The sequence below is a fragment of the Rhizobium herbae genome, from assembly GCF_019511375.1.
In the GTDB taxonomy this organism is placed as follows: Bacteria; Pseudomonadota; Alphaproteobacteria; order Rhizobiales; family Rhizobiaceae; genus Pararhizobium; species Pararhizobium herbae_A.
The window spans coordinates 1,409,118-1,500,532 of record NZ_JAEUAO010000001.1 but is presented as its reverse complement, the minus strand read 5'-3'; the positions used below and the strand labels follow the sequence as shown (position 1 = coordinate 1,500,532).

Annotated in this window: 80 protein-coding genes, 1 tRNA gene and 2 pseudogenes (1 of these 83 only partly in view); 31 read left to right on the top strand and 52 right to left on the bottom strand. The window is 60.0% G+C overall.

From position 1 onward, the window contains the following. Positions 1-50 precede the first annotated feature (50 nt). A tRNA-Met gene (locus JNB71_RS07220) sits at positions 51-127 on the top strand. Between the two features lie 431 nt (positions 128-558). On the opposite strand, the gene JNB71_RS07215 is transcribed toward JNB71_RS07220, so the two are convergent. The 4 genes from JNB71_RS07215 to JNB71_RS07200 form a co-directional block, all read right to left on the bottom strand. Beyond that, positions 559-1,524 (bottom strand): DMT family transporter, encoded by a 966-nt coding sequence (locus JNB71_RS07215; RefSeq protein ID WP_220371096.1) that lies wholly within the window; start codon positions 1,522-1,524, stop codon positions 559-561. A gap of 119 nt (positions 1,525-1,643) precedes the next feature. Beyond that, entirely contained in the window at positions 1,644-1,880 is a 237-nt protein-coding gene (locus JNB71_RS07210; RefSeq protein WP_220371095.1) for a tautomerase family protein, read from the bottom strand. 92 nt (positions 1,881-1,972) lie between these two features. Continuing rightward, positions 1,973-2,686: an SDR family NAD(P)-dependent oxidoreductase gene (locus tag JNB71_RS07205; protein ID WP_220371094.1), complete on the bottom strand. Its 714-nt coding sequence runs from the start codon at positions 2,684-2,686 to the stop codon at positions 1,973-1,975. A 142-nt stretch (positions 2,687-2,828) separates the two neighbouring features. Continuing rightward, positions 2,829-3,761 carry a LysR family transcriptional regulator gene (locus tag JNB71_RS07200; protein WP_220371093.1) on the bottom strand — a complete coding sequence of 311 codons (933 nt, stop codon included), beginning with the start codon at positions 3,759-3,761 and terminating at the stop codon, positions 2,829-2,831. 173 nt (positions 3,762-3,934) lie between these two features. Here JNB71_RS07200 and JNB71_RS07195 point away from each other — a divergent pair, with 173 nt between their 5' ends. The 6 genes from JNB71_RS07195 (at position 3,935) to JNB71_RS07170 (ending at position 10,441) form a co-directional block, all read left to right on the top strand. After that, positions 3,935-4,609 (top strand): type 1 glutamine amidotransferase domain-containing protein, encoded by a 675-nt coding sequence (locus JNB71_RS07195; RefSeq protein WP_220371179.1) that lies wholly within the window; start codon positions 3,935-3,937, stop codon positions 4,607-4,609. A 188-nt stretch (positions 4,610-4,797) separates the two neighbouring features. Beyond that, a complete protein-coding gene (locus JNB71_RS07190; protein WP_220371092.1) occupies positions 4,798-6,558 on the top strand; it encodes a cytochrome c biogenesis protein DipZ in 1,761 nt (586 codons plus the stop codon). A 41-nt stretch (positions 6,559-6,599) separates the two neighbouring features. Continuing rightward, positions 6,600-6,785, top strand: coding sequence for a hypothetical protein (locus JNB71_RS07185; RefSeq protein ID WP_220371091.1), 186 nt, complete (start codon positions 6,600-6,602; stop codon positions 6,783-6,785). A 116-nt stretch (positions 6,786-6,901) separates the two neighbouring features. Beyond that, positions 6,902-7,705, top strand: a complete 804-nt coding sequence (locus JNB71_RS07180; RefSeq protein WP_220371090.1) for an SDR family NAD(P)-dependent oxidoreductase — start codon at positions 6,902-6,904, stop codon at positions 7,703-7,705. Positions 7,706-7,761: 56 nt separating this feature from the next. After that, positions 7,762-9,330, top strand: coding sequence for an MFS transporter (locus JNB71_RS07175; protein WP_220371089.1), 1,569 nt, complete (start codon positions 7,762-7,764; stop codon positions 9,328-9,330). A 163-nt stretch (positions 9,331-9,493) separates the two neighbouring features. Then, on the top strand, positions 9,494-10,441 hold the full coding sequence (locus JNB71_RS07170; protein WP_220371088.1) for a GlxA family transcriptional regulator: 948 nt from the start codon (positions 9,494-9,496) through the stop codon (positions 10,439-10,441). Positions 10,442-10,626: 185 nt separating this feature from the next. Here JNB71_RS07170 and JNB71_RS07165 read toward each other — a convergent pair whose 3' ends face one another. From JNB71_RS07165 to JNB71_RS07100, 14 genes are all read right to left on the bottom strand, one after another. Next, positions 10,627-11,949: an ATP-binding protein gene (locus tag JNB71_RS07165; protein ID WP_220371087.1), complete on the bottom strand. Its 1,323-nt coding sequence runs from the start codon at positions 11,947-11,949 to the stop codon at positions 10,627-10,629. Further along, positions 11,949-12,686: a response regulator gene (locus tag JNB71_RS07160; protein ID WP_220371086.1), complete on the bottom strand. Its 738-nt coding sequence runs from the start codon at positions 12,684-12,686 to the stop codon at positions 11,949-11,951. The genes JNB71_RS07165 and JNB71_RS07160 overlap by 1 nt, the downstream gene beginning before the upstream one ends. An 89-nt stretch (positions 12,687-12,775) precedes the next feature. Next, the gene (locus JNB71_RS07155; RefSeq protein ID WP_220371085.1) at positions 12,776-14,092 is read right to left on the bottom strand and encodes an epoxide hydrolase family protein; all 1,317 of its coding nucleotides are present in this window, start codon (positions 14,090-14,092) and stop codon (positions 12,776-12,778) included. A 46-nt stretch (positions 14,093-14,138) separates the two neighbouring features. Continuing rightward, complete coding sequence (locus JNB71_RS07150; protein WP_220371084.1) at positions 14,139-14,540, bottom strand: cupin domain-containing protein; 402 nt, start codon at positions 14,538-14,540, stop codon at positions 14,139-14,141. Positions 14,541-14,694: 154 nt separating this feature from the next. Further along, positions 14,695-15,423, bottom strand: a complete 729-nt coding sequence (locus JNB71_RS07145; RefSeq protein ID WP_220371083.1) for a hypothetical protein — start codon at positions 15,421-15,423, stop codon at positions 14,695-14,697. A gap of 155 nt (positions 15,424-15,578) precedes the next feature. Beyond that, positions 15,579-16,538 (bottom strand): YeeE/YedE thiosulfate transporter family protein, encoded by a 960-nt coding sequence (locus JNB71_RS07140; RefSeq protein WP_220371082.1) that lies wholly within the window; start codon positions 16,536-16,538, stop codon positions 15,579-15,581. A gap of 132 nt (positions 16,539-16,670) precedes the next feature. Continuing rightward, on the bottom strand, positions 16,671-17,126 hold the full coding sequence (locus tag JNB71_RS07135) for a carboxymuconolactone decarboxylase family protein (protein WP_220371081.1): 456 nt from the start codon (positions 17,124-17,126) through the stop codon (positions 16,671-16,673). Positions 17,127-17,145: 19 nt separating this feature from the next. Beyond that, positions 17,146-17,559, bottom strand: a complete 414-nt coding sequence (locus JNB71_RS07130) for a cupin domain-containing protein (RefSeq protein WP_220371080.1) — start codon at positions 17,557-17,559, stop codon at positions 17,146-17,148. Between the two features lie 210 nt (positions 17,560-17,769). Then, a complete protein-coding gene (msrA, locus tag JNB71_RS07125) occupies positions 17,770-18,285 on the bottom strand; it encodes a peptide-methionine (S)-S-oxide reductase MsrA (protein WP_220371079.1) in 516 nt (171 codons plus the stop codon). Between the two features lies 1 nt (position 18,286). After that, entirely contained in the window at positions 18,287-18,730 is a 444-nt protein-coding gene (gene msrB / locus JNB71_RS07120; RefSeq protein ID WP_220371078.1) for a peptide-methionine (R)-S-oxide reductase MsrB, read from the bottom strand. 102 nt (positions 18,731-18,832) lie between these two features. Further along, positions 18,833-19,708, bottom strand: a complete 876-nt coding sequence (locus tag JNB71_RS07115) for a LysR family transcriptional regulator (RefSeq protein ID WP_220371077.1) — start codon at positions 19,706-19,708, stop codon at positions 18,833-18,835. A gap of 195 nt (positions 19,709-19,903) precedes the next feature. After that, a complete protein-coding gene (trxB, locus tag JNB71_RS07110) occupies positions 19,904-20,902 on the bottom strand; it encodes a thioredoxin-disulfide reductase (protein WP_220371076.1) in 999 nt (332 codons plus the stop codon). A gap of 56 nt (positions 20,903-20,958) precedes the next feature. Next, positions 20,959-21,114 (bottom strand): DUF1127 domain-containing protein, encoded by a 156-nt coding sequence (locus tag JNB71_RS07105; RefSeq protein WP_220371075.1) that lies wholly within the window; start codon positions 21,112-21,114, stop codon positions 20,959-20,961. Between the two features lie 102 nt (positions 21,115-21,216). After that, the gene (locus JNB71_RS07100) at positions 21,217-21,747 is read right to left on the bottom strand and encodes a YkgB family protein (protein ID WP_220371074.1); all 531 of its coding nucleotides are present in this window, start codon (positions 21,745-21,747) and stop codon (positions 21,217-21,219) included. A gap of 286 nt (positions 21,748-22,033) precedes the next feature. Between JNB71_RS07100 and JNB71_RS07095 the strand changes: the two genes are divergently transcribed. Further along, complete coding sequence (locus tag JNB71_RS07095; protein ID WP_220371073.1) at positions 22,034-22,648, top strand: TetR/AcrR family transcriptional regulator; 615 nt, start codon at positions 22,034-22,036, stop codon at positions 22,646-22,648. Between the two features lie 115 nt (positions 22,649-22,763). Here JNB71_RS07095 and JNB71_RS07090 read toward each other — a convergent pair whose 3' ends face one another. Both JNB71_RS07090 and JNB71_RS07085 read right to left on the bottom strand, forming a co-directional pair. Beyond that, a complete protein-coding gene (locus JNB71_RS07090; RefSeq protein WP_220371072.1) occupies positions 22,764-24,053 on the bottom strand; it encodes a bifunctional alpha/beta hydrolase/OsmC family protein in 1,290 nt (429 codons plus the stop codon). Between the two features lie 135 nt (positions 24,054-24,188). Continuing rightward, positions 24,189-24,779 carry an SHOCT domain-containing protein gene (locus JNB71_RS07085; protein WP_223215759.1) on the bottom strand — a complete coding sequence of 197 codons (591 nt, stop codon included), beginning with the start codon at positions 24,777-24,779 and terminating at the stop codon, positions 24,189-24,191. Positions 24,780-24,799: 20 nt separating this feature from the next. Here JNB71_RS07085 and JNB71_RS07080 point away from each other — a divergent pair, with 20 nt between their 5' ends. The 3 genes from JNB71_RS07080 (at position 24,800) to JNB71_RS07060 (ending at position 29,134) form a co-directional block, all read left to right on the top strand. Beyond that, entirely contained in the window at positions 24,800-25,318 is a 519-nt protein-coding gene (locus JNB71_RS07080; protein ID WP_346657242.1) for an amino acid ABC transporter permease, read from the top strand. Beyond that, positions 25,254-26,672 carry a homocysteine S-methyltransferase family protein gene (locus tag JNB71_RS07075; RefSeq protein ID WP_346657241.1) on the top strand — a complete coding sequence of 473 codons (1,419 nt, stop codon included), beginning with the start codon at positions 25,254-25,256 and terminating at the stop codon, positions 26,670-26,672. The genes JNB71_RS07080 and JNB71_RS07075 overlap by 65 nt, the downstream gene beginning before the upstream one ends. Before the next feature lie 287 nt (positions 26,673-26,959). Then, complete coding sequence (locus JNB71_RS07060; RefSeq protein WP_431028338.1) at positions 26,960-29,134, top strand: Ig-like domain-containing protein; 2,175 nt, start codon at positions 26,960-26,962, stop codon at positions 29,132-29,134. Between the two features lie 283 nt (positions 29,135-29,417). Here JNB71_RS07060 and JNB71_RS07055 read toward each other — a convergent pair whose 3' ends face one another. From JNB71_RS07055 to JNB71_RS07040, 4 genes are all read right to left on the bottom strand, one after another. Beyond that, positions 29,418-30,404 carry an ABC transporter permease gene (locus JNB71_RS07055; RefSeq protein ID WP_220371067.1) on the bottom strand — a complete coding sequence of 329 codons (987 nt, stop codon included), beginning with the start codon at positions 30,402-30,404 and terminating at the stop codon, positions 29,418-29,420. Then, positions 30,401-31,381 carry an ABC transporter permease gene (locus tag JNB71_RS07050; protein ID WP_220371066.1) on the bottom strand — a complete coding sequence of 327 codons (981 nt, stop codon included), beginning with the start codon at positions 31,379-31,381 and terminating at the stop codon, positions 30,401-30,403. Before JNB71_RS07050 ends, JNB71_RS07055 begins: the two co-directional genes overlap by 4 nt. Continuing rightward, positions 31,378-32,928, bottom strand: coding sequence for a sugar ABC transporter ATP-binding protein (locus JNB71_RS07045; RefSeq protein WP_220371065.1), 1,551 nt, complete (start codon positions 32,926-32,928; stop codon positions 31,378-31,380). The genes JNB71_RS07050 and JNB71_RS07045 overlap by 4 nt, the downstream gene beginning before the upstream one ends. Positions 32,929-33,006: 78 nt before the next feature. After that, positions 33,007-34,131 carry a sugar ABC transporter substrate-binding protein gene (locus JNB71_RS07040; RefSeq protein ID WP_220371064.1) on the bottom strand — a complete coding sequence of 375 codons (1,125 nt, stop codon included), beginning with the start codon at positions 34,129-34,131 and terminating at the stop codon, positions 33,007-33,009. A gap of 375 nt (positions 34,132-34,506) precedes the next feature. Here JNB71_RS07040 and JNB71_RS07035 point away from each other — a divergent pair, with 375 nt between their 5' ends. The 4 genes and pseudogenes from JNB71_RS07035 (at position 34,507) to JNB71_RS07025 (ending at position 35,482) form a co-directional block, all read left to right on the top strand. Continuing rightward, entirely contained in the window at positions 34,507-34,719 is a 213-nt protein-coding gene (locus JNB71_RS07035; protein WP_220371063.1) for a hypothetical protein, read from the top strand. 41 nt (positions 34,720-34,760) lie between these two features. Continuing rightward, the gene (locus tag JNB71_RS07030; protein WP_220371062.1) at positions 34,761-34,988 is read left to right on the top strand and encodes a hypothetical protein; all 228 of its coding nucleotides are present in this window, start codon (positions 34,761-34,763) and stop codon (positions 34,986-34,988) included. A 53-nt stretch (positions 34,989-35,041) separates the two neighbouring features. Further along, a pseudogene (locus tag JNB71_RS24715) lies at positions 35,042-35,250 on the top strand (hypothetical protein); the annotation flags it as partial. 25 nt (positions 35,251-35,275) lie between these two features. Continuing rightward, positions 35,276-35,482, top strand: coding sequence for a CsbD family protein (locus JNB71_RS07025; RefSeq protein WP_220371061.1), 207 nt, complete (start codon positions 35,276-35,278; stop codon positions 35,480-35,482). Positions 35,483-35,877: 395 nt separating this feature from the next. Here the strand turns inward: JNB71_RS07025 and JNB71_RS07020 are convergent. Then, positions 35,878-36,101, bottom strand: a pseudogene (locus tag JNB71_RS07020) (DUF2269 family protein); the annotation flags it as partial. A gap of 108 nt (positions 36,102-36,209) precedes the next feature. Then, positions 36,210-38,276 carry an ATP-dependent helicase gene (locus tag JNB71_RS07015; protein WP_220371060.1) on the bottom strand — a complete coding sequence of 689 codons (2,067 nt, stop codon included), beginning with the start codon at positions 38,274-38,276 and terminating at the stop codon, positions 36,210-36,212. 436 nt (positions 38,277-38,712) lie between these two features. On the opposite strand from JNB71_RS07015, the gene JNB71_RS07010 reads away from it, so the two are divergent. After that, the gene (locus JNB71_RS07010) at positions 38,713-40,041 is read left to right on the top strand and encodes a PQQ-dependent sugar dehydrogenase (RefSeq protein WP_223215758.1); all 1,329 of its coding nucleotides are present in this window, start codon (positions 38,713-38,715) and stop codon (positions 40,039-40,041) included. A gap of 41 nt (positions 40,042-40,082) precedes the next feature. Here JNB71_RS07010 and JNB71_RS07005 read toward each other — a convergent pair whose 3' ends face one another. The 3 genes from JNB71_RS07005 to JNB71_RS06995 all read right to left on the bottom strand — a co-directional run bounded on the left by JNB71_RS07005 (position 40,083) and on the right by JNB71_RS06995 (position 47,567). Then, positions 40,083-40,280 carry a hypothetical protein gene (locus JNB71_RS07005; RefSeq protein WP_220371058.1) on the bottom strand — a complete coding sequence of 66 codons (198 nt, stop codon included), beginning with the start codon at positions 40,278-40,280 and terminating at the stop codon, positions 40,083-40,085. A 386-nt stretch (positions 40,281-40,666) separates the two neighbouring features. Next, positions 40,667-46,180 (bottom strand): trifunctional serine/threonine-protein kinase/ATP-binding protein/sensor histidine kinase, encoded by a 5,514-nt coding sequence (locus JNB71_RS07000; RefSeq protein ID WP_220371057.1) that lies wholly within the window; start codon positions 46,178-46,180, stop codon positions 40,667-40,669. Positions 46,181-46,928: 748 nt separating this feature from the next. After that, positions 46,929-47,567: a response regulator transcription factor gene (locus JNB71_RS06995; RefSeq protein WP_220371056.1), complete on the bottom strand. Its 639-nt coding sequence runs from the start codon at positions 47,565-47,567 to the stop codon at positions 46,929-46,931. 311 nt (positions 47,568-47,878) lie between these two features. On the opposite strand from JNB71_RS06995, the gene JNB71_RS06990 reads away from it, so the two are divergent. Beyond that, entirely contained in the window at positions 47,879-48,274 is a 396-nt protein-coding gene (locus tag JNB71_RS06990; protein ID WP_220371055.1) for a response regulator transcription factor, read from the top strand. A 145-nt stretch (positions 48,275-48,419) separates the two neighbouring features. Here JNB71_RS06990 and JNB71_RS06985 read toward each other — a convergent pair whose 3' ends face one another. Beyond that, the gene (locus tag JNB71_RS06985; RefSeq protein ID WP_220371054.1) at positions 48,420-49,739 is read right to left on the bottom strand and encodes a glucoamylase family protein; all 1,320 of its coding nucleotides are present in this window, start codon (positions 49,737-49,739) and stop codon (positions 48,420-48,422) included. Between the two features lie 350 nt (positions 49,740-50,089). On the opposite strand from JNB71_RS06985, the gene JNB71_RS06980 reads away from it, so the two are divergent. The 4 genes from JNB71_RS06980 to JNB71_RS06965 all read left to right on the top strand — a co-directional run bounded on the left by JNB71_RS06980 (position 50,090) and on the right by JNB71_RS06965 (position 54,135). Further along, entirely contained in the window at positions 50,090-50,314 is a 225-nt protein-coding gene (locus JNB71_RS06980; RefSeq protein WP_220371053.1) for a hypothetical protein, read from the top strand. 913 nt (positions 50,315-51,227) lie between these two features. Further along, positions 51,228-52,241, top strand: coding sequence for a substrate-binding domain-containing protein (locus JNB71_RS06975; RefSeq protein ID WP_220371052.1), 1,014 nt, complete (start codon positions 51,228-51,230; stop codon positions 52,239-52,241). A 56-nt stretch (positions 52,242-52,297) separates the two neighbouring features. Further along, entirely contained in the window at positions 52,298-53,092 is a 795-nt protein-coding gene (locus tag JNB71_RS06970) for an ATP-binding cassette domain-containing protein (RefSeq protein WP_220371051.1), read from the top strand. Then, the gene (locus tag JNB71_RS06965; protein WP_220371050.1) at positions 53,089-54,135 is read left to right on the top strand and encodes an ABC transporter permease; all 1,047 of its coding nucleotides are present in this window, start codon (positions 53,089-53,091) and stop codon (positions 54,133-54,135) included. The genes JNB71_RS06970 and JNB71_RS06965 overlap by 4 nt, the downstream gene beginning before the upstream one ends. Before the next feature lie 132 nt (positions 54,136-54,267). On the opposite strand, the gene JNB71_RS06960 is transcribed toward JNB71_RS06965, so the two are convergent. Further along, on the bottom strand, positions 54,268-55,266 hold the full coding sequence (locus JNB71_RS06960; RefSeq protein WP_220371049.1) for a LysR family transcriptional regulator: 999 nt from the start codon (positions 55,264-55,266) through the stop codon (positions 54,268-54,270). A gap of 160 nt (positions 55,267-55,426) precedes the next feature. Here JNB71_RS06960 and JNB71_RS06955 point away from each other — a divergent pair, with 160 nt between their 5' ends. The 9 genes from JNB71_RS06955 (at position 55,427) to JNB71_RS06915 (ending at position 68,278) form a co-directional block, all read left to right on the top strand. Beyond that, entirely contained in the window at positions 55,427-57,115 is a 1,689-nt protein-coding gene (locus JNB71_RS06955) for a GMC family oxidoreductase (RefSeq protein ID WP_220371048.1), read from the top strand. A gap of 24 nt (positions 57,116-57,139) precedes the next feature. Continuing rightward, positions 57,140-59,650: a CoA transferase gene (locus JNB71_RS06950; protein WP_220371047.1), complete on the top strand. Its 2,511-nt coding sequence runs from the start codon at positions 57,140-57,142 to the stop codon at positions 59,648-59,650. 530 nt (positions 59,651-60,180) lie between these two features. After that, positions 60,181-61,581, top strand: coding sequence for an aminotransferase (locus JNB71_RS06945; protein WP_220371046.1), 1,401 nt, complete (start codon positions 60,181-60,183; stop codon positions 61,579-61,581). Positions 61,582-61,738: 157 nt separating this feature from the next. Beyond that, on the top strand, positions 61,739-62,767 hold the full coding sequence (locus tag JNB71_RS06940; RefSeq protein WP_220371045.1) for an extracellular solute-binding protein: 1,029 nt from the start codon (positions 61,739-61,741) through the stop codon (positions 62,765-62,767). A gap of 109 nt (positions 62,768-62,876) precedes the next feature. Continuing rightward, a complete protein-coding gene (locus tag JNB71_RS06935; protein ID WP_220371044.1) occupies positions 62,877-63,989 on the top strand; it encodes an ABC transporter ATP-binding protein in 1,113 nt (370 codons plus the stop codon). Between the two features lie 12 nt (positions 63,990-64,001). Further along, the gene (locus tag JNB71_RS06930) at positions 64,002-64,913 is read left to right on the top strand and encodes an ABC transporter permease (protein ID WP_220371043.1); all 912 of its coding nucleotides are present in this window, start codon (positions 64,002-64,004) and stop codon (positions 64,911-64,913) included. After that, positions 64,906-65,712, top strand: coding sequence for an ABC transporter permease (locus JNB71_RS06925; protein WP_220371042.1), 807 nt, complete (start codon positions 64,906-64,908; stop codon positions 65,710-65,712). The genes JNB71_RS06930 and JNB71_RS06925 overlap by 8 nt, the downstream gene beginning before the upstream one ends. Positions 65,713-65,763: 51 nt before the next feature. After that, positions 65,764-66,804 (top strand): histone deacetylase family protein, encoded by a 1,041-nt coding sequence (locus JNB71_RS06920; protein WP_220371041.1) that lies wholly within the window; start codon positions 65,764-65,766, stop codon positions 66,802-66,804. A 40-nt stretch (positions 66,805-66,844) separates the two neighbouring features. Continuing rightward, positions 66,845-68,278 carry an aldehyde dehydrogenase family protein gene (locus JNB71_RS06915; RefSeq protein ID WP_220371040.1) on the top strand — a complete coding sequence of 478 codons (1,434 nt, stop codon included), beginning with the start codon at positions 66,845-66,847 and terminating at the stop codon, positions 68,276-68,278. A 14-nt stretch (positions 68,279-68,292) separates the two neighbouring features. Here JNB71_RS06915 and JNB71_RS06910 read toward each other — a convergent pair whose 3' ends face one another. From JNB71_RS06910 to JNB71_RS06825, 18 genes are all read right to left on the bottom strand, one after another. Then, positions 68,293-69,279 carry a helix-turn-helix domain-containing protein gene (locus tag JNB71_RS06910; RefSeq protein WP_220371039.1) on the bottom strand — a complete coding sequence of 329 codons (987 nt, stop codon included), beginning with the start codon at positions 69,277-69,279 and terminating at the stop codon, positions 68,293-68,295. Between the two features lie 138 nt (positions 69,280-69,417). After that, positions 69,418-70,845, bottom strand: a complete 1,428-nt coding sequence (locus JNB71_RS06905; protein ID WP_220371038.1) for an amidase — start codon at positions 70,843-70,845, stop codon at positions 69,418-69,420. A gap of 269 nt (positions 70,846-71,114) precedes the next feature. Beyond that, entirely contained in the window at positions 71,115-72,107 is a 993-nt protein-coding gene (locus JNB71_RS06900; RefSeq protein WP_220371037.1) for a bile acid:sodium symporter family protein, read from the bottom strand. 57 nt (positions 72,108-72,164) lie between these two features. Next, a complete protein-coding gene (locus JNB71_RS06895; protein ID WP_220371036.1) occupies positions 72,165-73,106 on the bottom strand; it encodes an aldo/keto reductase in 942 nt (313 codons plus the stop codon). Positions 73,107-73,170: 64 nt separating this feature from the next. Continuing rightward, a complete protein-coding gene (locus JNB71_RS06890; protein ID WP_220371035.1) occupies positions 73,171-73,755 on the bottom strand; it encodes a cysteine hydrolase family protein in 585 nt (194 codons plus the stop codon). 46 nt (positions 73,756-73,801) lie between these two features. Further along, positions 73,802-75,394, bottom strand: a complete 1,593-nt coding sequence (gene ggt, locus JNB71_RS06885; protein ID WP_220371034.1) for a gamma-glutamyltransferase — start codon at positions 75,392-75,394, stop codon at positions 73,802-73,804. A 38-nt stretch (positions 75,395-75,432) separates the two neighbouring features. Beyond that, the gene (locus tag JNB71_RS06880; protein ID WP_220371033.1) at positions 75,433-76,125 is read right to left on the bottom strand and encodes an ABC transporter permease; all 693 of its coding nucleotides are present in this window, start codon (positions 76,123-76,125) and stop codon (positions 75,433-75,435) included. Next, positions 76,122-76,835 (bottom strand): ABC transporter permease, encoded by a 714-nt coding sequence (locus JNB71_RS06875; protein WP_220371032.1) that lies wholly within the window; start codon positions 76,833-76,835, stop codon positions 76,122-76,124. The genes JNB71_RS06880 and JNB71_RS06875 overlap by 4 nt, the downstream gene beginning before the upstream one ends. A 74-nt stretch (positions 76,836-76,909) precedes the next feature. After that, the gene (locus JNB71_RS06870; RefSeq protein WP_220371031.1) at positions 76,910-77,761 is read right to left on the bottom strand and encodes a transporter substrate-binding domain-containing protein; all 852 of its coding nucleotides are present in this window, start codon (positions 77,759-77,761) and stop codon (positions 76,910-76,912) included. 72 nt (positions 77,762-77,833) lie between these two features. Then, positions 77,834-78,529, bottom strand: coding sequence for a GntR family transcriptional regulator (locus tag JNB71_RS06865; RefSeq protein WP_220371030.1), 696 nt, complete (start codon positions 78,527-78,529; stop codon positions 77,834-77,836). 342 nt (positions 78,530-78,871) lie between these two features. Beyond that, positions 78,872-79,744 carry a DUF3313 domain-containing protein gene (locus tag JNB71_RS06860; protein ID WP_223215757.1) on the bottom strand — a complete coding sequence of 291 codons (873 nt, stop codon included), beginning with the start codon at positions 79,742-79,744 and terminating at the stop codon, positions 78,872-78,874. Between the two features lie 361 nt (positions 79,745-80,105). Beyond that, positions 80,106-80,726 carry a methyltransferase family protein gene (locus JNB71_RS06855; protein ID WP_220371029.1) on the bottom strand — a complete coding sequence of 207 codons (621 nt, stop codon included), beginning with the start codon at positions 80,724-80,726 and terminating at the stop codon, positions 80,106-80,108. 493 nt (positions 80,727-81,219) lie between these two features. After that, entirely contained in the window at positions 81,220-82,632 is a 1,413-nt protein-coding gene (locus JNB71_RS06850) for a sensor histidine kinase (RefSeq protein ID WP_220371028.1), read from the bottom strand. After that, entirely contained in the window at positions 82,629-83,372 is a 744-nt protein-coding gene (locus tag JNB71_RS06845) for a response regulator (RefSeq protein ID WP_220371027.1), read from the bottom strand. The genes JNB71_RS06850 and JNB71_RS06845 overlap by 4 nt, the downstream gene beginning before the upstream one ends. Positions 83,373-83,447: 75 nt before the next feature. After that, a complete protein-coding gene (locus tag JNB71_RS06840) occupies positions 83,448-83,627 on the bottom strand; it encodes a hypothetical protein (RefSeq protein WP_220371026.1) in 180 nt (59 codons plus the stop codon). Then, a complete protein-coding gene (locus tag JNB71_RS06835; RefSeq protein WP_220371176.1) occupies positions 83,627-86,704 on the bottom strand; it encodes an efflux RND transporter permease subunit in 3,078 nt (1,025 codons plus the stop codon). The genes JNB71_RS06840 and JNB71_RS06835 overlap by 1 nt, the downstream gene beginning before the upstream one ends. After that, on the bottom strand, positions 86,701-87,801 hold the full coding sequence (locus JNB71_RS06830; RefSeq protein WP_220371025.1) for an efflux RND transporter periplasmic adaptor subunit: 1,101 nt from the start codon (positions 87,799-87,801) through the stop codon (positions 86,701-86,703). Before JNB71_RS06830 ends, JNB71_RS06835 begins: the two co-directional genes overlap by 4 nt. Positions 87,802-88,051: 250 nt before the next feature. Further along, a complete protein-coding gene (locus JNB71_RS06825; RefSeq protein ID WP_223215756.1) occupies positions 88,052-88,915 on the bottom strand; it encodes a MipA/OmpV family protein in 864 nt (287 codons plus the stop codon). Between the two features lie 235 nt (positions 88,916-89,150). Between JNB71_RS06825 and JNB71_RS06820 the strand changes: the two genes are divergently transcribed. Beyond that, on the top strand, positions 89,151-89,597 hold the full coding sequence (locus tag JNB71_RS06820; RefSeq protein ID WP_220371024.1) for a hypothetical protein: 447 nt from the start codon (positions 89,151-89,153) through the stop codon (positions 89,595-89,597). Between the two features lie 162 nt (positions 89,598-89,759). Here the strand turns inward: JNB71_RS06820 and JNB71_RS06815 are convergent, their stop codons facing one another. The 3 genes in view from JNB71_RS06815 to JNB71_RS06805 are tightly spaced (at most 60 nt apart) and all read right to left on the bottom strand, a layout consistent with a single transcriptional unit that may run on beyond the window. Then, positions 89,760-90,749 carry a dihydroxyacetone kinase subunit DhaK gene (locus tag JNB71_RS06815; protein ID WP_220371023.1) on the bottom strand — a complete coding sequence of 330 codons (990 nt, stop codon included), beginning with the start codon at positions 90,747-90,749 and terminating at the stop codon, positions 89,760-89,762. A gap of 60 nt (positions 90,750-90,809) precedes the next feature. Further along, positions 90,810-91,220, bottom strand: a complete 411-nt coding sequence (locus tag JNB71_RS06810; protein WP_220371022.1) for a hypothetical protein — start codon at positions 91,218-91,220, stop codon at positions 90,810-90,812. A 1-nt stretch (position 91,221) separates the two neighbouring features. Next, a protein-coding gene (locus tag JNB71_RS06805) for a putative PEP-binding protein (protein ID WP_220371021.1) crosses the window boundary here: on the bottom strand, positions 91,222-91,415 show its 3' end. 1,411 nt of this gene lie beyond the right edge of the window; only the last 194 of its 1,605 coding nucleotides appear in the window; the start codon falls outside the window, past its right edge — the gene reads right to left on this strand; it ends in the stop codon at positions 91,222-91,224.

Here is a 91,415-nt window from a genome sequence, read left to right as displayed (position 1 = left end):
AGCTTCGCAGTTACACGATCGCGACATTCGGCAAATCCGAATGCGCTTGACGCGGGGTGGAGCAGCCCGGTAGCTCGTCAGGCTCATAACCTGAAGGCCGCAGGTTCAAATCCTGCCCCCGCAACCAGTTCCAGCATAAATCAATCGCAATCCCCGTCTAACCAACGGGGATTCTTGCCGGATCACGCAAAGCACGCGTGACCGACCCCTGACCGAGGCGTGCGCATAGCCTGGAAGCGCTCAGGTAGTAGGCTTTCCCCTTCACATCACCGACTCGCCGGCCTTCACGCGGGTGCTGTAGTCGCGGTGATAATGCTCGCGCATTCTCGCGCCGTAGTCCTGAAACGCTTCCATCGAGGCAAGGATCGACGCCAGCCGGCCATGAATGGTGAGGTCTGCGCGGCGATTGTCGGGGGAGGGCGCAATTAATCTCGGTTTTTTAGGTAGTCGATCAAGGGTGCCAGAGGCAGGAAAACTCGCTCCGCTTTTGGCACGGGAGCTTTGCGACAGAAATTTCCCCGAAAATTCAACGAGCTGATTTCGCCGCTAAACGCATGACTATTGCGACAATGCTTTGCCAGATCGAACCTGCCTTTCATGGAAAACACGGATCGACAGAACGACGCCAGCGATCAGGACAGCGACCCCGGCGCATTCGATCCCGGTCGGCCATCGACCGTGAACGACCAGTCCGCCGATGACGCCGAAGGCGGTTTCCGCGACGATCAATTGGGCGGTCAGTGCGACGGGCAGGCTTCGTGAGGCGACATTCCACGCCCACACACCGCACACCGTGGCCAGCAGCGCGAGGGATGTGCCCCAAAGATAGAGCGAGCCGGCGGCGTCCCACCCGAAGCCGAGCTTAGGAAGCTGGAAGAGGTCCAATGCTGCGCCAACAGGGTAGAGCGCGAGCATCAAGATGCCTCCGCCGACCAGTATCAGCGCCGACCACACGCCCGCAGGCATTTCAGGTCGGGTGACGATTGCTGCCTGGTTGGCAATGGCGAACCAGACCCATAGCGCGACGGCTGCGAGCGCCAGCGGAATGCCAATCCAGAGCGAACGGAAGGACTTCAATCCCTCAGCCGTAAATGCCGTGCCGTTGACGAGAACAAGGCCGATCAGCACCAGCGTGAGCGGCATCAACAAGTATCGCCACGGCAATGATCCCTGCCGCTGGTTGCCAACAATTGCCAGAACGATCGGGACCAGGCCGAGAAAGGCGGGTGCGATCACCGGACCGGAAAAAATGGCGCCTCCCGTCACCGTCAGGAAATAGCCGACATAGCCGATGAAGGCGAGCCAGGTCGCCGAAAGCCAGTTTCGGAGCGTGAGATGGTGCATCACGCCGCATTTTTCCGAAAACAGTATGCAAAGGCCGACCAGAGCAGAAACGACGTGGCGGAAAAGAGCAAAATCAAAGGTGGAGTAATCACCGATGATGAAGGGCACGATAAAATTGAGCGAAAAGGCAAAGGCCGCGAAGAGTGCGGCGAAAACGCCGATATAGAATCGTTTGTCCATTCCTTTTCCTCCTCGGTGGGGCTTCGTTATCGACGGGACGACATCCAGCAGATCAAAGTCGCGCAGGTGTCCGCCGTCATGTCATGACGCGGCCGGTACAGGACAGTTGACGGCTTCATTCAGGATTTTGCCGCGGCACGTATTCGGCGGTATTGCTCGGTCGGAAGGCCGCCCCAGCCCCAATTGTCGAGATCGACCTCCTCAATCACCACGTAGGTCGATTCAAGCGGCTTGTTCAGGACATTGAGGAGCACCTCGCTGACACCCTTGATGATCGCGGCCTTCTCCTCGGCGGTGACAGAATTGCGGGCAGGTGTGCTTCCCTCGCGGGTAACCTGTACGGTGACGATAGGCATTGTAATCTCCTTTCCTTCGCAAGAGTGATTGGACCCGGGTTTCAGGAGCGCCCGCGCTCGTGCGTGCGGCGCGGTCAACCCTGATGTGCCGATTACCAGTGTCCGGCGTTCTGGCCGCCGTCGACGTGGAGGATCTCCCCGGTGACGAAGTCTGCGGTCTCGAGGTAGAGCACGGCATCCACGATGTCGCGAATTTCACCCATCCGCCCAACCGGGTGCAGGCCCGCCAACGCCGAATGCGTCTCGACCGGATGCATCGGGGTCTTGATCACCCCTGGGGAGACCGCATTGACGCGAACACCACTCTTGGAGAACTCCATCGCCAGCGATCGGGTTACCGCGTTCAACCCACCCTTGGTCAGGGAGGCAAGAGCGGAGGGCATGCCGACCATCGGCTGGTCGACCAGGCTGGTGGTGATGCTCACGATATGGCCCGAGCCCTGCTTCAGCATCTCAGCGGCGGCGCGCTGGGAGATGTGGAAGAAGCCGGCCACGTTTACTCCCAGGTTATGGTCATAATCGTCCTGGGTCATTTCGATAAACGGTTTTGCGAGGAAGACGCCGGCATTGTTCACCAGCGAGTCGATGTGGCCAAAGCGCTCCAGCCCCTCGAGCACGATGCGCTCAGCCGTCGCGGGCTTGCTGATATCGCCGGGCACGGTATGAATATCCGGATCGGCGCTCGGCTTGATGGACCGGGACGTTGCGACGACGCGGTAGTTCCGGTCACGATAGGCGCGAACCAATTCGGCGCCGATCCCTTGCGACGCGCCGGTGATGATTACGACTTTCTGTTCGGTACTCATGAATGTGATCCTTTCTCGATTGCAGCGGCCGCATCCTGCGTCCGCCCTCCGCGCTCGGAGTTTGTGCAATCGAAATTAGATCCCTGCGATCTTCAGGAGAATTGCCTGCGTCTGGCAGACACTCAACCGGATTACGACATAATCAGGTGAGCGTGTTTGCCTCCGCTGCCATGCGCGCAAATTCAGAGCGAAGACGCGGCGCGGCGAAGTCGACGAAGGTGCGGACCTTCGGCACCGACATGCGTCCCCGCGGGGCAATGAGATGGGCCGGCAGGGGCGGGTGCTCGGCATCGGCAAGCACGATCTTGAGGCGCCCGTCTCTCACATATTCGGCGACGTGATAGGAATAGAGCCTGGTCAGACCACGTCCGGCAGCGGCCGAACAGGCGGCAGCGCGCACGCTGTTGACGATGCACCTCGGCGTAAATTGAACGGTCCGGGGGATGGACAAGCCCTTCGCCGGTGTAAAACTCCAGGAGTCGATGCCAAAATTGGTGAAGGCCAAGATCTGGTGTTTGGCGAGATCTGCCGGCTCAACGATACGCGGATGACTGGCGAGGTATCGAGGTGAGGCGACCACGACACGCCGGACATCGCCGCCGAGCCGGGTGGAGATGAGTGACGAATCCGCGAGTTGGCCGATGCGAAGGGCAATGTCGACGCCTTCATCGATCAGGTTGACGAACCGATCGAGCAGAAGAAGCTGGGCCGAAACGGTTGGGTAGAGATCGAGGAAATCGTCCAGGATGGGGCGAAGTATCTCTTCCCCGAGGATTGGTGGCGCGGAGATCGTCAATACCCCACGGGGGGCGGAGCGCTCCCCTCCTGCGAGCATGTCGGCCTCTTCCAGATCAGTCAGCACCCGTCGACAGGCGGCCGCATAGCGTTGACCTGCTTCGCTCAGTTTCAGCGTGCGAGTGGTCCGATGCAGTAGCTCGACGCCGACATGCGCCTCGAGTAAACTCAGCGCTCTGCTGACCGCCGTCGGCGAGCGCTTCAGCCGCCGGGCGGCACCGGCGAGGCTGCCTTCGTCGATCGCCGTCACGAACACCTTCATTGCATCGATACGATCCATTTATTCTGCCGCCCTTCGGAATAGTGACTGCCAAGGAGCGAGTATTCACCCGAAGGCGGCACCAGTAAACATTCGCGCCAGGCTGGAGCGGCAGACGATCCTGCAAAAGCCTCGCCAAATTATCCTCGGCGAGCCCGCGTCGGGACACGCCTTAAAAGAGAAGGAGCATGGCGATGAAAATCCTGATGGTTCTCACTTCACATGACCAACTCGGGAATACCGGCAAGCCGACCGGCTTCTGGCTCGAGGAGTTCGCAGCGCCGTATTATGTCTTCAAGGATGCCGGCGCGGAGGTCACACTTGCGTCGCCGAAGGGTGGTCAACCGCCGATCGATCCGAAGAGCGATGAACCAGGCAACCAGACCGAGGCGATGGAGCGTTTCAAGAAGGACCCCGCTGCCCAGGAGGAACTCGCCAACACCAGGCGGCTCGCCGAAGTCAAGATGGGCGGCGTCGACGCCATCTTCTATCCGGGCGGTCACGGCCCGCTTTGGGACCTTGCCGACGACGAGGACTCGATCGCGCTCATCGAAGAGTTCTACAATGCCGGCAAACCGGTCGCGGCCGTCTGCCACGGCCCGGCTGTGCTGCTCAAGGTTACCCATCAGGGAGAGCCCCTCGTCAAGGGAAAGCGCGTCACCGGCTTCACCAATTCGGAGGAGGAGGCGGTTCAACTGACCGAGGTAGTGCCGTTCCTCGTCGAAGACGAGCTGAAGCGTCTCGGCGGACTTTTTGAAAAGTCCGCCGATTGGGCGGATTTCACCGTCGTCGACGGCCGTTTGATCACAGGACAGAACCCGTCTTCGTCCACCTCGGCGGCGAAGGAACTGCTCAAGCTACTTCAGTAATCGGCGCAGGCTGGCGCCGCCTCTTTTTCAGACACCAGGAGGCTTCTCAGGATCCAGGGGCCTCGTGCACTTTGATACAGATCCGTTAGTGAGAGGACACAAGCCGGATACCTCACGCTGATCCCCTGCATTGCGTGACAACGCGGCCGGCGCCGGAACAGGCGCGGGTCCACTGCAGAGGGACGACGATGATCCTTTTCACGATAGCTTATCTCGCGGGTGTGCTGACGATAGTCAGCCCCTGCATACTTCCTGTACTGCCCTTCGTGTTTTCCCGGGCCGGCCAGCCATTCGCAAGCAGCATTCTTCCGATGCTCATCGGCAAGACCGTGACATTCGCTGGGGTCGCAACGCTGGCCGCGATCGGTGGAGACTGGGCGGTGCAGGCAAACGAGGCAGGCCGATATGCGGCAATCGCAGTGCTCGCGGTCTTCGGCGTCATGCTGCTCTCGCCGCGAATCGCTGCCGTTGTCGCCCGGCCGGCAATCGCGCTCGGCAACCGCCTCTCACAAAGATCAACCGCTCCGCAGGCGAGCGTTGGAGCATCTCTGCTCCTCGGACTCGCGACCGGGCTTCTCTGGGCGCCCTGCGCCGGCCCGGTTCTCGGGCTCGTGCTGACTGGCGCCGCTCTTCATGGAGCCAATATCGGCACGACACTTCTCCTGACGGCATACGCCGCAGGCGCGGCGACGTCGCTGGCGCTCGCGGTGCTCGCCGGCGGAAGGGTGTTCAAGGTGATGAAGCGATCGCTCGGTTTCGGGGAACGTCTCCGGCAGGGGCTCGGCATCGCAGTGCTTGCGGGCGTCGGGGCAATTGCACTTGGCATCGATACCGGGCTCCTGGCACGCCTGTCCTACGCAGGCACGACGAACCTCGAGCAATCGCTCCTGATGCGGCTCCGCGGCGACACCTCCGAAGCGGCGGCCAGCCATGGTGGGGCACCGGCCGTGGACGGCCAGCAGCAGGACTATCGAAGCAATTTGCCGGTGGAAGGCATCCTCCCGCCGCTCGACGGCGCGGTAGAGTGGCTGAATTCCAGGCCGCTGACGGTGGAAGAGCTGCGCGGCAAGGTGGTACTTGTCGATTTCTGGACCTTTTCCTGCATCAACTGCATTCGCACGATCCCCTATGTTCGCGCCTGGGCGGAGAAGTACCGAGATCAGGGCCTGGTGGTCATTGGCGTACATGCACCTGAATTCGCCTTCGAGAAGCGCATTGACAACGTCAAGCAGGCAGCCAGTGATTTTAAGATCGGCTATCCGATTGCGGTCGACAACGACTTCGCGATCTGGCGCGCCTTCGGCAATAGCTATTGGCCGGCGCAATATTTCATCGATGCCGAGGGACGGATCAGGCACCATCACTTCGGAGAGGGTGACCACGAGCAGTCGGAGCGCGTCATACAGGAACTGCTGACGGAAGCGGCAGGCCGCCGCGGGGATGACGGCGGCCTTGTGAAGCCGGACGCCAAAGGCGCCGAGTTCGCCCCCGATTTCGCCAACCTCCAGTCAGGCGAAGACTACGTCGGCTACATGCGGGCCGCGAACTTCGTATCGCCCGAAGGTGTCGCGGCCGATGAGGCGCGCGACTACACAGTTGGAGCGCTGCGCCTAAATCAGTGGGGCCTTGCCGGTAATTGGACCATGGGACCCGAGCAAGCGACGCTCAATAGAGCCGGCGGGAGCATCACCTACAGGTTCAGCGCGCGGGATCTGCACCTTGTTCTTGGACCTGGGACCGGCAGCAGGAAGGTGCGCTTTCAGGTGAAGGTCGACGGCGTTGCACCAGGTCCGGATCACGGTTCGGACATCGACGCTGCCGGCAACGGCACGGTCTCGGAAACGCGGCTGTACCAATTGGTTCGCCAGTCCGGAGAGGTGCGGGAGCGGACGTTCGAGATCCGCTTCCATGATCCCGGCGTCGAAGCCTTCGTTTTCACATTCGGGTGAGCTTCCGGTCATCGTGGCCAGAAGCAAAAGAGGAGAGTTAGATGCGCATTCTTATGGTGACCGTTGCGATCATGGCGCTCGCTGCTGCTCCTTGCGCCTGGGACACCGATCCGCGAGAGGCGTCGGCGATTGGCGCGCTCGTCGGCGGGCCGATGGCATCGCCTGGTCAGGCGCAGGCGATGTCGAGACCGGGCACGCCGATTGCGCTTGACGGCGCGCTCAAATGAGAGAGGACTCGCCGAGCTGGCAAGGCCATGTCCTAAATAGTCGGATATATGACATTTGAGACAAGGTGCACTTGCCCTACGATCGAGGCTCCAAACTCAAACCAACGGAGCCCGTCATGACCCAGCATTCAAAGGGTACCGCGCTGATTACCGGCGCTTCCTCCGGCATCGGTGCAATCTATGCCGATCGGCTGGCGCGCCGGGGATATGATCTGATCCTGGTCGCCCGCAACCAGTCCCGCCTCAATGACCTGGCCAAGCGCCTGACCGACGAGACCGGCCGCGCCATTGAAGTCGTTGCGGCGGATCTCGGCAACAAGCCCGATCTCGGCCGCGTCGAGCAAATGCTTCGGACCGACGCCAGCATCACCTTGCTGGTCAATAATGCCGGCGTCGGCGCCACTTCCCCGCTGCTTGCTTCTGATGTCGACAAGATGGAGGAGATGATCACGCTGAACGTCAACGCTCTGACGCGGCTGACCTACGCAGCGGTTCCCGGCTTCGTCGCCCGCGGGATGGGCGCGATCATCAATATCGCTTCGATCGTCGGTATCGCGCCGGAGGTGCTGAACGGCGTCTATGGCGGCAGCAAAGCCTTCGTGCTCGCCTTTACCCTGTCGCTCCAGAAGGAACTCACTGAGAAGAACATCCGCATTCAGGCCGTACTCCCGGGCGCGACGGCCACCGACTTCTGGGGCATTGCGGGGACTCCTCTGGAGCACGTGCCGAGTGAGATCGTCATGCGCGCCGAGGACATGGTGGACGCCGCGATCTCCGGCTTTGATCTCGGCGAGCAGATCACCATCCCGTCGCTGCCGGACGCTGCCGATTGGGAGGCCTATGAAGCGGCGCGGCAGAAACTCATGCCAAACCTGTCCCTCACGGCGCCGGCGGCTCGCTACCGGGCTGCGGGTGGTTAAGGCGCGAAGGATCGCCCAACCACATCGTCAATAAATCGATCGCCGAGGAGGGTTCAATGAGTGCACTCACCCTTACACGTCAAAATCTGCTGTTCCTCGCGACCGGGCTTGCCGGTTCCTTCCTGGTGAACCTGTCGGCCCAATTTGCTTCGGCAAACATCGCCGACATCCAGAATGGGCTCTTTTCCACGGCGGACGAGGGCTCCTGGATACTTACCGCCTATACCATGGGGAGTTGCGCCGGCATCGTCACCTCAGGCCTGTTGATCGGAGCCTTGAGCGTCGGCCGTTACCTGGTTGTAAGCTCCATAGTGTTTGCGGCCGCGGCGCTCGCTGGCGCGTTGACGAGCGACCTTGGTGCCATGATCGCATTCCGTTCGCTGCAAGGCTTCGCAGCCGGCGGGTTCGGGCCGGCGGCATTCGTCGCCGTCTTCACGGTGGCCGGCGGACCGCGCCTTGCCTATACAGTGATCGTTCTGGCATTTTCCCTCCTCTTTTCCGGGACGGCGGGGGCTGCAATCGCCGGCTATGTCTCGGACAGTTTCGGATGGCGAGCGCTTTTCGTCGTTCAGGCAGTCATCGGCGCGGCTCTGGCTCTTGCCGCCCGCCTCTGGGTTCCGCACAAGGCCCTGAACTGGTCGGCGCTCAAGGCCGACTGGACGTCCATCATCCTGTTGTCGCTCGCCCTTGCGAGCCTGATGCTGGTTCTCAATCAGGGTACGCGCCGCTTTTGGTTCGCAAGCGAGATAATCGTCTGGGGCGCGACCTTGTCCGCGGCCGCTTGGGTGGGCTTCATATTCATGTCCCGCTCGTCCGCTCTGCCGCTTTTAGCACCCCAGCTCCTCCTCACTCAGAAGTTCGGCCTTCCGATCGGGCTCAATTTCCTCTTACGCGCCGGCCTCGCCGTGAGCTCTTACCTTGTGCCGCAATTCCTCGCGACCGTAGAGGGTCATCGGCCGCTCGATGTCTCCGAGCTCATGTTTTGGGCCGCGGCTGCCCAGTTGCTCGCTCTCCCGTTGGTATGGTGGTTCCTGCATCTATGCGATCTGCGCGTGGCGATGGGAATTGGCGTTGTCCTCCTGGTCCTAGGCACCGTGGTCATGGGCAGTGAAGCCACGACATCCGCAGGGGAACATTTCCACTCTGGGCTCGCCCTATACTCTGCCGGTCAATTGTTGCTGTTGACGCCAGCCATGATTGTCGGCACGGGCAGTTTGAAGCCTGCAGACCTTCCGACAGCGTCGCTGACATTCAATATCAGCAACCTGGCTGGAACGACGCTCGGTGTTGGAATTCTCTCCAGCTTCGTGGCCGAGCGCCAGAAATTCCATTCGGACGCCCTCACCGAGGCCGTGTCCCTCTACCGCGCTTCTGACGGGGAGGGGATTTACGGCCTCGCCGGTGCTGTTGCGGCCCAGGTTGCGAATGACGCCGGCGCCACCATGCGGGCGGCAGTTCAGACTGGGTGGTCGGCGGCCCGGCGGCAGGCCTCGGCGCTTGCATTTGGCGACGGCTTTCTCGTCGTTGCCCTCATGCTGGTGCTCGGCATTGTGGCGGTTGTGGCAATAGGCCGTTCGCCGCCATTGCCTCGTCCAGTCAAGGTTTATCGGAGAGAAGCGCCTTGATAGTGAGAACGCAGTCGCCCAAAGGCAGCGACCCGCATAAGAAAGGAAGGCATGAAGCGTGTCTTGTGACGCGCTTTATGTGTCAGATTCGGGGAAGTCCGCGTGGCGGTTTGTCTCAAGCGGGAATATCGTACCCGCGGAAAATTCCAGCAGAGAAGGTGCCATGCACAAGATTGGCTTTGTCGTCTTTCCAAGATTTCAGCTCATGGGTTTCGCGGCGGTAACCGCCTTCGAGATGGCCAATTTGGCACTGGGGGAGCCGGCTTATGAGATAGAGCTGCTCTCAGAGGCGGGCGGCGAGATCAAGTCGTCGGCCGGCTTCGGCGTCCTCACAAAAGCCTTCGACGATACACCTTACGATACCGTCATGTTTGGCGCCGGCACCGCGATCGAGCCGATGACGCCCGGGCTAATCGCATTTTCGCGTCGCGCGCTTGAAACGTCGCGCCGTGTGGCAGCGCCCTGCACCGGCGCCTTCGTTCTTGCGGAGGCCGGCCTGCTCAATGGACGCCGCGCGACCACTCATTGGGCCTTCGCGCGCCAGCTCCAGGAGCGCTTCCCGGCCGTTAAAGTCGAGGACGATCGCATCTTCATCGTCGACGGAAGCGTGTGGACGTCGGCGGGGATGACGGCGAGCATCGATCTTGCTCTTGCGATGATCGAGAAGGACCATGGCCAGGAGGTTGCGCGGTCCGTTGCCCGCAAGCTCGTCGTCTATCATCGGCGCGCGGGTGGGCAGTCGCAGTTTTCGGCCTTGCTCGAGCTCGAGCCGAAGTCCGACCGGATCCAGAAGTCGATCGACTATGCCAAGGCTAATCTTCGCGCTCTGTTGTCGGTGGAAGAACTGGCGGATGCGGCAGGGCTGAGCCCGCGCCAGTTCAGCCGGGCGTTCCGGGCCGAGACGGGACAGTCGCCTGCCAAGGCAGTGGAGAATCTTCGCGTGGAGGCGGCCAGGCTGCTGATGGAGCAGGGCCGTCACTCCATGGACGTGATCGCGGTTGAAACGGGTTTCGCCGATCCCGATCGCATGCGCCGCGCCTTTCTTCGCACGCTTGGACAGCCACCGCAGACGATCCGGAGGAATGCGCGCGATAGTTTCAACATCGTCTGACAATGATCAAGATGCCCCGATCGGACGAGTTCCGGTCGGGGAGGACAGTCGGCGATTTTCGCGTGCCAGCCCAGGACAGTGTGCCAATCGCTGCGCACCAATTGCACCGGGCATTGCGCCTCCCAAACACAAGGAGAAAAGCATGACCACTGCAATCAACAGTGTCTTGGGGTTTCTTGGTGGCTCTACTGGCTCAGCGCAATTTCCGCCGCAAGGCCGCCGCCGTCGCGGTTGCGCAAGGTGAGGGTCGCGCCGATTGCGGTCACGAGCTGCTGTGCGATCGCAAGGCCGAGGCCCGTCCCGCCCGTGTCGCGGCTGCGGGACTGCTCCAGCCGGAAGAAGGGTTGCAGCACCGCTTGCAACTGGTCGTCCGGAATGCCGGGGCCGCGATCGAGCACTCTTATGAGCACCGTGCCCTCCTGGCGATGAACCTCGATTTCCGCACTGCCGGCGAATTTAAGGGCATTGTCGACCAGGTTGGTGAGGATACGTCTCAAGGCGTGCGGCCGGGTCACGATCGCGCCGTCGCTCAATCCACCGATGGTGACCGACTTGCCGGTATCCTGATAATCATAGGCGAGACTCTCGATGAACGAGGCGAGATCGATGCGCGAGGCTTTTTCCTTCTTGCCGTGGGCGCTGCGCGCATAGGCAACTCCTTCCTTGACGAGACGTTCGACTTCATCGAGGTCCTGAACCAGCTTGTCTTTGTCGGCGGAATCTTCCGCCATTTCGGCACGCAGCTTCATCCGCGTGATCGGCGTCTGCAGATCATGCGAGATCGCTGCGAGGATCTGCACGCGCTCCTCCAGATACTGAGCAATGCGATCGCGCATCGCATTGAACGCCGTCGCCGCATAGGCCACTTCGGTCGGGCCGGTTTCGCTGAGGCGCGGCGCGTTGCTGTTCGGATCAAGCGTGTCGGCGGCACTCGCCAGATTGGCGAGAGGACGGATGGCGAGACGCATCGCGGTCCAACTGCAAAGTACCAGGAGCAGGAGCTGCGCGATGAGGACATAAGGCAACCAGTCAGCCACCGGCATGACGCCCCTTGGGGTGACGTCTATCGTCAACGACTCGCCGTCGCTCAAGCGAAGATGCGCCTGAAGATGGCGGCCTACTGCGGGGATGGATTCAACCTCGATCGGGTACTTCGCGCCTATTGCGGCCCGGATCCTGGAGGCGACCTCGGCGTCTTCCGCCCCAAGCACGGGATTGCCAGGGAGGCCCGGCCCCAGAACGAACCGGTAGGAGCTGCGCGCAAGTTGGCCGAGCCAAGCGGACCGTTCGGCCGCGGGGATCCGGTCGAGGATGGCGATCGATGTCGCGATGTCGTTTTCAAGCGTATTGAACATCACCGACCTGGCGGCGATATAGCGTTCCGAAAACAGCACCGTAAACGACATGGCATGAGCAATTGTCAGGCCGGCAAGAAGAATGATGAATAGCCGCGCTCTGAGTGTGTGCGGCCACAGGCGAATCCCCTCGAGAACAGCGTGCGTCGCCATCAGCGTGGCTCCACGATTTCGACCGGCACCGAGAAAACATAGCCTTCGCTGCGGACCGTCTTGATGTAGGTCGGTTCGCGGGCATCGTCGCCAAGCCGCTGGCGAACCCGGCTGACAAGGAGATCGATGGAACGGTCGAACAGTTCGGCCTCGCGTCCCTGTGTCAGGTTGAGCAATTGATCACGGTTGAGGACGCGCTGCGGATGGTCGACGAAGACGCGCAGCAGCCGATACTCGGCGCCGCTGAGCGCAATCACGGTGCCGTCCGCGTCGATAAGATGCCTTGCCGTCGTGTCGAGCTTCCAGTGACCGAAACGCAGCAATTGGCCGGCTTCCGAGATCTGCAAATTCGGGGGCAGCATGCGCGCGCGCCTGAGGACCGCCTTGATGCGGGCGAGCAACTCGCGCGCCGAAAACGGCTTGGCGAGGTAGTCGTCGGCGCCCATTTCCAGCCCGATGATGCGGTCCATCTCGTCGGAGCGGGCTGTCAGCATGACAATCGGCGTCGCCTTGTGTCTGCCGACGCGCAGCTCGCGACTCAGTACGAGGCCATCGTCACCCGGCATCATGAGGTCGAGAATGATGAGATCGACCGTGTTGGCCTCGAGGAACATGCGCATCTGCCGCCCGTCGGCAACGGCGGTGACGCGCAGCCCGTTCTTCTTCAGGTAGCTCGACACGAGCTCCCGGATTTCCCGATCGTCATCGACGATCAGGATATGGTCGATGTGCTCCATGGCGCGATCTCCACCGTTCGACTGCCATTTCTTATCAAAATGAGAACGCCGTGGTAGCAGTATTCACTGGCTCGCGCGTCCTGCGAAGGCTAGAGTTGACGCAATGGCCGGAAGGCGGCGCGCAGCTCGGCGCTGAATAGGTCCGGCTCTTCCCAGGCGGCGAAATGGCCGCCCTTGTCCACGCGGTTGTAGTAAATCAGTTTGCGGTAGGCTCGTTCCGCCCAGCTCTTCGGCGGCCGGTAAACTTCTCTCGGGAAAATCGTCACTGCCGCCGGGATCGCGATGGGGGTCAACTTGCTGTTGCCGGCGCTGTTCTCCCAGTAAATCCGGCCGCTCGAGGTCCCGGTGTTCGTCAGCCAGTAAAGCGTGATGTTGTCGAGAATCTCGTCGCGGCTGAACGCGCGCTCTGGTTCGCCCCGGGTGAACACCCAGTCGGCAAGCTTGTCATAGAACCACGCCGCCAGTGCAACCGGCGAGTCGGCGAGGCCGTAACCGATGGTTTGCGGGCGCGTCCCCATGATTGCCGCATAGCCGAAGCCTTTAGCGAGGAATTCCCTGGTCTCTTCAAACACCGCCCGTTCCTCGGCGGCCAACTCCGCCGGCGCAGGATCACCGCTTCGCAAGGCCCTAGCAACGTCCGGCGGGATGGTGGTCGAGCGCTCAATCCTGTTGACGTGGATGCCGAGCAAACCCGGAGGAGCCTGGCGGCCCATCGCATCAGAAATGATGGCACCCCAATCGCCGCCCTGTGACACGTAGGCCTGGTACCCAAGGCGCTTCATGAGAACGTCCCAGGCGCGGGCGATGCGGTCCGGGTTCCAGCCAGTACCCTTCGGCTTCTCGGAAAAGCCGAAGCCGGGAATGGACGGAAGGACGAGATGGAATGCATCCTCCGCCGTCCATCCATGCGTCGTGGGATCGGTCAGCGGACCGATGACGTTCAGCAGTTCGAAGACCGAACCGGGCCAGCCGTGAGTCATGATGAGCGGCAATGCATCTGCATGACGCGAGCGAACATGGATGAAGTGGATGTCGAGGCCGTCGATATTCGTCAGAAACTGGGGCAGGGCATTCAGTTTCGCTTCGGCCTTACGCCAGTCGTAGCCCGCTTCCCAGTAGCGGACGAGTGACTGAAGCTTGGCAAGCTGCACGCCCTGGGAGCGATCGTCGACCGGCTCCGGGTCAGGCCAGCGTGTGACGGCAAGGCGTCGCCGGAGGTCGACGAGCGCTGCCGGCGGGATATCCACGCGGAAAGGGCGAATGTTATCGGCCTCGAAAGGCGTCGCGTCCGCTTGCGCGAGGGCCGTCGCAGGGCGAAGCGCCGCAAAGGCTGCCACTGCCGCTCCGTTCAGGAGCAGAGCCCGGCGGGACAGTGCGGACGCGTCGGTGGTTTCCTGTTCGGTCATTTCCGCACTTCCTTCCATGTGGTTCTCAGGGTCCATGTCGAAACGCTCACTTGACCGGAACGACAAGCGGGGTGCCCTTCTGGACGAGGTATGTGGCAAGCTCCGATGCCTTGCCGCTGCCGACATTCTTCGCCACGTGCGCCACTCCGGCCGGGATGAACAAAGCTTCGCCGGCATGAAGGGTGACCGGCGCTCTGCCCTCGAGCTGATATTCCAGCGAGCCTTCGAGCACATAGGCCACCTCTTCGCCCGGATGAGAGTGCTTGATGGAGACTGCGCCGGGCCCGAAGTCGACGCGCACCTGGACCGCCTCGCGGCCGGGGACGCCGAGGTCGTGCTGCAGGAGATCGGTACGCTGAAGTCCCGCTTGCTGCGCCTTGGCCGCGGACAGCGCCAATCCGCTTCCAACGATCAGCAGCGCAGCCGCCATGATCCGAGACGTTCTCATATGCTCGTCCTTTCCGCATTTGGGTCGAGGCTCGTTTTCGAAGCCAGTGCCGCCATTTGAGCGCCCATGTGTATTGACGCTGTGTCCGCCGGGCCGGACTTTTGTAACGGCATGTACCGCGGAAGCAGCGGAGCGAACTCGGCGCCCGATCATCTCAGAACGGCACGTAATCCGACAGCTCGATTGTGACGGCATTGAAATCCCGGTCGAGAGTGCCGTCCGGCTTCAGTGTGAACACGCTGCGGCGGGTTGGGTACTTCAGCCCATCAACGTCAATGTAATCAGACGTGAAGTGCGCAGCCGGCGTGTCCGCCCACACATCAACAGTATAATCGTGACGGCGCAGCAACCCATCCGAGCCGAAGTAGAAGCGCTGTTCTCGCGTGTGGCTGTGTACGCTTTCCGGGAACCGCACGGCTATGCCGCGAAGCGTCTCGCCTTCGTTCTCGATTGGGGCAATGTCGTGAGCTTCATAGCCGGGCTCGCCGAACACGAACGGCGTCGCATGATACGTCCACATGGCATAGCCGTTGAAGTAGGCGAGATCCAGCGGATCCCATTGTCCGTTGAAACTACGATCGAATGCTTCACGTCCGTTCTCTCGCTCGGCGATAATCGAGCCATCTCCGGCGCTGATCTCCACATGCTCGGGAGTCCAGGTCATTGTCCAGTCTGGTTCTCCAAAGGGAGTAACTCGGGTCCACTGGCGGCGGAACTCGCTTGCTGCACGCCTCGGCACAGGGATCAAAGGAGCCCCTTTGAGCTCCCATAGCGTTCCACCGGTCAATATAGTTGAGGCAATACCCATAAACTTGCGCCAGCGGCCATGCCCCCCATGCGCTTCCAGAGCTTCCTCCAGCAGCGGGTGCAACGTGCCAGTCATCGATCTTCTCCTCAATCGAGTTCCATGACGATTATCTAATGCTCCTGACTTGTGGCAAGCTCAATCGCTCGAGGCATTTCATCGGCCATCTTGTTGGCGGACAGATCGAGTTCTGAGCCCTGGCCCGACCTATCGTTTTCGCCGGTGGAACAGCGTCATGACCAAGGTCTTGCCATTGATCCGAACCTGACAATGAGTGCGGCCAGCGTCGCGACGAATAGGAGGTAGGCGAGCGCCGCCTGCCAGGCGCCAGTGGGGAAACCAATTAGCAGCAGCGTGTCGTTCCCACCGGGAGTGAGGAGCGCACCCAATCCCATCAGGACGCCCGCAAGCGTTCTCTTGAGTATGGTCGCCGCTGTCGGCCATTTCAGCGTGAATCCTTGCTTCCCAAGTCTTGCGGAGACAAGACTGCCGCTGAACATGCAGCCTGAAATCAAGACGCCCGCGACCGGTATCGAAGCGATCGGTCCAACGGATGCAGTGATCGAGAACCCAGGCGCAAGAACCGCCAGGATCGTAGAGGTGATGCCGATCGCCCCCATCACCAGCGTCAACTGCCAGAAATTTGACTCGGATCTGCGTGAGACACCGAGCCTCAGCACTACGATGGCCAACAATGCCAGCGCGGGCAGCGCCGCCTCTAGCGACGGGGAAGCGCTTGTCGGTGGCTGGTGCGAAAGCAGATCAAACAGGGATTCGACGTATAGGACCGCATAGATGCCGAGAAACGTGAATGCGAATCCGAGTTCGCCATTTCCGATATGCCCAACAGACCCAAACACACAAGCGCCGTTCACATAGGTGCCGAGCCCAAGTAAAATGGCCGCAGGAACCAGGTAACCGAGTGGCGACCAACCCTCCTGCATCATCGGTGTCGTTTCGAGGATTGCGTAGACGAGGGCCGCCCAGACGGCGCATTCGATCAAAGCGATGAAACGTGCAGGCCTCCTCTCCGATACCAACTGCCTCGTGGCGATGACGGTGCAGATCGATCCCCGGTTCATCGCGAAACCGAGAACAAATCCCAGCGCTGCGGCCAAAGCCAAACTCGCCCAGATCTCGTAGCTGGCGGCGACAGGTCCCATACCTGATATGTTAATGAGAAATTCGCTCATTCGGTAAACGACCTCGCGCACCGCTCCAGTTTCAGACACATTCAAGCATTCATTACTGGCCGTCGCTGCGATTCCGGCGGCTGCTGGCGAAGCTGCGGACCCGCGACGACCGTCCGCAAAGCGTCGCTGCCATTATTTTTCAAGCGCAGCCTGTGGCGTGTTTCGGAAACTGATCGCCATGCGATTGTAGGCGTTCATCAGGCCGGTCGCGATCGTCAGATCGACCAGTTCGCGCTCGTCAAAGACGGCGCGCGCTGCCTCATAGGCTTTATCGGGAACGCCGGTCTCAGCCACGCGCGTCACCGATTCGGCCCAGGCAAGAGCGGCGCGCTCGCGCTCGTCGAAGAGATTGCCGGCTTCCCTCCACGCCTGCACGAGCGCGAGCTTCTCGATCTGTTGCCCTTTCTTCAGCAGGTCGCGGGTGTGCATGTCGAGGCAGTAGGCGCAGTTGTTGATCTGCGAGATACGAAGATAGACCAGTTCGACCAGCTCAGAAGGGAAACCGCTCTGCATAATGTAGCCGTAGACGCCGCCCAAGGCTTTGACGCCGGCCGGCGCGATCTGGTTGTAGTCGAGGCGCTTGCTCATTTCCGTTCCTTAAGTCAGGTTACTTGATGGGGGTGGTCAGCGTTTCTTCGTTGCTATCAAGGACGAAGACGGCAAGCAGCCTTGCAGGCTTGCTCTTGCTTACGTTGCGGCTGACGAGGTGTTTGGACGCTGGTGGTTCGTACCAGCTTTCGCCGGCGCGGTAGGTTTCGGTCGCGCCGTCATTGACCTTCGATTCGATCTCCCCGGAGAGGACGTGGGCGAAGATGAACGACGAGTCCGCGTGACTGTGTGGAACGGAGGCCCCGCCCGGCGGGTAGTCGACGATCACCACTTTCATTGTCTTGCCCGGAATGTTGGGTATCGCCTTCTCGAAATGCGGCGTAACCGTTTCGGTGGGCCCATGTGCTTCCGCCGGCATGGCGGTGGCTATGGCGGCGGCGTGGGCTGCGCCTACGATGAACCATGCATTCATGACGACATTTCTCGTTTATGACGTTTTGTGGGAAAGCGAGCCCGGCGCCTTTCGGAGGGGTGAGGAAACGGGCTTGCCCGCGGCCAGCGTGGTGTTTGATCCATGCACTGGCCATGGTTGGTCGCCGCTTGTTGGGCGGACCTGATACTTTCGCCGATCAAGCGATTGGCTCAACCAAGGTCAAACCTAGCCGCCAGGATTTCAGATTGGCTATTCGGCAGCCGACCGGCGAGGAAGCACCCAGTTCGGGCGAGGAAAATGGCAGGTATAGCCGCTGGGATAGCGCTCCAGATAATCCTGGTGCTCCCGCTCCGCCTGCCAGAACTCTCCCACCGGCTCGACTTCCGTTACCACCTTGCCGGGCCACAGGCCTGAAGCATCAACATCGGCGATGGTTTCCTCCGCTACGCGCTTTTGCTCATCGTCGACGTAGTAGATTGCAGACCGGTAGGAGCTACCAATATCGTTGCCCTGGCGGTTTGTGGTGGTGGGGTCATGGATCTGGAAGAACACCTCCAGGATCTGCCTGTAGCTGATCGTCTTCGGGTCGAAGGCAATCTCGATGCCTTCGGCATGCGTCCCGTGATTGCGGTAGGTGGCATTCGGCACATCCCCGCCTGTGTAGCCCACGCGGGTCGCGATAACCCCAGGGAGTTTGCGGATCAAATCCTGCATCCCCCAGAAGCAGCCACCGGCCAAAACAGCTCTCATAGCTCTGTCGGTCATTTTAGATATCCTCTACCTGGTTTATGAACGCCCCGTAGCCTTCGGCTTCCATTTCGCCGCGCGGAATGAAACGCAGGGCAGCGGAGTTGATGCAGTAGCGCAGTCCGCCCCGGTCCTGAGGACCGTCGGGAAACACATGGCCAAGATGGCTGTCGCCATGCGCGGAGCGCACTTCGGTGCGGATCAAGCCATGGGAATTGTCCCGCAATTCATTGACGTTTTCCGATACGATCGGCTTCGTAAAGCTCGGCCAGCCGCAACCGGAATCGAACTTGTCGGCCGAGGCGAACAGGGGTTCGCCGGAGACGATGTCGACATAGATGCCCGGCCTTTTGTTGTCATTGTACTCCCCCGTGAAGGGGCGTTCGGTGCCGCTCTGCTGAGTCACGCGATACTGCTCTGGCGTAAGCTTCCTCACCAGTTCGTCCGTCTTTGCGTAGGTCATTGCCTAACTCCATTGTAGATCTTGCTACCCAGATGTGGCGACCGGGGATGGGGATTCCCAATATCGGGCGTGCATAGTTTCCATAGTCGCGGGGCGCCCCGTTCACGCCCAGTCATATCGAGCTGCAAGCTGGGCTATCTTGCGAATCTCGAGCGCTGTACCCGATCCAGAAACCGTCACGAATACCAGTTCGCGCTCCAGAGACATCCCTTCAACCGGGCGGGTGGTCACGCCGTGCACGACGGTCGACCGTTCGGGCATGATGCAGATCGCCCGGCCTTCGGCTACCATTTGCTGGACCCAGTCTTCGCGATCGGCACTGAACCGTGGTTGCATGACAGCGTCATGGTCCATCAAATGCTCTGCGATCTCAGTATGGAACTCGCAGGCCAGCCTGTCGACATAGGGATAGGCGGCAATCGCCTCGGTGCCGACGACGTCGTTGCGGGCTAGCGCATGGCCCTCGGCGCAGGCGAGGAGGAAGCGTTCGCGAAACAGCGGCACGACATTGAGCTTGTGGTTAGGGTGCGGCGCTCGGGGCAGGATGCAGGCGTGGTACTTGCCTGAAAGCACCTCGTCTGCACCTTCCCCAGACAAGAGCTGATGCATGTTGATCTTTACAGAGGGAAGCCTGTTGAGCGCCTCATCAAAGAACGCGGCAAATGCAGCAGGACCGATCGTCGGGGCAACCGCGATGTCGAGGATACGGCGCCGGCCGAGCGTGGTGTTCTCCGAGTGTTCGCGCACGTTGCGGAGCGCGAGTTCAATCCGGGTGAACTCGGCGTGGACGTCGCGGCCGAGCGCGGTCAGCCGGCTGTCCTTGCCGTCGCGATAGATCAACGGACTACCCAATTCGTCCTCGAGACGCTGAATTGCTCGCGTGAGACTTGGCTGCGACACGCCACTTCGACGGGCGGCTTCAGTAAAGTTCAATGTTTCAGCCAGATTGAGGAAATACTTGACCTGATTGATTTCCATGGATCGGTCTCGCTTGATTAAACGGCCATGATCTCGGCAAGGGGAGACAGCTGCCGGACACCGGTTGTCACTCCGGCGCCGTTCGAATGCAAGTGCCGCCGGAAGGCGCAGGGAAAGCACGGACTTCCGCAGATGATGCGGGCGGGCTCGCGCTTCCCAAGGGGGGCCCCTCGTTTCGTCGGTGATCCCCTGCACTTATGCTTCAACCATCTCCGCTTCACGCGGCTCGATGGCCCAGGCGCCCGGATCGGGTGAATGCTCGGCCAAGAATTTCTCGGCTTCCAGGGCCGCCATACATCCCATGCCGGCGGCACTGATCGCCTGACGGAATACCGGGTCGATGACATCGCCGGCGGCCAGCACCCCGGGGACGGTTGTTTTCGTCGACCAGGAGCCGACCTTGAGGTAGCCATCCGCATCCATGTCGAGCTGGCCGCGAAACAACGCGGTTGCCGGATCGTGTCCGATCGCGACGAAAAGGCCGTGCGTGGACAGTTCCTTCACCTCGCCCGACTTCACGTTGCGGATCCGCACGCCGGTTACCGACTTCCTCGGCTCGTGCTCGCCGATAACCTCGTCGATGACGTGGTTCCAGACGACTTCGACATTCGGCTTCGCCACGAGACGGTCCTGCAGAATCGACTCCGCGCGGAAATGATCGCGGCGATGAACGACCGTGACCTTGGAGGCAAGGTTCGACAAGTAGAGCGCTTCCTGCACGGCTGTGTTACCGCCGCCGACAACGACCACTTCCTTGTTTCGATAGAAGAAGCCGTCACAGGTGGCGCAAGCCGAGACGCCGAAGCCATTGAATGTCTTCTCCGAGGGCAGGCCAAGCCAGCGGGCCTGAGCTCCAGTCGCGACGATCAGTGCATCGGCCATGTACGTGTCGCCGGAGTCGCCTTTGAGACGGAACGGGCGTTTGGAGAGATCGACCGAGGTGATGATATCGTACACCACCTCGGTGCCGACGTTCTCCGCCTGCTGCCGCATCTGCTCCATGAGCCACGGGCCTTGAACGGGTTCGGCAAAGCCGGGGTAGTTCTCGACATCAGTCGTGATGGTGAGCTGGCCGCCTGCCTGCAGCCCAGTCACAAGGAGCGGTTTCAGGTTGGCGCGGGCAGCGTAGATGGCGGCGGTATAACCGGCCGGTCCGGCCCCGATGATCAGGACCCTGGCATGATGCGTGTTCATGAGGTGATCTCCTTCTGCATTACGGTCTGCGATCAGCCGTAACGCAGCCCCGGGGTTCATTGGCTGTACTGCCGGCGCGCGATGACATCGATTTCGTTGCGGGAAATGCCGACATCCTCGAGCAGGTGATCGTTCAATTGCGTGAACGCTCGAAGGGTCCGGCGATAGCGCTGGTGGGCGCGGATTGTCGACAGAACATAGGTCAAATACATGGGACGTTCCTTTCGTTGAACCGACCGGCACGGCCGATCTGGGGTTTCTTTCATTGCAATACCGGGGTGCGGGCGGAGGCGGGGCTCCGCCCGCATCCTCGGTCAAGCGCTGGTTGAGCGGAGCGCCGCGAGCGAGTCGACGGCAATCCAGAGGGAAAGGGCGAGCAGTCCAATGTCCTTGAGCAGGAACTGACCGACAGCGACCGTGATCGCCGGAAAGCCGAGCTCCGGCACGGACACCCCGGGGGTCGTCACCATTAAGCTAAGCGTGGTCGCGAAGAGCCCGGCTGACAGCAAGCCGCCGACGAGCGAGTATACCGGGTTCACGAGCCGTGCCGCGATCAGGGCGCCGACGCTGAGTTCGAGGAAGCCGAGAAGGCTTGAGAAATCCCTTACGCTGAAGAGGGAGTAGGTCCAGCTCAACAACGGGCTGTTGCCGACCAGACCGGTCAGCCCTTCCGCTTCATAGGCGGTGAACTTCATACCGCCGAACCAGCCATAGATCACGACCAACGAAATATAGAGGCTCGCCGCGGCAACGGTCCGACCGTGGCGCTCGGCCAGATCGAGCGAAGCGGCTCGAGCCTGGCTGCGTGGATACGCCGCGGTGCTATAGATAGGAACACGAGGCATTGTCTTCTCCTTGGGTTGTCCGCAGTGGGCGATCCGCCCGGATGTCGCGGTCCAAACGATACCGATCTGTATCGAATAAAAGAAGATGTATACTGATCTGTATCGTTTGGCAAGGGCGACTTCTGAACGGGCTCCGGCCTTGTTCCCCAGGGAACTATTCTTCTTCGGGGGAACCGTGAGCCGAAAGGAATACCCGCTGCAGGGCTTGCCTCAGTAAACCCCCTTGTATCTGCCTCCCGCTACCGCTAAGAACGATACAGATCTGTTACTTGTTGCGAGGACGATAATGCGCCGTTCGGAAATCCGAGACCACCTGCTCGATACCGCACTCCGGCTGTTCAATCAGCACGGCTATCACGCGACGGGCATCGACCTGATCATCGCCGAGGCGAGGGTGGCCAAGACCACGCTGTACCGGCACTTCGAAACCAAGGAAGACCTGATCCTCGCCGCGCTCGAACGGCGCGACGAGGAGGACCGCAATGCCATGCGTGCCTTTGTCGAGCAGCATACGAGCGATCCCGTCGAGCGCCTTCTGGCGACGTTCGATTTCCTCGAAACTGCGCTCAGCGACAAGCAGTTCCGCGGCTGCATCTTCGTGAGCGCGGCGGGGGAGCACAAGGATGGCGCCAATCCCGTGTTCCGCGCCGCCTTGATGCATAAGCGCCTAGTGCTCGCGTATTTCGAGGAACTCGCCCATGCAGCGCGGTTTGCGGGGCCGAAACGGATCGCGACCGAGATCAACCTACTGCACGAAGGCGCGATGGCCGTCGCGCAGATGAGCCGAATCGCCGAGCCTGCGCGGCAGGCCAAACGCATGGCGGGCCAGTTGCTCGCGGCGGAAGAGCGGTCTTCGTCAGTCCGGGGAGAGGACGCAGGCCGGCGAACACACGCTTCCTGAAATCTCCCTCCGGCGCTGCATCGCCAGGTCGCATAATGGATTTAGGCGAGCCTGCGCCAATGCCACGCCTCCCATCCGGCATTCACATCGGCCTGTGAGGAATAAGAAATGCCCCCTATTCGGGCAACACCGGAAATTCCGGGTCTGCGCTGCGAATGACCGGCTTGGGTCGAGAATTCACCTTCATCACGGTTTTTATCTTCGCCACGGCTTCGAGCGTGCGATGGACCGGGCATTTGCCGGCAATTTCGACGATCTTGCCGCGAAGCTCCTCCGATACCTCGCCGTCGACGGAGATGACGCGCTCGAAATGGTCGATCCTGGCGCTGCCGCTGCGCTCCGCTTCTGTGCATTCCTCGCAGTCCTTGGCGTGGATCTTGGCATGTGAGACGTCGACGCCGATGCGGCCGAGCGCGAGCCCCTTGCGCTCCGCATAGAGGCGCAGCGTCATCGAGGTGCAGGCGCCAAGCGCGATCGACAGGAAATCATAGGGTGACGGGCCGGAATCGAGACCGCCCGCGGTTTCGGGTTCGTCGGCGAAAAGCCGATGGCTGCCGGCCTGAACCGCGTTCTGGAACTTGCCTTCCCCCGTCTCCATCACCCTGACATGTTCGATTGGCTGCGTGCCCTGCGGCGTGTCGGCGGCGAGATAGCGCGTCAGCCATCCCGAAATGATCCGGCCGGCGAAGGCTGCGTCCTCAGGGTCGGTGAGCAGGTGATCGGCCTTGTCCAGCGAAACGAAGCTCTTGGGATGCTTTGCCGCGAGGAAGATTTCGGTGGCGTTCTCGATCCCGACCGTCTGGTCCAGCGGCGCGTGAAGGACGAGGAGCGGCTTTTTCAGGCTGACAACGGCATCCTTGATGCGCTGCCCGCGCGCGTCTTCGACGAATTGCTTTTTTATAAGGAACGTGCGCCCGGCAAGATCGACATCTGCCTCGCCGCGCGTCTCGATCTCCTCAAGGCTCGTTGCGAAGTTCTTCAACACGTGGCCGACATCGGCCGGCGCGCCGATGGTGGCCACGGCGCGCACTTCGGGAATGTGCCCGGCGACGGCGAGAACCGCTGCACCGCCGAGCGAGTGGCCGATCAGCAACGAGGGTGCCTCATAGTGTTGGCGCAGATAGTCGGCGGCCGAAAGCAGGTCGGCGACATTGGAGGAGAAGTTGGTCGAGGCGAATTCGCCCTCGCTTGATCCTAGTCCCGTGAAATCGAACCGCAGGACGGCGATGCCTTCGCGCGCAAGCTCGGCCGCAACGCGGCGCGCCGACGCCAGATCCTTGGAACAGGTGAAGCAATGGGCAAATATTGCGTAGGCACGTAATGGCCCGTTGGGCAGATCAAGGCGGGCGGCAAGGATTGCGCCGGAATGACCGGGAAACTGGAGCCGTTGCGTGTTGAAAGGCATGGTACGCTCCTTTGCTGTAAAGGAAAGGCTCATTCTACATCGCCAAGGGCGACCCGGGTACCTACACCTTTGCGCGTCTTTTCAGGCGCCACCATTCTGGACCGCCTACCGGCGGATTCCCCTGTTCATCGGACGCTATAGTCGGCTGAGCAACTCCGACTTCTTGGCCTGGAATTCCTGATCCGTCAGAATGCCTTTCGCATGAAGTGCCGCGAGGCGCTCGATCTTGTCGAAGATGTCCTCCTCCGACCGAACCGCCTCCCGCGCTGGATGTGCCGCTTGTTGTGGCTCGGCGGGTTCGGGCGCGGTCGGTGCGAATATCGACGGCGCAGCCGTGGCGGCGGATGTTCTTGTACCCGGCGTGTCCGCCGGTTCCTTGCCGCCCTGCCGCACCACATCCAGTTCCGAAAGTTTCATCAGCCCATGCTGAGAGGTAAAGCTCAGCGACTGGTCGCCGCTTTGCTGCTGCGAGAACCCGCCAATGCGATGGTCTTTCGTGTCGTAGACCGTAACCCGGCCGCCGACATCGATCGCCAGCCGGCGGGTTGTCGGGAAAAAGGAATAGCGCAGGTCATTCTGCGCCCCGGTCGAGGCAGGATGCCCGAGCTCCTCGGGCCACCAGTTCCCAGCCGACAGCGCGCCAGGCACGAACAGGCTGACGCCGCCGCCCTGACCTTGATATTGGGACTGGCGCGACGTCTGCGGGCCCAGCAAATCGCCTATCATCGAACGCGCTGGCCTTCGGTGTGGCGACGTTCTACGCTTCATTCTTCCGCGGGACGCCGCTTCTGGTGCAGGTGCTGATCATCTACCTGGCCCTGCCGCAATTCGGTATTGTTCTATCGGGCTTCGCCTCGGGCATCCTGGCGCTGTCGCTGAATTACGGTGCCTATCTTGCCGAAACGATCCGCGCCGGCATTCTCTCGGTGCCGCGCGGACAGGCTGAGGCTGCCAAGGCGCTGGGGCTCGGACGCGGGGTGATCGCGTTCAAGGTCATCGCGCCACAGGCGATGCGCATCATCATCCCGCCGGCCGGCGGAAACTTCATCTCGATGTTGAAGGATTCCTCGCTCGTCTCGATCATGGGACTGTGGGAGCTGAACTTTCTTGCCCAGTCCTACGGGCGAGCCACCTATCACTATATGGAAATGCTGCTGACGGCGGCAGCGATTTACTGGTTTTTGTCGATCGGGCTCGAACTTGTCCAAAATCGACTGGAAAGGCGTTTTGGCCGCGGCTTCATGGCCGATCGGCAAGGAAGATAATATGACAATCACCCAGAATTTCACCATTCTCGACGGCGGCATGGGCCGTCTTCTCGAACGGCTCGGCGCACCTTTCCGCCTGCCGGAATGGTCGGCCCTGTCGTTGATCGAGGCGCCGGAATATGTCACCCGTGCCCATCAGGCCTATGTCGACAGCGGCGCCGACATCATCACGACGAATTCGTATGGCCTCGTGCCGCATATGCTGGGCGAGGAGCGTTTTGCTGCCGATGGCCGGGCACTGGCTGACAGGGCAGGGCGCCTCGCTCGGGAAGTCGCCGATGGCGCAGGCCGCCGGGTTCTCGTGGCGGGATCGTTGCCGCCTCCCTTCGAGAGCTACCGGCCAGAGCGTTTCCAGGCGCATAACGCCCCCCGCATTCTCCAAACCCTCGTAGCTGGTCTTGAACCGCATGTTGATTTCTGGCTGATCGAAACCCAGAGCTCGACGGTAGAGGCTTTGACAGCTCTCGAAGCTGCAAATGGCAGCGGCAAGCCGATCTATGTTTCCTACACCCTGAAGGACGAAGATGGTCGCACCGGACCGCCGGAACTGCGTTCCGGCGAACATGCCGATGAAGCGGTGAAGAAGGCGCTGGAGGCTGGTGCGAGCGGTGTCTTCTTCAACTGCAGCCAGCCGGAGGTGATGAGCGAAGCCGTGCTGGCTGCGCGCAAGGTCGTGGTTGAAACCGCCTCGTCTGCAGTCATCGGCGTTTATGCCAATGCCTTTGCGCCAGAGCCGCCCTCGGACACGCCCTACGCCGGCATCTCGGATATTCGCGCCGATCTCGGTCCGGAAAATTACCTGCAGTGGATTGACCTCTGGCGGTCGCAGGGGCGTCCGTCGTCGGTGGCTGCTGCGGCATTGGGCCCGAACACATCCACGCGATTGCGAAAAGACGATCCGCTCCGGCCACGGCAACGTAATTTCGTACTCTTTCAACAAAATAGTCGGTTATTGCTCAGCAATATGGTCCGCTCTCGCTACCTTGCTATTCGTGCAGACAATCCCGCCGAGATGGTCGATCGGCAACTTCTTCTGCCGGTTGGTGCAGCCGTAACGGTTCTTGGACATGATCGCATATGGGCCGAAACAATGCGCGCATTCGAGGACGCCGCTGAGCAGATATTGTGGCTGGTGGGCTTTGTTCAGGCGGTTTGTGGTCGTCCGGGAAAAGCTTTGTTCGACTTCCATTTGCCGCTTCTTGACCGCGGTCCAGAGGACGTCGGTGACGATGCGCAACTCGGCCTGTTCAATGATGATCCAGTCATCGCGGTCGTTAGGGCGCGCTACCCGTTTCATCGGTCTCGCGCAGACCCGGAATGCGATCTCCGCGCTCGTCATGAGCCGCCTTAAACTGGTAGCCGTAGGCGAGGCTGCTGGCAGCCTTGCCCTTCTGGACCGACGTTCTCATGTCTTCGCGGGTGCGGTATCGCCCTTGCTCGACCATTTCCGGCTCAGCACCGCCCCGATGCGCATCTCGATGTCGGAAATGCGCGCATTGGCTCGCCCTCGGACCAACGTCGGCCCGTGTGCGACTTTTGGCCCATCCCCAGCGGGACCAAAGTCTGACCTTGGAACCAAGCCGCACCAGCCCAGTTAGAGGCATGCGAGAGTCGCTGGGCGCGGCCGACATGACAACGATGAGGAAAGGTCTGGCTTTGATCGCGGCGGCAACGCTGACGACGACAGGGCTTGGTGCCGACTCCCGAGACGAAACAACGCCGACCGTGGCACAGGTTGCGCCCGTGGCGGACCGGAACGTTGATCTCGGCGCCGCGATCACGGTGACGTTTAGCGAAGACATCGATCCAGTGACTATCGACGGCAGTTCGCTCCGGCTCTCAGGGGCGGGCGTGGCGATCGAGGCGAGCGTCTCGTACGACAGGAGGACGCGCTCGGCTGTGCTTACACCAATCAAGTCGCTTGCGAGCGATACGACGTATACCGTCAGCCTTGCTGCGGGTGCCGGCGACCGGTCGGGCAACCGACTGACGACCGGTCAAAGCTGGTCGTTTACGACGCGGCGCGATCTTGAGCGCGGTTTTGGCGGCCCTATCCTGATCATTGACTCAGGTGCTCTGCCCTTCAGCAAATACTACAGCGAGATTCTGCGCGCCGAAGGTATCGGCTCGTTCGAAAGCGTTGACCTGTCGCACGTAAACAAGGAACTGCTGGACCGGTTCGATCTGGTTCTGTTGGGCGAAATGCCGCTCAGCGAAGCGCAGGCGGCAATGTTTGCCGGTTGGGTCCACACAGGTGGCGACCTGATAGCCATGCGGCCGGACAAAAAGCTTGCCGGCTTGCTCGGGTTGAGTGACCAAGCCGCGTCGTTGAGCGAGGGCTATCTGCTGGTCGATACGGCAAGCGCGCCCGGACACGGCATTGTCGACGAGACGGTCCGTTATCATGGCGCAGCCGATCTCTACCGGTTGAAGGACGGCACGACCGAAGTGGCGCGGCTCTACAGCAGCCTGTCGGACGCAACGGCGAACCCAGCCATAACAGTGCGCACCGTTGGCAGAGCAGGAGGCCAGGCGGCGGCCTTTACCTATGATCTTGCACGGTCGGTCGTTTACACGCGTCAGGGCAATCCGGCCTGGGCCGGCGACGAGCGTGACGGCAATCCTGTCATCCGACCCAATGATCTGTTCTTCGGCGCCAAGACAGGCGACCGGCAACCCGACTGGAACGATTTCGACAGGATCGCCATTCCGGTGGCTGACGAGCAGCAGCGGCTGCTGGTGAATCTTATGAACTTCATGCTCGAGGGCAAGTCACCGCTGCCAAGGCTGTGGTACTTCCCCAAGGAATACAAGGCGGTCTTGGTGATGGCGGCCGATGATCATGGCACGCTAAGCGGCACCGAAGATTCGTTTGATCACCTCAGGGCGAGCGAGCCGAAGGGTTGCTCAGTCGCCGAGTGGGAATGCTATCGCGCTACGTCATGGATTTTCAACAGCGTCGGTTTGTCGGCCAAGGAGGCCAATGCCTATGCCGCAGAGGGCTTTGACATCGGCGTGCATCTCAACACGGGCTGCGGCAATGTCGGGGCAACAGATCTCGCAGGAATATTCAGGCGGGAGCTCTACGCGTTCCGCAGCAAGTACCCGGACCTGCCGCTACAGACGGGAAGCCGCACGCATTGTATCGCGTGGAGTGACTGGGTGTCGACGCCGAAGGTCGAGGCGCGTTATGGGGTTCGCATGGACCTCAACTACTACTATTGGCCTGGTGCATGGATTAAGGACCGCCCCGGTTTCATGACAGGCTCCGGCTTACCGATGCGGTTCGCTGATCTCGACGGCAGCATGATCGATGTCTACCAGGTAGCGTCGCATCTGGTGAACGAGAGCGGCATGAGCTTTCCGTCAGCCATCGAAACGCAGCTTGACCGAGCGCTGGGACCGCAGGGTTATTATGGTGCGTTCGGGACGCATTACGACTTCAGCGACGATTTCGACAGACAGTTGACGACCGCAGCGAGAGCCCGCGGCGTACCACTGGTTTCCGTGCGGCAATTGCTTGATTGGACCGACAGTCGCAACAACTCCGGTTTCGCCCACATCGCCTGGGACGGTAGCTCCCTTACGTTCGAGGCATTCGCCGATAGCCGAACCGGAACAATGCTGCGCGGCATGGTCCCGGCGCGAACCGCTGGGAAGGAAATATTTGCGATCAGCCGCGACGGCCAACGCGTGAGCTATAAGACCGAGACGGTAAAAGGGGTCTCCTACGCCATGTTTCCTGTCGCACCCGGCACATATCGCCTCAACTACGATCTGCGCCAAATCAGCGATGCAAGTACCGCGAGGTGACTGCGACACTGCCTTATCTGGTGCCCGCCGCTAGCTGACTGGTTGTAACGAGCCAGTCGGAGGCGGATTGCGGCATTCACACCCTTCTATTGTCCAAATTTAGGTCGAATGCTGCGGCGTCGGTACGCTGCGAGACCCTGGCGCGATACGAGGAACGCCCGGGATCGCCACGTATCCGGCTGTGGCGGGCTCTGCAGAAGTGAAAGATAGCGAGGATGACAGGCGAGGGCCGGCAGTAGAAACGCAACGGAATAACGCCGAGCAGCAGTCCCCGATGAAGACCCTATCGATTGGCCGGGCCGCGCCCGTATAGCAACAGCATGACGATGATGACCAGACCGTAGGTGATCTGCCGCCCGGCCTCGGGCATCTGCATGACGGATAGAATGGACTGCAGCAGCGTAATCAGAATTACGCCTGCGATCGTGCCGAGGTAAGAGCCTCGACCACCCAGGATCGACGTGCCGCCAAGTACGACGGCCGCGATCGAAGGCAACAGGTAGCTGTCGCCCATCGATTGGGCCGCCTTCGAAGCATAGCCCGCAAGAAGCGTGCCTCCGAAGGCACTGAGCGCGCCGCAAGAGACGAAGGCGATCAGGACGATCCGGCGCGTATTGATGCCCGAAAGGTAGGCAGCACGTTCCTGGTTGCCGATGCCGTATACGGACCGTCCGAAGGTGGTGCGTGTTAGCACGAAAGTCGCTACCGCACCGACGATCGCCCAGATTAGCACCGCGTTCGGAACGCCGGGTATAAGAAAACCGGTCGCCAGATAGCGCATGGTGATCGTGGCAGAGTCCTGTGGCGAGAAGCCGCCGGTGTAGACAACCATCAAACCTTGGGCGACGGCATTAGTCGCCAAGGTGATGATCATGGAGGGGATGCGTAGATAGGCGACGCCAATCCCATTGGCGAAGCCTATTACCATCCCACAGGCGACGCCGAAGGGAATAGCGAGGGTTTCACCGACAGGCCCAAAAGCGGCGGCAGCGCAGGCCATCATCCCGCCAACGGCCACCGACCACGGAATGGAGAGGTCGATCTGCCCAAGCAGAATGACCATCATCATACCGGTTGAGATGACCCCAAGAAAGGATGCTACCTTTAACTGCTGTAGGAGATACTCCGGAGACAGGAAGCTTGCTGAATATAAACTGCCAAGGATCAGCAGCACGATGATGCAGGCAAAAGCGGTTGATATTGCGGGGTCCAGCCGACGAACGAATTTAGGGAGCCAGGCCCCGGGCTGCTCTCGTGTGGCATCCTTCATCCGAACCACTCCAGGCGATTGCGCACTCGAAACAGTCCAAATGCACTCAAACTGACCGCGACAAGCAAGACCACACCCTGAAACAGCGGTTGCCAGAGCGGATCGAGATCAAAGACGAAGAGAAGATCACCGATGGTCCGAAAAGCGAGCGCCCCGAAGACCGCGCCGATGGCAGTGCCCCTGCCGCCGAAAAGAGAGACGCCGCCAAGCACCACCGAGGCGATCGAGAACAGCGTGTAGGCATTTCCACTCGCAAGCGCCGCTTCGCCAGTATAGGTGAAAAAGGTGAGAAACAGGCCACCGGTCGCGGCGAGAAGGCCTGAGAGCAGATAGGCCGTAAATTTCGCGCGGCGTATTGGTAGGCTCGACATATAGGCCGCGATTTCCGACGATCCGGTTGCATACGCCGCCCGCCCGATGACCGACCGGCTGAATGGAACCCACACGACCAGTATGACAGCGACAAGGGCGACCAAGCTCGACGGCACAACACCAAAAATCTTGCCGGTCATCATGTCTGCCAGATCCTCGTTGACCGAGCCGCCGGGAAAAGGCCTGAGCAGCAGGGCGATGCCAAAAAACACGGCGCCTGTCGCGATGGTGGCGACGATAGGCTGTAACCTGCCGTAGATGACGATCAGGCCGTTTAACGCTCCGCAGGCAAGACCCGTGGCAAGAACTGCAGCAACCCCGAACCCGGTTTCGAGAGGTGAACCTATAACCAGCCAGGAAGCCAGCGCATTGGTGAGAATGAAGATCATGCCGACCGACAGGTCGATACCCGCAGTAATCACCACCAGCGTCTGCGCCATGGCAACGAAGGCGAGCAGCACGCCCTTGTTGGACGCGGTTTGGACCACGTTGGCAGTTAGTCCGGCCGGGTGATTGGAGACGTAAATCGCGAACATGACGAAAAAAATGCCCACCGCCATCAGCATTCCGCGCTGCTCGTTCAGCCAGAACCGCCACTCGCTCATGCTGGCGTCCCCGCGTGTCCATCTTCGACATTGAGCGCGCTGGCGATCAATGCACGCTCAGTCATGGCGCTGCCCTTTAGTTCTCGCGCGACGCTCCCGTCGTAAAGCACGAGCACACGATTGCAGCAGCCGATTAATTCGTCATAGTCTGTCGAATAGAACAGAATCGCTGTCCCGCTGTCTGCAAGACGTCGCAGCAGCAGATATATTTCGTGTTTAGTTGCGACATCGATGCCGCGCGTCGGATCGTTGAGCAGAATGATTTTCGGCTTGCGCATAAGCCATTTGGCAATGACGACCTTCTGCTGGTTGCCGCCGGACAGGGCCGCGACCGGCAGGTCCAGACCCGCCGTCTTGATACTCAGCAACTGTATCATCTCGTCGATTAGCCGCGCTTCGTCCTTTCGGTTTATCACGCCGCCCCGCGAAACCTGATCCAGGGCAGAAAAGGACAGATTCTCCTGCACTGTCATCGGCAGCATCAGACCCTCGGTCTTGCGATCCTCCGGGATGAGCGCGATCCCGATTTGCTCCGAAATTGCCGCTGCCGGACTGGTGAGCGTGACGGCCTTGCCATCCACAAGGACGGAGCCGGTCGTGCCGCGCAGCACTCCGAACAGCGCCAGTAGCAGCTCGCGCTGCCCTTGGCCGTCCAGGCCACCAAGGCCCAAAACCTCGCCCTTGCCGAGCGTGAAGGAGATATCGCGCAGTCTATCCAACCAGCCGAGCTTGCGGCATGTAAGAGCGGGAGTGGCGGTACCGGCTGCTCGCTCTGGTTTCGGCGGAAAGGCGTTGCTGTATTCGCGGCCGATCATCATTTCCACGATCTCGCCATTGGAACGAGTGCCGGCGGCAAAGCTCATGACATTGTGGCCGTTGCGGAACACTGTGCATTCGTCGGAAAGTTCGGCGATCTCGTGCATGCGATGGGAAATATAGAGGAGCGCCAGCCCTTCCGATCGCAACCGCATCAGCACGGAGAAAACGTTTGCAACGTCCGCTGCGGTCAGCGCCGACGTCGCCTCATCGAGAATAAGGATGCGCGGTTTCCAGGCCAGGGCCTTGGCGATCTCCACCAGTTGCCTGCGGGAAAGCGGAAGATTCTTGACCAACATGCGCGGATGAATGTCGTTGGCACCTGCGCGTGCCAGGGCTTCCTCCGCAATCGCACGCTGCGCTTGCCGATCGATCAGGCCGAAGCGCCGCGGCGGACGGGCAATGCAAATGTTGTCGGCGACGCTCAGGTCAGGGATCAAGGACAGTTCCTGGAAGACGCACGTAATTCCAGCCGCGGAAGCCTCGGCAGGGGAACGGAACGTGACTTCCCTTCCATCCATCAGCATACGCCCATCATCCGGAGCGACTACGCCCGCCATGATCTTGATTAGGGTCGACTTGCCCGCACCATTCTCACCCAGGATGGAATGGATGCGGCCCGGCTCTACGGTTAGGGCGGCATTCTCGAGCGCGCGGACGCCACCATAGTGCTTTGACACGCCGTCCATTTGGAAAAGCGGCGCCGCCGCAGATGTTGCTGATGTGATCATGAAGGCCCTCGGAGCGGGTTTCGCGCGTGTCGCGGGTCATCCCCGCGACACGACGATCATCCAAATCGGATCCTACCGTTATTGGTTTTCCTTCGACTGCCCCATGATCTCTTGGGCCGTGAAGTTGATACCACAGGTGGGGAAGGCATTGCCGACGAAGAAATTATCGGACTGATCGGGATAGAAATCCTGACCTTCCTTGAAGTTCGGGTCCTCGACAATGGCCAGAGGCAGCTTGACAGATTGTGGAACGACTTGTCCTTCAAGGGCTGCAATCGCCGTCTTGATGGCAACCGCCACCTGGGCAGGACCAGTGCCGGCTGAAGAGCATTTCAGGCCTTGCGCAGCATACTTGGCGCAGAATTTGCGAAAGCCGTTCTCCGTCTCCCCACCGAAAGGCACGAAGGGATGACCGGCATCTATCATCGCCTGGACCACACCCGTGTCACCGCCTTGTGCAGTAATGCCGTCGAATTTCTTGTGTACGGCGATGGCGTCGGCGGTTGCCTTCTGCGCCGTCGGATCATCCCATTTGCCGAGAACCTCGACAACATCCCATTTCTTGCCTGTAGCGGCAAAAGTTTCGTGGATCCCATTGTGGCGGTCGGTATCGACCGAGGTTCCGGGGACGCCGCGGACCTCGAGAATCTTGCCGCCCTCCGGCAGGTGTTTTGCCAGCCAGTTCGCCCACAACACGCCCAAGCCCTTCTGGTCGACGTTGACATTGATGGCGTCCTGGGTGTCGAGGATGTTGTCGAAGGCGACGAGAACGATACCGGCTTCCTTGGCTCGCTTGATCACAGGTCCGAAGGCCGTGGGGTTCTGTGCATTGACGACGATGGCGTCGTAACCGGAGTCGATGAAATTATTGATCGCGGAGATCTGGGCGGGCACATCCTCACCGGTCGAAACGACTTTGAATTCCTTAAGTTTGGCAGCGACGTCGGGCTGAGCCGCGTATGCCTTCGCGGTCTGGATCATCTGGATGCGCCAGGTATTGGCGATGTAGCCATTGGCGAGTGCGATGCGATAGGGACCGTCCTTCTTCGGAAATTTGAAGAATTTGGTGTCTGCCGACCATGGTGCGAAACACTCAGGCTCGGCAGCCGGCCCGCTGACGATTTCGGGCTCTGCAAGAACGGTGGAACAGGCAAGGGTGACGGCAGCGGCCGCGAGAATGCCGCCGACATATGTCTTGAACATTTTATCCTCCCATTTGTTGCCATGCTGTGACTGGCATCGAGTATCCGGAAAATATCGGTGTCCGCCTCTGACTTGCATCTTCGGTCGGTCGCCGGCCCGGCATGTCGATGAGTTAGTCAAATGACGTCAGACGGGCTCCTCCCTCAGCGCCATTGGATTGGAGGGTACTGCCACCAACTTGGGCTGTAAAGTTGACATATCGATCGATCCCCCGACGAACACTTTTGAATTCGGCAGATGCCGGCGGAGTGACCCAGTCTGTTGCTCGCAAGCAGTGTTCCCGATCAAATGCGAATACCGGAACATTTTTCGGCTCGGCAAGTTCGACACACTTCAAGGGCGTTGACGGCGCTCGGCGAAGAGCGAGGATGAACAATGGCGAACGCAAACAAGAAACATGCCGGTGCAGGTTCACAAGGCAAGGCCGACGGCAGCGGTGCGATGTCGGAAACCTCCGATGCGACGCTTCCTCCCAACACGGTGCTTTCAAACCGAGACAAGGCGCAGCACACCAAGGAGCGTGGTCAGGACGGCAAGAATATCCAGACCGAGCAACGTCAGGATCACGCCGCCAATCGACGGTCGTGAACGGATCAGCAACGAGGAGCTCTTGTGTCGAGGAGAGCATTATGCAAAGCAAGAAAACCCATGACCAGCAGGTCAAAACCATCGAGAGCCGCGAAAAAACCGCCAACGCGGGCGCAGACTTTGACGCCGTCGCCGACCTCAAAAAGTCCCCGGCTGTGCGCAGCGCATCGGCCCGCGGAAGAAATCTCAAGCAAGGCGCGGCAGTCCAGGATGAGGAGCGCAGCATCGTTCGCGGACGCAATCAGGAAAGCCACCATAAGAAGCGATAACCGGACCGGTTGTTGGCATTAGCCTGCGGTACCGTTGGGAATCGGCAATGACTGACTACTATCCCCCGTGGGACGTCTCGACTACAACACGGACCTCGGCGGCTTGCAGGTCAACATCACCAAGGAGCAACTCGAGGGTGCTCCAAGGTATCCGGCAGACCAGGACTTTGATTGGTGTGCAATCCGAACCAGCGCTGAGCGCGGCCGGGTTTTGTTTGCGACTAATCGAAACCAATCCGGTCGCCGAAAGTTGCTTCTATGACGCAGAACGATCGGAGGAAACGGATATGGACTGGAACCGTGTGGAAGGTAATTGGAAGCAGCTCAAAGGTAAGGTCAAGGAACAGTGGGGCAAACTCACCGACGATGACCTTGATCGGATCGCGGGCCAGCGCGATCAGTTGGAGGGCGCGATCCAGGAACGCTACGGCCTCGAAAAGGATCGTGCGAAGGCCGACGTCGACGCTTGGTGCAATCGCCAGACCTTTAGCTGATCACGAAACCCCGCCTTACGTGGGGTTTCCCGTCTTGATAGTCGCTGGAGAATCCCTGTGAGCCCACCCGTAAATCCCGGCCCGGATGATCCGGGCCCACTTCCGCCGATCCCGCCGCTCGAAGAGCCTGACCCGCCGATCCACGAGCCCGATTCACCCGTGAAGGAGCCCCACCCGGATCGCTTGCCTGACAAAGAGCCGGTGCCCAACCCAGACGAAAACCCCGACCCACCGCAACGGCTCTGTCCTGACCACTCGATGGGGTGATTTGTCTGAATGTTCACCTTTCAGTGCTCTCGATCTGACCTGCTATTTTCAGCCCTGTAAATTCCTGGTTGGAACCTGTTGCACTCAGCGAGACAAGATCTCGTAGCGGTGGAGGTTACATATTGCGTTCACATCCACACACCGAGGTCCGGCCGGCTGATCATCAGCCAAAAATTTGCAAGCACAGCGGCAAATGCCGGAAATCCGAAGGCGAATCAACGCCAGAACAGATGGTGGTATTCAGCGGGCAGGGGGAATTGGCTTCCACCGCCGCTTCGGCCAGCCGGCGCATTTTCATCTGCATCCACACCACCGGGAGCCAAAACACGCCGGTGAAGATATAGAGAGTGATTCAGCGGAGCTCGGGATGGTCGCGTTGTTCCACCGACGCATAGAATGCATCCATGTCGACGTGGATGACCTTGCGAACCGATGCTGTCACGTCATTGTCCATTGACAGCTACTTCCACATCGAGCGCGTGCGTGCGCCTACGTCGATCCTGATCTGGCGGGCACTGCGGTCAGTGGCTTGAGGGGAAACCTTCGGCCAACTGGTGACTTCGAAAAACTGCAAGAGGGTCGCAGGAATGAACCGTGTTCGCGACGCATACACGTGCCGATCGCCCTGTGAGTTTTGACCGTAAGTGAAGAACCGTTGCGGGATCACGAGTGTCAGGCTATCGCGCGCTCGGGTCATTCCCACATAAAGCAAGCGACGCTCCTCCTCGATCTCCGCTGTCGTGCCGACTCCCAGATCGGAGGGAATGCAACCGTCGACAACGTTCAGCATGAAAACCGATCGCCATTCCTGGCCTTTGGCGGAGTGGATTGTCGACAGGATCAGATAATCCTCATCCAACAGGGGAACGCCGGCCTGATCGCTGGTCGCGTCTGGAGGATCGAGGGTGAGCTCGGTCAGGAACCTCTCCCGGCTCGGATAGCCACTCGCAATCTGCTCAAGTTGGAGCAGGTCAGCTTTCCGTGTATCGGCATCTTCGTGAATCCTGTCGAGGTAAGGCTCATACCAGATGCGGGCAGTTTCCAGTTCGCTCGGCCAAGCGCCTTCGCGTTTCCGGAGGGAGGCGAGCATCGTTACGAAGGACGGCCAATCTTCCCCTGTTTTAGGCGGTGGAGGTATCTCGGCAAGCGACTGCAGCGGCTCGGGGTCTGCTGCGATCGTGTCGAGGATTTTCCCCGCCGTTTGCGGTCCGACGCCCGGCAGCATCTGAAGCAACCGGAAGCCAGCCACACGATCCCGCGGGTTCTGCGCAAATCGGAGAACGGCGAGCAGATCCTTCACGTGGGCGCTGTCGAGGAACTTGAGGCCACCAAATTTCACGAAGGGTATGTTGCGGCGTGTCAGCTCGACTTCAAGCGCTCCGCTATGATTTGATGCGCGAAAAAGGACGGCCTGCTGTTTAAGCGCAATGCCGGTCTCCCGGTTGGCCAGCACCTGCTCGGCAATGTAGTTCGCTTGGTTGGTTTCATCTTTGACGGTGACCAGCCACGGGCGCTGCTCCGAAGCCCGATCTGTCCAGAGATTCTTGGTAAAGCGCTCGCGGGCGAGGTCTATGACACCGTTTGCCGCAGCAAGGATTGGCTGGGTGGAGCGGTAGTTCCTGTCGAGGGTAATGACATCCGCTGGTTCGGGCGAAAATGCCTTTGGAAAGTCGAGAATGTTTCGAACCGTGGCTGCCCGGAATGAATAGATCGACTGAGCGTCGTCACCTACGACCGTAAGTCCCGCGCCGTCCGGTTTCATGGCGAGCAGGATTGATGCCTGGAGGCTGTTGGTGTCCTGGTATTCATCGACAAGGACATGATCGAACCGCGCCCCGACATCCGTTGCCAGTTCCGGGTCCGACATCATCTGCGCCCAGTAGAGCAGCAGATCATCGTAATCCAGGACGTTATGCGCCTGCTTTGCCTCGACATAGGCGGCGAACAATTGTTTCAACTGCTCTTGCCAACCCGTCGCCCAAGGGTAGGCCGATTTCAGAACCTCAGCGATCGAACTCTCGGAATTCACGACACGTGAATAGATCCCGACACATGTTCCCTTGGTCGGGAAACGACCATCCGTTTTCGAGAAGCCCAACTCGTGGCGAACGAGATTCATGAGATCGGCGCTGTCTTCGCGGTCGTGGATCGTGAAATCGACATTGAGGCCGATCTGTTCGGCATACATCCTCAGCAGACGCGCGCCGATGCCATGGAACGTACCAGACCAAGCGAGAGCATCGGTCATTATTGCCGCGTTATCGCCGAGCACCTGCCTGCAGATGCGTTGAACACGACGGGCCATCTCTGTTGAAGCCCGACGTGAGAAGGTCATGAGGAGAATGCGGCGTGGATCAGCGCCTTTGACAATCAAATGCGCGACGCGATGGGCCAGGGTATTCGTCTTCCCAGAGCCCGCGCCTGCGATGATCAGCAACGGCCCGCTCGCCTCGCCTTGCAAGGTGCCAGAACCGTATTCCACGGCCTCTCTTTGGCGGTCGTTTAGTTTGTCCAGATAGGTAGTCATGTCCCGCAGCCATAGTGTGCCGCCATGAGGACCCAAGGCGACGATGTCCAGCGTTATAGGCGAACGCGAACAAAAAGGGAACTTGCGACCATCATTAATTTTTGATCGTCGACTGACGGTTCACTACTTCAATCGACGAAAAAGCAGGGGGACCATCCAAGGAAGATCATCGTGGGGAGCATTGCGAATGACAAAACCGCGAGTACTCCGGACAGAGGAAAGTTGGCCAGATATGCTCCGGAGGATCCTGCCGGCTCTGCTTCATAGCCCGTCAGCGTAACGAAGCTAGCCAGGCTGACTGACTCGCCGCGCCGCGGAGCCTACTCCTCGTTTGGCAACAGGGAATAAATCGGGGGTCCCCTTGCGTCCAACGACAACCAGCAGGCAACTTCCTATTCGAGGAGGCCCAATGAATTCTCTCAGAGTTCCTCTCCCAATGGGTCTTCCTGTCCTGGTTCTGTTCGCAGCGGTCACAGCCGGTTGTGTCAGTTCCTCAACACAGAGAAATGCAGCCACGGCGACAAACGGGGGCTACGGCTCCGATCCGGTGCTGCCAAAACCGAAACCTACGCTGATCCCGACCATCAATATCGCTGAAGCGACGGGATGGCCCGGCGGGGCAACGCCGAAGCCAGCGAAGGGGCTGAAAGTGAACGCCTTTGCTCGCGGCCTCGACCACCCGCGCTGGATGCATCTGCTACCGAACGGCGACGTACTCGTCGCCGAGACGAATGCGCCTGCCAAGATGGACAGCGGCTTCAGCCTGCGGAAGGTCTTCATGGCGCAGGCCATGAAGCGAGCCGGCGCGTCAACGAAGAGCGCCAACCGTATCACGCTGCTACGGGACACGGACGGCGACGGTGTCGCCGATCTGCGCACCAACTTCATCAAGGGGCTCAATTCGCCGTTCGGCATGGCGCTGTTCCGGGGAAAGCTCTACGTCGCCAACACCGATGCGATCGTCGCCTATCCCTATTCTTCCGGTGAAACACGGATAACGGCGGCGCCGCAAAGGATCGTCGACCTTCCGGCGGGCGCCATCAATCACCACTGGACCAAGGACCTGATTGCCGGTCGCGGAAACCACAAGCTCTACGTCACCGTCGGCTCCAACAGTAATGTCGGCGAGAATGGTGTGGCGGCCGAGAAAGACCGCGCCGCGGTGCTGGAGGTCGATCTTACCAGCCGCAGAACGCGCGTTTTTGCTTCCGGCTTGCGAAACCCCAACGGTCTTGCCTGGAACCCTCAAAGCGGCAGGCTCTGGGTGGCCGTCAACGAGCGCGACGAGATCGGCGACGATCTAGTGCCAGATTATATGACTTCGCTGCGCGACGGCGGCTTCTACGGTTGGCCTTACAGCTATTTCGGCCAGAATGTCGACGTTCGGGCCAAGCCGCCGCGGCCCGACCTGGTGGCCAACGCCATCAAGCCCGACTATGCGCTTGGCGCCCACACCGCTTCGCTGGGGCTCACCTTCGATCAGGGCTCTTCACTTCGGCCGCCATACCGGGGAGGTGCCTTCATTGGCCAGCACGGTTCATGGAACCGAAGCGTGCACAGCGGCTACAAGGTGATCTTTGTGCCATTTCGCCAGGGCAAGCCGGCCGGTCGGCCGAAAGACGTCCTCACCGGCTTCATCGGCGCCGGCGACAAGGCCATGGGTCGCCCGGTCGGCGTTACTTTCGATAAGACGGGTGCGCTGCTGGTCGCCGACGACGTTGGCAACGTCATTTGGCGTGTGACGCCGGTCAAGCGCGGCAAATGACTGACCTTCTCGTTTCGACGGGGAGGCGGCGGAATCCTTGGTCAGGCTTTCCCGTCCTGTAGGCGCATCTCCGAGCGTTCCACTTCCCCAGCGCCGGGCAACGACAGCGGTATTCTTGCAGAAATGCCCACGTAGCCCCGTTTCGTGAATTGTACGATTGCTACGATTGCAAAGACGGTCGTGATCAGGAATCCGCTCGTCGATGCTGCCCCTATCAGCCAGAACATGATGGTTTCCATGATCCTACGCCCAAGATGATAGTTTGTATCTTATGCATGCTCCCTATGGAATAGAGCCAGCCTCCGCGTTTCCCGACTTTCCCGATCGACTTTGACGCTGCAGACAGGACCGCGCAGGATGTCCGTTGACCATAACGACACGCTCCTAACCCGACTATTGGCGGTGAGGAAAGATCGGATATCAACTAGGAGGGGACGGCCTATACGCGGGAATAAGCTATACCACCGTGCTTCTGGGCGCCGGTTGGATATCACGGTCGATCGCCCAGACAGAGATCGTCACGTCCTCGGCCATCCGGACAATTAGAACTGAAGACACTCGCAAACGCGAGAGACCCAGCACGGCGTATTTGCGGATACTCACGGTCTCCTCCTCTTGATTCTTTTTAATCTGAGCGAACTACTTCCTCCTCTTCGATAGGTAGGGTGAACTGGAACACGGCTCCACGAGGTTCATTCGCGGTGGCCCACAGCCGGCCCCCGTGAGCCTCGATGATCGAACGGCAGATCGCTAAGCCCATGCCCATGCCGCTGGATTTGGTCGTGTAGAAGGCCTCAAACAGGCGCTCCGTACTCTGCGTGTTTAGGCCGGGCCCTGAGTCGCGTACCCTGACAATCACGGTTCTTGAGGCCTCTTTCTCGGTGCTGATCAATAACTCGCGCGCTTCCTCATTAGTGCCGCTCATCGCCTCGATGGCGTTCATGATCAGGTTTAGAATCACCTGTTGCAGCTGGACGCGATCTCCCTTCACGGACGGTAGGTTCGTCGCCAATTCGGTCAGTAGAGTGACCCGTTGCCGGGACGCTTCACTGCCGGTCAAGGCTATTACGTGGCGAATGGCTTCATTTAGGTCGAACTGCCCCTTACGAGGGGGTTCTTTTTTTACCAAGGCGCGGATCCGGCCAATGACATCGCCGGCGCGATTGGCGTTCTCGACGATCCGGCCGAGCGCCTGAACCACCTCATCCAGATTAGGCGGTTGGGTACCGAGCCAGCGCAGGGCCGCCTGGGCGTTGGTGAGCGACGCGGCGAGCGGCTGGTTGACTTCGTGAGCGATGGAAGCTGTGAGCTGCCCCATAGTGGCGACGCGGTTTGCGTGGGCGAGTTGCCCTTGCGCGTCGCGCAAGGCTTCCTCGCTCTCGCGTAACGCCTCTTCCGCCTGCCGGCGCTCCGTCAAATCGAGGACAAAAGAGACACCTTCGTTTCTGCATTCTTCCAACAGCGCACCGCCAATCAGGACGGGCAGTCGACTGCCATCTTTCCGGAAGTACTCCTTCTCAAATGGTTGGACTGACCCGGCCATCTTCAGCTCTGCGAGGGTCCGTGCGTCGCGGTCGCGCCATTCGGCAGGCGTCAGGTCCGTCCAGCATAGCCGACCCGTGGCAAGATCCTCTTGGTCGTATCCCACCATGCGGAGAAACGCGTCATTGGCCTCAAGAATGCGACCTTCAATATCCCAGATCACTATCCCGATGATGTTGGCCCTGACTAGGCGGCGGATCTTGGCTTCGCGTTCAGCGAGATCGCGATACAACCGGCCATTCTCCAGTGAAATCGCTGCCTGAGAGGCGAGCAGCTTCAGCACCGCGATCCGCGCCGGCGCGAAGACCCGAGGGGCGAGGTTGTTCTCAAGATAAAGTATTCCGGTCAGTTGGCCCTGGTTGACCAACGGCACGCAGAGCACGGAACGAGCATGGTGCTGACAGATGTAGGGATCTGCGGAAAATGGTGCTTGAGCTGTGGCGTCGCCGAGAACCAAGCTTTCGTTTGTGCGCAAGACATAGTGAAGGACCGATTCCGGTAGCGTGCTCGCGGTCACGATCTCGTCACGCAGGTGCACCACGACCGTGTCGCCGCCGGTCGTGGCTTCCGCTGTAATCCGTGACTCCCCGTTACGCGACAGGATCAATAGACCGCGCTCGGCTCCCGCCTGCTCTACGGCGGTACGCAAGACCGTGCCGATCAGCTTTTGAAGGACAATCTCGCCCGACACGGCTTGCGAGATCTTGACAACGGTTGCGAGATCTAGTTGCTCGACCGGTGCACCAATGGTGCTGGTTGGAGCAGACGCGCGTTCTTCGCCTCCCAGCTCAGGATAGAATTGTTCGAGTTGCCGCACCTTGCCGTCGGCGCCCCAGCGCAGATAGCAGTTGCGCGCGTAGCGGAGATAAAGACGAGCGAATTCCTCGAAACCTGCTTCCGCATAAAAGCGGGCGGCGAGTTCATAGGCGAGGGCTTCATGATGAATGAAGCCGTTGGCGCGCGCCGAGCGGATCGCTTGTTCGTAAAGACGCAACGCGTCGATTTCGCGACCTTCAAGGCGTGCTATCTCGGCGCTGACTAGCGCGGCTCGGTTCTCGAAGTTCTCGGGACAATTCTTCGCATAGATCTGAAGCTGTCGGTGGTGGGCGGCCAAAGCCTCCATATGCTGCCACCGCTGGTCAGCTACAGCGGAGGCGCTGCATGCGGCGCGAGCCAAAGCGCCGTAGAAATGATGCTCAGGCGTTTCTTCGAAATGCGACACCGATGTCCATGGCAGCCGCTGCGCCCGCAATGACGCATCGACGGCTGCCTCATAGTCGCCCGCAAAGAACCGCGCCTGGAGTTTTCTGACAAAGTAGCAGGTTTCCGCAAGAATCAAATTTGGATCGTCCGAAAACCGGCGTTCGATCTCAAGTTCGTCAAATTCGTCGTCGTCGAAGGAGCCGAATTTCCGGGTCAACCCGCGCAGCGTCCGGACGAGGCCGAGCTGGGCACTAGCAAGGTCTATGACGAACTGGAACCGCACCTTCCGCGCAAACGTCAGTCCAATCTCCGCTTGGCGTTGCACTTCGACAAGCGGGTCTCCCACCGCCAGCATGTTCGAATTCAAACTGGCATAGCTGTATCCGGCAAAGGTGAGGTCGCCGCTCTGGGTGGCAATTTCAAGCGCTCGCCACAAGATGTCGCGGCCCATTCGAACATGCCTTGTCCACGGTATGACGTGGGCCCCGAAGTCCTTGAAAGTCCTGGCCTGGAATCGCTTCAGGTCTCGCACTTCGACCAGTTGGCAGCCGAGCTGACCGAAGCGGAATCCGGCCTCATAGTCGCCAAAGCGCGGCCCGGCAATATAACCGAGCGACACATAGTGGTAGCAGGAACCATCGCTGTTTCCTCGCTCGAGGCTCATATTCACAGCCAGGCAGATTGCCATGCATGCGAGATTCGCGTCGGTATGCCATACCGCCCCAACAAGCCGGGTGAGAACATCCAGCGTCGGGGGGGATGCCGGGTCGCTCATCAATGGCAGGTCGACGAGCTCCTCGATCGTGCGGGTCCCGAGCAGCGACCAGATCCGGTCGTATTCTCGTTGCACCCGCTCGTCGTCCGGATGCGGCGACCAATCGATGCCGAGATGCTGCCGCAGGTAGCCGAGACCGACGGCGGCCGAGCGATCTGTCTGACCGAGCGCAGCATAGAGATCGATGCGCAGGCAGGCGACGGTAGCCCGGTCGTCGGCGCAGAGGGCACGATCGGAAAGCTGTGCCAACCGTTCCTCCGCCTCCGCCAGCGCGCCAATGAGGAACTCGCATTCTGCTCGGTTCAGCTCAAGCGCGAAGACTAGGTGGTGCTGGCGCTCCCACGCGTCTTCCGGCAGCAGCTTCGCACCGGCAACAAAATAGTTGAGCGCCGAGGCGTATGCCGTCGAGGCCTTGGCGCGTTTCCCGGCCAGCAGATTGAACTCGGCCAGTTGCTTGCGCTCCTCAGCTGAGACGATCAGTGCGGCTCCGCGATTAAGCTGGCTGACTATCTCGAAAACATGATCGTCAATCAGCTCCGACGTAGTGTTCGCCGCAAGCAGTCTCCCTATGCGAAGGTGCAACTCGCCGCGTCGCTCCTCCGGGATAAGCGAATAGGCGGCTTCCTGAACGCGATCGTGGACAAACCGGTAGGCGTCCGCCAGACGCTCGAGCAGTTCATGAGCGACGGCAGGCCACAGGGCCCCGTGGACCTGTTCCTCCGGGGTCCCAAGAACGAGTGACAGCATCGTGGTATCTGCGATGTTTCCGAGACAGGCGAACTGTTGCAACGCCTCCCGCGTTTCGGGCGGCAGGCGCGTGAGCTTGCCGATCATGAGGTCTACCACGTTGTCGGTGTATCCCTTGGCGTGAATGCCCTCGAGATCCCAGGTCCAGCATGCCGCGTCATGATCGAAGGTGAGCATTCTCTCTTCGGCGAGCGATAGCAGGAACTGACGGACGAAGAATGGATTGCCGCCGGTCTTTTCGTGCATCATTTGTCCGAGCGGCGCTGCACGCTCTGGCGGACAGTGGAGCGCATCCGCAACCAGCTGCCGGAGGTGTTCTTGAGTAAGCGGTGCAAGGGTAATCTCCGCTACCTTGCCGCCGGCGGTCTTTATGGCGTCAAGCTTCCGCATCAGCGGATGGGCGGCGGTGACTTCATTGTCGCGATAGGCACCGATCAGCAAGAGGTGCTGCAGATCCGACGGGGTCAGCAGGTCCTCCAGCAGGTCCAGTGTCGCCGCGTCGAGCCATTGGAGATCGTCAAGGAACAGCGCTAGCGGATGTTCGCGCTGGGCAAAGACGCTGATGAACCGCCGGAATACCAGCTGGAATCGCCGCTGCGCGTCCTGTGGCGGAAGTTCAGCGACCGGCGGCTGGTCGCCGATGATGAGTTTCAGCTCGGGGACCACATCGATCACGAGCTGTGCATTCGGGCCGAGGGCCTCGCTGAGAGAGTCGCGCCAAGTTACTAGCTCGGCTTCGCTCTTCGCCAGAAGCCTTCGGATAAGGCTCTGAAATGCTTGCGCCAGTGTCGCGTACGGAATGTCACGTTTATATTGCTCGAACTTGCCGGACGCAAACAGACCGCGCGGCGGCACTAGTACCTTGTGTAACTCGTGGACCACGGCGGACTTGCCGATGCCGGAGTAACCGGAAACGAGCACCAGCTCCGGCGCGCCGCTTGCGACCACTCGCTCGAAGGCGGCGAGCAAGGTCTCGATCTCCCCCTCCCGCCCGTAGAGCTTCTCGGGAATTAGCAGGTGGTCCGGGATGTCGCGTTCGCCGAGCGGGAATGCATCAATCCGGCACTGCGTTTTCCATTGACTAAGACAGCGGCTCAGATCGTGCTCGACCCCGCCCGCAGTCTGGTATCGTTCCTCCGCCGTCTTGGCGAGCAGCTTCATGACGATGGCCGAGACTGTGGGTGAAACACCCGCCGTGCGCTCGTCGGGCGGCACCGGCTGCCTTGCAATGTGGCAATGCACCCATTCCATCGGCTCGGAAGCCGCGAATGGCAGGCTCCCCGTCAGCATTTCGTATAGGGTCACGCCGAGCGCATAAAGGTCGCTGCGGGTGTCGATCGAGCGGTTCATGCGCCCGGTCTGCTCCGGGGCCATATAGGCAAGTGTTCCGGCGACCACTTCGGGCGGCTCGGGTGCCTGCCGCTCGCGGGAGAGGTGGGAGGCGATGCCGAAGCCGGTGAGCCGCACCTCGGCGCCCGCGCCGGTTACCAGGATATTAGCCGGTTTGATGTCCTTGTGGACGAGGCCGCGCTGGTGGGCCCTGCCGAGCGCAGCGGCGATGCCGATTGCGAGGCGCAGGAAAAGCTCCGTTTCCATTGCCGTTCCTAGCCACCGGGCGAGCGGCTCGCTGCCCCGATCTTCAAGCACCAGCATGGTCCGGCTGCCTTCGCGCACTAACTCAATCGGTCGCGCCGCCCATGCGCTATCAAGCTCATCTTTCAATCCATATTCATGGTCGAGGCGTTCGAGGCTTGAAGGCGTCGGATGCTCGAGCGTGGGAAGCAAGACCAGTACCCGGTTCCACTTGCCGTCGGCGCCCCGTCGCCGTTCCCGGTGGAACACGCGATCGCCATCCTCCCAAAGAACGTCCAAACTGCTATCTCCACCAACGCCGAAGAAAGAGAATGTGCTTACTTGAGAACTTCGTCATCTCGCCTGTCATTTTTCCAATCAAACTGGCCAGCGAGATATATGATGAACCGTAACCACTTCCCCACATTCTTAACACAGCTCGTCGGTCCGTCCCAGCAGATCAACCGAGCGGTCACCCGCCCCTTCGATGCATGGTCCGTCTCTACTGAAGAAAGACCGCCCAGCGGCGGCCGGGCGGTCGGACGGATCGTGGACCCGCAGAGCTTCGGAAAGAGGAGGGCGCCGAAGCTGTTGGTAGCAAGGGAGAAACTTGCCACCTGCCTGTCGTGAGGCAACGAGTGGAGACTAGCGATGAACGGAGCGACTGAAAATTATACTGTGGTTTCTTATCGCGATACTTTGGAAGCATCACGCCCAGACCAATTTCCGAACTACTGCTCAACGGGCTGCAGAGGATACTATACGCTTGGATAGCTTTAAACAGCCGCTGGTCGCTCACGGCGTGACCGTGAAGCCTGGAGCCTGACATCCGTGGGCGCGATCCTATAGGCAAATCCAATTGAGCGCGCGATCTTGTTTGTCCAAAAAGAAGCCTCCCAGGGTGGGAGGCTCAAGGGGGCCGATCGACAGCGATACGGCCTGGGAGAAAAGCCGCACCATAGGGGAGAGCTCCCGCCGGAGCTATTGGCCATCAGGAAGGATTGATTAGCAATGAGGAGGGGGTGACCTATACGCGCGGCCAAGACCTTTATGAATGCGCTTGTGGTTTTCTCGGCGCGAGCTTCAGCTTGTCAGCCATGCGTGCCAGTTCGGGCAGGGACTTGGAACCCATCTTCTGCATGACCTGGCCGCGGTGAACCTTCACGGTAATCTCGCTTACACCGAGATCGCCGGCAATCTGCTTATTCAACCGTCCGGTCACCACCAAAGCCATCACCTCGCGCTCCCGCGGAGTCAGGCTATCGAAACGCGCTCGCAACGTTGCCAATGCCTGTTCATTTTCAAGCCACGCGCGGTCGCGCGCCAGGCCGACGTGGACGGCGTCGAGCAAATCCTGGTCTCGGAACGGCTTCGTCAGGAACTCGACCGCGCCCCCTTTCATCGCCTGGACAGTCATGGGAATGTCGCCGTGCCCGGTGATGAAGACGATCGGCAGCTGAATATTTTCTCGCGACAGCTCGAGCTGAAAATCAAGACCGCTTTGTCCCGGAAGCCGGACATCGAGCACGAGACAGGTCGGGCCGTTCGGTCGGCCAGACTTAAGGAAATCACCCACCGAAGCGAGGAGATTCACGGCAAAGCCGACGGATCGCAGCAGACTGCCGAGCGCTTCGCGAATTTCAGGGTCATCGTCGATGACAATGACGGTTGCTGGCGCATCAGTCATCGTCAGTTCCCCCAAGGCGAATCGCCGTTTTGCGATAAATATTATCTGTACCCACTGCAAAAGCAGCGGGTGAAGCCCAACCAGCAGAGCGCCAAAGTCGCGATGAGAACACTTCCTCCTCTCTCCTTCGCCAGTGCCGCAACGGGTTTCTTTCACAGATCAGAATACGCGAGCGCTTAGCTGAACACGTCTTAGACAACCTATATGACTGTATAACTTGCGATGGCGTTGTCGCCCTCGCATACTAATTCATCCAGTCAAGCGCCACAACGCTGGAATTCGGCACGACATCGGCGAGTTCGGAGGCGGCAGTGTCAACCAAGAGACGTTTGATAGCGATCGTAGACGACGACGAGTCGATGCGTGATGCTATCAAAGGACTCATAAGGTCGGTGGGATATGAGGCCGAAACCTTTTCATCTGCTGACGATTTCTTGAAATTCCCCCATTTCCGCCGCACGGGCTGCCTTGTAACGGACATCCACATGCCAGGAATGAGCGGGCTCGATCTGCACCGCCGCCTCGTCACATTGGGCAGGAGCATTCCGACTGTTCTAATTACCGCCTATCCGGACGAGAACGTCGGGGTATCTGCATTGGGCGCCGACGTTGTCGGCTGCTTGACCAAGCCGTTTGGCGAGCGGGATTTGCTTGACTGCATCCATTCTGCGCTGGCTCTCAGTGGCGGGGGCGAAAGCGGTTCGTGATGCCACAAAGAGCTCTCGTGGACGCGGGTGCAACTCGACCACGCGTGCTCCGGGCCCAAAGGATCACTGCGAAGGGAACGTGAAACGGCCCACTACGGGCCTGTTAGAATCTGGCCTGCTCGGGAGAGGTACGATTACATCCACTTTAAAGCCAGCCCCCTGAAAATCCTGCTCGACGCAATCCGCTCACCATCGGCTCGCAACGACGCATGATGTTCCAGAGCAGGCCGGTCAGGTAATTTTCGATCATCAGCACCACCGGCCCTTGGTCAATGCCAAAGTGATAGGGACTTACCCACCATCCGGTCGGACTGTTCTCGACGGCATATGTCTGGTTGAACGATGGTTTAAAACCGTAAAGCCGCGTCATGCCGAGATTCATCCGTGCAAAGTGCCGTACTGTCGGCACAACGATCTCCGGCGCGAAGGGAAGCGAGGCCACAACGACCCATGGTGCCACCGTCCCGTCGTCAGGTCCGAAAGGAGCGCCACGGGCGATATAGTCGAAGATCTCCCGATCGACGCCATTTATCTCCCGCTTACCCCATCCCGGTCCGTCGCAGGCGGTAAACCCCCAACAGTGTTCCCCGTAACCGGTAAAGCCCATCGGGTTGCGAATGGCGTATTCCTGCTGCACAAAAGTCGCTTGACGGCTGTTTTCAAAGTAGTCGCTGTCGTGGCGGCGCATGAACACGTCACGAATGCCTCGAAAGTCGACCCACATATGGGATAGTTGGTGGGTAAAAAGCGGACCCGAGTAAAGGAGTTCGCGACCATAGATGGTTTTCCATTCATAACTCTCGGTATAGGCGGTGTAACTCTCCGGTGGCAACGGATGGGTCGGCGATCCGAGCCCCAGTAAATAAAGCAGTAGACCCTCATCGTACCCCCGCCAGCGATAGGGAATGAACCCGTTCTCCGGGCGCCAGCCATGTGTCAAGGTGGGGCCGCCGTCGCAAGCCCACCTCCAGTCGGCTCGCTCGTAGAGCGCCATAGCGAGCTGGCGGATCTCTGCTTCATCGGCTGTGTCGCCGTCGAAATAGGTTGCTGCGGTCAAGGCGCCGGCGAACAGAAAAGCTGAATCGATGGTGGACAATTCGCACTGCCAGGCCCGGCGGCCTGTTTCCATATCCAGAAAATGATAGAAAAAGCCGTTGTATCCGGAGGCGTCCGGCTCTGGCCCCTGCCAACAGTCCAACAAAAAGCGCAGTCGCTTTCCAGTGATCTTTGCGGCGAGTTCCCGAATAATCACTCCGCGCTCGACAATGACGGGTATTGTCGCCAGAGCCATGCCAATTGCTGCTATGCTTGCCGGGGCAGTGGGTTCGGTTTTGTCGCGAACCAGCCCGTTGTCCGGATTCGTGCATTGGAGGTAGTACAACAAGGTGGTGAATTGTAGCCGAGCCAGATCCTGGGCCGTCGGCGAACGGTCGAGTTCGGGGTCGCTCGAAAAAATGTCGGACATGGTCGCTAACCAATCATGAGTGGATGTCGTGCAGCCTCGTCAATAAGCGCCACATTTTCGTCGGCCACCGATCTTCCGTCCAGCATGACCGCAGGCACTCCTCGAATGATCCTTCTGATTGTCGAAACGATACTGTAGGTTCAGCCAAGGCTCACGGAAATCTCTATACTCCGGCAGCGCTGCGAGACTCCCAGTGGTTGGGTGGGGCTAAACCAAAGGACAAATGAGCATCCCGAGAATTCAGAATTCCACCCTAAGGTATTATGGACTGAGATAACTCTTAGGACTAGCCTCAAAGGTGCCAACTGAGGGGGCAAATGCCCGCAGCTACAGCGTGAAGGAAGCCCAGCATGACTGACACTCCGGAGCAAAATGATCCAGCCATCGAAGAACTGATGAAGGACGCAATAACCAGTTACATGTTGGACCGCTTTGAAATGGAGGATCGGCTGAAGGCAGCCGTCCAGAAAATCGCCGTAGAACTGCTTACCGAAGAAATGGCTGCACTGAGGGAGAAGGCTGCGAGGGCAAAGGCGTCGTATTTCCCGGCCGCAGAAATATGGACAGCGGCTTAGGGCAAATGGCTTCGATCGGCCCAAAAAGTTGCGCCTGATCCACTCCAGGCCTCGGTAAACGACCGAATCGTCGGCCGCCTTCAACATAAGCGCTGCTGTAATGGAACCAGGGCCCGGGCGTCAGCAGACCGGAATGCTGAGGAGACACCAGTCCTCCAGCAAAACCCAATGTCGTACGCTACAAGACTACGCAAGGTTTCGTGGAGAGGTCTGGCATAGACGAGGGGCGGCGGCACATCGAACGACAGGGGCTCGCCACACGAATCAACGCAACGGCGCCAGGGCCATTGCATGCTGGCCTATGCGAGCGCTACAGCAGCCGTACGACCGGCAAGCCGCCTTCGTCAGCGATGCCGGCAGCGAGTACTGCGGACGGCAATGCAGTCGGAACCGACATGGGCCGTCAGTCAATGCATCGTCGTTCAACTGACTAATTTTCTGCCCGATAAGTCATCCACATACTCAGGGCTTCGGTGCACAACGGCTCGCGCGGCTAGAGGAATCTTGTCGCCGCGCGGCCGTTCGTTAGTTCGAACGGATCACTAGCGAAAGTCAACTCCCCGGAGGAGTTGGCATCAGCGCTCAAACTCCATCCCGGCCGGTTCAGCCTGTACGATCTACTGGCCGACATCCGGGGGAAGGGGTATGCTACCAACAAGGCAGTCGAATTCCGACCAACACGTCGTCAATTGCGATGGCGGTGAAGCTGGATGGAACGCTTGCATCTCGATCACATGGATTCCGGTTCGCTCTCTCGATCAAGGAGGCGAAGAACCGATACGTCGAAAGCTTGATGAAGGTTGCCGATGAGATGAGGTGCTTGCCGGCCTCACAGAGTGCCTCCCGACATGCTACGGACGGAGCAGAAAAGGCAGTAAAAATAAACGATACAATGATTGGCGGAGGAGCTAACATGACGATCGTCCCTAGCCTGTTCCAACGATTGTTCATCGCGTTCTGCCCGGTCGCCGTGCTGGTGGGTATCATGAGCGCAATCCCGGCGCACGCGCTCGACGACAAATGGTGCAAGGATGTCCACATCCGCTTCTTCGTAGGCGGCGGCGAGGGCGACGCCTTCGGTACCATCGTCTACAATGGCGCCAAGCAGGCCGAAGCTGATCTCGGACCGAAGGTCGACTACATCTTCTCAAGCTGGAGCAGCGAGAAGATGGTCCAGCAACTGCGCGAAGCTGTGGCGGTCCAGCCGGACGGCATTGCCATGATGGGCCATCCCGGCGACGCGGCGATCATGCCGCTCGCCAAGGACGCCCATAAGGCCGGGATCAAGATGATGTACCAGAACGTCCCGGTGCCTGAGGTGGTCGCCGCGTTCGGCGGGGGCTATGTCGGCGCCCAGCAGGAGGCGCAAGGCCGGGCGCTCGGAAATGAGGCCGTCAAGCTTGCGGGGATGAAACCTGGCGACAAGGCGATCATGGAAGGCGTGTTCGACAACGAGAACCGCGGCGCACGCGAGCGCGGCACGGTCGCGGCCCTTACGGAGGCCGGCGTCAACGTCGTCCAGATCAGTGCGCCCTCGTCGGGAGAGTGGGCGTCAGACCCGAACCTCGCCATCCCAGTGATCACCGCCGCGCTGCTCAACAATCCCGACACCAAGCTGCTCGGCGTCGGCGGCGGCCAGATGCTGGGCAATATTCCGACCTTCATGCAGGCAGCCGGCAAGAAGCCCGGAGAGATCTTTGTCTTCGGCTTCGACACCAGCCCGCAGATCGTCGAGGGTTTCAAGAATGGCTGGGTGCAACTGACCGCCGACCAACAGCCCTTCCTGCAAGGTTACCTGCCGATCCTCAGCCTCTGCCAACAGGTCAAGCTCGGCCTCGCGCCGATGAACGTCGACACCGGAGCCGGTTTCATCACGCCAGCGAACTACGAGATCGTTGCCGAACTCGCCAAGCAAGCACTGCGCTGAGACCGTTGGCGGATGGCCGCCCGAGAGCCCAGCGTGCCTTCGAAAGGAGCATTTTTATGGCGGAGCACCTGATCGAGTTCCGCAACATCAAGAAGAGCTACGGCAGCGTCGACGCGCTTGGCGGCATCGATCTTTATGTCGACAAGGGCGAAGTCCTCGGCCTCATCGGCGACAATGGCGCCGGCAAATCGACGCTGATCAAGATCCTCGCTGGCGTCGTAAAGCCCACGTGCGGCGAGATCATCGTGCGCGGAAGACCGGTTTCCGGATGGAATGCGGGTCGCTCGCGCGAGGCGGGCATCGAAACGGTGTTTCAGGATCGGGCCCTCGCTCTCCAGCAATCGATCGTCCACAACATATTCATGGGCCGCGAGCTTGTTGGAATGTTCGGTTGGCTCAAGCTGAAGCAGCAGCTCGCCGAGGCGGATCGGCTCATGCGGGAGATCGGCTTCACCTCGGAGGCTTACACGCCGCGCTCCATCGTCGGGCAGCTTTCGGGGGGAGAGCGCCAAGGTGTTGCCATCGCCCGCGCCATTTACAAGCAGGCGGACCTCATCGTTCTCGACGAGCCGACCACGGCCCTCTCGCTGGCCGAGACGGCAAAAGTGTTCCAGTTCGTGCGGCAGGTCCGGGCAAGCGGCCGTTCAATCATCCTCATTGACCATAACATCCACCATATCTTCGACATCGCCGACCGTTTCGCCGTGCTCGATCGCGGCAAGATCGTGCTCGAGGCGGACCGGTCGAAGGTAAAGTCGGTGAAAGAACTGGTTGGCTTCATGGAACATGTCGCGCGCGCGGCAAGCGCCGGTGGGGGCCATGCCAAGGCAGCAGGTGGGGTGGCGCCATGACGGATCTGGCAGATCAGAGCCGGCCGAGGAGCCGGACCACGAAGGCCACCGAAGTCGAGACGGGATGGCATCATCCCTCCGAGCATCGGCTCCGCCGCCTCGTTCTTGAGCATCGCGCAGCGCTCGGTACACTCGCGGTGTTCCTGGTGATGATGTCGATCTTCATCGCCGCCAATCCGGCTGTGTTCATGACCTGGTCGATCTACAGCTCTGTTCTGACCACATTGCCAGTGGCGCTTTTCGTCGTGGTGCCCCTCGTCTTCGTTGTAACGGGCGGCGAGATCGACCTCTCCTTCCCGGCGGTGATGGGCTTCTCGTCGTGGACATTCGCTCTGTTGGTGCAGGCCGACTTCGACCCCTTTATTGCGATGGCGGCGGCGATCCTGACTGGGCTGGTTCTCGGATTCTGCGTCGGCGCCCTGGTCGTATACGCCGGCCTTTCCTCACTCATCGCTACGCTCGGTATGAACTTTCTCCTGCGAGGGCTCATACAGATAGTGAACGAGGGCAAGTCGATAGCACTGGTCACGCTTGGCGACAGCCCGGCGTACAAGATCTTCTCCAGCGAGATCCTGGGTGTGCCGGTCCAGATCTTCTGGGCGGTCGGCTTTGTGATCTTCGCGACCCTTCTCTACAACCGCCACCGCTTCGGAGCGCACGTCAAGGCCGTCGGCGACAACCCGGATAGTGCCAAACAGATGGGTATCAACGTGAAACGCGTGCGCGTGAAGCTCTTCGTCTTCATGGGGATTGGCGCAGCGATCGGGGGAACCTTTTCCACCATGATCAACTTTACGTGGTGGCCGACGGCCGGCGACGGCTATCTCCTGCCAGTGCTCGCCTCCGTCTTTGTCGGCGGGACGCCCACCTGGGGCGGTGTCGGAACCGTGGTGGGCGGTGCCATCGGCACGCTTACCGTCGCATTTATCCAAACCGGCGTCGTGGCGGCAGGCCTTAGCGGCTTTTATGTGCAGTTCTTCAACGGCCTGATCATCATTCTGTCGCTTGTGGGCCACCGCTGGAACCAGGAACGCTACCGATAGCCTGGTGCTGGCCGGTCGAAGCCAGGTGCACCGCTGTTGTCGGAGCCACCATATCCTGGCTGAGCATCGATATCGGAGATGCGGGAATTGGCCTTCGCGGTGCACAACTCGACGTCGTGGAATCCGACCGCTTTAGCCCTGGTGGCCCCTGTCGTTGCGTAGTTCGGATCTCGGTCCCCCAATCTGTCCGACCTCAGCGCCCATGAGACCCCAAACACGTTTGATTGCATCAAAGGCGGCCACAACAGTGGGATCATTCCTACGCGCTTCCAAGCATATGAAGCTCAATGTTGTCGAAATTTTCACTGCATCGGCGATGAAGAGCCCGTGGGCTTGTTGTTCATGGAGAGCGATCGATTCACGGCAGAGGCTCAAGCCAACGCCCGTGCGGACCATGGCGACCATCGAGGCTTCCTGATCAACCTGCGAGACGATGTTCTGGCGCAGGCCAAGATCGGTGAACAGGCGTGCCAGCAGTCGGTTATGCACCGAAGCGGGTGGTGTACCGATCCAGGGCAGGGATGCTAACTGTACCCAATCCGCACCGCGCACGAAGCTGGCAAGCGCCGGCGGGGCGACGACGCGATAAGTCAGTTGTGCCAGCTCCCTGCCGTAAAACAGTTTGGTGGTAGTTTCATCCGAAAGCTCGGCTACAGGATCGTAGTCCCTTTGGTCTCCGAGGAAGAATCCGGCATCCAGTTCATTCCGTCGAAGCCCTTCCGGTACATCTCCACTCATGCCATGGCGCAACGTCGTCTCGATGCCTGGCCCGCTTTCGATCAGGGCCTTCAGAAACGCACCCAAGCGTGTGAACTCCGGGTCGATGATGGTGCCGATCCGTAGTTTCCCACGCACGCGCGTTGCAAGGTGCCCAGCCGTCTGCCCAAAATCCGTAAGTGCCGCCAACACCTGCTCGGCCTTGGCGGCAAGAAGAGCTCCCTCCTGCGTCAGTTCCAGACCCGTGGACGTCCGCCGGAACAAGGTGAGCCCGGTATCGGCGGCAAGCCGCTTCAATTGCAGGGTGACGGCAGGCTGGGTGACGTGCAGTTGCTCCGCGGCGCGCGTGACGTTGCCTTCGCGCGCGACAGTAGCGAATGCCCTCAATGTTCTCAGGTCGAAGGATTCAAGCATATTAGTTTCGCTTATAATGCTTGATGGTATTTGTCATTGGATTTTTGCATCGCTCCTCCGCTATTCCTGAAAATAGAGATGAGGAGGAGGCTAAAATGCCACGGCATATCGTCGAATCTTATGATTGTGCGGTGTTGTATCGCAGCAGGCGGGCAAGCCCATGACCAGCCGCGCTTCTTACCCCGCCGACGGTAGCTTTGACTATATCATCGTCGGTGGAGGCTCCGCAGGCTGCCTGCTCGCCAATCGCCTTAGCCGCGATCCCGCGATGCGCGTGCTGCTGCTAGAAGCCGGCCGCAAGGATGACTATCCCTGGATTCATGTTCCCGTCGGCTATCTCTATTGCATCGGTAATCCCCGCACCGACTGGCTGTTCAAGACTGAGCCGGATGCCGGGCTTAACGGCCGGTCGCTGCGTTACCCACGTGGCAAGACGCTCGGCGGCTGCTCCTCGATTAACGGCATGATCTACATGCGCGGCCAGGCGCGGGATTTCGACGGCTGGGCAGCGACGACCGGCGATGACGCATGGTCCTGGCAGAACTGTCTGCCTGATTTCAAGGCGCATGAGGATCACTACCGGCTGGACAACGGCGCGGACCCGAAGACCGGCGGCAACAGTCGCTTCTCCGACATGCACGGCCACGGTGGCGAATGGCGGATCGAGAAGCAGCGGCTCAAATGGGACATCCTCGAAACCTTCGCCGAGGCCGCCGTCGAGGCCGGCATTCCGCGCTCCGACGATTTCAACAGCGGCGACAATGAGGGCGTCGGCTATTTCGAGGTCAACCAGCGCTCGGGCTGGCGCTGGAACACGTCGAAAGCCTTTCTCCGCCCGGCGAAGAACCGGCCGAACCTGACGATCTGGACGCAATCCCATGTCGAACGGCTGATCCTTGAAGCGGGGGCGTCCGGCCGCAAACGTTGCACCGGTGTCATACTTCACCGGCAAGGGCGGACTGCTGAGGTTCGTGCGAGCAAGGAAGTCATCCTTTCCGCCGGCGCGATCGGCTCGCCGCAAATCCTCCAACTTTCGGGCATCGGGCCGGCTGGCCTGCTAAAGCGCCACGGAATCGAGGTCGCTCATGACCTGCCGGGCGTCGGGGAGAATCTTCAGGACCATCTGCAAATCCGCGCGGTATTCAAGGTCGCCAACGCGAAGACGCTGAACACGCTTGCCAACAGCCTGTTCGGCAAGGCGATGATCGGGCTCGAATATGCGCTGAAGCGCAGCGGCCCGATGAGTATGTCGCCCTCGCAGCTCGGTGCCTTTACCCGTTCGGACGACGGCCAAGCCCACGCCAACCTGGAATATCACGTCCAGCCGCTCAGCCTCGACGCCTTCGGTGAGCCATTGCACAATGTTCCCGCCTTCACCGCGAGCGTCTGCAACCTCAACCCGACCAGCGTCGGAAGCGTGCGCATCCGCTCCAGCAAGGCATCGGACGCGCCGGTCATCGCGCCGAACTATCTCAGCACGGAAGAGGACCGCCGTATTGCCGCCGAGAGCCTGCGGCAGGTGCGCAGGATCGTGTCGCAGCCGGCGCTCGCGAAATACCAGCCGCAAGAGTGGAAACCGGGCTTGCAGTTCCAGAGCGACGAGGAACTGACGCGGCTCGCGGGCGATATCGCCAACACCATCTTTCATCCCGTCGGGACGACGAAGATGGGCCGCGACGACGATCCAATGGCGGTGGTGGACAGCCGCCTCAGGGTGCGGGGCATCGAGGGCCTGCGGGTCGTCGACGCGGGCATCATGCCGAAGATCACCAGCGGCAACACAAATGCGCCGACGCTGATGATCGCCGAAAAGGCGGCCGGCTGGATCGTCGCCGATGCGCGCGCCTAGAAAATACTTGGGGAGATAAGAGCAATGACTTTGATCGCGCGTTCTGCGCTTCCGCTTTCAGGTGTTCGGGTGGTTGATTTCGGGCAGTATATTGCCGGCCCGGCTGTGGCCATGATCCTTGGCGATCTCGGCGCGACCGTCGTGCATGTCGATCCGCCCGGCGGTCCGCTCTGGGACAATCCCGCCAATGCGATCCTCAACCGCAACAAGCTGATCGTCACTCTCGATCTCAAAACGAAGGAGGGGTTGGATGAGGCGAAAGCGCTGGTTGCCGAGGCCGATATTGTCGTTGAGAATTTCCGCCCTGGTGTGCTCGCCCGGCTGGGAGTCGATTTTGCGGCGCTCCGCAAGGCGCGACCGGAACTGATCACCCTATCGATCCCCGGCTTTGCCTCAGACGATCAGCTTCGCCGTGACTGGCGGGCCTTCGAGGCGGTGATCGCAGCTTCCTCCGGCGTCTTCACGGATATGGGCCTGAACCGGGTTCTGATGGGTATCAACCCCTCTTTCTCGCCGCTGCCGCTGTCTTCCGCCTACGGCACAATGCTGGCCGCGTCTGCGACCGTGCTGGCGCTTCAGGCGCGCGAGCGCACCGGGCACGGCGATCATATCGAAGTGCCGCTGGCCAGCGCCGTCATGGAGGGCCTGTCTTACAACTCGATCCTGATCGACGATTATCCGCTGCGTTACCAGACCCAGCGCGAGCGGGAGATCGAACGGCGGCGCAACGAAGGCCTGCCTATGGATATGTCCTATGACGACCTTCAGGAATTCCTCGATCCCTTCTACCGCAGCTATATGTGCGCCGATGGGCGGATGTTCTACGTCGTCTGCCCCAGCCACAAAAACCATGCAAAGCGTTGCCTGCAAACGCTCGGTCTATATGACGAACTGGTCGCTGAAGGGCTGCGCGAGGAAGAGGACACCTATCTTCCAGTCTCGCAATGGTCGTCGGACGTTTCGCTTGGCGTCTATCCACTCCCGAAATTCTGGGCCGACAAGATTGCGGCCCGCATGAAGGACGTTTTCCTGACCAAGACGGCGGCCGAATGGGAACGTGTCTTCGGGGAAGGGCTGTTTCCGGGCGCGCCACAGCGCTGGCTAAAGGAATGGATCGCCGATGATCACGCCAAGGCCGCCGGCCTTATGATCGACGTCGACGATCCGATTCTTGGCCAAATGACCCAGCCGGGGCCGATGGCCTGGCTGCAGGAGAGCGCCGAAGCCATGCTTGCGCCACGCCCTCGGCGTTGGGGAACGGCCAAGGATGCCTTGGCGATGCTTGCGGACATGGAACGCCCTTCCTTACCGGTTCCGACCGACGCCCCCGGTGGCTGGTTGGACGGTGTCAGGGTGCTCGATCTCTGCAACGTGATCGCCGGCCCGCACTCGGTCGCCTATCTCGCCCGCTTCGGCGCAGAGGTGATCAAGATCGATCCGGCCAAGCCGCTCTACGACTGCTGGAACACCGTGATCTTCGGCATGTCGCACATGCGCGGCAAGCAGTCCTTGCTGCTGAACATCGGTTCGCCCGATGGCCGCGTTGTCTTCGAGGAACTGGTGCGCTCCGTCGATGTTGTGGTCTGGAATGCCACCGACCGTCAGGTCAAGGCGATGGGGCTCGATGCCGAAAGCCTGAATGCGCTCAACCGCCAAGCGATCTTCTGCCAGCTTGATTGCTTCGGCGGCGTGCGCACCGGCCCGCGCACCGATTATCTCGGCTATGACGACCTCGTGCAATCGGCGACCGGCATCATGCTGCGTTTCGGCGGCTCAATGGAAACGCCGGAGGAACATGCCCATGTCGGCACCATCGATGTCATGTGCGGCTTCGGTGCGGCGCTCGGCATTGCCGCCGCCCTCTATCAGAAATCCAGAACCGGGATCGTCGGCCGCCCGCGTACGTCGCTGTCGGCGCTGACCGGCCTCGCGCAGATACCGTTCTGCTACGACTACGCAGGGCGCGGTCCCTTCAATGAGCCGTCCGGCCGCGAAACCAAGGGTTATCATGCCCTGTCGCGCCTCTACCAAACGGCATCGGGAGATCACCTTCTTTTGTGCGCTTCGGAAGCCGACCTGCCGCGCTTCGGCAAGGTTGAAGGCTTGGAGGGCATACCGGAAATGGCGGCATCGGATCGCGAGGCCTATCTCTCGCGGGCCTTTATGACCGCGCCTGCGGAGACCTGGCAGCAGCGGCTACAGGAAGCCGATATCGGCGTGTCGCTCTGCGAGAATATCGAAACGATCCGGAGCCGGAGTTCCCGCATTGCCGACAGTACGCCGGGGATCGATCGTGGCAGCTATTCCTTCTCGATATTCCCGAACCATCCGAGCGGGCACACCGTCACCCAGCTCGATCCCTTCGCCATTCGTCCGACCGTCGGCAAGGTCACGGCCGTCGCGCCGGCCGAGAAGTACGGAACGTCCACACGCGCTGTTCTCCGGGCTCTGAATTACACCGAAGCCGAGATCGACCGGCTGATTGCCTCTGGTACGGTCAGCGAGACTTGGAGCGCGGAGTATCTGCCGAGCTAGCAGGAAACTGCGGCTTCGGATTCTGAGGAGGATACCGGAGCCGCTCGCGGCCCCCCGAGATATGCGATGGCGTCCGAGGCCTTGGAATTTCAACATCGCAAATAGGGAGGGATTGCAATGAAAGAACTCTTTGCTCTCCATCTCATTCTCGAAGACCTATCGCGAGGTTTTCGGTTGCACACCGACCGCAGCTAGACGATCCCCATCACGGTTTGCCTCGGCTTAGCTCCTCATTGGCAGATGTCGTAATGCTAAAAGATCCAGAGGATACGCGCTCCAGGCGGCATAACGCATTGTCCACGGCAGGAAGCAGCTGACGTAGGGCTCCCGGAATGCCGCGTTGGCGATTCCAGTTTTGACTACGCGCTGCAGCTCGCACGACGCCCGGGAGAAAACCTACCTCTCTCCAGCCGGCCAAGAGGATTATGTCCATTATTTAGGCAACCTCACCCTGCGCGGTGGCTAGAGCGAACCCCGTCTTTCATGCTCGATTATCCTACAGCTCAGCATTAAAGACGTGGAGAATTTTTATGGTTGAACCAGCTCTCTCGCAACTGGAGACCGATGCTCTCCGTAACGACCGGTTTCATCTGATTCAGGCCGCCCCGGTAGCCGGAAGTATCGGTGCTGAAGCTCGCGAGCTCATCACGTCTTCCGAAGATGTCTTCGTCTTTGACCAGAGCGGCAGAAAGCTGATCGACGGACCGGCAGGTATGTGGTGCATCAATGTCGGGCATCGCAACCAGGCGCTGGCCGATACATTGCACGACCAGGCGATGTCCCTGACCTACTCGACACCATGGTATACAAGTAATGCGCCCGCGGAGAAGCTTGCGCAAATGCTTGCAGAGCGGGCGCCGGGCGATCTCAACCATGTGTTTCTTACAACCGGCGGTTCTTCCGCGGTCGAAACAGCCATACGGCTCGTGCAGTTCTACAACAACGTGCGCGGACAGTCGCAGAAGAAGTTGCTGGTCTCGCGTCAAGGAAGCTACCATGGCTCGACCTACCTGACCGCATCGCTGAACGGCCGCCCACGGGATCATGACTGGATGGATGGCGCAAGCGAACTCGTAAGAAAGTTGACTTGCCCCAACCCCTTCCACCGACCGGCCGACCTGACGGTGGAGGCCTTTGAAGATTTCCTCGTCGATGAGTTTCGCTCGCTCATTGCGCATGAGGGCGCTGGGCGAATCGCTGCTTTTGTTGCCGAACCGATTCAGGCAAGCGGTGGAGTCTTGATGTCGCCGCCGAACTATCTCAAGCGCATGCGCGCACTCTGCGCAGAGAATGACATCCTCTTTATCGCGGACGAGGTTGTCACCGCTTTCGGTCGGCTCGGCCATATTTTCGCATCGGAGGATGTGTTCGGAATTCAGCCTGACATGATAACCTTCGCGAAGGGTGTCACCTCGGGATATTTTCCCCTCGGTGGCGTCATGGTGTCGGAGCGTTTGTTCGTAGAACTTCGCCGCTCAAACCATCCCAACGCCAATTTCGTGCATGGCCTGACCTATTCCAGCCACCCCATCGGCTGCGCGGTGGCAATCCGCAATATCGAGTTGCTGGAAAACGGCCTGCTTGAGCACGCACGTGAGATCGGCCCCTATTTTCAGGAGCAGTTGCGAACGCTGGAGGAACTCCCGCTCGTCGGGGAGGTTCGGGGTGCCGGCCTTATGGCGGGGATTGAATGTGTTGCCGACGCCAAAGCCGAGAATCCTCTCGATCTCGACCTGACCGTGGGTAAGCGGATCGACTTTCATTGCCAGGAGAATGGGCTGCTTGTCAGACCCCTCATCAACATGTGCGTCATGTCGCCGCCGCTCACCATCAGCCGCTCGCAAGTCGACATGATGACCGATGCCCTTCGCAAGGGGATAGAAGCAACGGCGCAGGACCTGATCCGCGAGAGACTTTGGCGGCCGGCATGACCCGTTGGCTGCCTCCCTTTTAAGCAGAGGGGATGGCTAGACGAGAGGCAAGCAGCCTGCACAATTCTGAAGCCGGAACTGAGCATTCTCGGGAAGTCTGCAGGTTTCGAAATGTCGGGATACTGGATTACCCAGCCAGAAAACAAGCGAGGGGAAAATGAGATTCACCGTCACATCCGCCGCATTCATTCTTGGCCTGAGCGCCACCGTCGCCCTGGCTGAAGGCAATCTCAACATCTACAACTGGGGCGAATACACCAGTCCCGAACTGATTGAAAAATTCTCGAAAACACACAACGTCCATGTAACGTTGACGGATTTCGATTCCAACGACACGGCACTTGCAAAAGTGCGCCAAGGCGCCTCCGGATTTGATGTCGTGGTTCCCTCGCAAAGCTTCATCCCCACCTATATTCAAGAAGGGCTGCTTGCCGAAACAAATCCAGGGCAGATGGAAAATGCCAAGAACCTCGAAGAGAGGTGGCGGGATCCCGCTTTCGATCCAGGCCGAAAATATTCCGTGCCGTGGCTTTGGTATACGAGCGGCATAAGCGTCAACACCTCGGCCTTCAAAGGCGACATAAATACCTGGAAGGTGATTCTGGATCCGCCGGACGAACTGAAGGGAAAGATCAATATCGTTCCCGAGATGAACGATATCATGTTCGCCGCAATCAAGTTCGAAGGCGGAGCATGGTGCACAAGCGACAAGGCTTTGCTAACCCAGGTCCGCGACCGCCTGGTCGAGGCCAAGAAGAGCTGGCTGTCAATCGACTATGCCGGCATACAGAGAATGGCCACAGGAGATGTCTCGGCCTCCCTCGACTGGAGTGGTTCCGCGTTGAAGCGGCGTACTGAAAACCACAGCATAGCTTATGGCCTTCCGAGAGAAGGCTTCACCTATGGCTCCGACAATGTGGTGGTCCTGAAAGATGCTCCAAATCTGGAGAACGCGAAGCTTTTTCAAAACTTCATCATGGCACCCGAAAACGCAGCATTGAATTCGGTCTATGCCAAATATGGAGCGGCCATCATCGGCGCTGAGAAATACTACTCGGAAGATATGAAGGGTGCGCCGGAACTCGTCATTCCCGCCGACATGGAATCAAAGGGCGAGCTTTTGACGCTTTGCGATCCGAAGATCACGCAGCTCTACAGCCGCATCTGGCAGGACGTGCAGAAGTAGGTCCGCGAGCATGGCGGCCCGCTGGCGATATGTTCATTCGGTTCGACGTCAGCGCGCTTGTTCTAGCTGCTGCATCGACCCTCGCCGCGCGATTTATGTTGAGGACAATATGACAGGTGAGATTACACCGGGCGTAGCTATTCGACTGAAGAAGGTAACCAAGACCTACGGTTCTGGGAATGGCACCGTCGCAGCGGTCAAGAGCACCACGCTTGACATCTTCAAGAATGAGTTTTTCACCTTGCTCGGCCCGTCGGGTTGCGGAAAAACCACTCTGCTGCGGCTGATAGGCGGCTTTGAATATCCGACAACGGGCACCATCCTTCTCGATGGCCAGGATATTGCGTCGGTCCCGCCGTTCCGACGTCCCATCAACACAGTATTCCAGAATTACGCACTCTTCCCACACATGACGGTGGCGGAGAATATCGGCTTCGGCCTGCGAATGCTCAAACGGTCCCGCGATGAAATCGCTGCCCGTGTTGATGAAATGTTGAAACTGGTGCGACTGGAACATCTCTCCGGTCGTCGGACGGCACAGATATCGGGTGGTCAACAGCAGCGGGTCGCACTGGCGCGCGCGCTCGCATCCGAGCCGAAGGTCCTACTCCTCGACGAGTCACTTTCGGCATTGGACTACAAGCTTCGCAAGGAAATGCAGATGGAGCTCAAATCGCTCCAGGCCGCGACCGGCATCACCTTTATTTTCGTGACGCATGATCAGGAGGAGGCTTTGACGATGTCTGATCGTGTCGCGGTGCTGTCCTCAGGTGAAATAATGCAGGTCGGAACCCCGCACGAAGTCTACAACAGGCCGGCAAATCGTTTCGTGGCGAATTTTGTCGGTGAAACGAACTTCCTCCAGGGAAGAGGGCTCAACCCGGACGCTCGCGGGACGATGATCGATCTTCAGGGGATCGGCGCCGTCGCCATTCCAACGAAGGATACGGTTGCCCCCGGTGCCCTGGTAAACATCGTCGTCCGGCCCGAGCATTTGCGAATTTCTCCGTTGTCCCAGGAGCCGGCCACCCAACTTACCGGGTCTGTGAAGACGGTAAGTTTCTGCGGTCCCGAGACGCAGTACACCGTCGAGCTGAGCAATGGCTCGGGTCTTCTGTTGGTCCGCAAGTATAACACGCCGGACGAAAATCCATCCATTGCGGTCGGGGATCAGGTCTCGGTGAAGTTCACGCCGAACACGGCACAGGTGTTGCCCGGCTGAGGAGACGTAGAGATGGCAAGCCTCGAATCCACACGGTTGAAAACAGAGAGCCGAACGCGATGGCTTCTGATTAGTCCTGCGATGTTGGTCGTCATAATCGGTGCGATCGCACCGCTTCTGGTAATCGTGATTTTCTCGTTTTTGACCCCCGGTCCGACGGGCGGCGTGAATTTCACACCATCGTTCGATGCCTGGACGCGCGTACTCTTTGACCGTGATCTTTTCGATGACACGCTGACGCTGTCTGGGACGAACCTCGAGATCCTGCTACGCTCACTTACCTTGTCGCTGGCGACCACTTTCCTGTGCCTGCTCGTAGGATTTCCGACTGCTTACTTCATCGCGACACGCAATCCACTCAACCGTGAAGTCTGGCTTTTACTTGTCACCGTTCCCTTCTGGACAAACCTCTTGATCCGCACGTTCGCCATACAGGATCTCATCCGGAATGAAGGCATCATCAATACCCTTCTGCTCAAGGCAGGATTGATATCTGCGCCGATCCAGATCCTGTTCACGAATTTCGCGATCTGCCTCGGTCTGGTCTATGTGTATCTTCCTCTGATGATCCTGCCTGTTTATGCGAGCCTGGAACGGCTGGATCGAAACCTGCTCGAGGCGGCGTCCGACCTTTACGCTCGTCCATTCAAGGTGCTTTGGGAAGTCATCGTACCCCTTTCCAAGCCAGGCATCATTGCCGGTTCCATTCTCGTCTTCATCCCTTCAATCGGTACCTATGTCACCCCCATCCTGCTGGGCGGTGGAAGAAATCTCATGATCGGCAACTACATCGAATTGCAGTTCGGCCAAGGTCGGGACTGGCCGTTCGGATCCGCTATTTCGCTGACCCTTATGGGCATCGTGATGGTCGCCCTGCTCATCTATATCCGTCACGGCGACACCCGCGGGCACGAACATGGCTAAGAATTTCCCCGTAACCCATCAGCGCGGCTTCAGCGCCGTGGCCATCCTCACGTTCATTTTTCTATACGCGCCATTGGCCGTGGCCCTCGTTCTTGCTTTCAACGCCGGGACCAGCGCTGCGAAATGGGGAGGCTTTTCGCTTCGCTGGTTTCAAAGCGCGGCCAACAATCAACAGGTCATCGCGGCTTCTGTCCTGTCTCTGAAACTTGCCGCCATATCCGCCGTCCTGGCGACAGCGGCGGCCACGCTGGCTGCCTTGGCGATGACCCGAGGTCCAAGGTTTCGGGGGTGGACGTTCACCTACGGCGTCATCTCGGTTCCATTGATGGTGCCTGAGATTGTGACTGCCGTGGCGCTCCTGGTTGTAAGCGCTACACTTCGAGGCTGGACCGGCTATACGGGTCTGACATATCTGATCGTGGCGCACACGGCGTTCTGCGTGCCGTTCGCCTATCTTCCGATCCGTGCCCGACTTCAAACGATGGATATCAGCCTGGAGCGTGCTGCAGGAGACCTGTACGCATCGCCTTGGAACGCGTTTCGCTTCGTAACGATGCCCCTGCTTTTCCCGGGCGTCCTCGCGGGTTTTATCCTCGCCTTCGTCACTTCGCTGGATGACGTCGTGATCACCGAATTCGTAAAGACGGCCGGCCAGGATACGCTGCCGACCTATATGCTTGGCCAGGTCCGTCGCACGATTACGCCCGAGGTGAATGCGATAGCAGCCGTGTTCTTCGTGATCTCCGTGGCGCTCGTCATCTGCATCTACGCCGTCAATCAGCGAACGAAGATCAACTGACTTCTCAATCTCACACATCCGGCCGGGTATTTGAAACGTGGGTAATGCTCGATGAAAACGATTTTCTCGCCGCGGCAACAGGAACACCAGGGCCAGTTCGAATTTTACAACGGCGCTGTTGTTGAAGGTTATGAGAATACCTCGCGCGCAACGTTCATATTGAGCCGGATCGAGGAGGTGGGCCTTGGACCCGTCCTCGCCCCCCGGCCGCAATCCCTGGAGACCGCCGAACGGATTCACACGACTGCCTATGTCGATTTTCTGGCGTCGGCGTGGCGGCTTTGGCGGGAAGCCGGACGCATGGGTACAGCTCTTCCCTACGCTTGGCCTGCGAGAGGCAGGTATAAGGATGTTGCGCCCGATTCAATCGATGCGCTGCTTGGACTATATTCGATCGATGCCAGTACAGGCTTTGTCGACGGCACCTGGGAAGCCGTTAACGCTTCGCACGACAGTGCCCTCACTGCGGCGGACTTGATCATCGAGGGGGAACAGGCCTGTTTTGCCCTTTGCCGTCCCCCCGGCCACCACGCCGGAACCGATTTCAATGGCGGCTACTGTTTCCTCAACAATGCCGCCATCGCCGCGCAACGCCTGCTGGACGCTGGCGCTTCGCGAGTGACAATACTCGACATCGACTATCACCATGGAAACGGCACACAAGAGATATTCTACGAGCGCGGTGACGTTCAGGTTATCAGCCTTCACGCCGACCCCCGCAATGATTATCCGTTCTTCGCTGGCTATGCGGACGAACGCGGTTCCGGCAACGGAGAAGGGTACAACCTCAACATACCGCTTCCAGATGGCACCGACTGGACGCAATGGGAGAGGGCGCTTGAATTCGCGCTTGCCGGCATCCGGCAGTTTGGCCCTGACGTGGTCATCATCTCTCTTGGCGTTGACACCTTCGAGGGTGATCCGATCAGTCGCTTCCGACTTTCGCACAGCCATTTTCCTCTTATTGGCGCCCGCATGGCCGGCCTCGCGACGAAAACCCTGTTCGTCCTGGAGGGCGGCTATGCCGTCGAAGACGTCGGCGTGAACGTTGTCGGGGTTCTTTCCGGCTATGAGGAGGCCACGCGCCGTTAAGGCACTGGCTGCAACGAACAACAAAGTTACTGGAGCAAGCATGCAGTCCGACAACGCAGTGAAATTCTATATCGATGGACAATGGGTGATGCCGAGAGGCGCTGGCCGGATGGACGTGATCAATCCCGCAAACGAACATCCGTTCATGCAGATCGCGACGGGCACCACCGAAGATGCCGACTTGGCGGTGCAAGCGGCCTTCGAGGCTTCCCCGACTTTCTCGCAAACAAGCAAGAGCGAGAGGTTGGAACTCCTGCGTAACGTTCTGCGATGCTACAACGATCGCTACGAAGATATCGCGCAGGCCGTCACCACGGAGCTCGGTGCGCCCTTGAAATTTTCCCGCGAGGCGCAAGCCTGGGCGGGGCAGATTCATCTGGAGTCGACAATCGCCGCTCTTGAAGCATTCAGCTTCGACGAGCACAACGGAAGCTCGATGATCACCTGGGAGCCTATTGGCGTTTGCGCGCTGATCACGCCGTGGAATTGGCCGCTGAACCAGATCGTGTGCAAAGTCGCGCCGGCTCTCGCAGCGGCCTGTACAGTCGTGCTTAAGCCATCCGAGCTGGCGCCTCTCAGCGCGATGATCTTCGCGGAAGTGCTTGAAGAAGCTGGAGTACCCAAAGGCGTCTTCAACCTGATCAATGGCACGGGGCCTGTGGTCGGAGAGTATCTCGCAGGTCATCCTCGGGTCGACATGGTGTCTTTCACGGGATCGACCCGTGCAGGCATCATTGTCGCCAAGACGGCCGCGGAGACGGTCAAGCGCGTGGCTCAGGAACTGGGCGGAAAGTCGGCCAATATCGTGCTGGCTGACGCTGACCTGGAGGACGCGGTCACCAAGGGTATCGAAGCGTGTTTCAGCAATTCGGGCCAATCATGCGACGCGCCGACTCGCCTTCTGGTCCCGGCCGAGCGCCATGCCGAGGCGCTCGAGATCGCGAAACGGGCCGCGGCCGCCACTCGCGTCGGAGATCCCCTGTCTGAAAATACCGATATGGGGCCGGTGATCAGCCAGCTGCAATTCGACAAGATTCAGCGGTTGATTGGTGTCGGCATAGAAGAGGGCGCCATTCTGGTTGCAGGCGGCCTGGGTAAGCCAGAGGGGCTGGACGTTGGCTATTACGTAAGGCCCACGATCTTTGGCGGCGTGACGCCGGAGATGACGATTGCCCGAGAGGAAATTTTTGGTCCGGTCCTCTCGATCATCCCCTATGACACGGAGGCGGATGCAGTACGAATTGCAAACGACTCGATCTATGGTCTGGCCGCCTACGTGCAGGGCGGCGATGTGGAGAGGGCGAGAGCTGTCGCCCGGAAACTGCGGGCCGGGTCCGTCTACGTCAACTACGCGCCTTGGGATACACATGCGCCGTTCGGTGGATACAAACAGTCCGGGAATGGCCGCGAGTACAGCCATTGGGGAATTCGCGACTTTATGGAGGTCAAGGGGATAGTAGGTTGGGGGACGTGAGCGTCTCCCTCTGATCATTCAAATCCGGTGTACTCGCCACGCTGCGCACATTCGTGATGAGGAGCAGAACAAGCACAGTGGTGGCGGGTTGCTGGTGAATTCTGACCCCTCAGCGTCTCAGACGGCGTCTCGTCGAAAAGCGACCTATAACGGAGTGCAAAGCGGCTCCAGTGAAAGAAGCCCCAGTCCATGGCGATGTCCGAAACCTTCCGCGGCGCGCAACGGGCGCGCAGCAAGTCGCGACGCGCCCCGTTAAGTCGAAGCAAAGTCAGCATCTTCTCGAGGGGTATCTGCGAGAAACTTTGGCAGGAAGCCCTGAGATCGAAGGCCGATACACCGAGGTCACGCGACAGCGATCTTACCGTATGCGGCCTGTCCGGCGCATCGAAAATCCTATCACGGATTTTCTTATAAATTTTTTCGGCGTCAGCTATTTGGGGTGTTTCGCAAACGACGCTTTTCTGGAAAAGAAGCTCGAAACGATCCGTAATGACGTCCGCGAGCACGTCGTCGAAGTCTTCCCTCGCGTAAGGATATGATTGTTGGCTCGCGGCTCCGAGCAGCGACAACAGCCAATCTGCGAGATAGGCCGAATCTACCAATGGAGCCTCGACAAGTTGTGCTTTGTTGTCGCGGACTTCCTGCGCTATGGCGTTGCGCCTAAGAACCAGCATCAGCAAATCACTACCAGCATCCATGAAGCCGATGCGATTGGTCCAATTTAGAGCGAAGCCAGAGACCCCGAGCGCTTTCTCGCCGCGGACCAACTCGCTTTCGTCGCGTTTCGGGTAGTAATAGAAGATCACGCTTCCTTCGGGCGCGGAAAACGCCTGTTCCGTGCCGACACTGATGGTCTCGCGCAAGATCTCCACACCGGGGAGCAGAATGGCCGCCGTTCGACCGTCATAGCCGCCGGTGGATACTTGTCGGTACTCTTGCCGCCAGCCCGGCAAGGACGTTTCTTGCTCCACCGCGTCATGGAAGGTGGTCTCAAAATACACGTCCCGCGTACCTCCAGTTACACTTTGATAAACCCAGTCAAGCCTATGCGTGAGAGAAGCTTTAGCATTGCGATACTGCACCAGCTCGGCCGGGCCGGTCACAGCTGAGCCGCGTGGCCATCACAATCAGAAATGCAACTAGCCCAACACCGGACGCTGCTCGTCGCTCCCGTACCATGCTCCAATTTCGGCTTCATAGGCAAGCGCGATGCCCAATACGTCCTGATCGCAATAGGTCTTGCCAACGATCTGAATTCCGGTCGGCACTCCGCTTGGAGCGCGCCCCGAGGGCACGTTGACGACGGGGCAACGGCTGAGCGTGTTGAAAGGATGGGTCATCAGCCAGCCGAGCATCGGCTCGACATCCTGCCCGTTGATCTGAAGTCCGTTCGAAGGCTCGAAATCCGCACTAACGGCCGGGAGCGCCAGGGTTGGGCAAATGAAGGCGTCAAAGTTCTCCATCATCGGGCCAAAAGTCCCGTACATCTCGCCGGCGAGCTCGAGAGATCTGAGGTACTCTCTCATTCCCTTGGCACGAGCACTTTCAGCGAAGGCGCGGGTATAGCCGCTCAGCTCGTCGCCATGCGTGTCGAGATATTGCGCCACCCATGTCCCGAAGATCGACGCGAGATAATCTCGCGCAGCGTCCTCGGCGCTCAGGGTCCAGCCCAGATCTACCTCAACGACTTTGGCGCCCATGTCTCTGAAGCGGCCAACTGCTTCCAGGGTATTCTTCCGCACATCCTTGCTCACCTGTTTGAAACCGAGATCGATAGAGTAGGCGATCCGCTTCGATTTCATGTCTGCAGGTTGGTTCGCTATTTCGATTTTCGGGCGGAGAGAGACCACATCGAGAGGGTGTGGCCCACTCATGACGTTTTGCATCAGGATGCAGTCTGCAACGCTGCGGGCAAGCGGACCGGGATGGTTGTAAAAATCGAAGCCAAAGGGAGCGAGATCGGCATTCCGGCCATATGGCGGCTTGTAGCCGACCAATCCGCAAGCCGATGCAGGAATGCGAATGGACCCGCCGATGTCCGAACCGGAAGCGAGCGTCGTGAACCCCGCTGCCAGGGCCGCTGCGGAGCCGCCGGAGGAGCCGCCGGTCGTGAAGTCACGATTCCAGGGATTGCGTGTAACGCCCCACAGGCGCGAGTGGGTAAAGCCGGCGCACGAAAACTCAGGCGTTGTCGTTCGGCCGATTATGACCGCCCCGGCATTGATCAGATGCTCGTTCACCGGCGATGTTACGGAAGCGACCTCGTCTTTGAAGATCAGCGAACCAAATGTCGTGACCTTGCCAGCGATCAGGCTCTCGTCTTTGATGGCCACGGGAATACCCTCCAGTGGCCGCACCTTCTCACCGCTGCGGTATCGCCGCTCAGCCTCTCTTGCCGCGGCAATCGCGTCGTCGGCATAGAGGAATGAAAAAGCGTTAATGTCGGTGCCGAGCTCAGCAATGCGCGCCAAATGTGCGTTCAGAAGCTCGACCGGCGACAAACTTCCGTTCCGAAACGCAGCGAGCGCGTCGGTGGCCGATAAATAGCAGAGTTCCAAATCGCTCATTCTTATGCTCCAACGCGATGGCCTTCTGGTCACCGCTTGCGCTAAACAGGTGATCAACAAATTGCTCTGGTACCATTGACGGGCTACCGGTCTCTATCCTCCCCTGTTTGGTCGTGGCGCCTGCTTATTAGGCATTCTCCTCCCACATGGTGTCGTAGAGAACTGATGGGACATCGACATCATTCAGCAGCACGCACGGAGCCAAGCCGGTTCATGTCCTAGCATTCTGTTGCAACCTTCGTCGCCACGACGACGGAGCATGGCAAGGCCTAGCCTGCCTGGACGCTCACGACACTGCGCTGGGACAGCACGGCCAGCACCGACAACTGGATGAGGTGGAACAACATCAGCGGCAGTACGATGAGCGCGATTTCGGCCGTGTCGAACAGAATTCCAGCCATCGGCAATCCCGTTGCCAGGCTCTTGGTCGAACCGCAAAACAGAAGTGCCAGTCGATCGCCCCTCGGCATACCCACGAGCAAGCCCGCGTTGAGGACGATGGGCATCACGACACCGAGCAGCAGAACACAAAGGATGACAAGAAGGGTGATGTCGGACCAGGAAAGGCGGTGCCAGATCCCGGCGACGACACCTGCCGAGAAGGCGGAATAGACGATCAGCAGGATCGAGCCGCGATCGACGATCATGGTGGCCTGCTTGTTCCGGTTCAGGAAATTCGACAATAGCGGACGCAATAATTGTCCCAGGAAGAATGGCAGAAGGATCTGCTGCGCAATCTTCCAGACCGCGTCCGCCGGGTTGCCCGCGCCGCCACTGGTGTGAAGCATTGCGGCGAGCAGGAGCGGGCAAAGCACGACGCCCAGCAGGTTCGATAGCGAAGCCGCACACAAGGCGCCGGCAACATTGCCGCCGGCAACGGACGTGAATGCAATGGAACTCTGCACAGTGGAGGGCAAACAACCGAGATAGAGGAAACCGAGACCGATCGCAGCCGGAAACCAGGCTTGCGAGACGCCGAACAGGCCCAACGCAAGCACCGGGAAGAGCATGTAGGTGCAGGCCAGGCAGCCTGCCTGGAGCTTCCAGTTCGTCAATCCCGCCAGTGTCGCCGACAGCGAAAGCTTGGCGCCGTACAGGAAGAACAGAAGGGCTACCGCCCAGAATGTCGCCTTCGACAGCACCGTCGCAAACCCGCCCTGCGCGGGAAGGATGGTGGCAAGCACCACCGTCAGGATCAGGATGAGCAGGTAGCGATCCAGGCTGACGCGTTTTAGCCCGGCCTCAATATTCCTCAGCAGCATGGTGGCTGGACCTCGCGCGTTCTGGTGGGACGAAATTCTCGCCAGGTGACTGGTGCATCAGGCGGCGAGTTGCGTAAGATCTTCGGCAGTCAGTTGCAGCGCGGCGGCGCGCGCAAAACTGCCAATGTGCTCGGTCTTCGTTGCCGAGGCAATCGGGGCTGCCACCGCCGGCTGGACCATCAGCCAGGCGAGCGCGATCTCGCTGAGGCTTGCCTCGTGCCTATCCGCAACCGCTTGAAGAGCGTCGAGGATGGCGAAGCCGCGGGGCGTAAAATACTTCTCGACATCCTCCCCACGGACCGAACGCGACAGGTCCGCTCTGCCGCGATACTTTCCGCTGAGAAAGCCCGAGGCGAGGCTGAAATAGGTGACCGCGGCGATGCCTTCCTGCACGCAGAGTTCCTGCATCGGCCCTTCGAAGCCCGAACGGTCGTGAAGATTGTATTCGGGCTGCAGGACCGTGTAGCGGGGCAGGCCGCTGCCGGACCGCGCCAGTGCCTCCCGCAACTGGCCTGCATCGAAGTTCGATGCGCCGATCGACCGGACCTTGCCGGCCTCGATGAGCGTGCCGAAGGCCGAGAGCGTCTCCTCCTGAGGTATGTCGGGATCGGGTACATGGGCGAAGTAGAGGTCGATGACGCCAGTTCCGAGTCGGCGGAGGGAGTGCTCGGCGGCTTCAAGGATCCACTTCTGCGACAGTCCCTTTTGGCCGGCGCCGCCCATGTCGGAACCCACCTTCGTGAAGATCACCACCCGCTCACGCATGCCTGGCCGGGCCTTTAGCCAGCGGCCGATCATCGATTCGGATTCGCCGCCGGAATTGCCGGGTGCCCAGTTGGAATAGACATCGGCCGTGTCGATGGCGTTGAAGCCGTGATCGACGAAGGCGTCGAGCAGTCGGAATCCTGTTCGTTCGTCGACGTTCCAGCCGAAGACATTGCCGCCCAGTACCAGCGGCGCGATGGAGAGACCGGACCGGCCCAGATTGCGTTTGATCATGGTCTTTCTGTCATCCATTCGAAGTGTGGAGCCGGGGGAGGCGCTTTGTGTTCATTCATCGGGCTCAGGATCCTGCCAGCCATTCCGCTGTCGTCATGACCCTTGCGAAGCCCGCGGCCAGCGTCGCGGCAGTCGCCGCCTTGATTGCGTCCTGTGTTGCCGCATCCGACAGGCCGGGGGACCCGGTCGCGTCGATGGGGAAATCCACGAAGAAGTCGAGATCATGCCCATGCCTCGCGGTTGCCTCGCAGCAGAAATTCGTCATGAACCCGGTGACGACGATCCGGTCTACCGACCGCTCCCGCAGCATCCGGTCGAGACCCGTGCCGATGAAGGAGGAATAGCGTTGCTTGCTGATGGACAGGGCGCCGGCAGCAATCTTGAGCCTCGGGTCATCCTCGACCTCTTCAGTGCCTGCGACAAACCCGATCTCGCCGGGCTCGCCGCTGAAATCGAACATCCGGCCGGCATCCGAACCATCCGCGCGATGGACATGGCGGATTTGAACCACGAGGTCACCCGCCGTTTCCGCCGCGGCCACGATAGCGTTGATGTTGGCGATCACGTCGCCATTGCCGACGCAATGCAACGGCGAAGCCGGGTCGGTATAGACTTTCTGGACATCGATCACGAGGATTGCGCGTGCCATATCGTTCCTTCAAGCTGGTGCAACCTAGTTTTGAGGGCCGAAATCCTCAGATTCCCAGCGCTATTCCGTCTTTCCGTGGTTCCGACGCGCCGATCAGGGTTCCGTTCTCCCAGTCGATGCGGATCGCCTGTGCTCCGCCGATCGGGTCCTCCGCCGGAGAGAAGGTGAAGCCCCGCCGTTCGAGTTCCGCCTTCGTTGCGCCGTCGATCGTGTGTTCGGCCTCCACCCTCGTGCCATCGGATGTCGGCATCACGCGCGGCAGGTCGATCGCCTCCTGCATGTCCATGCCGTAATCGAGGATCTTGGAGATCAGGTGGGCATGGCCCAGTGCCTGATAATAGCCGCCCATCACGCCGAAGGGCATCTCCACCCGGCCGTTGCGGGTCACCATGCCCGGGATGATCGTGTGCAACGGCCGCTTCGAGGGGCCGACACGGTTCGGGTGACCCGGCTTGAGCGAGAAGCTCTGGCCTCGATTGTGCAGGATAACGCCCGAGCGGGGTGCGACAAGGCCGGTGCCGAAACTGTCGAAGATCGAGTTGATGAAGCTCACGGCATTGCGGTCGCGGTCGACGACCGAGATATAGACGGTGTCGCGATGAAGCGGCATTTCGAACGGCGGCAGGTCGGTTAGCGCTTTGTTAAGATCGATCATTGCCGCAAGCCGGCCGGCCAGCGCGTCCGAGAGTAATTGGTCCACCGGTACTTCCGCCTTGTCCGGATCGGCGATCCAGGCGTCGCGGGCGGCATAGGCAAGCCGCGTCGCCTCGATCTCGATGTGCAGCCGGTCCGGCGATTGCGGGTTACCCTTGGCTTCGAAGCGGCTCAGGATGTTGAGGATCAGGAGTGCGATGATGCCCTGGCCGTTGGGCGGGCATTCGTGAATCGTATAGCCGCGAAAGTCGGTGGTGACCGGGGTTACATATTCGCCGCGCGCCTCGGCGAAGTCATCCATCGTGTGGAGCCCGCCCAGAGAACGCAGATAGGCGACCATGTCCTCGGCGACTGGGCCGCTATAGAAGCCGTCGCGACCCTCGGCAGCGATGCGCTTCAGGGTTTCCGCCAGTTCCGGCTGCCTGTGCACTTCGCCGATCCTTGGGACCCGCCCGCCGGGAAGGAAGATCCGCGCTGCCGTCGCGTCGGCGGCAAGCAGCTCTTGCTCCATCGACCAGTCGCGATGGACCCGCGGCGTGATCGCATAGCCTTCTTCGGCAAATCGGATGGCCGGTGCAAGGACGTCAGCAAAAGAGAGCCGACCGTGATCGGCGTGCAGGCGTGTCCATGCGTCGATCGCCCCGGGTATTGTTACCGCCGAGGGCGACTGGCGTGGGACCTCTGTCAGCCCTCGCTCCTCGAACCATTCGGCCGTCAGCGCGGCCGGCGTGCGGCCCGAGCCATTATAGGCAATGACCTTGTCCGACCCGTCGGGCGCATAGAGCGCAAAACAGTCGCCGCCGATGCCGGTCGAGCCCGGTTCGACGACGCATTGCACCGCGCAGGCGGCGATGGCAGCATCCATGGCATTGCCGCCAGCCTCCATGACCTGCAGCGCCGCAAGCGTTGCCGAAGGGTGCGAGGTCGCCGCCATCGCGTGGCGCGACACGGCAACGGATCGCGTCGGCTTCTCGAAGTTGCGCATTTGGTTCGTTCTCCTGGTCATTGTCGGCAGGGCCTGTCTCAGGCTCTCGCCCGATACGGCGTAAGCCGGGTTTCGAGGGCATTCAGCGCCGAGATGATTGCAAAGTTGAGGGTGAGATAGAGCGCGCCGGCGGCCACGAAGACCTCGACGGCGCGATAGGTTTGCGAAATCAGGTCTTGAGCGATGCCGGTGACTTCCATCAGGGTGATGATCGAGGCCACAGACGTGCCCTTGACCATGAGGATGATCTCGTTGCTGTAGTTCGGGATCGCCTGGCGCAGCGCCAGAGGCAGTATGATCAGGCGCAGCGTGAGCAGCTTCGACATGCCGGAGGCTGTCGCTGCCTCAACCAGGCCGCGCGGCACAGACTTTATCGCGCCGCGCAGGATCTCGCTTCCATAGGCAGCTTCATTGAGACTGAGCGCGACGATGGCGCACCAGTAGGGCTCGCGGAACAGCGACCAGATCCCGATCGACTGAAGCCACGGCCGAAACTGGCCGAGGCCGTAATAAATAAGAAAGATCTGCACCAGCAGGGGTGTTCCGCGAAAGACCGCGACGAAGGCCCGGATGGGCCAGACCACGATCCGGTTATTTCCCTGTTGGGCGAGCGCGAGCAGCAGAGCCAGCAGGAAGCCGATGCCCATCGAGGCTGCGGTCAACTGCAGGGTCAACGGCAGGCCAGCGAGCAGGACGGGAATGATCTCGAGAAAGAAGACGAAGTCGATCATGCGTGGACCATGCCTCTCCAGGCCCGCGCCTCGCCATAACGGAAGACGGAAGCGGTCACGGCGGCGATAACGAAGTAGAGCACCGCGGCGGCAACATAGAAGATGAAGGGCTCCCGCGTGGAGCCGGCGCCGATCTGCGCCTGCCGCATCAGTTCGACGAGGCCGATGACGGAGATCAGCGCCGAGTCCTTCAGTACGAGCTGCCAGACATTGCCGAGCCCCGGTAGGGCGTGGCGCATGAGTTGCGGCACTATGACGAGGCGCAGCGATTGCGATCGGTTGAGGCCGAGCGCCTTGCAGGCATCGAACTGGCCGCGATCCACGGCCTGGAAGGCGCCGCGATAGACCTCCCCCTGATAGGCGCCCGATATGACCCCGATCGCCAGGACACCGGTAGCAAAAGTCGGCAGTCCGACAAAGCCGGCGCTGCCAAAAAACTTGCCAATCTGTGTCAGGGCGATGCTGCCGCCGTAGTAGAGCAGGTAGATCGTCAGCAGGTCTGGCACACCGCGGAATACGGTGCCGTAGACATGGGCGAGCCAGGCGGGGATGCGGCGGGAAGAGGCCCGCCCCGCGGCGGCTGCGGCACCGAAGACCGCGCCTAGGAGAAATCCGAGAACGGACAGCGCAAGCGTAACACCGGATGCGAGAAGCAGAGCGGCGCCCCAGCCGCCCTGTTCCAGGCCCAAGAGATGCATAAAATGTGTCATCTACGTCATAGCCTTTCAGCGCGCTGCCCGGCGCAAACGGCTCGCGCCGCTCCGCCGGACAGGTCCGCCCGCGCCTACTTGACCGGCGTCACATCCGTCTTCACCCATTTCTCCGAGATACGCTTGATGGTGCCATCGGCGATCGCCTCGTCGATTGCCGCGTTCAACATCTCCTTGAGCTTGGTGTCTTCCTTGCGCAGGCCAGCGCCCGTTCCCAATCCGAACATGCCGCCGACAAAGCCGGGTCCGGCCAAGGTGTAATCGGCAAATTCGGGTTTCGAGAGTGTTGCGGCGAGCGCCGTCTGCTGCGCGAAGAGCGCGTCGATCCGGCCCGCGGCGAGGTCGAGGTCATGTTGCTCGGTCGTCTTGTACTCGCGGATCTCCACCGTGTCGCCGAAATATTTCTTCACGAACTCGAGCATCATCGTGGCCGATTGTGCGCCGACCACCTTGCCCTTCAGCATCGGCTTCAGCTTCTCGATCGCGGCCATGGATGCAGCCTCGTCGCCCAGATTGAATTTTTCCGCGGAAAGACCGAGCTTGCCGAGCTCGCTGTCCTTGGCGACAGCGAACCCACCCGGATCGACCGCGTAGGGCTGGGTAAAGTCTATGGTCTCGAGCCGCTTGGGCGTGATGAACATGCCCGCCATGATCAGGTCGAACTTGCCGACCTGCAACGACGGAATGAGCCCGTCCCAGTTCTGCGCGATGATCGCGCATTTGATCTTCATGCGCGTGCAGAGGTCATTGGCCAGTTCGATCTCCAGACCGTCGAGCTTGCCGTCGGCTGTGGTGAAGTTCCAGGGCGCATAGGCGCCTTCGGTGGCGATGGTAATCGCCTTTGGAGCGTCCTGTGCGAGGGCGGTCTGGCCAAAGCCGAGCATACCAAGTACAGCCGCAACCGCGGCCAGTCGATGAATTTTCATGTCAGTTCCCCTTTTGTAACGCTGATCTAGCTGTTCCCGCCGCCTGCACCCGGTCTCCTTGCCGGTTTGAAGCTATTTCTCTCCGGCCGGCGTTTGTCGCCGGCTCGGAGTCACGAACTCGACCAGTATCGGAGCCGTGTCGAGAATATGATCCTGCATCACCTGTTCGGCATGACGCGCATCGCCGGAGCGCAAGGCCGCGATCAATGCGGCATGCTCGTCGCGGGCGGACAGCGGCTTTTCGACATAGTCGAACCAGATGCGCATATAGGGTTCGATTACCGCGTGCAGTGCCGCGATCTGGTGCATGAGCTTGGGCCTTTGGCTCAGCGCACATATCCTGCCGTGAAATTCCTGGTGCCGAACCACCCAGTCATTGCTGCCACTCCTGCCTGCACGTTCCATGCGCTCGAGGAGGCGCTCGAGTTCTTCAAGTTCGTCCTCATCGATCCGTGGCATTGCCAATCTGACGGCAAGCCCCTCCAGCACGGAACGCATTTCGAAAGTCTCGTAGAGTTCATCAACGGTGAGCCCGGCGACGATGCAGCCGCGATTGGGCCGCAGAACCACGAGCCCGTCGGAAGCCAGCCGCCGGAACGCCTCTCGCACCGGCATGCGGCTCATGCCAATCTCGGCTGCGATGTCCTCAGGAATTAAACGATCGCCCGGCTTGTAGCGGCCAAGTCGGAGAGCACGCTGGATGTGGCGATACGCCTCCTCCTCTGCGGTGGCGGAAGCGCGGAGTTCTGCGGAGAAGGAAGAGGGCATGGAGCACCGAAATATTTTTGTATCCATTTATCCAATCATACACTCTCTCGGTCGTCAAGCTCCCCGAACTCAAGTTCACGGTTAGGGCGCGTGTGCTGCCGCTCACGCTGCGTAGGTGAGCCGCCCCTCACAGATGGTGTAGCGTGGAGCGACAGTGACCAACTCGTCGGGTTCGATGGCCTGAAGATCATGGTCGCAGACGACGAGGCGACGAAGCCCGGTTTCAGCTGACCTTTCCGACTTTCAGCGAATTCGGCATAGGCGCCCCAACCGTGGGAAAAACCGGCGCCTCGGTGCGACGCAGTTCTTGGAGACTTGAAGCATTTGCTCGTCGTCTCGTTTCTACTGGCTCTGGGCCGGAGGCTGTTTGTCGGTCCAGGACGGCGGCATCCCGACCTGAGAGGCTGCAAAGTCTATCAGACCGGGCGACCGGCCAAATTTCTCGCAAGCGGGGTATTTCGGTTTTCCACCAAGACCGGATTTGATTCTCTGCCCGGACGGGATTTTTGGGAGCCCCCTGAAAGGCGTCTTGCCAGTGACGAGCATCTTGGAAAAATCACTGCCGAAGCTCGCCGCAAGTGAATAGGCATCTCCAATCTGCGAAACGCGCGCATTGGTGGTCACGAAGTTTGCTCCCTTGGCCCATACCATCGCACCCACTTGTTTGCCGTCCCTCGTCGTTGCCTCGGCCTCCACCGAAAGACCTCCAAGTCCCATGGGCAGCCTCGGGACGGGCACAGGAACAACGAAGTTGGCTCCCAGTGAAGCTACAGTCGACAGACCGGCCACCGTGGCATTGGTCGGCACGATGTGGGTGACGGTTGCGTGGACAACGAGATCCGCATCCTCTTTCCTCTCGACAACTGCGAAACGATCGCTGACACCGACGCAGAGGGCACGGCTGATCACATTCGCCACCAAGGCCTGATCGGAGAATTTCTTGATGGATTGCGCTGCAGCGCCTGAAACCTTCGTTGGCTCGATGTAGATCGTTCTGGTAGTAACCAGGTCGGTTGAAGCGACCTTATAATTTGCCTTGGTCAAACGCCCGTTGTTTGACGTCAAACCGTCATAGGATGCCAGCGAATTCGCCTGTTCGAGCGGCACGGCAGCGCACCCTGCGACAATCGACATAAGCGACAACGAAAGGAGAGCGGACATAATCGGTCGATAGCACGGTTGGGTGGCTACCAAGCCGATCCGGGAATGTGACATGTCGTTCTCCTGTTGGGTGAGGGAAGGCCGGTGCGGCTATCGCCAATGCGCTGCCTGTGTGGCCATGAGCGTGTCGGAAACGAGGGCCTATCTTTCCATAGGGCGTTGCTCGCCATTTTTGCGTATCCGAGGTTGTAGACCGCACGCATGTAGTTGGTGTTGAATGGATCGGTCATGTTGTAGGCCACCTGCGTAGCGATCGAGGCCACACGGAAGCGAATTCCGTTTTTTTGAGCATAAACGTACGTGGCCACCAGCGCGCTGCGTGTCTGTGCCTTGATGAGAGAGGAATTCGCCCTGGCCATGACGATAAACGTGTTGTTGTCGTGGTTGAAACCGCCTTCATGCTTCGGTTCGCTTTTCAAAAGGGAAGACGAACAAGAACTGGCAGGACTCCATTGCCCTGTCCGGCTTCGATGAGCTCAAAGACCGGCCACGGGACAAGGAAAATAGAACCGTCCCGTAGCGTCCTGAGAAAGTTTCGGGGCTTTATTTCCAGTTCGTCCGTGTCACGCCAGAGGGATGGCCTCGGAAGCAGCCTTGGTGTCGAAGCAACATAGTCTTGAAAGACTGCTCCAAAACGCTCCTGCAGGAACTTCTCTTCCTGAGCGACGGTTGCCGTAAACACGACGAGGGCTGTCGTGACGAAAATTAGCAGCGCCAAGATACTGCCCGTTTGCGCCCCGATACCAGCTATCCCCACCAGACTGAAGAAGTAGAGTGGATTGCGCGTCATGGAATATGGTCCGTCCATGACCAAGGTGACACTTTTCCGTCCGCCCACGTATAACGTCGACCAGATGCGCCCGAAAATCGCGACAAATGTTGCGACGAGACCTGCCGAGGCCAAAATCGTGTGAGCCAAGCCATCGCTCGGCCAGGACGACTGACTGATACAGACACCGCCGAAATATAAGAATGCGAGGCTTCGAAGGATGTTGATGCGGGTGAGTTGGACAGTGGAAAGCGAAACATTGCTCACTGGTCTGCCTCAAAAGTTTGCTGCCCTTTAGCCGTTCCAGTCGTTTCTGGCGCCGTGGCGTAGCGGTCGTGCCTAAACCACCAGTTACCGATGAGGTGTGGACCAGGAATTCCCACAACAACCCTGGCGGTGGAGAAAACACGACGCAAAACAAGGTCAGCGACGCCTGAATGTCCGATTGCCGGGAGAAGAACATAGGACGGCAAGACTGGAAGAGACCACCCCATAAGGGTGGCGAGGTAGACGCTACTGAGGTCAATTGTTTCCAGCAGCCTGTCAACCGCCTGGCTTGGATATCGAATACACATACGGCTCGCTCCTGAGGGCTGAAGTTTCGCTTACCCAGATAGGCGCAGGACGTATTTCTGTGTTTTAAGACATGTTAAGTTATGCTGCGGTGACCGCGCGTTGAAGCGCCTAAGTCACGCAGGGAATCTGCAAGGAGGGTCACGCTGGCCCCCGCAGGCGGCCCCGGAACCGCTCAATCGGTCGGCTAGCTCCCCTTGGCAAGCGCCTTTTGACCGAGCGCTTCTCCTGTCCCAGCGGCTGCCATGCTGCTTCGGCGTTGAACAAGCTGAGCCGGCGGCAATTGTATCGTTACTCGCAGACCATGCGGCAATATGTTCTCAAGTAACAACGAGCCACCGTGGCTTTTTAGGATTTCGTCTGCGATCGAAAGCCCCAGTCCAAAACCGCTGTTGGAATCTCGTGACCGGGCTTCGTCGGCCTTGAAGAAGGGCTCCAGGACTCTATCCTGGAGCCCTTCTTCAAGGCCGGGGCCGTTGTCGCTCACAGTGATGACCGCTCCACCTTGCGAGCTATTGCGCAGTTCGACAGCCACCTTCGTGCCGAACCTTACCGCGTTCTCCGTGATATTGGTGATAGCGCGTATGAGAGCTTTATGTTGACACAAATATCCAAACCGCTCAGGTCCGCAGTAAATTACATTGTGCCCGAGATCGCGAAATTCCCACGTGATCGTCCGCAGGAGACTTGAAATATCGACCTTTCGGAAAGCTTCGACTGTAGCGGTGCTACTCAAATATTGGAGGCTTTCCTCGATCATGGTGGTGAGGTTGTCGATATCCGCGAGCATCGCTTCCCTGGACGCGGGATCCTTCGAGCGCTCCACGCGCATCCGCAGTCGTGTCAGTGGCGTCCTAAGATCATGGCTCACAGCTGTCAGCATCCGCGTTCGGTCATCGACCATTTTTCGAATACGGTGACGCATGTTGTTGAGCGCCGTCGCGAGCGTGCGAAGTTCCTTGGCGCCCTCGGCGGTGAACTGTTCTTCTTCGTTGCCGTCAAGACGCAGGCGCTTTGCCGCGTCGGCAAAGCGAACGAGAGGCGAGGTGACCATGCGACTTATATAGAGCACCAGGAGGAGCATCGGCAGCATCAGGATGTTGGCTTTGGCAATGAACTCGACGACTGCGCTGAAAGACGAGGGGGAAATATCGGCACCGGCGAACCCGATTACGAGAGCACGCAGCGCATCAAGGCGCACCGCAAGTGTGCTGTGTCCCTCGCCATCCGAAGTGTTCTCAAGGACTACCGCTTCTAAATCGGCAGGGAGGACGTCTTGAAGTCCGTCCGAGATGAGATGGTCGTCCGTTTGACGCGCCGCTTCCCTGCTGACATCGCTCCATGGCAGAATCTTCAATTCGAGACCGCTGGAGGCGCTTGCCCTCACCAGATTCTCGACTTCGCCGTCATTTCTGGCGCTTCTGACTTGATTCACAAGCAACTCGATTTGAGCGCCTTTGACCATAAGCATTTTCTCATTTTGGAAAATGAACGGCTCGGGTAGAATCGCAATAATACAGATGACGATCAAAGGAACAGGAATAGATGCGAACACCATGAATTGTGTTCGTATGGACGCCTTGCGGAAGCGATCAATCATGGTGCTATCGCAACCTCCGGAGTAAAGACATACCCGCCCAGACGCACAGTTTTGATGAATGTCGGATCCTTGTAATTCGGTTCGATCTTTTGCCGGACACGACTGACGTGTACATCAATGCTGCGTTCCACTGGTCCCGCAGAGCCTGCGTGGGTGAGGGCGAGTATCTCCTGGCGGTTCATTACCTTTCGGGGGTTCTGGCAAAACACCAGCAGTACATCAAACTCAGCCGTCGTGAGCGACACATGAAAACCGTCACGGTCTGTCAATTCTCGGGTGACCGGGTCGATCCGCCAGCCCGCAAACGTCATCGGCTCCTGCTTTGGCTTGAACTGCGCTGAATACGACGATCGACGCAGAAGCGCCTTTATTCTCGCCAAGAGTTCCCTGGTTTTAAACGGCTTTGTAACGTAGTCGTCGGCTCCCAGTTCCAATCCAACGACCCTGTCTATCTCTTTCGTTCGCGCGGTGAGCATCAGGATGGGTATTGTATCAAACGACCGGATCCGTCTGCATATGCTGAAACCGTCCTCACCCGGCAGCATTCCATCCAGGACGATAAGGTCGAAGCCCTTCTTTTTGAGGACACGGTCCATTTCAACCGCCGATCCAACTGCCTGGACGGCGTAACCCGCCTCCGTCATGAGATCGATCAGCATGCTCGCGATATCCCGATCGTCCTCAACGACGAGGATTCGGGATGACGATTGAACAGGAACGTTGCTCACGAGGGTATTCATAGGCTGGCCATTTGTGTCGGAGTCCAGCTTACTATTTAGCCTGGTTCGCACTACGATTGTCAGCAACAATTGTGTTTAATTTTGTTGCTGCGGTTCCGCCACAGTCTCCTTCGGCACAACAACTGTCGGAGATGCAATGACGCCGGCGAGATTTTCTTCGGCCGGGACGGGTTCATTGGAAAGCACCACCGCGATGCCCAGTAACGCTCTGAAAAATCGGCAAGCAGAGCGGCCGTTAGGCAAGCGTGCTGACATCACCCGTTCCTTTGCGAGAGGACAACCGTTTCACGACGGAACAGCCGCTTCAGAAGCAGCAGGAAGTCGTCGATGAAGCTGAATATGACGGGGATAACGACGAGGCTGAGGACGGTCGATGTCATCAGGCCGCAGACGACGACGATCGCCATCGGTTGACGGAAGCTCGGATCGCCGCCGCTGAGGCTCAAGGCTACCGGAAGCATGCCGCCGCCCATGGCGATCGTCGTCATGACGATCGGGCGAGCGCGCTTGTGGCATGCGTCGACCAGGGCGTCGAAGCGCGAGAGGCCCGCGCGCCGCGACATGATCGCATATTCTACCAGCAGAATGGAGTTCTTCGTCACCACGCCCATCAGCATGAGGAGACCGATCAGCACAGGCATGGAGAAGCTCGTGCCCGTCAGCACCAGCGGCAGCAGGGCGCCGCCCAGAGACAGTGGAAGCGCCATGAGGATCGTCAGCGGTTGAAGGAAATCATGGAATAGCAGGACCAGCACTGCATAGATGCAGAAGACGCCGATCGCCATGGCGACGGTGAAGTTGTCGAAAAGCTCGGAACTGCGCTGCAGTTCGCCCTGCTCAACGAGCTTGACGCCGTCTGGAAGGCTCTGGAGGGCAGGCAGCGACTGCGCCTCGCGATAGACGTCGCCAAGGATGCGGCCGTTGAGTTCGACCGACAGCGTGACGTTTCGCGAGCGGTCGATGCGGCTGATCTGCGACGGGCTGCCGCCGATGCGGATGTCGGCGACCGAGCCGAGATCGACACTGCCCCTGGCACCGGCAACGCGGAGATTGGCGATGTCGGCAAGCGTCGTCCGGTTATCAGGATCGAACCGGACGCGGATGGGAAGCTGGCGTTGCGGCAGGTTGAGCTGGGCGAGCGAGGAGGAATAGTCTCCGCTCGTGGCCACGCGCACCGCCTCGGAGATCGCTTCTGCCGTGACACCGAGGGCAGCGGCACGGTTGAGGTCCGGTACGATCTGGACTTCCGGGGCCTGCAGGGAGGCGCTGGAGGTCACCATGCCGATGCCCTGAAGGCTGCGCAGCTGGTCTTCGAGTGCGCCCGCCGCCTGATCGAGCGCATCGGAATCGTCGCTGGCGAGCGTGATGTCCAACGTCGTACCGTTGCCGCCCGTGCCCACCTCGATCCTGACGCCCGGGAGAACGGCGAGCGCCTGCCGGATCTCGTTTTCGATCTCGGCCTGCTTGCGGCTGCGTTCGCCGATCTTCGTCAGATCGACGACGAGCGAGGCGGTCGCCGTATCCCTGGTTGTGGAGGAATCGATCAGATCACTCGACGATGTGCTTCCGACGGCGGAGTACACGCGCTTCACCTCCGGCAGACCGGAAACCATATCTGCCGCCAGCCGCGTCATGGCGTCGGTCTGTTCGATCGTGCTGCCGGGTTGAAGCGTCAGTCTGACCTGCGTCTGGGCGTCGTCCGATGCGGGCAGGAAGCCGGAGCCGAGCATGGTGATCGTCGAGAGCGAGAGCCCGAGGAATATGCAGACGCCGAGGATGGTCAGCTTGCGATGACGCAGGCAGTTTTTGACGAGGGCAATATAGGCACGCATGATCCGGCCGTCTCCCATCTCGACTGGATGCGCCTTCATCAGGTAGGCGGCCATCATCGGCGTTAGCAGGCGCGCGACGACCAGCGAGGCGAGGACCGCCACGGCTGCGGTGACGCCGAACTGGCGGAAAATCAGGCCCGGAATGCCGCTCATGAAGGCGGTCGGCAGGAAGACCGCGACGAGCGTCAGGGTCGTGGCGATGACGGCAAGGCCGATCTCGTCGGCGGCCTCGAGCGCAGCCTTCTTCGGCGATTTCCCCATTTGCAGGTGGCGCGCAATGTTCTCGATCTCGACGATGGCATCGTCGATGAGGATGCCGACCACGAGCGAGAGCGCCAGCAGCGTCACCGTGTTGAGACTGAAATCCGCAAGATACATCACCAGAAAAGTCGGGATGACCGAGAGCGGCAGCGCCACAGCCGAAAGCAAGGTTGCCCGCCCGTCGCGCAGGAAGAGCCAGACCACCACGACCGCCAGGATTGCGCCCTCGTAGAGCATGTGCATCGAGCCGTCGTAGTTTTCAATGATTGGCCCGACCGTGCTGAAGGCCTCGACGATCTCGACATCAGGGTTGGCGGCGGCAAAGTCCTGCATAGCCACTTCGATGGCGGACGCGACGCCCGTATCCGAGAAGCCGTTCGATCGTTTGACCTCGACAGCGATCACGGGTTCGCCATCCAGATAGGCGATCGACGACCTGTCGGCAAAGCTGTCCGTTACTGTGCCGATCTCGTCCAGCCGCACCAGCTCGCCGCTTGGAAGCGGGATTGCGAGCGACTTCAGTTCCTCGATCGAGGAAACCGCGCCCAGCGTGCGCATCCCCTGCTTGGCTCCGCCGATCTCCGCGCGGCCGCCCGAGGTGTCTGACTGCACGGATTTGAGCTGAGAGGAAACGGTGGCAGCGCTGAGGCCGAGCGCGCTCATGAGCTGGGGGTTGAGATCGATGTGCACTTCACGCTCGATACCGCCGATCCGGCTGACCTCGCCGACGCCGGATACGGAGAGCAAAGCCTTCGTCATGTCGTTGTCGATGAACCAGGAGAGTTCCGTCTCGTTGAGGCGCGCGGACCGCACCGCATAAGTAAGGAGAGTGGAGCCCTGCACCGTCACCTTCGTCACGCCCGGTGTCTGCATCACCGAGGGGAGGTCGCCGCTGGCGCTGTCGACGGCATTGCGCACTTCGTTCAGCGCTTCCTCGCTGTCCTTTCCCAGCTGGAACGAGACGTTGATGGAGACCGACCCGTCCGTGACAGTCGTCGTGATGTGGTCGAGGAGGCTCAGCGAGGCCAGCCTGTCTTCGATCTTGCGTGCGACTTCTGTTTCCAGCTGGGCTGGCGCTGCACCTTCGAGTGTGGCGCTGACCTGAATGGTCGGCAGGTCCATGTCGGGAAAATTCTGGACCGCGAGCCGGTCGAAGGCGATGAGGCCGCCGACGGTCAGCAGGATGAACAGGAGTATGGGGGGAACCGGATTGCGGATTGACCAGGCGGAAAAGTTCATCGCCATTGTCCCTCTTCGAGCTGGACGAGCGCGTCTCCGGTCACCCGGACGAAGGCCTTGTCGGAAAGGTAGGCGCCGCCCGTCATCACGACCTCGGTCGAGCGGTCGAGGCCCGAGAGGATTTCCACTTCGCTGCCGTTGCGGCGGCCGGTTTCCACCCGAACGCGTGAGGCGCGCCTGTCTGCGTCCACGGTGAAGACGTAAGCGATGCCGTCACGCAGGACGAGCGCCGTCTCGGGCACGGCGAGCGCCGCCGTGGTCTCAAGTTCGATCTGGCCGGTGACGTAAAGGCCGATGGGCAGATGTGCCTCCGCCGGCAGCGCCACATAGGCCAGCGCCCGTCCGGTATCGGTGCTGACCGTCGGTCCGACAAGCCGAACGGTTCCTTTGACGCGTCGGTCCCCGGATTCTACGATCGTGGTGGTCAGACCTTCCCGGATGCGAGGCAAATAGCGTGCCGATACTTCCGCCTGCCATTCGACGCGCTGCTGGCGGATGAGGCGGAACAGCTCCGTGCCTGAAGATACGACGGCGCCGAGCTGGACCGAGCGGGATGTGATCAGCCCGTCGTCGGCGGCCAGGATAGTCGTCTGGGCCAGCTTGATTTTCTGCCTTTCCAGCAAGGCTTCAGCAGATTCGACACCCGCGATCGCTGTCTGCTCCGCGATCAGGTATTCGTTGATCTTCTCGTCCGAAAGTGCGCCGCTCCCCTGCACCTTGCGTGCCCGATCGGCATTTGCCCTTGCCTTGGCGAGGTCCGCCCTGGCGCTTGCCAACGCGGCCTCTTCCTTGCGCAGCTCGGCGCGTATCGTCTCGTCGGCAAGCCGAACGAGGGCCTGACCCTTCGAGACGACCGATCCGACATCGACAAGCACATCGGTCACACGCAGGCCATCGATTTCCGCGGCGATAATCGCTTCGTGCCAGGGCTTCAGCCAGCCGCTGGCCGGGACCGTTTCGGGCCATCGGCGTTCCACCGGCGTTGCTACGGCGACGGTAAGCGCTGCCGCCTCGTTCTGTTGCGCGAACGAGGGCCCCGGTATGGGAACAAGATTCACACCCAGGAAAAGGGCAGCAAGAAGGGGGGGCGCTCGCATGTGAGCTGGTTTCCTTTATATTCTCTAATTCCAAGGGCGGCGTGGTCACGTCCCGGCCGCCACACGCGCGCCTGGAGCGTAGGGTCGCCGATGCGCCGCCACGTGCTGTCGATCCGCGCAAGCAGGGCCCCGACCGCATTTAGCGCGCCTGATCTATAGGCGGCCACCGCCACATCGTAGGTTGATGCCGCGCTTGGTACTGCTGCGGTCGTGAACCGCCGTTGAAGAGCGGGAGGCGAAGGACCAAGCCCTAGAACTTGTAACCGACGATCAGCATCGCAGACGGCTGCACGTCGTTCTGAACGATCGGGCTGTCCTTCGCGTCGCCAGTCAGGAAGCCGACCCCTGCCTGACCGCGAATAACCCAGTTTTCCGTTGCCATGTAGGTTACGGAGGCTTCGATATCGAAGCGCTTGAGGCCAGCATTTGCCTCATGTTGCCGCAACCCGGAGCGTGCGGACTGCGCAGCGGTTACCCCAAAGTAGCTTTCCATATGATTGTCGTCGGCAACTGTCGCCGAGGCGCCAGCAGAAAGGATAAATCGATCATAGTGATGCGAAACATTTGCGCCGACCTCACCGAGCAGACCGTCGCTGCCGCCGATCGTCTTGTCGACAGAAGCGTAGAGTTCCACCAGTCCTAGTTCATAGGAGAGCTGCGCTCCGATGACGGCTCCAGCGTCGATGTCGCCCAGACCTTTGAGGTGATCGGAATCGTCTTCATCGCGACCACCGCCCATGTCGTAACCGCCCTTCAGCAAGACCTTAAAACCGTTCGAGTTGAGGACATCGACTGACAACCCGCCCGGATCGACCGTGACGCGGCCGAAGGTTGCCGAAACCATGGGAATGGGGACGAGTTCGAATTCGTCCGATCCTTCGAATTTCGGCATATATATGGCTCCGGCGCCGACCATAACGTCCCAGTCGGAAAGCTTCTGGCGTATGCCACCGAATCGTCCCGTGTCGAAGTTCGCGGTCGCGGGGATAGCGGCCTCTTCACCCTCGTAAGGGTCGGCGGCGCATGCCGGGGCCAGGGGGCAAGCAACTGCTGCGAGCCCCGCAGCCATGGCGACACGTCGTGGACGATTCAAAAAGGTCTTGGTCAATGACATTCGAACTGGCTCCTGGGTCCCATGGAGAGTTTCAACGCGTGCAAAGTGCCGCCGCGCTGGTCTCTGGGCTCGCAATGTCTCAGACGAGGTCGTTAACTTGGGTTTTGTGATGTTAAGAAATGTTGGGCAGGTCGATTCCGCTGACAGCGACACCCGCAACAAAACTAAATAAAACCAAACACAACCTTGCACTGGCAGCGGCTAGATTTCTTCATCTCCGGATGAGGAAGTCGCCATGTTTACAGAAACCATTTGCGCCAAGAAAATTCTTGTGTTTCTGCCTCAGGCAGCGGCCGATGTGATTGTCACAAAACTGGCTGAGCGTGGGCATGAATCCGTCGCAATATCGACGGTCCCGGAGGCTTTTGATGTACTCCGTTCGGATCATTGTTCCTTCGCCATAACGACGCGACCGGAGATCGATCTCCTGCGCAGCATTCGCCCCATACCAGTGGTCAATCTTGAGATTTTCTTCCACACAGTGCCTTGCGGCGACGGTCCATTGACAATGTCAAAACGGTTCGACGGCAGCGCATTCATGAAACGGATTGAGTTCCTTGTGCAGCCCAAGGCCACAAGAGCTGAACCAGCCGGTGACGAGCAGGCAAAGAATGAAGGAATGCGAAAACGTAGAGCACCCCGATGGTGGGCCGCGGCAAAGGTTATGTTGGGTGCCGGTTGATCCGTCCGTAATGCCGAGTGAGTCCAGCGCTTGGCGAAGACGAGGTCCAGGCCGCATTCTGCGGGATCATCCTATCCATTTGTCCAACAGCCTGCGGTGGTCCGCTGAGGTCGACCGGGCCCCGTGGCCGGGTTGGTCGGCCCTGCGCCGGTCGCGGGCTTGTCACCAACGGAGGGCGCCGGTCGCCACGGGCGCATCCCAAAGGGTCATCTCCTCCTTGGTCAGCAGGGCGAGGGTGGCTGAAAGGCCCTGCATGTCGAGCGAGGTGACATAGGTCCCAACCAGCGAGCGCTCAACGGGAATGCTTCGTTCTTCCATGAAACGGCGAGCGGCGTTGAAGGCGAGGTAGAGTTCGGCAGGGGGCGTTCCGCCGAGGCCGTTGATGAAGAGCAATGCCTTCGTGCCGGGCTGTACGTCGATGTCCCGGGAGATCGTTTCGCACAGATATCGGACGATGTCGTCCGCGGTGGAGAAGGGCTGCCTGGAATGGCCAGGCTCGCCGTGGATCCCGACCCCCATTTCGATCTCGGTTGCACCCAACGTGAAAGTCGAGCGCTGGGTATGCGGCACGGTGACGCCCGTCAGGGCCACGCCCATGGAGCGGATGCGCCCGTTCAGCCCATCTCCGAGCAGCTTTAACTCGGCAAGCGGCCTGCCCTGTTCGGCGGCCGCTCCGACTATCTTTTCGACGATCAGGGTGCCCGCTACTCCGCGGCGGCCGCGTCCCTCGCCGATCCGCGCGGTCTCGATATCGTCGCTGACGATCACCATCTCGACCGCGTGGCGACCGGCGGCCATCTCCATCGCCATCTCGAAGTTCATGATGTCGCCGTCGTAGTTCTTGACGATCAGCAAGCATCCGGCGCCGTTATCGGCTTCCTCGATGGCGCCGATGATCTGGCCCGGCGTCGGCGATGTGAAGACGTGCCCGACGCAAGCCGCATCCAGCATGCCTTGGCCGACGAAGCCGATATGCATGGGCTCGTGACCGGCACCCCCGCCGGAAATGACGGCGACCTTTCCGGGCGTGAGATGGCGACGACGGACGCATTGGCGGTCAGTGCCGAACACGACGAAATCCGCATGGGCGCGCACGAAGCCATCGACGCTTTCGGCGACCATTGTTTCCGCGGTGTTCATGAACTTCTTCATCGAGCCCCTCCCAAGGCCGCGATAGCGGATGCGTTCAATTGGTATCCTCGGTTCCGCGGATCATTCCATCCCTCCCGAGATCGCGGCAATCTTCTGGACCAGTTCCGAGATTGCCTCCTCCAGAAGGCGGTTTCTTCTCTCGTCGCCAAAATCGGGGACCATCAGTGACAGGTGCCGCAGCCTTTCGGAGGACCCCAATTCCGGCAGCTTCCCGGGATGGGCGTTCTGATAGGCTTCAAGAAAGCGTTCCTGTTCGGCGGCGCTGAAGTGGCAGACGCGGAAGATCGTCGCCAGATGGCGCGCCGGCAGCGGTGTCGCGTAGGTCGGGCTGGTGATCTGCGTGACGAAGCTGCGATGTTTTCCGAGCTCGGTCGCGAGCCGCTGGCGCGTGCCCGACGGCCGGTTGTCGATGATCTGTGCCAGGATGGATTTGTAGCCGATGATGGCGTCTTCGGTGGTTTCGCGCGCCATACTACTCTCCGGCTGCCCGTGTCCCGTCGGCGTTCAACCCGGCGATTGCCGATCTTATCGCGGGAAGTTGTGTCGGCGCCACGGAAAAATGTCTAAGGCCAACGGCAAGCAGTTCGGGCAAACGGCGCGGATCGCTTGCCATGTCCCCGCAGATGCTCACCGGTGTGGCGCCGGCAAGTTTCATTGCCTGGGAAA

Bases quoted from the DNA above. Each gene is read 5' to 3' on its own strand.
- JNB71_RS07050 (WP_220371066.1), bottom strand. From the start codon at position 31,381: ATGAGCGAGTGGCGGTTCTGGCTGAACGAGCAGCGCGGAATGCTGATG.
- JNB71_RS06945 (WP_220371046.1), top strand. From the start codon at position 60,181: ATGGTTGAACCAGCTCTCTCGCAACTGGAGACCGATGCTCTCCGTAAC.
- JNB71_RS07100 (WP_220371074.1), bottom strand. From the start codon at position 21,747: ATGCCTCGTGTTCCTATCTATAGCACCGCGGCGTATCCACGCAGCCAG.
- JNB71_RS06870 (WP_220371031.1), bottom strand. From the start codon at position 77,761: ATGAAAATTCATCGACTGGCCGCGGTTGCGGCTGTACTTGGTATGCTC.
- JNB71_RS06840 (WP_220371026.1), bottom strand. From the start codon at position 83,627: ATGTCAGCACGCTTGCCTAACGGCCGCTCTGCTTGCCGATTTTTCAGA.
- JNB71_RS06920 (WP_220371041.1), top strand. From the start codon at position 65,764: ATGAAAACGATTTTCTCGCCGCGGCAACAGGAACACCAGGGCCAGTTC.
- JNB71_RS07145 (WP_220371083.1), bottom strand. From the start codon at position 15,423: ATGACTGGCACGTTGCACCCGCTGCTGGAGGAAGCTCTGGAAGCGCAT.
- JNB71_RS06890 (WP_220371035.1), bottom strand. From the start codon at position 73,755: ATGGCACGCGCAATCCTCGTGATCGATGTCCAGAAAGTCTATACCGAC.
- JNB71_RS07105 (WP_220371075.1), bottom strand. From the start codon at position 21,114: ATGTATTTGACCTATGTTCTGTCGACAATCCGCGCCCACCAGCGCTAT.
- JNB71_RS07210 (WP_220371095.1), bottom strand. From the start codon at position 1,880: ATGCCTATCGTCACCGTACAGGTTACCCGCGAGGGAAGCACACCTGCC.
- ggt (WP_220371034.1), bottom strand. From the start codon at position 75,394: ATGCGCAACTTCGAGAAGCCGACGCGATCCGTTGCCGTGTCGCGCCAC.
- JNB71_RS07170 (WP_220371088.1), top strand. From the start codon at position 9,494: ATGCACAAGATTGGCTTTGTCGTCTTTCCAAGATTTCAGCTCATGGGT.
- msrB (WP_220371078.1), bottom strand. From the start codon at position 18,730: ATGACCTACGCAAAGACGGACGAACTGGTGAGGAAGCTTACGCCAGAG.
- JNB71_RS06950 (WP_220371047.1), top strand. From the start codon at position 57,140: ATGACTTTGATCGCGCGTTCTGCGCTTCCGCTTTCAGGTGTTCGGGTG.
- JNB71_RS06995 (WP_220371056.1), bottom strand. From the start codon at position 47,567: ATGACTGATGCGCCAGCAACCGTCATTGTCATCGACGATGACCCTGAA.
- JNB71_RS06970 (WP_220371051.1), top strand. From the start codon at position 52,298: ATGGCGGAGCACCTGATCGAGTTCCGCAACATCAAGAAGAGCTACGGC.
- JNB71_RS07040 (WP_220371064.1), bottom strand. From the start codon at position 34,131: ATGTTCAAGACATATGTCGGCGGCATTCTCGCGGCCGCTGCCGTCACC.
- JNB71_RS07215 (WP_220371096.1), bottom strand. From the start codon at position 1,524: ATGGACAAACGATTCTATATCGGCGTTTTCGCCGCACTCTTCGCGGCC.
- JNB71_RS06810 (WP_220371022.1), bottom strand. From the start codon at position 91,220: ATGGCGCGCGAAACCACCGAAGACGCCATCATCGGCTACAAATCCATC.
- JNB71_RS07180 (WP_220371090.1), top strand. From the start codon at position 6,902: ATGACCCAGCATTCAAAGGGTACCGCGCTGATTACCGGCGCTTCCTCC.
- JNB71_RS06905 (WP_220371038.1), bottom strand. From the start codon at position 70,845: ATGAGCGATTTGGAACTCTGCTATTTATCGGCCACCGACGCGCTCGCT.
- JNB71_RS06830 (WP_220371025.1), bottom strand. From the start codon at position 87,801: ATGCGAGCGCCCCCCCTTCTTGCTGCCCTTTTCCTGGGTGTGAATCTT.
- JNB71_RS07095 (WP_220371073.1), top strand. From the start codon at position 22,034: ATGCGCCGTTCGGAAATCCGAGACCACCTGCTCGATACCGCACTCCGG.
- JNB71_RS07085 (WP_223215759.1), bottom strand. From the start codon at position 24,779: ATGATAGGCGATTTGCTGGGCCCGCAGACGTCGCGCCAGTCCCAATAT.
- JNB71_RS06815 (WP_220371023.1), bottom strand. From the start codon at position 90,749: ATGAAGAAGTTCATGAACACCGCGGAAACAATGGTCGCCGAAAGCGTC.
- JNB71_RS06960 (WP_220371049.1), bottom strand. From the start codon at position 55,266: ATGCTTGAATCCTTCGACCTGAGAACATTGAGGGCATTCGCTACTGTC.
- JNB71_RS07200 (WP_220371093.1), bottom strand. From the start codon at position 3,761: ATGGATCGTATCGATGCAATGAAGGTGTTCGTGACGGCGATCGACGAA.
- JNB71_RS06820 (WP_220371024.1), top strand. From the start codon at position 89,151: ATGTTTACAGAAACCATTTGCGCCAAGAAAATTCTTGTGTTTCTGCCT.
- JNB71_RS07115 (WP_220371077.1), bottom strand. From the start codon at position 19,708: ATGGAAATCAATCAGGTCAAGTATTTCCTCAATCTGGCTGAAACATTG.
- JNB71_RS06980 (WP_220371053.1), top strand. From the start codon at position 50,090: ATGACTGACACTCCGGAGCAAAATGATCCAGCCATCGAAGAACTGATG.
- JNB71_RS07150 (WP_220371084.1), bottom strand. From the start codon at position 14,540: ATGAGAACGTCTCGGATCATGGCGGCTGCGCTGCTGATCGTTGGAAGC.
- JNB71_RS07010 (WP_223215758.1), top strand. From the start codon at position 38,713: ATGGGTCTTCCTGTCCTGGTTCTGTTCGCAGCGGTCACAGCCGGTTGT.
- JNB71_RS06955 (WP_220371048.1), top strand. From the start codon at position 55,427: ATGACCAGCCGCGCTTCTTACCCCGCCGACGGTAGCTTTGACTATATC.
- JNB71_RS07055 (WP_220371067.1), bottom strand. From the start codon at position 30,404: ATGAAGGATGCCACACGAGAGCAGCCCGGGGCCTGGCTCCCTAAATTC.
- JNB71_RS07175 (WP_220371089.1), top strand. From the start codon at position 7,762: ATGAGTGCACTCACCCTTACACGTCAAAATCTGCTGTTCCTCGCGACC.
- JNB71_RS07190 (WP_220371092.1), top strand. From the start codon at position 4,798: ATGATCCTTTTCACGATAGCTTATCTCGCGGGTGTGCTGACGATAGTC.
- JNB71_RS07160 (WP_220371086.1), bottom strand. From the start codon at position 12,686: ATGGAGCACATCGACCATATCCTGATCGTCGATGACGATCGGGAAATC.
- JNB71_RS07155 (WP_220371085.1), bottom strand. From the start codon at position 14,092: ATGACCGAACAGGAAACCACCGACGCGTCCGCACTGTCCCGCCGGGCT.
- JNB71_RS06850 (WP_220371028.1), bottom strand. From the start codon at position 82,632: ATGATTGATCGCTTCCGCAAGGCGTCCATACGAACACAATTCATGGTG.
- JNB71_RS07045 (WP_220371065.1), bottom strand. From the start codon at position 32,928: ATGATCACATCAGCAACATCTGCGGCGGCGCCGCTTTTCCAAATGGAC.
- JNB71_RS07015 (WP_220371060.1), bottom strand. From the start codon at position 38,276: ATGACTACCTATCTGGACAAACTAAACGACCGCCAAAGAGAGGCCGTG.
- JNB71_RS07030 (WP_220371062.1), top strand. From the start codon at position 34,761: ATGCAAAGCAAGAAAACCCATGACCAGCAGGTCAAAACCATCGAGAGC.
- JNB71_RS06875 (WP_220371032.1), bottom strand. From the start codon at position 76,835: ATGACACATTTTATGCATCTCTTGGGCCTGGAACAGGGCGGCTGGGGC.
- JNB71_RS07060 (WP_431028338.1), top strand. From the start codon at position 26,960: ATGAGGAAAGGTCTGGCTTTGATCGCGGCGGCAACGCTGACGACGACA.
- JNB71_RS07025 (WP_220371061.1), top strand. From the start codon at position 35,276: ATGGACTGGAACCGTGTGGAAGGTAATTGGAAGCAGCTCAAAGGTAAG.
- JNB71_RS06865 (WP_220371030.1), bottom strand. From the start codon at position 78,529: ATGCCCTCTTCCTTCTCCGCAGAACTCCGCGCTTCCGCCACCGCAGAG.
- JNB71_RS06985 (WP_220371054.1), bottom strand. From the start codon at position 49,739: ATGTCCGACATTTTTTCGAGCGACCCCGAACTCGACCGTTCGCCGACG.
- JNB71_RS06845 (WP_220371027.1), bottom strand. From the start codon at position 83,372: ATGAATACCCTCGTGAGCAACGTTCCTGTTCAATCGTCATCCCGAATC.
- JNB71_RS07185 (WP_220371091.1), top strand. From the start codon at position 6,600: ATGCGCATTCTTATGGTGACCGTTGCGATCATGGCGCTCGCTGCTGCT.
- JNB71_RS06915 (WP_220371040.1), top strand. From the start codon at position 66,845: ATGCAGTCCGACAACGCAGTGAAATTCTATATCGATGGACAATGGGTG.
- trxB (WP_220371076.1), bottom strand. From the start codon at position 20,902: ATGAACACGCATCATGCCAGGGTCCTGATCATCGGGGCCGGACCGGCC.
- JNB71_RS06900 (WP_220371037.1), bottom strand. From the start codon at position 72,107: ATGCTGCTGAGGAATATTGAGGCCGGGCTAAAACGCGTCAGCCTGGAT.
- JNB71_RS07130 (WP_220371080.1), bottom strand. From the start codon at position 17,559: ATGAATGCATGGTTCATCGTAGGCGCAGCCCACGCCGCCGCCATAGCC.
- JNB71_RS06975 (WP_220371052.1), top strand. From the start codon at position 51,228: ATGACGATCGTCCCTAGCCTGTTCCAACGATTGTTCATCGCGTTCTGC.
- JNB71_RS07165 (WP_220371087.1), bottom strand. From the start codon at position 11,949: ATGGCGACGCACGCTGTTCTCGAGGGGATTCGCCTGTGGCCGCACACA.
- JNB71_RS06895 (WP_220371036.1), bottom strand. From the start codon at position 73,106: ATGATCAAACGCAATCTGGGCCGGTCCGGTCTCTCCATCGCGCCGCTG.
- JNB71_RS07135 (WP_220371081.1), bottom strand. From the start codon at position 17,126: ATGAGCAAGCGCCTCGACTACAACCAGATCGCGCCGGCCGGCGTCAAA.
- JNB71_RS07195 (WP_220371179.1), top strand. From the start codon at position 3,935: ATGAAAATCCTGATGGTTCTCACTTCACATGACCAACTCGGGAATACC.
- JNB71_RS07205 (WP_220371094.1), bottom strand. From the start codon at position 2,686: ATGAGTACCGAACAGAAAGTCGTAATCATCACCGGCGCGTCGCAAGGG.
- JNB71_RS06835 (WP_220371176.1), bottom strand. From the start codon at position 86,704: ATGAACTTTTCCGCCTGGTCAATCCGCAATCCGGTTCCCCCCATACTC.
- JNB71_RS07035 (WP_220371063.1), top strand. From the start codon at position 34,507: ATGGCGAACGCAAACAAGAAACATGCCGGTGCAGGTTCACAAGGCAAG.
- JNB71_RS06965 (WP_220371050.1), top strand. From the start codon at position 53,089: ATGACGGATCTGGCAGATCAGAGCCGGCCGAGGAGCCGGACCACGAAG.
- msrA (WP_220371079.1), bottom strand. From the start codon at position 18,285: ATGACCGACAGAGCTATGAGAGCTGTTTTGGCCGGTGGCTGCTTCTGG.
- JNB71_RS06940 (WP_220371045.1), top strand. From the start codon at position 61,739: ATGAGATTCACCGTCACATCCGCCGCATTCATTCTTGGCCTGAGCGCC.
- JNB71_RS06880 (WP_220371033.1), bottom strand. From the start codon at position 76,125: ATGATCGACTTCGTCTTCTTTCTCGAGATCATTCCCGTCCTGCTCGCT.
- JNB71_RS07140 (WP_220371082.1), bottom strand. From the start codon at position 16,538: ATGAGCGAATTTCTCATTAACATATCAGGTATGGGACCTGTCGCCGCC.
- JNB71_RS06860 (WP_223215757.1), bottom strand. From the start codon at position 79,744: ATGTCACATTCCCGGATCGGCTTGGTAGCCACCCAACCGTGCTATCGA.
- JNB71_RS06825 (WP_223215756.1), bottom strand. From the start codon at position 88,915: ATGTCATTGACCAAGACCTTTTTGAATCGTCCACGACGTGTCGCCATG.
- JNB71_RS06935 (WP_220371044.1), top strand. From the start codon at position 62,877: ATGACAGGTGAGATTACACCGGGCGTAGCTATTCGACTGAAGAAGGTA.
- JNB71_RS06930 (WP_220371043.1), top strand. From the start codon at position 64,002: ATGGCAAGCCTCGAATCCACACGGTTGAAAACAGAGAGCCGAACGCGA.
- JNB71_RS07005 (WP_220371058.1), bottom strand. From the start codon at position 40,280: ATGGAAACCATCATGTTCTGGCTGATAGGGGCAGCATCGACGAGCGGA.
- JNB71_RS06925 (WP_220371042.1), top strand. From the start codon at position 64,906: ATGGCTAAGAATTTCCCCGTAACCCATCAGCGCGGCTTCAGCGCCGTG.
- JNB71_RS07090 (WP_220371072.1), bottom strand. From the start codon at position 24,053: ATGCCTTTCAACACGCAACGGCTCCAGTTTCCCGGTCATTCCGGCGCA.